Source organism: Pseudidiomarina marina (assembly GCF_003987045.1).
Taxonomy (GTDB): domain Bacteria; phylum Pseudomonadota; class Gammaproteobacteria; order Enterobacterales; family Alteromonadaceae; genus Pseudidiomarina; species Pseudidiomarina marina.
This window is the reverse complement of sequence record NZ_PIPZ01000001.1, coordinates 173014-288356: the sequence shown is the minus strand read 5'-3', so window position 1 is coordinate 288356 and position 115343 is coordinate 173014. Positions and strand designations below refer to the sequence as shown.

The window sequence follows — 115343 nt, the reverse complement described above, 5'->3', positions numbered from 1 at the left end:
GCGGTGGTCATACGACAACGCTAAGTACATCATTGGTAAAATCTCGATTTTACCGTCAACGGCCATTGGGCGATCTTGAATTTTGTGCATACCCAAGATAGCGCTTTGCGGTGGGTTCAGAATTGGCGTCGACAACAGCGATCCGAATACGCCACCGTTCGTGATAGTGAAGTTACCACCTTGCATATCTTCCATGGTCAACTTACCGTCACGACCTTTAATTGCAAGGTCACGGATGCCATTCTCGATATCAGCAATGCTCATCTTGTCGGTGTCACGCAAAACGGGGGTTACCAAACCACGTGGTGTTGATACCGCGATGCTGATATCAAAGTAGTTGTGATACACAATATCGTCACCGTCAATTGACGCGTTCACTTCAGGGAAGCGCTTCAACGCTTCTGTTACGGCTTTTACATAGAAGCCCATGAAACCTAAACGCGTATCGTGACGTTTTTCAAATTCGTCTTTGTACTTCGAACGCAAATCCATGATTGGCTTCATGTTGACTTCGTTGAACGTGGTCAACATGGCTGTCGCGTTTTTCGCTTCGAGCAAACGCTTCGCAATGGTTTTACGCAAGCGCGTCATTGGCACACGCTTCTGATCGCGGTCACCTGCAGCTGCTGCTGGTGCACTTGCTGTCTTCGCTGGTTCTGATTTCTTCGCTGCGCCATCTTTCAGATGCTTCTCAACATCTTCTTTCGTGACACGACCGCCTTTACCAGTGCCTTTTACGTCAGACACTTTCAAGTTATTTTCAGCCAGCATACGGCGTACCGCTGGACCTGCTACTTCGCTGTCACCTTCATCAGTAGATTCTTCTTTGCTATCGCTTGAAGTTTCTTTTGCTGACTCGCTTGAACCTGCTGAAGCACCGGCTTCGACGATACCAATCACATCATCAGCACCAACTGTCGCGCCTTCTTCTTGCTTAATTTCCGCCAACACGCCGTCAGCTGGAGCAACAACTTCAAGGACAACTTTGTCGGTTTCAATATCAACTAAGTTCTGGTCACGCGTCACCGCGTCGCCCGCTTTTACATGCCAAGTGGCAATTGTCGCATCGGCAACAGATTCCGGTAACTGCGGAACTTTCACTTCAAGCTTTTCACCTGAACCTGAAGCTTTCTTGTCAGCTGATTTGTCGGCTTTTTTATCTGCTTTCTTGTCGGCTTTCTTGTCATCAGTTTTTGCTTCCGACTTATCATCAGATTCTTTATCTGATTTTTCGGCCGCTGCGCCGTCGCCTTCTTCGAGTTTACCGATAACTTCTTCAGCACCAACAGTAGCGCCTTCTTCAGCAATGATTTCACCGATTACGCCATCAGCAGGTGCAACCACTTCCAACACCACTTTGTCGGTTTCGATATCGACCAGATTCTGATCGCGCGATACTTTGTCACCTGGCTTCACGTGCCAAGTAGCCACTGTTGCATCAGCAACAGATTCAGGGAGTTGTGGAACTTTAATATCAATAGCCATGGTCAATTGTCACCTATTTAATGGTTAGCGCGTCATCGACTAATTTTTGTTGCTGTTTGTTGTGCTCAGATAAATAACCTACTGCTGGCGCAGCCGAAGCTTCGCGTCCCGCGTAAGTTAAATCTGCGCCCTTCGGAATTGCCGCACGGAAATGATGCTGACTGCTATACCATGCACCTTGGTTTTGCGGCTCTTCCTGACACCAAACAAAATCTTTCACATGCTGATAATCTTTCATGATTTCAGCGACTTCTTCAGCAGGGAACGGATACAACTGTTCGATACGAATAATTGCGACGTCCTCCTGCTCACGCTTGCGGCGCTCTTGGAGTAAATCGAAGTAGACTTTACCCGAACAGATTACCACGCGTTTTACTTTCTTCGGCGTCAAAGAATCGATTTCACCAATCGCATTCTGGAACACGCCAGTTGTTAACTCATCGAGTTCAGAAACCGCCAACGGATGACGTAACAATGACTTCGGCGTCATTACGATTAACGGACGGCGAACCGGACGCAAATGCTGACGACGAATCATGTGAAATACTTGAGCTGGCGTGGTTGGAACACACACTGACCAGTTATGGTCAGCTGACAGCTGCAAGAACCGCTCAAGGCGCGCAGAACTGTGCTCTGGCCCTTGACCTTCGTAGCCATGTGGCAATAACAGAGTAAGGCCGCATAACCGCCCCCACTTCTGCTCGCCAGAACTTAAGAACTGGTCAATGACTACCTGCGCACCGTTAGCAAAATCACCAAACTGCGCTTCCCACATCACCATTGATTTCGGTTCTGCGGTCGCGTACCCGTATTCGAAAGCTACGACAGCTGCTTCTGACAATACTGAGTCATAAATTTCCATCTGGCCTTGGCCATCACGGATGTTATTCAATGGCATGTAAGTACTTGCATCTTTCTGATTATGCAGCACTGCATGACGATGGAAAAACGTGCCGCGACCGCTATCTTGGCCGGTCAAACGAATGTGAACACCTTGATCAACCAAAGTGGCATAAGCGAGATTCTCAGCGAAGCCCCAGTCAGCTGGTTTATCACCTTTCGCCATTTTCATTCGTTCTTCGTAAACTTTTTGAACGCGTGAATGCAACTTGTGCTCTTTTGGCACCGTGCTCATCGCTTTCCCAAGTTTTTCAATTTGTTGCTTGCTGATCTTGGCGTCGTATTCGACATCCCATTCTTGCCCGATATATGGCGACCAATCGGAGGAGTGACTCTTCATTTCGCGCCACTCATCGACAACGATTTCGCCTTTATCCAATGCATCGCGATAATCACTGATTAGGCTTTCGGTGGCTTCGCTATCGATCACCCCGGCCTTCTCCAAGCGTTCAGCGTAAATTGCGCGAGCAACCGGATGCTTCTTCACCTTGGTATACATCACCGGCTGCGTTGCACTTGGCTCATCAGCTTCGTTATGACCATGACGGCGATAACAAACCAGATCGATCATCACATCGCGCTTAAAGGTGTTGCGGAAATCAAGCGCAAGCTGAGTCACGAATACAACCGCTTCAGGATCATCAGCATTGACGTGGAAAATCGGTGCCTGCACCATTTTCGCAATATCAGTACAGTATTGCGTTGAACGGGTATCTTCTCGCTTCGACGTAGTGAAACCAACTTGGTTATTCACAACAATGCGAATTGAGCCACCGACTTGGTAAGCACGGGTTTGCGACATATTGAACGTTTCTTGAACAATGCCTTGTCCCGCAATTGCCGAGTCACCGTGAATGGTAATCGGTAATACCTTCGCTCCAGTTTTGTCACCTAGGCGGTCCATACGAGCACGTACAGAGCCCATAACTACTGGGTTGACGATTTCTAGATGCGATGGGTTAAAAGCTAGCGCAAGGTGAACATCGCCGCCTGGCGTCGCAAAGTCAGATGAGAAGCCTGAATGGTACTTAACGTCACCTGACCCTTTGTTATTGGTATGCTTGCCAGCAAACTCGTCGAAGAGGTCTTGTGGCTTTTTACCGAGCACGTTCACGAGTACGTTCAAACGCCCACGGTGCGCCATACCAATCACGACTTCTTTACTGCCTTGCTCACCGGCGCGGCTAATTAAAGCTTTCAGCATTGGAATCAGGCTATCGCCACCTTCCAATGAGAATCGCTTAGCGCCTGGGAACTTTGAGCCGAGGTACTTTTCAAGACCATCTGCAGCAACCAGTTCTTTTAAAATGCGTTGTTGGTGCTCTTTGGTAAATTCTGGACGACCACGAACGCCTTCAAGACGCTGTTGAATCCAACGTTTCTCTTCGGTAGAAACAATATGCATATACTCGGCACCAATCGGCCCGCAGTAGATATTGTTCAATACCTCATAGATTTCGCCCAACTTCATGGTCTCTTGACCAACAGCCAACGAACCCACATTAAATTCTTTATCGAAATCGTCTTTCGACAAATCGTGATGCTCTAAAGCTAAATCTGGAACAGACTCTTGTTTCCATAAATCGAGCGGGTCAAGATTCGCGTGCTGATGACCACGGAAACGATAAGCATTGATCAGTTGCAGTACCTTCACTTGCTTTTGATCTGGAGCGCCCGCTGTCACCGTACCGGCTTGCTTGAGTTTATTCTTCGCAAGCGAACGGAATTGTTCACGAACCGCACTATGCTTCGTATCAACACCTGCGCCATCACGCGGTAATTGATCAAAGAATTTGCGCCACTCATCACTAACCGCCGTCGGATCGTCGAGATATAGCTCGAACAATTCCTCGACATAGGCCATGTTACCACCAGCCAGGTGGGAGGATTCTAGCCAGGCTTGCATTACGCCATCTTGCATCGCTGTTCCTTCACACTCGTTTTATAAAAAAATAGCCACCCAAGCTGGATGGCTATTTCGATACAGCTCGGCCACTACTATAGCAAATCTGCGCAATTTAATTAAATTGCGCGATTCAATAGCATGGATTTGATGTTACCAATAGCCTTCGTTGGGTTTAGACCCTTAGGACATACGTTGACGCAGTTCATGATTCCGTGGCAACGGAATACACTGAATGCATCATCAAGGTCGTTTAAACGCTCTTCGGTTGCCGTATCACGGCTATCAATTAAGAAACGATAAGCGTTTAACAAACCTGCTGGCCCGATAAACTTATCTGGGTTCCACCAGAACGAAGGACATGAGGTTGAACAACATGCACATAAGATACATTCGTACAAACCGTCCAACTTCGCCCGATCTTCAACCGATTGCAAACGCTCACGCGCCGGTGGCGTTTTGTCATCATTGATAAGATACGGTTTAATTTTCTCGTACTGCGTATAGAACTGACTCAAGTCGACAATTAAGTCACGGATAACCGGTAACCCTGGCAACGGACGAATCACAATCTTCTTATCACCGCCCTTCAGCGCTGACAATGGCGTGATACACGCTAAGCCATTTTTGCCGTTCATGTTCAAACCGTCAGAACCACACACACCTTCACGGCATGAGCGACGGAACGCCAACGTTGGATCTTGCTCTTTCAACAACAACAGCAAGTCGAGCACCATCATGTCACGATTCTTCTCCACCTCAATGGTGTAGTCTTTCATGTACGGTGCGTTATCAACGTCTGGGTTGTAACGATAAACTGAAATATTCAACTTCTTCATCGTTGTCACCTAACCTTAGTAAGTCCGCGCTTTTGGCGGGAATGCTTCACGCAGTTTTGGCTGCATATTCACTTCGCGCTTCACAATCGATTCGTCTTGTGGACGATAAACGGTGTGCACCAACCAGTTTTCATCATCGCGATCTGGGTAGTCTGCACGGCTGTGAGCACCACGACTTTCAGTTCGGAAGTTTGCTGCTACTGCAGTTGAGTAAGCTGTTTCCATCAAGTTATCTAACTCCAAGCACTCAATACGCTGGGTGTTAAATTCCTTGCTGGTGTCATCCAAACGAGCATTCTGTAGACGCTCACGGATTTTCTTCAGCTCTTCTAAACCTTCAGCCATCGCTTTACCTTCACGGAATACCGAGAAGTTCAGCTGCATGCACTTCTGCAAATCTTTCTTAATTTGTACTGGGTCTTCGCCATCTTTGTTGTTTTCCCAGCGACGAACACGCGCTAATGCGGCATCGATCTGATCTTGTGATGCTTCTTTCGCATCACCCAGCGATTTCATTGCATCGGCTAGGTGTAAACCGGTCGCTCGACCGAATACCACCAAATCAAGCAACGAGTTACCGCCTAGACGGTTTGCACCGTGTACCGATACACAAGCAATTTCACCACAAGCAAACAAGCCATGAATTGGCGTCGCATTGCCTTTATCATCGATTTGTAACGCTTGACCATTCACGTCCGTCGGAATACCACCCATCATGTAGTGACAGGTTGGAATGACTGGAATTGGCTCTTCAGCTGGATCAACGTGAGCGAAGGTTTTCGCCAAATCACAGACACCAGGTAGACGGCTTTCTAAAACATCACGACCAAGGTGATCGAGTTTCAGTTTCAAATGCGGACCAAGTGGGCCATCGCAGCCGCGACCTTCGCGAATTTCGGTCATCATTGAACGAGCAACCACGTCACGTGATGCCAAATCTTTCGCGTTTGGTGCGTAACGCTCCATGAAGCGCTCACCATCTTTATTTAACAGGTAACCACCTTCACCACGGCAACCTTCAGTTACCAAGGTACCCGCTCCAGCAATACCGGTTGGGTGGAACTGCCACATTTCCATATCTTGCACTGGCACGCCTGCGCGTAGTGCCATACCAACGCCGTCACCGGTATTGATGTGTGCGTTGGTGGTTGATGCATAAATACGACCAGCACCACCAGTTGCTAATACAACAGCTTTAGCTTTCACGTAGAAAATTTCGCCGGTTTCGATATTCAGTGTGGTGACACCAACAATCGCACCTTCGTCATTTTTTACTAAATCAAGTGCATACCACTCAGAAAATACTGTGGTTTTGTTCTTTACGTTTTGCTGATACAGCAAGTGCAACAACGCGTGACCAGTACGGTCAGCCGCTGCCGCTGTACGTGCCGCTTGCTCGCCACCGAATGCTTTCGATTGGCCACCAAATGGACGCTGATAAACTTTTCCGTTCTCGAAACGAGAGAATGGTAAGCCCATGTTCTCAAGTTCTAAAATTGCTTCGGGACCAGTCTTACACATGTACTCGATGGCATCTTGGTCACCGATGTAGTCTGAACCTTTTACCGTATCAAACATGTGCCATTCCCAGTTATCATCGTGGGCGTTACCTAACGCTACGGTGATACCGCCTTGGGCAGAAACTGTATGAGAACGAGTTGGGAATACTTTTGACATCAAGGCACACGTCATGCCTGATTGCGAGATTTGTAGGGCAGCGCGCATACCTGCGCCACCAGCGCCGATTACTACGGCATCAAATTCGAGTGTTTGTACGCTCACTTAGACACCCTCCACTGGCCACACAACCAATAAACCGGCTAACCAGTATACGATTAATGCGACACATACTGCGTATTGAAGAAAAGCTCGTAAGCCCGTGTTTTTAACGTAGTCAGTCAACACTTGGAAGATACCAATCCAACCGTGAATCAACACTGCTGTTAACGCTAACATGGTGAAGATCTTCATTCCCAAGTGAGCAAATAAATTGGTCCAAGTAGCGTACGTAATAGCTTCTGCTGAAACGAGGAAGCTCACCATAAAGATGGTGTACAACGCCATGATGATAGCTGACGCACGGAGCAAGATGAAATCATGGCTACCGGTGCGGCCGAATGTTGAAGCTGCTCTTACCATAACCAAACTCCTGCGAGTACTGAAAGTACGATTGCTAACACGAAAACGATCTGTGCGCTTACTCGACCTGAATCGAGTTCTTCAAAATAGCCCATGTCCATAAACATATGGCGAACGCCAGCAAGTAAGTGATAGCCCAATGCCGTCATGATGCCCCAAGCAATAAACTTGGCAATAAAACCGGTCAATAAACCGTGCACCAATTCGAAGCCTTCAGATGATTGCAAAGAGGTAGCCAAAGCCCAAACAAGGAAACCAACGCCGACCAGCATAATCACGCCAGAGATACGATGGAGAATGGAGCTAATAGCTGCAGCCGGGAAGCTGATAGTGTTTAAGTCTAAATTTACAGGTCTTTGTTTTTTCACGATTGTTGTGCCTTTACGAAAAGCATTGTTAACATGCTCGGAACTTCAAACATCCTCGTCCCGTGGAAATGGTTTAGAGGACCCTGTGAGATCGCCGCCAAAGTATATAAGCCATGCTTATGAATTACAATTCCTTAGCGGCTTCTTTCGCTTAAAAACGTAAATTATTTATCAATAGATCAAGCCAATAAAATCCAGCACTCGATGACAATTCTACCTTAGTCGCATACAACCCAATTCCAGATCAGCGTATAACGTTGGCGCTCATATTTTTTTACCGTGGCTGTCATCCGACTGTCACGTTGTAGCGTAACAATGGCGTGTTAAACTAACACCTTTAATCGAGAGATTGCTCAAGATTACTGGCCTTTACTTGATATGAATCAGCAGATTTATTCGGTTTAAACGGCCGTTTAAATTGACATTCACAGTTAAGATCAAGTAAATTCTATCGCCCTTTTAGTGATGAAGCAGACTCAAACAAGGAGATTTCCTTATGGCTGATCGTAAAGCCACCCTGCAGATTGACGGCCAATCCATTGAATTGCCAGTACTATCTGGTACAGCCGGCTATGATGTAATTGACGTGCGTACTTTAGGCAAGCATGGTTTCTTCACCTTTGACCCAGGTTTCCTAGCAACTGGCTCATGTGAATCTAAAATCACCTACATTGATGGTGAGAAAGGCATCCTTCTGCATCGCGGATATCCAATTGATCAGCTTGCGACTCAAGCGGATTATCTCGAAGTATGTTATATGCTGCTACACGGTGAAGCACCGAACGAAGAAGAGTATGCAAAATTCAAGCAAACCATTACCAAGCACACCATGGTGCATCAAGGTTTGCACAACTTCTTTAACGGTTTCCGTCGCGACGCGCATCCAATGGCCATGTTATGTGCTGTTACTGGTGCATTGTCATCGTTCTATCATGACGATCTTGATATCCATGACGAGAAGCAACGTTTACGTAGCGCTTATCGCTTAATTGCTAAGATGCCAACGATTGCGGCAATGGCTTACAAATTCAGCATTGGTCAGCCATTCGTCTATCCACGCAACGATTTGAGCTACTCAGAGAACTTCTTAAACATGATGTTCTCAGTGCCAGCAGAAGACTACAAAATCAGTCCTATTGTTGCTAAAGCAATGGATCGGATTTTCACTTTGCATGCAGACCACGAGCAGAATGCTTCAACTTCAACGGTACGTTTGGCTGGCTCTTCTGGCGCTAACCCATACGCATGTATCGCAGCGGGTGTTGCCTCGTTGTGGGGCCCTGCTCACGGCGGTGCCAACGAAGCATGTTTACGTATGCTGAAAGAAATCGGTAGCGTTGAAAACATTCCTAAATACATCGATAAAGCGAAAGACAAGAACGATCCGTTCCGTCTAATGGGCTTTGGTCACCGTGTTTATAAGAACTTCGATCCACGTGCAACCGTGATGCGTGAAAGTGCGCACGAAGTTCTAAAAGAATTGAACATTAACGACCCGTTATTAGACGTCGCGATGGAACTTGAGCGTATTGCACTTGAAGATCCATATTTCGTTGAGAAAAAGCTTTATCCGAACGTCGATTTCTATTCAGGTATTATCTTGAAAGCTATCGGTATTCCTACCAACATGTTTACGGTTATCTTCGCATTATCACGTACCGTTGGTTGGATTTCACACTGGCATGAAATGATGGGTGAAGAGAACCAGAAGATCGGTCGTCCGCGTCAGTTGTACACCGGTGAAGCAAAGCGTGATTTTAAACCACTGAAGCGCTAACGCTTCGGTGAATTTCACCACTAATTAGTGAAAAGCACTCTTCGGAGTGCTTTTTTTATTTCTAAATCCCCATAAACCTTTTCCCTACAGCGTGCATCTAAAACACCACGACACCTCCAGAAGCGCTTTAATACAACGGGTTAGCTAACTTTTTAATACGCCACCATTAAAATTGGCACGTTCTATGCATACGTATCAGTACCATGTCGTAACAGACAGTTTTGAATGTTGTAGATTGGCCCCCGGCGTAGAACGCCGGGCTACGAATAACGATTAACGAACGAAATCGGGACAAGATGATGAACACGCACACACACACCAATCGCTTTCTTGCAGTAACGTTGGCTTCACTTCTCGCACTTACTACCAGTGCCTGCAGTGATGCCGGCGCCAGCAACGAAACTAAAGCAGCGCAAGAGCAGGCTCAAGTTGCTCGTATTCCGGTTGCCACTCAAACGGTTGTCGCTGGTGAAATAACGTCTAGCTTTACATCAACCGCAACACTTGAAGCGCGCGATGAGGCTGACGTTACCAGTAAGGCGACGGGCATTATTGAAACCATTTTGGTTGAAGAAGGTGATTATGTGGTGGCTGGACAACTTCTTGCCCGTATGCGTGATGATGAATACCGTATTCAAGTAGCCCAAGCGCGTGCAGAATTGAACTCCATCAAACAAGAACTGAAACGCGTTAAAGATATGGCCGAGCGTGACATGATCAGTGCTGATGCGTATGACAAGCTGCGTTTCCAAGCTGATATGTTACAAGCAAAATACGACATGGCGGCGTTAAACTTAGCTGAAACTGAGATTCGCGCGCCAATTAATGGCTACGTTGCTTATCGCTATGTCAAACCAGGTAACTTGGTACGTCAATACGAACAACAAAAGTTGTTTCACATCGTTGCTTCAGATGTTTTACAAGGCAATGTTTACCTACCTGAGCGTGAATTACAGCGGGTAAAAGTTGGACAAACTGCGCAATTACAACTAACTGCACTCAATAATGAGACAGTAACAGCTACAGTTGCTCGCATTAGCCCAGTTGTCGATACGCAATCAGGAACCTTCAAAGCGGTATTACATGTCGACAATCACAATAATTTGTTAAAGCCAGGCATGTTTGCCCATGTAAACTTAAATTATGCAACGCGCCAAAATACGGTAACAGTTCCTCGTTACGCTGTTCAAAGCTTAGATAATCAACATAGCGTATTTACCGTAGATGCAGACGGTGTTGCTCACAAAGTTGATGTACAAATTGGTTTTGAAGACGAAACACACTTAGAAATCATCCATGGTTTGAACGTTGGTGATGCCATTGTGATTAGCGGACAAGCCAACCTAAAAGACGCAGCATTGGTTGAAGTGATTCGGAGCGAGCAACAATCATGAGTATCGTCAAACTCGCGGTAAAGCGCCCTGTCACGATTGCAATGCTCACCTTGGCGGTGATGTTATTCGGCTTCGTATCACTGGGTCGCATTCCAGTAACACTTTTACCTGACTTAGCCTATCCGACTTTAACTGTGCGTACCGATTATCCCGGCGGTGCGCCCGGTGAAGTTGAGCAGTTAGTTAGCAAGCCCATTGAAGAGACTCTTGGTACCGTTAAAGGTATTCGCCGTATTGAATCAATTTCTCGCGCCGGTCAAAGCGACGTTCTGCTTGAGTTTAGTTGGGGAACCGACATGGAAATGGCGAGCTTAGATGTACGCGAAAAGCTTGACTGGGTCGACTTGCCACTCGATTTAGAAAAACCTGTTCTGTTGCGATTTAATCCAAGTGAAGAACCGGTCTTCCGATTGGCATTAAGTCTCACCAATGATAAGCAATCAATTTCCGCGCTAAAACAGCTACGTACCTATGCTGAAGAAGATTTAAAACGCCAGCTCGAGAGTATCGAAGGGGTCGCTTCGGTACGACTCGGTGGTGGTTTAGAAGATGAAATACAGGTTCTCGTCAACGAACGTCAAGCCGCTGCTTTGCAGATTCCGATGACGTTGATTACACAGCGCTTGCGTGAAGAAAACATCAATTTATCCGGTGGTCGCATTGAAGCGGATCGCGCTGAATATTTAGTGCGAACGCTAAACCAATTCCAAAATCTAGATGATATTCGTTCGATTTATCTAACTACCCGAAACAACCGCCCTATTCTGTTGAAAGATATTGCTATTATTGAGAATAGTTACAAGGAACGTGACGCCATCAGCCGTGTTGGTGGTATGGAAGCTGTTGAGGTATCTCTTTATAAAGAAGGTGATGCCAATACCGTCCAAGTATCTAAGGCAATACAAGCCCATTTAAAACAGCTTGAAAACGCTAAATTATTGCCCGAACAATACACAATTAAACCAATCTATGACCAAGCGGTGTTTATTAGCGCAGCCATTGCCGAAGTTCGTGACGCCGCAATCATTGGAGGCCTACTCGCGATGGTAATTATTTACCTATTCTTACAACGGGTATGGCCAACTGTCGTCATCAGTTTGGCGATTCCAATCTCAATAATTGCTACTTTTAATTTACTCTATGGCTATCAGGTATCACTTAATATGATGTCGTTAGGTGGTATCGCGCTGGCCGTCGGAATGTTGGTGGATAACGCTATTGTGGTACTCGAAAATATAGCCCGTCACCAGCAAGATAAAGACATAGAAGCTGCTGCAGAAACCGGAACACGAGAAGTTGCTGGAGCGATTGTCGCATCCACGTTAACAACGATGGCCGTGTTTTTCCCCTTAGTTTTCGTAGAAGGTATTGCCGGACAATTATTTCGCGACCAAGCGCTTACGGTAACCTTCTCACTCGCTGCATCGTTACTTGTAGCGTTAACATTAATTCCGATGTTATCAAGCCGCAACCGCTCAAAAACTAATATCAGTACAGCGCCTTTTGTTTACTCAACTGGCTGGCGGTTTTGGTTAAAAACTCCGATTTACCTCATTTTTCGTTGGGTTCCGTTCGCGTTGATTAGCGTGATAGTTGCTATTTCTCGCCTCGGCTCAAAACTATTTACCTTCGTCACAACACCGCTACTAAAAGTATTTAATGCGGTCTATCGCGTACTTGAGTCGAGCTATCAGAAGCTTCTTAACGTCGCTTTACATCGCGCCGGTGTCACCTTAGGTATTATTCTTGTTAGTTCAGCAGCTTGCTACACCTTACTCCCACGCCTACCGGTCGCGTTATTGCCGAATATGGCGCAAGGCGAATTCTTCGTAGAAGTCGAGTTACAACCTGGAGCCACCATTTATGAGACCGACGCCGTGTTGGCACAGCTCGGGCGAGTCATTGCTAACTCTGAAGAACTTAATAGTCTGGTTGACCGCTATTATACCATTGCCGGCACTGGGAGCTTACTCAATGCAGCGCCCGGACAAAGCGGTAACCAATGGGGACGGCTCAATGTTGTGATGGCTGATCACAATGCAGTGGCTATCGAAAATGTACAAAGTCAGCTGCGCCAAGCGGTTCAATCTATGCCTGGTGTCATGGCTAAATTCGGTTCGCCGGAGTTATTTAGTTTCGCAAGTCCAATTACCATCGAGTTCGTCGGGTACGATCTAGCTTTATTGCAACAAGCTGCCCAACAATTTGGGATATCCTTAGATCAGCATCCGCAGTTTACGGACATCCGCGTCAATATGACCGATGGTCAACCGGAATTAGCGGTTTATTTTGACCATGCGAAGCTTAGTCAATACGGTTTAACTAGTGCAGAAGTTTCGGAGTTACTTGCCACCAAAATCGGTGGGCGTGTCGCCAGTCAATTTAGCTTAGACGACCGTAAAATCGATATTTTAGTTCGCAGTCAGTCGGCGGACCGCAATTCGATGCGCGATTTGCAGCAGGTCATCATTAATCCAGGCGCAGCGCGTGAAATTACTTTACAGGCAGTAGCCGAGGTGGTTCCTGTTGTTGGTCCAAGCGAGATCACTCGCATCGGTCAACAACGTACTGCTCTTGTTGAAGCGAATCTAGATTACGGCGATCTTGGCAGTGCTGTGACCAATGCACAGCAACTGTTGAGCGAAACTCAACTGCCCCCCACCATTACAGCGCGGGTTGCAGGACAAAATGAAGACATGCAGCGTTCGTTTACCTCACTGCAGTTTGCTTTAGTGCTAGCGGTGTTTTTAGTGTATCTCGTGATGGCCTCACAGTTTGAATCGTTGCTACACCCGTTATTTATCTTATTCACTGTTCCGTTAGCTGGTGCTGGCTCAGTACTTGGCCTGTATTTGATGGGAACCGAATTAAGCATCATTGTCTTCATCGGCTTAATCATGCTCGCAGGTATCGTGGTCAACAATGCGATTGTTTTAGTTGATCGTATTAACCAATTGCGTCAAGAGGGCGTAGAACGTTACCAAGCAGTATATACGGCTGCGCAGCAACGTCTTCGACCCATTCTTATGACGATGCTCACCACGGTACTTGGTTTACTGCCATTAGCGATTGGACTGGGTGAAGGTGCGGAGATTCGTGCGCCAATGGCGATTAGTGTGATTGCCGGCTTGCTATTCTCAACACTACTGACACTGTTGTTCATTCCGTGTTTATACCTCCTTGTTGATCGTAAATCTGTGACTGCGGAGACGTACGTATGAACGCCGCCCAAATCGGTTCAGCATTAGCGCGCTGGGCGTTACGTCGTCCAGTCACCACCTGCATGATTTTTTTATCCATGCTGCTACTTGGCGCCATAAGCTCACGCTTACTGCCGCTTGAAAAATTTCCCGGCATCGAAATCCCTGAGGTCGTTGTTCAAGTGGCGTATCCGAACTCAACGCCTGCCGAGGTCGAGCGATTGATTACGCGCCCACTCGAGGAAGCGTTGGCAACCCTGAGTAATGTGAGTCGAATGCGCTCGACATCGACGTCCGATAACGCGCAAGTATTGCTGCAGTTTGAATGGGGTCAGGATATTCGCACAAAAAGCATTGAGGCGCGTGAAAAAGTCGATGCCATCAAGCATTTATTGCCGGATGATGTCGACCGCGTTGTGGTATTCCAATTCAATACTGAAGATATGCCAGTATTTCAATTACGTATCAGTAGTCAGCGTGATCTATCCAACGCCTACGACCTTCTTGATCGTAGCCTACGAAAACCTATCGAGCGAGTGGATGGCGTCTCGCGCGTAACCTTATACGGTGTCGACCCGCAACAAATTGTAATTCGACTCAATCAATCATCGTTACTGGCTCATCAGCTTGATCCAGCAGAGATCACGGCAGCGTTGCAACGTGCCAACTTCTCGCTTACCGCTGGATTTATCGAAAATGAAAATCAGCGCATTTTGGTCAACCCTGTCGGCGAATTTCAGAGCGAGTACGATATCGGTAATTTCCCAATTCGTCCGGGATTAAAACTTCGCGATATCGCTAAAATAGGTCGCGAAATGCCACGCAAAGTCGATGGTCGACACCTTGATCAAACGTATGCGATTGGTATGGAAGTATTTAAAGAATCCAATGCCAATTTGGTTGACGTATCAGCCCGAGTCATGAAGGTTGTTAATGAAATTCGCGAAGATCCCCAATTTAACGGCATTAATTTGTTTGTTATGGACGATACTGCGAAGGGTGTCACTACCTCGCTCAGTGATTTAGTCAGTGCCGGCTTGCTTGGCGCTTTCTTATCGTTTTTAGTGCTTTATGCATTTCTCCGTAACCTCACAACAACCCTAGTGGTGGTGCTAAGTGTTCCGATTGCAATATGTATTGCATTAGGTGGTATGTATTTCCTCGGCTATTCGCTAAACGTATTGTCTCTGATGGGACTCATGTTGGCTGTGGGGATGCTGGTCGATAACGCCGTGGTTATCACGGAAAGTATTCAATACGAGCGCGAACAGGGTGCTGATGCCGAGCAGGCAACCGTTGATGGCGTTGGACAAGTGTCGTTAGCGGTTGTAGCTGGCACACTCACCACAGCAATCGTGTTTTTACCAAATATCTTCGGTAAAAAAACCGATATCACTATCTTCTTAGAGCATACTGCAATCGCAATTTGTTTATCGCTCTTGGCTTCATTGTTGCTGTCGCAAACGCTAGTACCTTTACTTATTACCAAATTGCGGCGTTTTAGTAATAAAAAAATAAAGCCACAACAACCACCGCGACGTTACCGTAAAGCGCTTGAATGGAGTTGGCGTCATCCAATTTGGACCGGGTTCTTTGCGGTACTGCTACTAGCAAGCATCGTAATTCCTTTCGCCGGTGTAAGTGGTGACGAGGGGCCGCAAGGTTTCAATGACCGCTTGTTTATCAATTACAATCTTCACACGAAGTACAGCCTTGCCGAAGTTGAAGATGAGGTCACGCAGTTGGAAAACTATCTCTATGCGAATAAAGATAGTTTCGATATCGATGCGGTGTACAGCTATTACACGCCTGATTACGCAGTCTCAACTTTATTATTAAAGGAGAATCGGGATGAAAAGCTGGTTGATTTAATGGAACGAATCCGCAAAGACATGCCCAAATTACTGCGTAGTGAGCCAAAGTTTGGCTTTGGTGGTGGGCGTGATGGTGTGCGCGTGACATTAAGTGGCCAATCAACCGAAATGTTGCAACGGTTGGCGACCGATATTGTACCTAAACTCAGTGCTATCGAGGGGCTAACCGACGTTCAAACGGAAATGGAGACTGGACAATTTGAACTGATTATCAACATTGATCGCGAGCGCGTTCACAACCTAGGCTTAAGCTCTGCCGAGGTTGCCAAAACGGTCTCAACAGCTCTACGTGGCCAGCGTCTACGCTCGTATCGTGGTGATCCGAATGGCGAGATTGATCTGCGTGTTGCGTTTGATAAGGAATTGGAAAATTCGCTGCCAGCGCTATACAACCTTCCAATTTTACAGACCAATAATAAAATCGTTGCACTACAAGACATTGCGACGTTGGTGAAACAACCTCGATTGAGTCAAATTCGTCGCACCGATAGACGCACCTCACTGACCATTGATGCGAACTTAAACGATCTCACCACCAATGAAGCGCGCGATAAGATTACCGCTGCGTTAAGTCAGTTGCAGTTGCCACAAGGCTATCTCTGGAGTTTAGATGGTAGCTTCGAACGTCAACGTGAAAACGAGAGCGTGATGCTGGTGAATACGTTGCTTGCGGTAGCGCTTATCTACATTGTTATGGCGGCACTGTTTGAATCACTCTTGCTACCAACAGCGGTTATTACCTCGCTGTTATTCTCAATTGTGGGGGTGTTCTGGGCTCTTCTCATTACCGGTCAATCAATTTCGATTATGGCGATGATTGGTATTCTGATTCTCATGGGAATTGTGGTGAATAATGGGATTGTCTTGGTTGATCGTATCAACCATCTGCTCGATACCGGCGCAACACTGCAGGAAGCCATAATCGAAGGAAGTGTCAGTCGGTTGCGGCCAATTTTGATGACTGTTTCAACCACTGTTTTGGGCTTGTTGCCGTTAGCATTTGGTACCACTCAAATTGGTGGCGATGGCCCTCCCTATGCACCGATGGCGATCGCAATTATCGGCGGTTTGGTATTCTCAACCATTACCAGTTTGTTCTTGGTACCATACGCTTACGCACGCTTGATTGGTATGCGGGCACGCTGGCACCGTTTGTGCCAGCATGCTCAAGCAAAAGTTAGTCAGTTACTTCCTCGTTAGCACGCGCTAAGTCGGCTGGTGTATCAATGCCAGCCGGCGGCAGTGCAATTGCCTCCGCGACGTGAATGCGTTCACCGTACCAAAGTACCCGCAGTTGCTCGAGTGATTCAATTTGCTCAAGCGGGCTTGGCTCCCACTCTACATAACGCCAAACAAAACCTGCACGATAAGCATAAATACCAATATGGCGGCGGTAGTCTGCAAGCTCACCAAGACGATTTTGGGTTAACCCATCACGCTCGTATGGAATCGGTGCTCGACTAAAATATAGTGCATAGCCATTGACGTCGGTCACAACTTTTACGGCATGCGGGCTTTGCACTTCTTCTAAAGAAGAAATTGGTACGGCGAGAGTCGCCATTTGAGCAACTTTTTGATTCGCCAGATTATCCGCTACTTGGCGTATAATTTCTGGAGGAATAAATGGTTCGTCACCTTGCACGTTTACCACCACTTGGTCGTCAGCAATTGCTAAATAATCAATCACTTCGGCAATTCGCTCAGTTCCTGAGTTGTGGTGTGGGGCGGTCATCATGGCGCGCCCACCAAAAGCCTCAACCGCGTCAATAATTCGCTGATCGTCAGTTGCAACTATGACTTCAGCTGCGCCGGCTGCTGCCGCGCGCTCATAAACGCGCTGAATCATGGTTTTGTTACCTATCATCGCCAACGGTTTACCCGGTAGGCGTGAAGATGCATAGCGTGCGGGAATAATGACAGTGAAACTCATGATGGTAATTGCTCCAACTCTTCTCGGCTCAATTCTCGAGCTTCATGGCTCAGTAGCATCGGTATATCATTGCGCACCGGATAAGCGAGACGATCGCCACGACACACCAGCTCACTTTTTTTAGCAACCCAAATCAACTTTCCCTTACACAAAGGACACGCCAAAATAGCTAATGTTTTTTCATCGACCGCCATACTTACTCCTTGGATGCTATATCTTGCAGACGTTTCCGAAGCTGCTGCCAAAAACCTTCATCAAATTCCGCCGACACCGGCAAATAAAACCAACTATCTTTCGCAAACAATTGACATTTCGCTGCATCTTTTTCAGTCATCAACACGTTCAATGAATCGTCAATTTGCGCAAAATCTGACGCCGAAAATGGATGATGATCAGCAAATTCAATACACTCTTTAAGCACTATCGATTGTTGCTTGAGCGTATCAAAAAACCGTTGTGGATGCCCAATGCCAGCAATTGCAATACACTCGCCCTGTGGCGGAGTAACTTCAATGGAATCTTTTACCCGCTTCCAGTTCTGTGGCTGCAAAGTAAAAGGCCAACCGTAGTTATGTTGAGTTAGGCCGTTTTGTACAACAAAATCAACCTCGGCTAACCGTTTGGCTGGCTCACGTAACGGTCCAAGCGGCAAACGCCAGCCATTTCCGAGGCCACGGTTGCCATCAACCACCGCAATTTCAATATCACGAGCAAGTCGATAATGCTGTAACCCATCATCACTCAGTATAATATCCGTATCCGGAAACATCTGAAGAATAAGTTCAATGGCCTGTTGACGATTTGGGCTAACCGCTAATGGAACGCCAGTGCGAACCGCAAGTAACTTGGGTTCATCGCCGACACGTTGCGCCAATGAAGTAGCAGTGACGAGTTGCGGAAACGGGCCTTTCGCACCATAACCGCGGGAAACTATTGCCGGTGAGTACCCTTGTTGCTTGAGCCATTGCACTAGCGCTTCAGTTACTGGCGTTTTACCCGTTCCACCAACACTAATATTGCCCACGACAATAACCGGAACTGGTGCTCGATAGATAGCTAGAAAACCGACCTGATAAAGCCAGCGCCGCACTGTACTTAGGGTTACAAACAGCGCATGTAATGGAAATAGAAGCAGCAACAACGGATGTAGGCCAGATCGATACCAAGCCCGCTGCCAGAACATGATTACTCGCCCCCGCTAAACTGCAAACTATAAAGTTGGTAATAGGCGCCCTGCTTATCTAACAATGTCTGATGATCGCCACGCTCAAGCACTTTACCCTCTTCCATAACCAAGATTTCATCGGCGTTTTCAATCGTCGAAAGCCGATGAGCAATAACAATTGAGGTTCGATTTTGTTGTAGACGACTCAATGCTTTCTGAATGTGTCGCTCAGATTCCGTATCCAATGCCGATGTTGCCTCGTCCAAAATCAAAATAGGTGCATCACGTAACAATGCTCGGGCAATGGCAATGCGTTGACGCTGGCCGCCCGATAACATCACCCCGTTTTCGCCCACCATGGTATCGAGGCCAAGTGGAAGATTATCGGTGAATTCAGTTATAAATGCTTGCTCAGCCACTTCACGGATGCGTTCTGCCGACACCTCGCCGCGCGCACCATACGCAATGTTGTTGGCGATGCTGTCATTAAACAGGGTGACGTGCTGCGATACCAAAGCAAACTGACGCCGCAAACATTTCAATTTGTAATCGTAAATATCAACTTCATCGAGATAAATTTTCCCGCTTTGTGGCGCATAAAATCGCGTCAACAAATTAGAAATCGTCGATTTACCACTTCCTGAACGACCTACTAAGGCTAACGTTTTGCCTGGCTGCACATCAAAACTCACATGATCAAGCGCTGGCGACTCGGCTTCATCGTAGGTGAATGTTACATTTTCAAAACGGATATGCCCTTTCGCGCGCTCGACTACGTAAGTGCCGGTATTAGGCTCAGCTTTTTCGTCAAGCACCTCAAAAATACTCTGCGCTGCTGCGATACCGCGTTGGAAATCGCTGTTCACTGTCGTGAGCTGTTTCAAAGGGCGAAGCAGCATAATCATCGAGGTTAGTAATGTCGTAAACGCACCTGCAGATAACTGCTCAAGCATTTCTGGGTAACTCGCCAATATCAAAACCATCGATAAACTAAACGATGCAATGAGCTGAATTAAAGACGTGCTGACTGTCTGCGCATTAATCAACTTCATATTTTGATTGCGGGTCACGTTATTGATGTCAAGAAAACGCTTCGACTCGCGTTTTTGACCTTCGTACATCACCACCACTTTATGCCCATTGAGCATTTGCTCGGCAGTTGTTGTCACATTACCCATGGCGGTTTGGATACGCCGCGATACTTGGCGGAAACGCTTGGAAACCACGGAAACAACTTTAGCAATTAATGGACCGACGACAAGAAATACCAGCGACAACTGCCAACTGATATAAAACATCAAACTCAGCAAACCGACCACGAATGCACCTTCGCGAATCAGTACTAAAATGGCGCGTGAACTGGCCTCTGCGACTTGCTGTGTGGTGTAGGTGATTTTCGATAGCAGATCACCAGTAGAATGGCGATCGTGAAACGACACCGGTAGCTTCATCATGTGATCAAACAATTGTTGACGCAGCGTGGTGATGACACGAAAGCCAACCCAGTTGAGTAGATAGGTCGAGATAAAGTTAAACGTGCCACGAGCGATAAACACCAAAGGTACGAAAATAGCCCCATAGATTAGGATTTTCGAATCTTGTTCGGTTAAACCCTCATCAATCAGTGTTTCAATTTGCGAAAAGAAAAATGTATCAACGGCGGCATAGCCAATCATCGCGATAACTGAAAAGATAAACGCCGCACGATACGGCTTTATATAGCTCAATAAGCGTCGGAACGTTCGCTTCTTTTGGGCTTCGGTCATGTTTTCAAGAATGTTTTCAGCGCTCATGCAATTCTTATAAAGTTCAACAATACATGCATTCTAACCGCTTTCACCGGTGGCTGGCTAGTTATCCGCATCAAACCATGCTCGATTGGTACCTGCCCACGGCTGGTCAATCCACCATTTTTGTTGATCGAAAGTAACCGTAATTTGCCCTCCGCGAGCTGTATCAACAAGTCGAATGGACAATGCCTCAAGCCGCTGTTTCACCTGTTCTGCAACCATGCCATACGCATTATTCCGACCTCGACTTGCAATGGCAAAGTATGGCGAAACAGCCTGCAAAAAGTAGTTTTCACTGGAGCTATTACTGCCATGGTGCGCTAACACCAGAATGTCGGCTTGCACGGGGGCAATATGCGCAAGTAACGACCGCTCAGCACGCTTGGTAATATCGCCAGGTACCAGCACCGAGCTCTCACCAATCATAAATTTCAACACGCAGGAATCATCATTGTGCTCATTGTTGGTTACTCGACGCGGATGCAACACTTGCCAAGCAACTCGGCGCCACTGACCGGTTTGGCCTGCAACACAAGGCAAGCCATGACCACTGCCAAACCAACGTAGGGCGGGAAATCGTGCGGCGATAGTAGCAACACCACCTTGGTGATCATTGTCAGTGTGACTCACAAAAGCATAAACAGGCGTCAAGTGATGTTGCTGCAAAAACGGTAAAATCACACGTTCCGCCATATTACCGCCAAGTTCCCAATTGGCACCAGTGTCAACAATTACCGCTTCGTCGGCTTGTGCTATAACGATGGCGCTACCTTGATCTACATCGAGAATATGGAATTTTACTTGGGTATCGTATTGATGTAGCTGATACCGAATAACTAGCCCAAGACAAAAGACCGCAATACAACTTATCTTGTAGCGCCAATGCCATGGCCACACCCACGTCAACACAAGCACCACTAAGGAAATAATTGGCCCAGTCAGGTGCGCAGGCAACCACTGCCACGATGAATTAGCCAGATAACTCAATATTGGTTCGGCATAACTAAGCGGTAGTTCGGCAATTCTAAATAGCCAAAGCGATATCGTTTCAGCGTTAACTACTAGCGAAAATAAGCCGAGCAAACTTAGCGGTAGCACCCAGAAAGTTACTATCGGCACGACGACGAGATTAGTCAGCGGCGCCAAAATCGGTAAACCACCGAACCACATAGCGGTTAACGGCCACATAGCGAACGTAAGCGTCAGCTCAAGACGCCAAAGAGCGCGAACACCACGCCAGCGACCTTGAATGATGGGCCAACGCCAATTCATTAACAGGATGGTTGCGACCGCCACGACAGATAACCAGAATCCACTTTGTAATGGCGCCAATGGATGTGCCAATATCACTACAGCGACAGCTCTAAGCAACACGCGACTAGACGGGGTATGAAGCGCAAAGTATTTGTGAATGATAACCACAGAAAACATGACAAATGCGCGTATCGTAGCGGTTGCAAAACCGGCCAAGCCGGCATAAAAAAATGTGACCGTAAGCGCAATACAGGTTGCCCAAACCCAACTATTCGTCGTTTCTCGACGACTACGGCTGCGCGCGTAATAACGCATCGCCTTTCGACTAAGCCAGAGTACACCAGCGGCAACAAGCGTTAAATGCAGACCTGAAATTGCAATTAAATGGGCGAGCCCGGTTCGCTGATAAGTTTGCCATTGTTCAGCCGACAATGCTTGTCGTTCACCCAGCGTCAGCGCTTGTAGAATTCCGAACTGGCTGAGATTCTTTTCAAAAGCAGCAAGCCGATTGTAAACTCGCTGGCGATAGTTAGGCTCACCAGCAACGAAACTCCCCGAGCGAATGCTTCCTAAAGCATGAATCTTTTGACCTGTAAGGTAACGATGATAAAGAAACCCACCATCATTTCGTACTCCCTGAGGTGCTTTTAAACGAGCCTGAAACTGCCAAGTTGTCCCCGCCTGAGGTGGGGAAATTTGGGTTGGCGGTTCGTACCAACTTAATCGGACCGTTGCTGGTATCGATAAACGCTGGTTTTGGATACTTTTCACCGTTCCTTGGATGCGCCAAAAGTCTGGCTGAGTCTGGGAGATTTCTGTGACCGTCATCATCAATGGCACAGTTTTACCCATATTATCGCCAGTAATCAGCGTAATTTGATGCAAATAAGCATTGCCACTACCCCACGCTATGCCGCACAATATACAGCCTAATACACTGGTGTATCGACGAATACCGAAACGACGCCACGACAAAACAGCGACTAAAGTAGTAAGAAGCAACCATTGTTGAATGGTCATTGGCTTGCTAAAAGTAAAGGTTAAAGCATAGCCAATAAGCGCTGCGCACAACCACCTATCCATGGACGTTGTACCTGTTTGTTAAAGTAATTTCAGTCAGAGTAAAGACGGATTAAACATGCCACGCAAGTTTATTCAGCGCATCATGCCCAAGCATGAAACTGTGAGAAACAGCAAAAGCCTAAAAGTCTTCGGCAAATTGTTGCACGATGCGAACTTGTGGCATCTCAATCGTCGTTCGGCTGCGGGAGGCTTCGCTGTCGGGCTATTTTTTGCCTTTATCCCAGTGCCATTTCAGATGGTACTTGCTGCCGCGGCGGCCATTCCTTTTCGAGTAAACCTGCCGCTTTCAGTTGCGTTAGTATGGGTATCTAACCCAATTACCATGCCCGTCTTATTCTACTTTTGCTACTTATTAGGTAACTGGATACTTGGACAGCCGGCGCAAGGATTCAGCTTTGAATTGTCGTGGCAATGGTTAGCGCAAAGTATCGCCACTATTGGTCCTGCATTTTTGCTCGGCTGCTTAATCATGGCCGTTATCAGCAGTATTATCGGCTACTTCACAATTAGTCTGTTATGGCGACAGTCGGTTGTCAGTGCTTGGCGTGAACGAGCTCAGAAAATGCTAGAAAGAGCAAAGCACCGCGCCAAACACGAATCTAATGACTAATTGCTTGAACAATCTCAATATTCGCTGCACGCCATGCCGGATATAACGTTGCAAAAACGCTCATGATAAGTGCCACAACGGTGACAAGTATTACGTCACTCAATTGCAGGTGCACCGGTATTTGATTAATAAAGTAAACATCGCTCGCCAAGAAGCTTTCTCCGCTCAACCACTGTAGCCAACTCATTAAATCTGGCAAAACGAGCGTTAACAAAACCCCAGCAATCGAACCTAATACGGTACCAATGAGGCCATTTTGTAGGCCTTGCCACACAAAGACTTGCATGATTTGCTTACCACGTAAGCCCATGGTGCGCAGGATACCGATATGTCGCTGTTTCTCTTGTACCGTCATGATCAAAGTTGAAATGATATTGAAGCAAGCAACGGCCAATACCAGAATCAACACTAAATACATCACCATTCGAACTAGCTGGATGTCTCGATAAAGATGCCCCTGCGAGCGCATCCAATGATCAAGATAAACATAATCTTTAATGCTGTAACCTACTTCGCTCGCCACTTGCTGAGCCTGCATCACGTTAGTCAGCTTCAACTCGACCGCGGTCGCGCCAGCTTCGATACCGACCATTTCACGCGCAGTAGCCAGTGAAACATAAGCAAATTGATGATCGACTTGTCCACCAAATTCAAATGTGCCCTGCACATTCAAGCGCACACGCTTAGGTTCACGAAAATTCGCATTTTGTGCCACTAATAACATCACGGTATCACCAGCCGTAACTTTCAGCTTTTCCGCCAACTTGACGCCAAGAACGACAGCGTTCGGCACGTTTAATAGAGACTGCCAGGTGTTATGCGACATATACTCTTGAATAGCTTGTGCTTGCTCTGTATCGATTCCCTGAACTTGTACTCCAGTAAATCTGGCACCTTGTTGCACCATACCTTGCGTACGAATCACCGGCATGGCACTGACCACATTCGGGTGCTCTAAACTGGCCGATATTATTTGTTGCGGGTCTGCCAGCTGTTGATTAACAGCCGTAAATTCAACGTGAGGAATCAAGCTAAGAAAGCGTTCTTGCAACACTTTCTCAAAACCGTTCATGACACTCAAACCGGCGATAAAAACCATACAACCCAGCGCGATGCCAAGCGTCGATGAGGCTGAAATAAACGAAACGAAGCCACTGCGTTCGCGTCGATTACGAAACCGCCGAGCTAATTGCCACGTCAACCGCAACCGTTGCATCATCCTTAACTCTCCGCTTGAGCCAACTGGCCGTGATGAAGAGTTAAAGTACGCGGAAGTTTCGCGGCGAGAGCATTATCGTGCGTGACGATGACAAATGCTGTATCGAATTCTTCGTTTAATTCCAAAAGCAATTCAAACACTTGCTCTGCCGTACTGTCGTCCAAATTACCCGTTGGTTCATCGGCAAGCACTAATCGTGGCGAGTTCGCCAACGCGCGCGCAATCGCGACACGCTGTCGCTCACCACCTGAGAGCTCTGCGGGACGATGCTGTAATCGCTCAGCCAGACCAACACGGCGCAATAATCGTTCAGCCCTTGCTTTCGCCGCGCTTGTAGTAACACCCGCAATCAATTGCGGCATCGCGACGTTTTCCAGTGCGGTAAACTCTGGCAATAAATGATGAAACTGATAGATAAACCCAAGCTCTTTATTACGCCAATCGGCCAACTGATTCGCTGACCAATCTTGAATGGCATAGCCAGCAAACAGTACATCGCCTGAGGTCGGTTTATCTAAGCCGCCCATGCAATGCAATAACGTACTTTTGCCCGAACCCGAGCTACCGACAATCGCAAGCATCTCACCAGCATGAACGGTCAGATTAACATCTTTTAAAACCTGCAACTCGCGGTCACCGTCTTGATAACTACGCGATAACTGGCGGCATTCCATCAACATGCTGTGCAATCCTTCTAGTTTTTATTCATAGCGCAATGCTTGAGCTGGCAATACTTGGCTAGCACGCCAAGCAGGATAAAGCGTGGCAAGGAGTGTCAGAACTATAGCAGCGATAACGATAAAGCTAATCTGCCCAGTCTCCATGAGTACCGGAAGCCCTGCCTGCCCAGTAAAACTTAAATCAATTTGTAGCGTGGTGAGTATTTCATTGAGATTCGCCGCTATCCCAACGCCAATTATTAGCCCCACCAGGCTTCCAAGCACACCGCTTGTTGCGCCTTGTACCATAAACATCGCGTATAAATGCGAGCGCCGTAATCCCATGGTTTGTAATATGGCAATGTCAGAACGTTTATCTTGAATCACCATCATGAGCGCCGAAACAACATTAAAGGCCGCTACCGCAATGATTAGGCTCAACATGAGTCCAACCATGCGCTTTTCCATACTTACCGCGTCAAACAATTCACCGTATTGCTCTCGCCATGTTTGTGTTATCACATCATCGCCGAGTGCTGCCTGCACATCACGCTCGGCGCTGAGCGCGGCAAATGGATCGGTAAAATAGAAGCGTAACGCAGAAACGTGCTCAGGGGGTAGCCTCAATAAACGTGCGGCATCGGCGCCATGCATGACCAGTAAATGACTATCCGCTTCTGATTGCATCGAAACAATCGCTGCCACTTTGAACTGACGCTGAGCAGGCATTAAACCTAATGGTGTGTAAACGCCTCCTGCAGCTGCAATAATACGAATATTATCACCAGGCCAAACATCAAGTTGCTGTGCTAAAGCTTGCCCTAATACTATCTGGTAACTTCCTTCAGTGAGAGCCGAAAGGTTGCCGTAAAGCAAATGCTGACGCAGCGGTTGCCATTGTACATCGGCATCCGCAACATCAGGGAATAGCCCTTGAATAACCACTGGGCGCAATTGACCACTGCTTTGTACGACCCCTGCACTGCTGACCTGAGGAACCACACCAATTTGTTCACGTAACGGCGGAATGCGCTTTGCCAACTGTTGCCAATCGCTCACCTGTTGACTCTTAACTTCTGTCACTGTCAGTTGCGGCACAACCCCGAGAATACGTTGCTTAAGCTGCTGCTCGAAGCCATTCATCACCGAACTTACGATAATAAGCGCTGCCACGCCAATTAAAATTCCGGCTAAGGCAAACCGATTGATAAACCGCGTAAAGCGATTGCCGTGGCGCGCTCGGCTGTATCGTAATCCCAAGAAAAATGCTGCAGGCTTAAACATATTGATTCCTAAATAACTTTGCGCAGCAAGCATAAAGAAAACTGGGCACTGATCCAAGCGTCAAGTTACGGTATACTCCTATGCAATTTGTTTTTAGCAGTAGAGAAACTCATAACTCATGACCACCGCGTCTCCATTTAAGCCACCAAAACCATCATCTGCGCGTCAAGATATAACTTGGCAAAACCTCGCTGGAAGCAGCATTGCACTTGCGCTTGGGCAATTGATAGAACAACACGATGGCCCGGTTTTAATTGTTACGCCCGATGCACCGCAAGCGCATCGATTAGAGCATGAGGTGCAATATTTTGCCCCCAACTGGCGCCAGCAGGTCATGGTGTTTCCAGACTGGGAAACGCTACCCTATGATAGCTTTTCACCACACCAAGATATTATCTCAGAACGCTTAAGCGTGCTTGCTCGTCTACCCGACATGCAGCGCGGTGCTTTGATCGTGTCGCTGAACACCTTAATGCACCGAATTGCACCAACTGACTACGTTGCAGGACAAGCGGTACAAGTGAATAAAGGTCAAAAACTCGATATTCACGGCTTACGTCAACGCTTAGAACGTGCAGGTTATCGTCACGTTGCACAAGTCATGGAACATGGTGAGTTCTGTGTTCGTGGGTCATTGCTTGATTTGTTCCCGATGGGCAGTAGCCAACCCTATCGCATCGATTTTTTTGATGACGAAGTCGATTCGATTCGTTTGTTTGACCCCGACACACAACTATCGGCGGGAGAAATCGACGCCATAGATTTATTGCCGGCTCATGAATTTCCAACGAACCCGACCGCTATCGAGTTATTCCGTGCTCAATATCGCGATCAGTTTGATGCTTCAAATGCCCGTGACTCGGTGTATATGCAAGTTTCAAATCAGCAGTTTCCTGGTGGCGTTGAGTACTACTTGCCGCTGTTTTTCGAAAACACAGCAAGTATTTTTGATTACCTGCCAGCTAACACCCTGTTAGTAACCTTTGGCGACCTACAGGGGAGCTTAGAACACCTCTGGCATGACATTAACCAGCGCTACGAACAGCGTCGCTATGATCCATTGCGGCCGTTACTCCCGCCACAGCAACTCTTTTTAGCGGCAGACCAAATTCACGCGGCATTCAAAGCAATGCCCCGCATACGCGCCATGGTTCCGAGCGATAAACCACAACCGGGCCCGAAAGAATTTCACACGCAGCCAATTGGCGAAATAGCTGTTAATCACCAATTAAAAAATCCGCTCGAGAAGTTAACGCAGCGCTTACAAGAAGCGCGACAGCAACGCGTCATTTTCCTCGTTGAATCGGCGGGCCGGCGCGAAACGCTGCGCGAACTTCTAGCCCCCCTGCAACTCGGGTTAGAAGAAGTTGAGCATTTTAACGAATTCGCAACGAGTAAAACGCCCTACGCAATCAGCATCAGTCCCGTCGCACATTCGTTTGCATTGAGCAAAGAAAAACTTCTTGTCATTACAGAAACCGAGTTGCTCGGGCAGCGCATTGCCCAACGCCGACGTCGCGACCAAAAGGCGACCGTCAATGCTGAGAATATGGTGCGCAACCTCGCTGAGTTGCGTATTGGTCAACCTGTCGTCCATATCGATCATGGTGTCGGCCGTTATCAGGGGCTACAAACACTCGATACCGGCGGGGTCACGACGGAATTTGTCACCATCGAATATGCCAATAACAGTAAGTTGTACGTACCCGTCGCAGCGCTTCATGTGCTAAGTCGGTACAGCGGTGGCGAAGAAGCGTCAGCACCACTGCATAAACTTGGCAATGACCAATGGGAAAAAGCCAAGCGTAAAGCAGCTGAGAAAATTCGTGATGTTGCTGCTGAATTGCTCGACGTTTATGCCCGTCGCGAAGCAAAACCAGGTTATCCGTTTAAGCTTGATCAAGAAGAATATCAACGTTTCGCCGGCAGCTTCCCTTTTGAGGAAACCGATGATCAGCTCGCGGCTATCGCTGGTGTGTTAGCGGATATGCAAGCACCGCGAGCCATGGACCGATTAGTTTGCGGTGATGTTGGATTTGGTAAAACCGAAGTGGCAATGCGTGCTGCATTTGTTGCGGTGAACGACAACAAGCAAGTTGCGGTGTTAGTTCCAACAACCTTGCTGGCTCAGCAACACTACGAGAACTTTAAAGACCGTTTTGCCGACTGGCCAATCCGCGTTGAAGTACTATCTCGTTTCAAAACCGCTAAGCAAACTCAGAAAATTCTTGCGGATTTGGCAGAAGGTAAAGTCGATTTAGTCATCGGTACTCACAAACTACTCAGTGCCGACGTAAAGTTTCACGATCTCGGTTTGCTTATTGTTGACGAGGAGCACCGCTTTGGCGTGCGCCAAAAAGAAGCAATTAAGCGACTTCGAGCGGATGTTGATATTCTCACGCTTACTGCGACACCAATACCTCGTACGTTGAACATGGCAATGCACGGCGTACGCGATTTATCCATTATCGCGACGCCACCGGCAAAACGTTTAGCCGTGAAAACCTTTGTTCGCGAATATGATGAACCAACTATACGAGAAGCTGTGCTACGGGAAATTTTGCGTGGCGGGCAAGTGTACTTTCTGCACAACAACGTAGAAACTATCGAAAAAACCGCTGAATCCTTAGCGCAACTCGTGCCAGAAGCTCGTATTACCGTTGCTCATGGTCAAATGCGAGAGCGTGAGCTTGAGCGCATCATGTCCGATTTTTACCACCAGCGATATAATGTATTGGTGTGTACCACCATTGTTGAAACCGGTATCGATGTACCAACAGCCAATACCATTATCATGGATCGTGCCGATCATTTGGGTCTCGCTCAAATGCACCAACTGCGAGGTCGCGTTGGCCGTTCACATCATCAAGCCTACGCTTACTTGCTCACTCCAAATCCGAAACGAATGACCAAGGATGCACTTAAGCGTCTAGAAGCCATTTCACAGCTCGAAGACTTAGGCGCTGGCTTTATGCTGGCAACTCATGATTTGGAAATACGCGGAGCTGGCGAACTCTTAGGCGATGAACAAAGTGGTCAAATAGAAACCATCGGTTTTACCTTGTACATGGAAATGCTTGAGCAAGCCGTTAAAGCGCTACGTGAAGGCAAACAGCCAGCACTCGACCAGTTGCTACAGGCCCAAACAGAAATTGACTTGCGCGTACCAGCATTATTACCAGAATCCTATATCGCCGACGTTAATACTCGCTTGAGTTTGTACAAACGCATTGCCAGTAGCGATAACACCCAAGCGTTACACGAGATTCAAGTTGAGTTAATTGACCGGTTTGGGTTATTACCCGATGCGGTTAAGAATTTGGTTCGTGTTGCCGAACTTCGCAGTCGTGCTCAGCAGCTTGGTATTCGAAAAATTGATGGTGGCCCAAATGGCGTCAACGTTGAATTCGCTGCCGATACCAAAGTTTCGCCACAAGTACTTATTCAGTTGATACAACAGCAACCGAACGAGTATCGCCTTGAAGGGCCAACGCGTTTACGTATTCTTCGTAAAATTGACGATACTCAAGCACGACTGAAACTGGTAGAGTCACTACTGGACGAATTTGCACGAGGATGACTATGACTGTTTGGTTGCGCACAGCTCTTCTTTCACTTGGATTAGGCTCTGGTTCGCTGGCTATCGCTCAAGAAACACCAACTGATTGGCGTTGGTTTGAAGTGGAAGTGTTAGCGTTTAAACAAGCTCCAAATAGTGATACTGAAGCATTTCCATGGCATCCGCCGCGTCAAATTGAAGCGCGTCACGACCCCATTTCTAAATATTATGCACCGAACTTTTTTGCTCTACTTAATGACCTCTCGTTATGTCCCGAAGAAGATGAAACGCTGACGATACGTCCTGTTTTTTGTGCTCAAGCTGACGAAGTCGACCCGTTCGCTGCGCCTTGGTATCAGCCAAGCCGCATTCTAAGTGGTTTTGAACAAGCTCCTGCACAAATCATTGATGGTGATGGTGGTGATATGCTTACCAGCTCTGGTCCCTATTTGCTACCGGCAGATACGCACTTATTCGATGATTTCAGAGAGCAACTCGTTCGCCGTAACGTGGGTACTCCGCTGTTACACGTTACTTATCGCACGCCCGTATTTACGCGGAGCGAAGGCTATAAGATTCGTCTTTTCGGTGGTCGTAATTTTGGCCAAGAATTTTTACCGAGTGGCTACGAGCAGCCACCATTTGCTCTGGTTGAGAGCGCAGCTGTGGATGAAGAGCAACAGCCTCAATTATTTGAAGAGCTTGAAACTCTGCTCTCGCAGGTTAATCAACAAGAGATTCAAATTAGTTATCGTGATCATGGTACGCCAAATCCACCCCCATTAATTCCAGAACGATCGCGCTCACAACGCGCAGAGCCAGTTTGGGAGCTTGATGGCACCCTGCATATTTACTTAGTCGGTAATTATCTACATATTGATAGCGATCTTGAGTTACGCAGCCCGCAGCAAGTACGCTTTAACCAGCGTGAATTAGCGGCACAAGTCGAGCAAGCGTTACAAACTGATCGTTCAACTTCGCGCTTTTTGCGCAGTTATCGACTCGATCAACTACGTCGAGTTATCAGTCATGAAACGCATTATTTTGACCATCCAAAACTTGGCTTAGTGGTGCAAATTCGACGTACTGATTTATCCGCTCGACGCTAATCGTTCATCGAATCATTATATAGAGCATAGGAATTGCGATGGAAAAGTACGAAGAACTGCTGTTGGCCCTACGTAAAGTCATTCGCGCAACAGACTTGTACTCCAAGCAACTAAACAAGCGCACTGGCTTAACCGCACCGCAGTTATTAATTTTACGAGAGATTGCCGCTGCACCTGACGGAATTACGGCGAGCTCTGTCGCTCAAAATATTACCTTAAGCCCTGCAACGGTAAGTAACGTGATTGACAGGCTAGAACATCGCGAGTTAATCCATCGTGAGCGCAGCACAGAAGATCGGCGGCGAGTGGTACTGTCTTTAACAGCACAAGGCAAACAGCGACTTGCGGAAGCGCCACGGCCATTACAAGAAGATTTCATTCACAAATTTCAGTCATTAGCCGATTGGGAACAATCGCAACTAGTGGCCGGTATGCAACGCATTGCAGCCATGATGGATGCTGAAAAGCTCGATGCTGCTGATGTACTTGAAGTAGGAACCTATGAACAAAAAAAATATCGTTCGCATTAGCTTCACGACATTATCGATACTCGCTCTGGCAAATTGTGCGCAAGTTACACAGCCGGAACTGTGCGATAGCAATGTCACCCCTATTCACGCTATTCAAGGTCAGGGATTCCAATCACCGCTAACAGGCCAACAAGTCACGACTCGCGGTATTGTCACTGGCAATTGGCAAAGTGAAGCTGAACTTGGCGGATTTTTTCTAGTTAGCAAACCAGACGATCGCGATGACAATTCGCTAACGTCTGAAGGATTATTTGTGCAGGCCAATGAAAATCTCCCACGGCTGCAACCAGGTGATTGGGTCTATTTAACGGGTACTGTCGCTGAATCCAATGACTTAACACAACTCACAAACCTGACTCATCACGCAGTATGCGATTCTGGCTATTCGGTGGAACCAACTGTTCTCAACTTGCCTGTAACTTCAACCGAGCAGTTTGAAGCGCTTGAAGGGATGCCGGTTCACATCAATCAAAATCTCGTTGTTAATGGTCACTACCAGCTGTTGCGACATGGGCAAATTGATGTTGCGCACGAACGTCTATTCACCCCGACCCAACATCGTCGGCCTGGAGCTGAAGCACGTGCACAGGCAAAGTCGAACGCACTAGCTCGACTCGTTATTGACGATAATTTGGCACCAAACTCAGATTTGCCGTCGAGCCTGAAACAGACTATTACGGCATCCAATACAGTGCGAAGTGGCGACACCCTAGCACCACTGCACGGCATTCTTAGCGATTTTCGCGGCAGCTATCGTTTACAGCCAACGTCGAGTGTCGAAATTTCTCAAACCAATCCGCGTCCAGTTGCGCCTGAAGCTCCGGCAGCGAATACCGTTCGCGTTGCCGCTTTCAATGTGTTGAATTATTTTAATGGCGAAGGCCCGAACAAACAGTTCCCGACCGACCGGGGAGCTAAATCTACGGCGGATTTCGCCCGTCAACACGAAAAAATTATTGCAGCGTTAAGTCAACTTAACGCTGATATCATCGGTTTGCTTGAGTTAGAGAACGATGGGTACACAAGTCATAGTGCCATTGCGGAATTAACATCTGCTCTTGCAAAAGCCACTGGCCAACCGTGGCGTTTTGTGCAAGCAGCCCCTGAAAAACTGGGGGATGATGCTATCACCAATGGTCTTATTTATCGTAGCGACAGAGTGACGCCTCAAGGTGAGCCTTTAACCTTAACAACACCTCCTTTCGGCCGACTCAGTCGATTGCCAATTATTCAACGATTTTCGCCTACAAATACCGTCGAAAATCTGGTTATTGCGGTCAATCACTTTAAATCAAAAGGCGGCTGCCCGAAAGACAGTAGCAATCCCAATGCCAATCAAAACGACGGACAAGCTTGTTGGAATGAAGCGCGCACTAAATCAGCCGAACTTTTAGCCGAATTCATCGACAATCATGCTGATTTAAAGCGTTTCCCATTGCGTGTATTGATGGGCGACTTTAATGCTTACGCACAAGAAGAGCCGATTCAGACATTCCTTCAGTACGGCTACTACAATCGCATCGACGCTTTTAATCCCCATGCCTACAGCTATGTTTATGATGCTCAGGCGGGAAGCCTTGACCACTTACTCGTGTCGAGCCAACTGGCGGCTCGCGTCGTTCATCAAGCCATTTGGTCTATCAACGCAGACGAGCCAACACTATTGCAGTACAACAATGCAGACGTAAATAACAATTGGTACGCGCCCTCACCTTACCGCGCATCCGATCACGATCCAATTTACGCTGATATTCAGTTTTAATTCGATAAAACAAATCAACGCTTGTCACACAATAGGTCTTTGTTGCATCTTTAAGAACAGCTGATGCAACAAAGGCTTTCATAGTGAGTCAGGAATATTCTGGGTTTGGTCAACTTACGGATGAAGTAACACTCGCTGCTGCGGCTGGCGGTAAAACCCGTGCCCAACAAATCATTTTCAATCGTTACAAGAATGCCGTGGTGCGTACATTAGTGGGTTTATGCCATGATCGTGAATTGGCTCGCGATCTGGCGCAAGACGTGTTCCTTCAAGCATTTACCAAATTGCATCAATTACGTAATCACCAAGCCCTAGGCGCTTGGCTAAAACAACTCACCATACGCACCGCCCTGTCTTACTTCCGAGCTCAGCCGCCAACGGCTGAACCGATTGAAGAAGAATTTGTAGATAGCAACGACTGGTCAGCGCAAGCCGATTGGTTGATCCAACTCCGAGATATTGAGACGTTAATCGCACAGCTCAATGATAATGAGCGTCTCGCAGTCTGGCTTTATTTAGGCGAAGGTTACAATCACGAAGAGATTGCTGAACTCCTAAACGAACAAGCGTCGACCGTGCGCAAACGATATCAGCGCGCGTTAGCGAAACTAAATACTTTTTTGACAAAAGAGGTACCTCATGACCACCAAGCATGAGCAACATCTGCAACAACAGTGGCAGCAATATGTTGCCGCTGAGGCTGAGCAGGTTGAACTCGAATTTCCGCAAGAGCTGACAGCCAAACCGCGACGAGCTGAAATCCAAATCAAGCCATTGTGGCTCACTGCAGCTGCTTTTTTGATGGCAATTGGCTTAACGTGGTGGCTTTCGTTTTTACCCGTTCCCGATTCGTCGAAAGTTGAGATTGCCAACGTTCCAGCTTCGTCATCCCTTGAAGTCGCACCGATGTTACTTGCAGCCAACTACCGTCTTGATGTCCTAGAGCGACGCATTCAGCAGGCTTATTTACAAGGAGCATCTGATGCAGAACTCGAACAGTTGTGGGCGCAACATCAAGCGCTTGAGAACTAGGAGGATTGGCGATGTATAAATCAATAGTAGTCATGGTTACCGCGAGTTTACTCTGCGCATCAGTACTTGGCCAGGAGCAGCAGGCGCGTGATTATGCTCGGGCGGCAGCCATCGCGGCAAGCAAAGCACAAGGCTCCCAACAACAAGTGGTACTTGAGGAACCTGCCCGGAGTTATTTTGAATGGGGAGCCATTCTTAATAAACAAGCCGAAGTAGTCAGCGTTCGTGAAGGAAGTATTGCGGCCGAGATGCAATTGAAGGTTGGTGATGTGATTCAACATATCAATAATCAGCCAGTTTATCCCCAGCAGCTTGACGATGCCCTTACTACATTAGCTTCGCTAGAACACAATCAGCCGTTTTCCGTGGGCGTAAAGCGCGGCGAGCAAACCCACGAGCTCAATGGTACGGTTCGTGCGACAGTGATACCAGGGTGGCGTCTAGAAGTTGTTAACACGCTTGAAGAAGCGACGCAAAACAGTGAATCAACGGTAAGCATGAACAATGCGTGCGGCCGAATTAGCGTGTTTTTTACCCCGCCGGTTACCGCCGATTTATACCCTGCTTTTATCAACTCAATTGACGGTGATAACGTTCGAATCAAGAATCCATCTTTTAAACTTGCCGCGAACAATTATAAAGTTGGCGTTCATGAACTCATTGATGAACCGTCGTTACGCCGCGGCGGCGGCAGCGCACCTGAAAAAATTCTCGAATTGACGATTGAACCGAACAAGACCTATCACATTGGCGCCAAGTTTATTCGCGAAAAACGTTATCAACGTTTTAATGCCGGCTACTGGGAGCCAGTGGTTTGGAAAGTAACCGACCAATCTTGTCAATTGGACTGATTCGTCATTTTGCTGTCATGCAATCGTGGTAGACTTTCACTCAATTGAAACTTTGTAGGATAAATCTCATGGCCTCACGTGCTTTGTTTGCAGTTACCGCTGCAGCTGCGTTTGTACTCGCTAGTTGTTCTAGCACAGTACCAAATTCATCCGTCGAAACCGCCGCTGCAAATGAACAATCTCCAAATATCATTTTTATGATTGGCGATGGTATGGGCTTCGAATTTATCTCTGCATACCGTTATGCCACGAGTCAACGCGGCACGGGTGAGTTAGCGTCAACCCCATTTGATGATCTACTTGTCGGCGCCGCAACCACCTACCCTGACGATGATACTTGGGTTACTGACTCAGCAGCCAGTGCCACAGCTTTAGCAACCGGCGTTAAGAGCTACAACGGCGCGATCGGTATTGATACTGACAAGAACCCAAAGCAAACATTGATGGAATTGGCTCGTGAGAAAGGTTGGTCGACCGGTGCTGTCGCGACAGTGCAAGTGAATCATGCAACGCCAGCAAGCTTCTTTACCCATCACCCATCACGCAACATGTATAACCAAATTGCTGACTCTTATGCGCAACAAGTTAGCACCGGTGGCTGGAGTTTCGATGTGCTCTTGGGAGGCGGTCACAGTTACTTTGCTCGTGACGATGTGAACTGGTTACCAAAGCTTGAACAACAGGGCTTACAGGTAGTAACCAAGCTCGAGCAGCTTGAAGAGGTCTCGACAAGCCCAGTATTAGGGTTGTTTGCCGACAAAGCGCTCCCCTTTGCCATAGATGATCGTCCGGGACGCCTCGCTGACATGACCAAGCACGCATTGCGGCTTCTTGAAAACCGCTCTGAGCAAACCGGCAAACCGTTTGCACTTATGGTTGAAGGTAGCATGATTGACTGGTGTGGGCATGCGAACGATATCACCTGTGCAGTGCATGAAATGGCGGATTTTGCCGCTGCTGTAGAGGTTGTGCGTGATTATCTTGCTGAAAATCCAAATACCTTATTAGTTATCACTGCTGACCATTCAACCGGTGGTTTAACGCTCGGTCAAGGTGGTGAGTATGCTTGGTATTCAGAAAAAGTGATGGGCATTGAAAAATCGATTGAAGCAATGGCCACTGACTTGGTGCAGCTGCCAAAATCAGCCTGGCGCGATTACTTAACGCCCGTGTTAAACCTGCCACTGACGGATAGTCAATGGCAACAGCTTGAGTCAATAACCATCAATGACCAGCTAAAAGGTCGCGATAAACTCAAGCCTGTCCATCAAGTATTAGTGCAGATCATTAGCGAACATACACGTACCGGTTGGACTACCTCTGGCCATACCGCTGTCGATGTACCTGTTATGGCCGTAGGCCCAGGCGCAGAAGCCTTCCGTGGCTACATTGATAACACCGATATTGCTAAGGCATTGCTGCAGCTGGTGCGTTAAGCGCACCAGCCCAATTCGTTAGCCCGTTGCTGGGCTAACGCCGGCACATCCGTTTTAACAAAATGATGATGCAGAATTTGCACGCCTAACATGTGATTAATCACCGCATCGAGCTGTACTTTCTCATCAATCGGTACTTCATCTGATTCATGACGCGCAAATGTGCGTTGTACTTCATTAAAATCAAGTAATCCCGCTTCTTTTACTGCGTCTTCAGATAAGAACTGCTCAGCAAGTTTCAATACCGCTTGCCACTTTTTAGGGTCAGTGTGCGCCGGCGGTGCCATAAATGCGAATTTCTCTCGTTTATACAAGGTCTCTGGCAATAGGCCTTTCATGGCTTCACGCAGCACATACTTCTCTTTGTTTCCTTTAATACGCAAATGCGGTGGTACCGTAAACGCATACTCCGCAAGATGATGATCTAAAAATGCCGGACGTGCCTCCATGGAGTTCGCCATATCGACTCGGTCACCACCCCAAGTTAATATCTGCCCTTCCAACATCGTTTTAATCCACACATATTGAGCGCGGTCGAGTGGATGGCGCCCTTTCAACATGGTTTCATCTAATGTTTCGGCAATTGCTTTACCCGCATCGTAATCTTCAAGGCCTGCGCGGCGCTCTGACGCAATTAATGGTAATGCGACATCACCGCACGACAACCATGGTTGAACACAACTTGGCGTGAAGCCCATTTTGGCGTTAAACGCAGGACTGACAAACTCCTCGCGCGCCAACATGGCCCCTTTAAATAGCTTGTTGTTTTTCTCCAACAGCTCTTGCCAAGCCTTGCGCTCACTGTCTGGTAAATGGTCAAGCCCATGTAGGAACATGTCTTTACGAAATGCAGGATAACCTGCGAAGAGTTCGTCCGAACCTTCCCCTGTGAGTACAACTTTATAGCCAACTTCATTGACTTGCTGACTCATCAAATACTTGGCGACACCTAAGGTGTTGTAGATTGTGCGTTCAGTATGCCAGATGGTTTTCACAAAATGATCGTAGAGATCATCCGCTTTCAAACGCATGATGTGATGATCAGCGCCAGTCGCCTCAGCCATTTCTTGGGCAATTGGCGTTTCATCGTAGTCATCCGAATCAAAGCCAATGGTAAATGCTTTCACTGAGGTTTGTGTAGCAGCCGCCGATAATCCGAGAATAGCGCACGAATCGATACCGCCAGACAGATAGCAACCAACAGGAACATCGGCCGTTAAGCGATGTTGTACCGCTTCTAAAAGATGTTTCCGAACACCTTCAATATATTGTTGTTCATCAACTTCGTCACCGGGATATTCATGCTCCAGCGGAAAATTCACATCCCAGTATTTCGACTCGCTCAACGTTAATTTACCGTTCTTGCGAGTCACTTTTACAACATGACCCGGGGCGACTTGCTTCACGCCTGCAAATGCGGTTGTGCCCGGCACCATGACCTGAATTAACTGATGATATAGCCCTTCGCTAGAGAATTCGCGCTTCACCGACGGATGTGCAAACAGCACCTTCAATTCAGAACCAAACACCACACCGTCAGCCGTTTCGGTGTAGTAAAGAGGTTTTATACCGAATCGGTCACGAACTAAGTACATAGCGTCTTCATGGCGATCGTACAAACCAAACGCAAATTCACCGCGTAAATGCTTAAGGGTTTCATCAAGCCCTTCACGCTCGTACAAATGCAACACAATTTCCGAGTCACTTTTACTACGGAAGCGGGCACCTTGTGCCGTCAAATCGGCGCGAATACGCTTAAAATCATAGAATTCACCGTTATGTGCTAGCAATAATTGACCATTATCACTAACAAAAGGTTGCCGCGCTCGGTCTTCGTTTAAGTCAATAATCGACAATCGCGCATGGCTAAAGCCGACGCCAGTATTATCGAGCGTCTGATAACCGAAGCCATCCGGCCCTCGATGATGCATGATGGCAGCCATATTCACCAATGTCTGTGCATCGGGAGTTTGATTGGCATCACGATTAAATATTCCTGCTATTCCACACATACTTACTCGGTCCTCTTTTATACGACGTCTATGACACGCTCAGCGCGTTCTACCATGCATGTCAAAAGGGCCATGCGCAAAAATACCGCACCACGCGCTTGACTGAAGTACCAGTTGTGCGCGGTATGGTCGAGATCGGTTGATAGCTCTTCGCCACGAGCCAACGGATGCAGAATAATTGCATCCTTTTTTAACGGCGATTTTGCAGTTAAATGGAAGGCACTTCCGTAGGTATTAAAGGTATCGCCTTCCCACGAAATGGCATTGATATACACCACATCCAAACTCGGTAATGTTTTATCAAGATCGGTACTGGTTGCGATTCGAATACCACGAGCTTCTAGTTCTTCGCGCTGACCGGCACCAAATAACTGAGACGAACTCGCTTCATCGTGAATGATCACCAGCTCTTCTACGGCATGTGGGAACACCGATAAACTCTTAAGAAAACTGCGCACCGTACGCATTTTATTCGGTACGCCAATAACACCAATACGAATTTTCGTATTATTCTCGGCGTCAATGAGCTCGGGACGCCATTTGAAAATGGCGTACATATCGGCAAGCGCTTGAGTTGGATGCTCATCCACACCATTGCCCGCATTAATGATGGGAATACGCAAGGCATCCATCATTTCAAATAACGAACTTTCGTTGTTATCACGCAGCACGACGCAATCACCGTAGTTGTTAAACATTTCAGCGACATCAGCTAAACACTCACCTTTGGCGATGCCCGTCGTTGAGCGGTCGGTGATTGACATAATATCCCCACCCAAACGATGCCATGCGCTCTCGAACGAGAGTCTAGTACGCGTGCTCGGTTCATAGAACGCGCTAATCAGTATTTTGTTCTGCAACGGTGAACTAAATCGCTTTGGGTTGCTTTCAATTTTTGCCGCTAAGCGAAACAACTGCTTCATCGTATCTTGATCAAACTGATCACCCGATACGATGTGTTGATTCGCTAATTTGACTAAATAGTCCCCGTCTTCCTGAATTACTCTGAGCAACGCTTTGGGATGGGCGTCGCCATAGACATCAGGCCGCTCACGTTCAAATGAGACATCATTCACATTCATAGTGTTTTACCAAAGTTGTTTAGAAATGAAATCTTTTAACCATAACGCCACCAAAATCACCGGCGCCATAGCTGCTAAAACGAGGCAAATCATCACTAACGCACTAAAGCCGGTTAATCCAAGCATTACGATGACTCCTGTAACTTGTTCCAATCGAAACGATTTCGTGAGCGCATTACACCTACGGCACACACCGCTGCAGATATTGCACAAGCTGTTAGTGCGGCCACATAAAAACCAATCGTGAAGTAACTCACGAGTCCTAATAAGGTGCCGCTGGCCATAGCTACCGCGGCGTAAGTACCCGACAGTTTGTTTTGATATAGCCCCAATACTATTGGGAAGATTGTGCTGGCTACAAAAGCGCCCGCAAAGTTTAACAATGCACCTAGGGTGGCTATTTGCGGCAAACAAAACAGCCACGTTAACAATCCTATTCCTGCAATGCAGTAGCGATTAAACTTAAACAATTGTTTGTCGCTTGCCTGCGGGCGTAACTTTTTATGGTAAAAATCACGCGTGACTAGATCGGACGTTGCTGCAAGCAATGAATCAAGACTAGACGCTAATGCCGAAAAAACCACAATAAACACCACGATAGCACCGACTTTACCTAGCACTTCTGCCGCAACCATCGGCCCGACCATGTCAGCGCTTGGCGGGAATATTCCCAGTTGCGGTGCTGCTAAGGCGATAAACCCTGTAACAATAGGAATGGGTAGCCAGAGCAAACCACCGAGTAAAAAAGCTTTAAAGGCTACTTTTCCTTTAAAAGCGAGAGCACGTGACCACCATACATTCGAATGAAAAATCTCACCCAATCCGAAAAATATATTATTAAATAAGAACATAATGGCAGCTGGGAACATTAAATCGAGTAGCCGTGGGTGATTTTCCGATAACTCGGTATGAATACTTTCGAGACTCACCGTATCAATCAAGTACCAGGCAATGCCAACCACCCCGATGATAATTATTAATGCTTGAATAAAGTCAGTGGCAATCACGGCACGCAGCCCACCAAATAACGTGTAGCCAACACAAATAATCAAAATTGCTGTCATACCAATGTGATAATCCAAGCCACTTAAGGCCTGTAGCAAGATACCTCCCGCCATACCAAGGCTTACTAACCAACCGAAGGCATACACTACCGAGATCACCATAAACACCCACCAGGCTGCACGACCAAAACGCAAGCGTATAAAATCACCTGAGGTATAGCCCTTGGGCATCAAACGTTTAATTCTTGCCGCCAATGGCGCAAATAGAATTAATCCAAGCGCCGCAAATGAATAGCCAACCATGCCCCAAATTCCGAACTGGTAGGTCAATTGCGGTGCGACAAGTGTGGTGTTGCTAGTTACCCATGTCGCCATAGCGGTTGCCGCGGCCAATGCGAAACCAACGTTGCGGCCAGCTAAAGCAAAATCTTCGTGGGTTTTGTTAGCGCGCCCTAAGTACCAACCGAAAATTATCCAGAGTAATCCGAAGATGACGACCAAACTGAGTCCTAAGGTACTATCTAACGCAAAATCTGCCGTTTCACTCATGCGCTCGGCTCCGCTGATGTTGGTACAGAATAATCACGACTAAAATCGCGAACAGCACGCCACCAAGGCTAAATAATGTTAGTGCTTGCTCCAAGGCATAGTGATCCACCTGAACTTGCACAACGTTACTTAGCTGAGTTTCTTGATGAGTATTTTCGGCCGGCTCACTGGAGCTTACCTTAAGTCGAAAATAATGAGTGCCGTCGCTGAATCCAGTGAGTGTCATGTCCTGAAAATCGCCAAACCAAGCGTAAGTGCGATTAATCTCACGAAATTCTTCATCAGTTGAATATTCCACGATGAGATCTTGAGTTGGCGATTTAGATAGGCTTAGAACAAAATAACCTTCACGGCTATTTGCAGGTGCAGAGAGCTCTGGTAACTCACTGTTAGATTGGTTTGAAGATTCAGTTTGCCAGGATAAAACGTAGGCAGAAGCGGGTCGCGCAAGCAGCGTGATGAGTAACAACAAAGCAATGTTTATAACGAACCTTGCGCGGTCTGGCACAATTCCTTCCTGTAGCCCTTTGTTCCTAGGCTACCAAGTGAGGAAAATCATTTCAACTTAAGGTATGCTCACAAGCAATGTCGTTTAGGGAATGTTATGCATCCGATTTATTTATGTAGCATGGGCGCCAATATCGCGCCAGAAAGCAATTTTGCTGCCGCTCGCGAGTCGATCTCAGAGCTGGGCAAAGCTTATTATTCACGCGCTATCTATACACAACCCGTTGATATGCGCAGTGACCATGACTTCCTCAATGCCCTATTTTTAATCGTTTCACCGTTAGACAGTATTGCTCTCAAAAAGCGGTTCAACGCTATCGAGATTAATCTGGGGCGAGATCGTGATGATCCGCTTAGTAGTAAAAAAGATCGCCCAATGGATATCGACATTTTGGGTGAGCTGAACTCTGACCTAGTGTGGCAAGAAGTACCTGACTATTTGCAAGAAGTCGTTCCAAACCTCAAACCAATCGCTGATAAACTTGTTCAAACGCAAGGGGCATTACATGACTAATTCAAAGAAGTTTGCTTTAGTGACCGGCGCAGGTCGTCGATTTGGCTTAGCTTTGGCACATGCACTGCTCGATGAGGGGTATCAGGTACTTGCTCATTACAACACGTCTAAAGACGGCATAGATGAACTTGAACAGCGCGGTGCCATTGGTTTACAAGCAAACTTAGCAAACTTAAATGACGTGCATCAGTTAATTCAGGCTGTGCAACAACATTGCCAGAAATTGCATCTATTGGTTAACAACGCATCATGCTTTTTTGATAACCAACGTGTGGATGAAAGTGATGCCAATCTCGTCGCGGTATTAAATGTGCACACCGCAGCGCCCTACTTGCTGATTAACAAGCTACAGCAGCAGCTCACCAATGCCGAAGGTAGTGTCGTTAATATCACCGACATCTATGTTGATAGCCCCTCTACCGACTATATCGCGTATTGCGCAGCGAAAGCTGGTTTAGCAAGTTTGACACAAGCATTTGCCAAAAAATTAGCCCCAGCGGTGCGCGTTAACGCAATCCAGCCGGGGCCAATATTATTTTTGCCTGAGCACGATAGCCAGCACCGTCAAAAAGTACTCGCTGAAACACCACTGAACCTTGAAGGAGGTTTAGAGCCGATGATAGCTGCGGTGCGCTTTTTACGCGACAACCCATTTATCACCGGCGAATCCATCAAAGTAGATGGTGGCCGCGCTTTGACCATTTAGGCCGCAAGCATTTGTCTTAAAACATAGTGTAAGATGCCGCCGCTACGGTAGTACTGCAATTCATTACCCGTATCGATGCGGCACTTCACTTCAAACTCAACGGCTGAGCCATCAGCTTTCTTCGCTTTAACTTTCAGCATCTGACCTGGTTTCAAATCACTATTGATTCCGACGATGCTAATTTGCTCATCACCCGTTAGTCCATGCGCTTGCACACCTTCGCCGTCGACGAATTGTAGTGGCAACACACCCATGCCAACCAAATTCGAGCGGTGAATTCGTTCAAAGCTCTCGGCGATAACAGCTTTCACACCTAGCAACGTCGTACCTTTTGCAGCCCAATCTCGGCTTGAACCGGTACCATACTCTTTGCCCGCTAAAACCACCAACGGTGTGCCTTCTTGCTGATATTGCATGGCCGCATCATAAATTGCCATTTGCTTACCACTTGGCACATGACGTGTAAAGCCACCTTCAACACCGTCTAGCATTTGGTTCTTAATGCGAATATTGGCAAATGTGCCGCGCATCATTACCTCGTGATTACCGCGACGCGAGCCATATGAGTTGAAGTCTTTCACCGCTACACCATTTTCTTGCAAGTATTTACCTGCTGGTGAATCAGGCTTAATTGAACCAGCTGGTGAGATATGGTCGGTAGTAATAGAGTCGGCAAATACCGCCAGTACACGCGCATCTTTTACATCTGCAAGTGGCGCTAATGGCTTATCAATACCAATAAAGTACGGTGGATTTTTCACGTAAGTTGAATCGTCACTCCAGTTGTAGGTTTTACCCTCGCCGATTGGAATAGAACGCCACTCGTCGTCACCTTTAAATACTTCACCATATTCTTTGCTAAACATTTCGCCATCAACCAAGCGCACAGCTTCCGCAATTTCGGCACTGGTTGGCCAAATGTCTTTCAAGTACACCGGATTACCCGAACTGTCTTCGGCAATCGGATCATTACTCAAATCAATGCGCGTTGTTCCCGCTAACGCATACGCAACCACTAACGGTGGTGACGCTAACCAGTTGGCTTTAACATCCTGGTGAATACGCCCTTCGAAGTTTCGGTTACCAGACAGTACCGATGATACGGTTAAGTTACCTTCACGAATGGCATCGGTGATTTCATCCGGTAATGGGCCTGAATTACCGATACAGGTCGTACAGCCATAACCGACAAGGTTAAAACCGAGTTTATCTAAGTATTCAGTTAAACCCGCTTTGGCTAAATAATCAGTCACAACTTTTGAGCCAGGAGCTAACGAAGATTTCACCCAAGGCTTACGATTAATACCTTTCTCAAGGGCTTTCTTCGCAACCAAACCAGCTGCCATCATGACGCTTGGGTTTGAGGTATTGGTACACGAGGTAATCGCAGCGATGACCACATCGCCATGCGATAAGCTGTAATCTTTCCCCTTTACCTTAATTGCTTTGTCTGCTTCAGCTGACTGGCCATTGGTTTCTAAGAACAAATCAAAGGCTGAGCCCAACTGCGGCATGCCGACACGGTCTTGTGGACGTTTCGGGCCTGCCAAAGACGCTTCAACAGTACTTAAATCTAATTCTAAAGAATCCGTGAACACGGGTTCGTTACCTGAATCGCGCCACATGCCCTGAGCTTTGGCATAGGCCTCTACTAGCGCAATGGTTTCGTCGTCGCGCCCCGACAACTCCAGGTAACGCAAGGTTTCTTGGTCAACTGGGAAGAAGCCACAAGTTGCACCATATTCTGGTGCCATATTACCGATAGTCGCGCGGTCAGCGAGTGGCAAATTGTCTAAGCCAGGACCATAAAATTCGACAAATTTACCTACCACACCGTGTTTGCGTAACATCTGCGTGACGGTTAACACCAAATCGGTTGCAGTGACCCCCTCTGGTAATTTCCCTGTCATTCGGAAACCAACAACCTCAGGAATTAACATGGAAACAGGTTGTCCGAGCATTGCGGCTTCCGCTTCAATACCACCAACTCCCCAACCAAGTACACCAAGGCCGTTAATCATTGTGGTGTGTGAGTCGGTACCAACTAAAGTATCCGGCATCACATAAGTTTTCCCGTCTTGCTCTTTCGTCCAAGCAACTTTGGCTAAATACTCCAAATTGACTTGGTGACAGATGCCCGTGCCTGGCGGCACCACGCGGAAGTTTTCAAACGCATTTTGGCCCCAACGCAAAAACTGATAGCGTTCGAAGTTACGTTCCATCTCTATGCGAACGTTCTCTTTAAAGGCTTCTGGCGTCGCAAATTTATCCACCATCACCGAATGGTCAATCACCAAGTCGACCGCCGACAATGGATTAATCTGATTCGGATCTTGGCCTGCTTTCGCAACAGCGTCACGCATAGCAGCCAAATCAACCACCGCCGGTACACCGGTAAAATCTTGCATGAGTACGCGCGCTGGTCGATACTGAATTTCTCGATCTGAGCTACGCTTATCAAGCCATTTCGCTATTGCCTCAATATCCTCAGCCGTAACCGTGTCGCCGTCTTCATTGCGAAGCAAGTTCTCTAACAGTACTTTCATTGATGTTGGTAATTTCTTCACATCGGCAATGCTAGCGAGTTTTTCTGCTGCCTTCGGCAAGCTGTGATAGTGATAGGTCTTACCGTTTACTTCTAACGTACTTAACGTTTTCAAGCTGTCGTTGCTCGACATAGCTTACTCCTTTTTTAAACGATGCATCCCCTAAGCTTAGTCACAAATTTGTGGTTCAGCCATAGCGTTTATCTATATTCACTATGGGTATATTAATTGCAAAGATCAACCAACTACCAACCAACTAACATCTTGAATCCGTACCACATTACAAATAATTAAGCCTGATAAACAGCTAAGCATTTTGCTTCTGCGTACGTCATGCTATAACTGCTATGTCACTCTTTTGGAAGATTAAAGCAATGCCGCACGCGAAGCTCGCTCAATTTAAAGCTCTGGGAAAGTACATGGACTTGTTACTTGATGCGATCTGTGTAGTTAATCCGAGTGGTGAGTTTATTTATGTTAGTGCCGGTGCAGAGCGCGTATTCGGTTACCAACCTGATGAAATGATTGGGCAATCAATGTTCCAATTTATGCATCCTGACGATCACGATAAGACACGGAAAGTCGCCGCCGAAATCATGCAAGGCGTAGCAAAAGTAAACTTTGAAAATCGTTACATACGAAAAAATGGTGAAGTTGCTCATATACTTTGGTCGGCGCGCTATTCGAAAGATGATGATATTCGAATTGCCGTCGCTCGCGACATTACCGAGCAACGCCAAGCTGAAGTTGAACGACTTAAGTTATTGCAACAACTTGAACAGCAGGCGCTGTTCGACCCATTAACTGAGCTTCCAAATCGAGCGTACTTCTATCAAAAAGCGCTACAAGCATTGCAACGTCAAAGTGATATTGCGTTGCTGTACCTAGATTTAGATAAGTTTAAGCAGATTAATGATAGTTTTGGACATGCTGTTGGCGATCAGGTACTCAAAATAGCGGCGCAGCGGATTGTCCAGAGTCTTCGCAACCAAGATATCGTCGCTCGTATTGGCGGCGATGAATTCGTTGTTTTTCTTGAACGGGTGCAGTCCAACGAAGCTGCCACCGCTATCGCAGACAAAATTATCAACGCCTTTGTAGAGCCAATAGCAATTGCCCCTGATCAGTCATTTGAAATTGGCATCAGTATCGGTATTGCACTGTCGCATCAGCATGGTAATGACCTTGAGCTGCTTTTATTAAAAGCTGATAATGCCATGTATCGTGCAAAACAACATTTAAATCACCATGTTCTTGTGGCATCAGAGTAACAGCCAACGCTTGTGCCCAAGCGACAAGCTCTTATAATACACTGATTAGACCAGTTGAATTTCTGAAGGAACACGAATGAGTCAGGTATTGGATGATCTTCTTAACTTGTTGAAGTTAGAAACCATTGAACAAGGTATTTATCGTGGACAAAGTCAGGATTTAGGCTTTGGCGCCGTATTTGGCGGCCAAGTGATTGGCCAAGCTTTATCGGCAGCCAAAGAAACCCTACCTGAAGACCGCAAAGTTCACTCGCTACACACCTACTTTTTACGTCCCGGTGATGCGCATAAACCCATTATTTATGACGTTGAAAATATTCGCGACGGCAAAAGTTTTTCAACTCGCCGAGTGCAAGCTATTCAATACGGTAAACCGATTTTCTATATGACTGCGTCTTTTCAAATTGAAGAGCCGGGGTTTGAGCACCAAGACACCATGCCTGAAGTGCCTGGACCGGAAGGACTGGTTTCGGATATCGATATATACCGAGAACATGCTGAGCTCATACCAGAAGCAATCCGCAATAAGTTTATCTCGGAAAAGCCGATTGAAATGCGCTTCGTAACTGCGAATAACCCATTTAAACCAAAAGTGGATGAGCCGCGCCGTTACGTTTGGCTGCGTGCCAACGGCCCTATGCCGAATGATTCTCGGGTACATAAGTATTTGCTGGCCTATGCTTCTGATTTCAACTTTCTGCCAACGGCATTACAGCCGCATGGTTATAGTTTTGCACAACCGAATATTCAAATGGCGACTATTGACCACTCTATGTGGTTCCACAAAGATTTTCGCATGGACGATTGGTTGCTATATGCTATCGATAGTCCGGTGGCGACAGGCGCTCGCGGCTTGGTTAGGGGACAAATATTCTCCCGCGATGGCACCTTAGTGGCATCAACCATGCAAGAAGGTGTGGTACGAAAACACGGTAACTAAACATCCTAACCAATCAAAAAAGGCGCCGTCATGGCGCCTTTTTTATATCACTTTAATCGTTAACCAAGTGAGTAAAAGAAGCCAGCAATGGCTGCACTCATCATGTTCGCTAACGTAGCAGCTAATAATGCTTTAATACCCAAGCGAGCAATATCGTGGCGACGGCTCGGCGCCATCCCCCCTAACCCACCAAGCAAAATTGCAATCGATGAAAAGTTTGCAAAGCCACACAGTACAAAGGTGATAATTACCTGGCTGTGCATGCTCAGTTGATCTTTGTAATTGACGAAGTCTAAGTAGGCAACGAACTCATTGATAACCAACTTTTGTCCAATAAAGCTACCCGCTAAATGGGCTTCATCCCAACTCACGCCCAATACGTAGGCGACCGGCTGGAACACATAGCCGAACAATTGCTGCAATGATAAATCAGGGTAACCAAACCAGCTACCAACCCAGCCAAACAAGCCATTGATTAACGCAATCAAGGCGACGAATGCGATAAGCATCGCCCCCACATTAATTGCCAACTGCACACCACTTGAAGCACCAGCGGCTGCGGCATCAATAACGTTTACTGAACGATCTTCGACTTCGACACTATCGGTGGCATCACCAGTTTTACCGGAAATAATATTCTCAATATCTTCACGCGGCTTTTCAGTTTCGGGGATAATCATTTTGGCCATTAAAAGACCCGCAGGTGCAGCCATGAAACTTGCTGCAATCAGATATTTCAGCTCAACCCCGACTCCGGCATAACCGGCCAGTACTGAACCTGAGACCGATGCCATGCCACCAACCATTACGGCAAACAATTCAGAGCGCGTCATGCTCGCAATAAACGGACGCACCATCATTGGTGCTTCTGTTTGTCCTACAAACACGTTTGCTGCCGCTGACATTGACTCTGGTCGGCTACTACCAATAATTTTCTGCAAAGTGCCACCCAGAATGCGGATGATCCATTTCATGATACCGAGGTAATAAAGCACTGAAATTAACGATGAGAAAAATACAATGACGCTAAGAACTTGAATGGCAAATACAAAGCCAAAATCAGCCGACGCTAAGCCGCCAAACATAAATTGAATACCAGCATTGGTGAATGCAATGACCTTCGCTACGCCCGAAGCTACCGCAAACAACACATCTTGGCCAAAAGGTACGTAAAGTACAAAGGCGCCAAGTGCCACCTGAAATGCAAATGCACCACCAACGGTGCGCCAACGAATATGTTTACGATGCGAAGAGAATGCGTAAGCAACCAATAAGATGATGGCAATGCCAAGAAAACTATTCATAGTATAAAAGCCGTTTTATTGTTTTTGTTATTCCGCCAATAATTGACGAATTTTTGATTTTATCAAGTCTATTGCAATCTCATTTTGGCCGCCACGAGTGACAACCAAGTCGGCAAACTGCTTGGACGGCAGAATAAACTCAAAGAAAGCCGGACGAACAGTCTCTTGATATTGCTCAGCAACCGACTGAATTGTTCGACCACGCTCTTCTACATCGCGAATCATACGGCGTAACAAACACACATCTAATGGCGTATCCATAAACACCGAGATATCGAAGAGTTTTCTAAGGTTAGGATCATTGAGTAGAAGAATCCCTTCCACCATGATGACCTTCCCTGGGTTAATTTTAATAGTTTCTGGCACACGCGTATGGGTCTTGTAACTATACTGCGGCATCGCAACCGATTCGCCTTGGCGCAGCTGCTCAAGGTGCTGCACAAGAAGCTCATGTTCAAACGCCGAAGGATGATCATAATTGGTCAATTGGCGCTGCTCAAAGCTCAGGTGACTTTGGTCGCGATAATACGCATCTTCGGCAAGAATCGCGATACCGTGCCCACCGAGCTCAGCAACAAGCTCTTGGTAAACAGTTGATGCGAAAAGACTTTTACCTGATGCGGAAGCGCCAGCTATGGCGATGATGGTTGTTTTTCCCACGCGTAACTTCTTTCATTTGCCCGACAACAGCGGGCAATTATCGTCGATTAGGCGGTTAAATGGAAGCATTGTGACAGGCTGACCGATTTTGTTACATTTTGACACGATCAATTCGTGTTCCCTATACGTAAGCTTCGGTATGATGCCATTACTTACAATTTCATAACGTCATAAAAAACGGGAACATAACTATGTTATTTCGTCATACCTTAACGGCAGTGGCCGTTGCGTCTGTATTATTAACTGGTTGCCAAGCCACAGCTGAGCAGCCAAAAACTCAGCAAGTTGCAGCTGCTCAACAGTTTCCATCGGTTGATATCAACTATGAAAGTTTCACTTTAGATAATGGCCTTCGTGTTGTTGTACACGAAGATCGCAAAGCACCAATTGTCGCAGTTAACGTTTGGTATGCGGTTGGTTCGAAAGACGAGAAAGAAGGTCAAACTGGCTTTGCTCACTTGTTCGAACACCTAATGTTTAACGGTACTGAGAACTACGATGACGAGTATTTCGGGCCATTCGAACGCGCCGGTGCCACTGACATGAACGGTACCACCAACAACGACCGTACGAACTACTTCCAGAACGTTCCAACACCAGCACTCGATATGGCATTGTGGATGGAATCTGACCGCATGGGTCACTTGTTAGGTGCGGTAACGCAAGAGAAATTAGACGAGCAGCGTGGTGTTGTTCAAAACGAAAAACGTCAAGGCGAAGCGCAACCATATGGCCGTGTATTTGGCTTCCTTGCTGAGCAAACATTCCCTGAAGGTCACCCATATTCATGGTCGGTAATCGGCTCAATGGAAGATTTGAATGCAGCATCACTTGATGATGTGCATCAGTGGTTCAACGACTATTACGGCGCAGCGAACGCGGTTGTTGTCTTAGCGGGCGATATCGACGTTGCAACGGCGAAAGAAAAAATGCAAAAGTTCTTTGGTCATATTGCACCAGGCAAGCCATTGCAGAAGCTTGAAAGCTGGGTTGCGAAGCGTACTGGTACAAAACGTGCAACCATGGAAGACAATGTGCCTGCAGCGCGTGTATACAAACTCTGGAATACCGCTGAAATGGGTACCGAAGATTCAACTTATTTGAATTTATTAACCAGCATTTTAGCAAGTGGCAAGAACTCGCGTTTATATCAACGTCTTGTTCACGAAGAGCAAATTGCAAGCATGGTCTCAGGCTTCCAGTACGAGCGTATATTAGCAGGTCAATTCTTTGTGATCGCCGATGCCAAACCAGGCGTTGAACTTGAGCGTATTGAAGCAATTATCGATGAAGAGTTAGCGAAAATTATTGCTGAAGGCCCTACCGCGGAGGAACTAGCGCGCGTGAAGTTCTCAGATGTTGCTAACTTCGTTCGTGGCGCTGAGCGTATTGGTGGTTTCGGTGGTAAGTCTGACTTGTTGGCGGCCGGTGAAGTCTACCACGGCAACCCAGGCTTCTTTAATCAAGAGTTTGAAACCTTACGTAACGCTACGCCTGCAAATCTTCAAGCAGCTGCAAAACGTTGGTTATCTGACGGTGCATTTGTATTAAACGTTTTACCACAGCCGAAGTTTACCACTGCTGAAGCACAAGCTGACCGCTCGAAGTTGCCAGAAGTTGGTGAATTACCAGAACTTGTGTTACCAGAACTACAGACGTTCACCTTATCAAATGGCCTTGTAGTTGCCCTAGCTGAACGCCATGACGTGCCAACCGTTCAAATGTCACTGACGTTTGACAGTGGTTATGCATCTGACTTTGGTAAGAAAGTGGGTACGGCTAGCTTCGCCATGAGCATGCTTCGTGAAGGTACCGAAACTCGCACCTCGCAGGATATCGCGAAAGAGCTTGAAACGCTGGGTACTAATCTTTCAACTGGCGCAAGCATTGATACGTCGCGCCTGTCTATGGACAGTTTAGTCACCAACTTGGCACCGAGCTTAGATATCTTCGCTGACATTTTAGAGAACGCGTCATTCAGCGATGATGAAATTGAACGTAAACGCGCCAACTGGTTAGAAAACATTAAGCGTGAGAAAGCGAGTCCGAATACTCAAGCGTTGCGTATTCTACCGGGCCTTATATTCGGGGATAACCACGCTTATGGCGTGCCGTTAACCGGTTCTGGTACTGAACAGTCCATTACTTCCCTGACTCGTGATGACTTAATTAGCTACCGAGATACTTGGTTGCGCCCTGATAACGCACGTTTAGTGATTGTTGGTGCAACCACTGAAGCTGAAATCAAACCATTACTTGAAGAAGCGTTGGGAGAATGGAAAGCGCCAGCTACGCCGAAGCCAACTAAGCAATTCACTGATGTGGCTATGCAAACCAAACCACGTGTTTACATCATTGATCAGCCTGGTACACCGCAATCAACCATCTTTGCGGGTCATTTAGCCCCTGCTGACGATGCGCCAAATGCTGAAGTTCTGGACGTTGCCAACACCATTTTAGGTGGTAGCTTCACCAGCCGCGTTAACATGAACCTTCGTGAAGACAAAGGTTGGTCATATGGTTCGCGTACGATTTGGTCAGCCTATGACGAAGCTGGTTTATTCTTCACTTTGGCACCGGTACAAACCGACAAAACCAAAGAATCAATTCAAGAAATTTTGAAAGAATTGAATCAATATCAAACCAGCAAGCCAGCTACCGCGGAAGAGCTTGAGAAAGTTCAAATGAACAAGACCGCGAAGCTTCCGGGTGCGTATGAAACGAAAGGTGCTTTGTTAGGCGCTATTGTTGATACGTTAGATAAAGGTAAAGACATGGCGTGGTTAGAAAATTACGGTGAACGTGTGAACGCAATTACGGTCGAAGACGTACAAAGTAATGCGCGTACACTCATCGATACTGACGCACTAACTTGGGTTATCGTTGGCGATGCGAAGCAAATTGCTGACGACGTTCGTTCACTTAACCTGGGTGAAGTTACCATGCTAGATAGCGACGGTAACGCCCTGTAGTAGATTTATTCTGCATGTAAGTGTTGGCCGCTCTTCGGAGCGGCCTTTTTTTTGAGCTTTTTCCAATTTTTATTCGTAGCGGTTACACTAATCATTCAACTCAAAACCATAAGGGATGTAACTATGGAAATGATCAAGACTCGTGCTGCTGTTGCTTGGGCTCCGGGCGAACCACTTTCAATTGAAGAAGTTGATCTGATGCCGCCTCAAAAAGGCGAAGTTTTAGTACGCATTGTTGCGACTGGGGTTTGTCATACCGATGCATATACCCTCTCTGGCGCAGATCCTGAAGGTGTATTTCCGGCTATCTTAGGCCATGAAGGTGGCGGTATTGTGGAAGCTGTGGGCGAAGGCGTTACCTCAGTTGAAGTCGGCGATCATGTCATTCCTCTTTACACGCCAGAGTGTGGCGAGTGTAAATTCTGTAAGTCTGGCAAAACCAACTTGTGCCAAGCCATTCGCAGCACCCAAGGTAAAGGTTTAATGCCGGACGGCACCACCCGCTTTTCAAAAGACGGTAAGCCAATTTATCACTACATGGGAACTTCGACGTTTTCCGAGTTCACCGTTGTACCAGAAATCGCACTCGCAAAAGTCAGCAAAGAAGCCCCACTTGAAGAAGTCTGTTTGCTTGGCTGTGGTGTCACCACGGGTATGGGCGCAGTCATGAATACTGCCAAAGTGCAACCAGGTGATACCGTTGCAGTGTTTGGCTTAGGCGGCATTGGCCTTTCGGTAATTATTGGCGCGGTGATGGCAAAGGCGAGTCGAATCATCGCCATTGATATCAATGAATCCAAGTTTGATATTGCCAAACAGCTTGGCGCAACAGACTGTATTAACCCGAATGATTACGATAAGCCAATTCAAGAAGTCATTGTTGAGATGACTGACGGCGGCGTCGATTTCTCATTCGAGTGTATCGGTAACGTCAAAGTGATGCGTTCTGCGCTTGAGTGCTGTCACAAAGGTTGGGGCGAATCTGTGATTATTGGTGTTGCTGGTGCTGGTGAAGAGATTTCAACGCGACCATTCCAATTAGTGACAGGTCGTGTTTGGCGTGGTAGTGCATTTGGTGGCGTTAAAGGCCGTAGCCAATTACCTGATTACGTGCAGCGTTATTTAGACGGTGAGTTCGAACTCAGCACCTTCATTACCCATACCATGGGTCTAGACGACATCAACAAGGCCTTTGATTTAATGCACGAAGGTAAATCGATTCGTTCGGTGATTCATTATGATAAATAAAATCAGCGAAACCAAAGCGTTTGGTGGTCGTCAAATTCGTTATGAGCACCAATCTAGCACACTGAACTGCACCATGCAGTTCAGTGTCTTTTTACCGCCACAAGCAGAACAACAATCGGTTCCAGCGCTTTATTGGCTATCAGGGTTAACCTGTACCGACGAAAACTTCAGCAGCAAGGCCGGCGCGCAACGTATCGCAGCAGAGCTGGGTATCGCCATGATTATTCCAGATACTAGCCCGCGCGGTGACGGCGTTCCCGATGACCCTGAGCAAGCCTATGATTTTGGGCTTGGCGCCGGTTTTTATGTGAATGCCACGCAACAACCATGGGCAACTCACTATCACATGTATGATTATATAGTGACTGAACTCCCAGCGTTGGTTGAACAACACCTACCTGTCACCCAAAAGCGCGGCATTAGCGGTCATTCAATGGGAGGGCATGGTGCTTTGGTTATGGCATTGCGTAATCAAACTATGTACGCCAGCGTGTCCGCTTTTGCACCAATTTGTCACCCTACGCAGTGCCCTTGGGGACACAAAGCGTTTTCTGGCTATCTTGGCGATGATCGTGCGGCATGGTTGGACTACGATGCGACTGAACTGTTATTGAAGTTACGTGTGGCGCCGCCGATGTTGGTATCTCAAGGCGAAGCAGATAACTTCTTGGCGGAGCAACTACGCCCTGATGATTTAGCCGCAGCCATAGCCGAAACCGGTGTTGAGGCGACGCTTGAACGTCATCAGGGTTATGACCACAGCTACTACTTTATTGCGAGCTTTATTGAGCAACATTTAAGGTTTCACGCCCAGTACTTACTTTAGTCATTGATGTTGCATTGAAAATAAATCTGGTCAAAATTTCTGCTCCTTGCTAAGGTAAATTTAACCCTAATTTGGGAAAGGTTTTAAGTTTACCGACAAGGAGCAGTATATGTCGCCGCGCCGCGCCGCAGCAGCCATAGCGTTTCTTTATTTATTTCTTGGCTATATCTGGATTAGTTTCTCAGATCGATTTCTGCTAACCATCGCAGCAGAATCAAGCTATTTAACTGAGCTTCAAACCTATAAAGGCTGGACTTACGTCACGATTACTGCTGGTCTACTCTACCTACTTGCTTATCGCGCTCTTCAGCGTGAAAGAAACCTTTCAGAACGTGACGGACTCACACTTCTCTTGAATCGTCACATGTTTGAACGTGAACTTGCCAGCGAAATTCAATATGCGCACGATAACCAGCAAAACCTCAGTGTGATTATGTTGAACATTGATGGCTTTAAACAAATTAATAGCCACGTTAGCTTAGAAGCTGGCGATAAATTTCTGATTGCCGTAGCTGGTGAGCTTCGTGAAGCCTGTCATCAGCAAGCGCTCATTGCACGCTTTGGGAATGATGAGTTTGCTATCGCTTTGCCTGATTCAACATGGCCAGATGATGTGCTGCCGCTGCTTCAACAAATTCAACGACGAATTGCTCATATTCGTATTTCGGAATCACCTCAACTGAGTTTTACTGCAAGCGCTGGGCTTGCGCTTTACCCTCGTGATGGTTCTGCAGCAAGCGAATTAATTGATGCAGCTGATCTGGCTCTTGAGCAAGCACGACAGACAGAGCGCGGCAGTTATAAGCTCTATAACGCAGAATTAAGTGCCATCATGTCAAACAAAGCACGCTTATTGTTTGATTTAAAATCTGCCATTGAAAAACGTCAGCTTACTGTGGTGTATCAGCCACAATTTTGCGTTAGTGAAAACCGCATGACGGGTCTTGAAGTGTTAGTGCGCTGGAATCATCCAGAGCGAGGCATTATTCCACCTTGCGATTTCATCCCATTAGCTGAGCAAAATGGACTTATCTGCGGCATTACTGATTTTGTGATGCAACAAGCCATTTCCGAACTGACAGAGTACGGCCTTCTATATCGCGATGTGCAGCGTGTCTCGTTCAATGTTTCAGCGGCTGATTTTAATGGCAATGAGAGCTGTGACCGTTTCTTATCGAACTTGGCGCTATTACCAGGTGACTGGTCGGTCATTGAACTTGAACTAACTGAAAGTGCTGCGCTGCTCAATTTAGAGGGCGTTAAGCAAGTGCTTGAGAAACTGACGGAGAAAGGTGTGCAGGTTTCGTTAGATGACTTCGGTACCGGTTATTCTTCGTTAAATACACTCAGATTATTACCGATCAAAGAAGTGAAAATTGATCAAAGTTTCGTCAAAGATATTGTGCAGAACAAACAAGATGCCAAGCTTGTAAAAACGATTCTAGCTATGGCACAAGCTTTACATCTCCGCGTTGTTGCTGAGGGTGTTGAAACCCATGCGCAGGCAAACTATTTAATGAAAGCAGGCTGTGAAGAGTTTCAAGGCTACCTTTACGCACGACCAATGCCAATCAATCATTTAGTGACGTTTATTAATAATCTTAAACAGCAGCAACGTGCGCAATCTTGATCTGGTTTTTGCCCTGTTTTTTGGCTTCGTACATAGCTTTATCAGCAGCGCGTAAAATCCTTGCAACATCGAAATGATGCTCGGCATCGTTACAATGACAAATTCCCATAGATAGCGTGACAGGCCAATCGTGCTCTGCAAATTCGTGTACTAAACGTTCTCGAATACGCTCCAATACGGTCATTGCATCCTCTAGTGAAGCGCCCACATGAATGGTAGCAAACTCGTCGCCGCCAATTCGCGCGACCAAATCGTTCGCACGGCACGCCGTTGCGATCACATGACCAATTTGTTGCAACACCTCATCGCCTACCTGATGACCGTGCGTGTCATTTATTTTTTTAAAATCATCTAAATCGATAAAACAAACTGCAAAATCGAGACCGTGCTCGTGCAAATTATGAATTTCATTATCCAGAGCCTCAACAAATGCGCGACGATTCGGCAGCCCGGTTAAGTGATCGGTTTGTGCCAACTTACGTTCATGCTCAAGCTCTCGACGAATTTTATCTTCGGTCATTTGCATGGTTGTTGCATCACGAACAAAGGCTATTGCAAAATGTTCACCATCAAACTCGACATGACTAAGCATGATCTCAACGTAAATTGTACTGCCATCTTTGCGTTGCCCAGAAAATTTAAAGCCTCGCCCCATAGGACGGTTTTGCGCTGAGTTAAAAAAAGATGCGACATGTTTGCTATGCTCAGCCCGAACTGCGTCAGGAAGCAAGATATCAAGCGGTTGCCCTAATAATTCACGGCGTTGCGAGTAACCGAACATATCGGTCAGCATCGCATTCACCATCACAAGCTGGTTATCTCGATTAAGAATCAGTGCAGCATCGGGAATAACTTCAATAAGTTCAGCAATTGTTCTTTGCGTTTTCATGACATCCGTTTATTTTTGTACATCTTATGATCAGCACTTTGAATAAGGGCTTCTACAGTCTTGGTATCTTTGCCAAATAAAGCATAACCAAGACTAGCCGTCACTTTTATATCGTTAGCCTTATATCGAATAGGCGCTGAGATAATTTCGGCAATTTTCTCACACTGTTCTGCAACTGTCTTCAGGTCATTCACACCCATTAAGACTATCAAAAATTCGTCGCCACCAATTCGCGCAACGGTGTCTGTTGCTCGCGTATTAGTGAACATGCGTTGAGCTATGGTTTTTAATACTGTGTCACCTGCGTGGTGACCAAACTGATCATTGACGTCTTTAAAGCGGTCAATATCAACAACAACAACGGCAAATGGCGTTGGATGACGTTCATTAATCTGTATTAGTGTTTGTAATCGCTCCATGACCATACGGCGATTCGCCACATTCGTTAAGGGGTCAGCCATCGCTTCGCTGTAAGATGAACGATACCAAGCAAACAATGTAAAGAGCATGATATATAAGGCGGCGACAAATGGATATCCGATCAGTCGAATTCGTTCTTGTTCCCAAAAACTACCTTCAATATGAGAATCGGTAGAGAGCGCTACCGACCAAGATCCATTCGGAAAACGTACCTTTTCACGAAAATCTGCTGTAGAAAACGTTTCTTCATCGCCAAAAAACACATCCCCATCCGGCCCTGTTCCATCGCGGCCTCGAATAGCAAAATCATAAAATGCACCGAGGTTGAGCACTCCACTGGCTTCAAATAATCGATTACTATCGATAACGAGTGCAATAAGCCCCCAGTAAGTTTCGGTTTCACCCTCGTGAGTAAAAATAGGAATGCGGTAGATAATGCCTTCGCCGCCTTGAATAAGAGGTACGGGCCCAGCTAATAATGTTTGTTTCGTTATTTGCGCACGCTTAACAACATCCCGCTGCTCGGAATTCTGTTCATAGTCATACCCCAATACGGCCTCGTTTCCTGCAACCGGGTAAACGAACGAAATAATATTATTGGGCGCTATTGCCAGATTTCTTACGAAGGTATTGCTTTCAACAATAGGTTGTGCCAACGAGCGCCATTGTTCAGGCCCACTTTCAGGGTGTGTTGCGAGATAACTTGCTATCCCCCAAATACTATAAAGCGCGGCATTAAGCTCAGATTCTAGATCAGCGCGAACTTCAGTAAATTCGCTCTGCAATTGACTCAGCTGCTCAGATTTAACCCGTTCTTTGTTGAGAACATGCAAGTACTCAATTGCCACCAAGGCAAATATTAGCGAGGTTAAAACAGCAACAATGAAAGTGACGCGACGCGTATGAGTTGAAAACACAGGTTCTCCGACCGTTTATTTACTGTCTTAACCATAAACTAAGCCATACAATTCGCAAGCTTTACTAGCAAATTTTCGCAGGTGTTCATAAACTGATGAAATCATTGATGTTGGAGACATTATGCGTCGGTTAATTTCTGTAATCGGTATCGTTTTTTTAAGTCAGCTCACCGGATGTGCGACATACGGGGTTATCGACAACCAGTCGCAAACCGAAAGTGATGCGCCGAGAAACTATTCATTAATGAACTATGATGCAAATCATTCGCGCTCAGATGATATTACCTTAGTGTTAGCTTTTTCTGGTGGCGGGAGTCGAGCTGCAGCGTTGTCATACGGCGTGCTTGAAGGGCTTCGTGATACCACCATTACTATTGATGACGAAGAAGTAAAACTGCTCAATGAAGTCGATATGATCACCTCAGTTTCTGGCGGTAGCTTTACTGCCGCGTATTATGGTCTGCATGGCAACAAGATATTTGAAGACTTTGAAAAAGATTTTCTGCGTCGAGATTATGTCTCCGAATGGTTGTATGGTGTGGCGAGTCCATTGCTGTGGTTTTCTGATAAAGGTCGTACCGATATCGCCACAAGAATTTATGAACAACGTTTATTCAAAGGTGCAACATTTGCTGATTTAAGTCAAAAAGATGGGCCTCTCATTTTAATTAACGCTTCCGACTTAGGAGGTGGCATTCGTTTTTCGTTTATTCAAGAGTACTTTGACCTACTCTGTTCCAATATTGCCAGCTTTCCCATTGCTCGAGCCGTCACGGCATCTTCAGCGGTTCCTGTGATGCTTAACCCAGTGGTCTTAAAGAATCACAAAGGTTGCTACAACCCTGCACAGAACTATCTCGAAGAACTCGATGAAACGCGCATTGAAGAAGCGAAACTCGCGCCACATTTAATCGAGACAGTAAAAACTCTCCGTAGCTATAAAAATCGCGACGAACGCCAGTACATCCATCTCGTTGACGGCGGCATTACGGACAATTTAGGGCTGATGGCCTTTTATGAATTGGTTGAAATTGGCGGTGGCATCACCAATTTTATGGAGCGCATTGGTAGCAAGCCCTCCAAACGATTGGTGATTATTTCTGTGAACGCGTCAACCAAGCCGCGTTACAATATTGAGCACACGAATGAGATACCTGATATCGAACCTACAATCAGTGCCGTTACCGACACTCAATTGCATCGCTACAATGCGGCAACCATTAGCTTGATTCGACGTAGTATGGAGCGTTGGTCAGACGAACTCTCGAACTTTTGGCAACCGATTGATCCGTACTTTATTGAGATCAGTTTTGATGGCATCCAACAAGAAAGTCGACGTATTTTTCTTAATCAAATACCAACAAGCTTGTCGTTGAGTGAAGAGCAGGCGGATGAACTAACTAAAGTCGGTGTTGAGTTATTACAAAACAACACCGACTTTCAACGGTTACTGCACGATATCAAACGTGAACAATAAGCCGTTATTGATTACTTAAACGTTGACCAAATGAAATGGCATAAGCTGCTGAGCGCATCGGTAATACCGGGTCATCACTAGGCTGAATACCGCGGACAACACGCATTGGGTCAAAGTTGATTGGCGTACAACTTTCACCGCCAGCAGCGGTAATCGTGATTTTGCCAACATGAACTCGTTCACGATCTTCCGGCCACAACACGGATGGATCATTGGTAGGATCTTCTTCCGCGCCAATGGTCCAGTGCCAATCGAAACTCACCTCGCCGTCGGCCTCTAGTCGTTCCATTAATCGCTCAGCTAAAAACGTGGTCGGTAGCGATTTTTGCTCTTCTTGCGTTAAATACTCATTGCCTGAAGTTGGCACGAGTTGCCAACGAAACTTCTCACGCTGTTGCTCACCAGCAGCCCAAAACGCATGAATACCGTAATAATCCGCATTGGTATATTCGGTTGATGGCATTTTGCCTTTATTCCATTCTACCGCTGCTTGCATGGATGGATTTGCGGCGATGTACTTCGCAATATCTTCACGAGTCGCCTCACCACGCATGATTTTCAAATTCCATTGCAGCAAACCAAGGAAATGGTTAGGTGTACTGCCAGAAAATAGCGCTGAGGTGATACCAGCAATATTGTGCTGCTGGTTATTCGGTAATTGAAATTGAATGCCAACACCTCGCGTACCTTGGCGTTCATCAGCTTCTGGATTACCGCCGCCCATCGAAAAACGTAATGTGACAGGCACTTCGCCAGAATCAAATAAGGCCGTATTAAACCGGTCGGTTGCCGCTGCTGAAGGAGTGAATTTTCCGGCAGCACAAACTCCCTTAGCATGAGCCTTTCGGAGCCCTGGATGGACACCATTTAATTCTTTAAATACAGCAATAAAATCTTGTGCGTTTGCTGAAGCTGGTGGTGCGTATTTATGGTCGTCAGCCACCGCAACTGATGACGTAGCAAGAGCTAATGCCACGGCACCAGCCGATATTGAAAGTGCGTATTTCATGAAAGTAACCTTATTATCTGAAGTATCATTACTTTAGACTATGAAATACGCTTCTGCCCTACTTTTCGATCAGTGCGATGACTGATGCTGCTCGTCTTCTGCTTCGGCTGCTTTCTTAATAAAGAATATCGCATAGAACACACACAAACCGATGACAATAGCGAGACCAGTGAATGAGAAAAATAGGACTGGATCAGTGAAGAATTCGCGCAAAATATTCATAACCTTACTCCATTTGTGGTTTTATGAATATCTTAGTTTTCTTGTGGTTTTAAATATTGATGCCGATCAACTTTCGGTGCTACATCAATTGCGCATGAATCAAGAAGTTTCGTGGGGTTAACTGGTACGAACAAAACTCGCGAACTGCCACGTTGTAGCCAGATTCGCGCAAATACTCGGCTCTATCAAGCACCAGCATACTTTCCAGTGGCCGCCGGAACACATGACGAACGAATTCAAGACGAGCGACTTGAGATGCAGCCTGACGACCTTTCTCGAGAAATAATTGCCAATCAATACATTCCGGAAGCTGGATGTGATGCTGTTCAGCTGCCCACTGAACAAAATCTTTGAACTCACCCGAAAACCAATGTTTAGCTACCGATGATAGCGGCTGATAGGAACGGTTACCGGTGATCCATTGATAAATCTCGTGGTAGGCCAAACGCCATTGCACCTCGGTGTGACGTAATCGTGCGACACGGGCACCAGCAGTTACTTGCCCTTGCACAGCGAGTTTCAAATGCTCTCGGGTTAAAGAAAGGTCATGCGTCTGAATGAAGTCTTGCGCGCACTGAGAGAGTCCCTTGTAGATATCAGAAGCGGTTAAGTGATAGCAACATGGTGCAATCATTAATTCGGTACAATGCGTTGCAGCGCCCTGCTGTATTAGTTCAATATGCAAATCGCCGCAGGCATGCAATGCCACTGCGCAGTCAACGTCATCCCAAGTTGATGACAAGTCGTCTTTCATCACATCTGCATGAATAAAGTTTTGCGGTAATTGATACTGTTGTGCGATTGACTGCCCACTCTCACAGAGCTGCGACTGCCACTCAATACTAGTAACTTGACGATTTTGAGAAAAGGCTATTAACCGACCTAAATGCCCTTTCCCCGAACACCATTCCAAAATAGATGTGTTACGTAACGGAAGCTGACTAATAAACGCTTTAATTTGCTCAATTTTCCTGCCACCAATGCCATTTTCCAACCAAAATGGCACGGGCAATTTTTGAGAGGGGATTACTGTCGCAACTTCGGGTAGGTCATAAACTTCAGCGAACCAAGGTGCAAAAAACTCTCGCTGTAATTTGATATCGCTGTCGATATTTGCCAGCTCTTCATCGGTGGTAGCATCAAGCGCATCAATGAGAGTTTGTGGCCATGAATAGGTTGAATAATCTATATTTTGAAACGGTTGAAAGTTCCAAAACTGACGGAACTTTGCGAGCGTTTCAATGTACTGCGATAGCATAATAAATTAGTGTTGTAAGGGAACAACTAAGCGCGTCACAACAAGCTCGCCATCACGAAATTGCAGCATGAAAACATCGCCATAATCACGTTCAGTTAGTTCAAATTCACGACCACCTAACAACTTCACCAAAGCGGGTACGGTATTGCTATGCCCCACCACCAGGGCGTTCTGCCGCGCAGATAATATCCCTTGAGCTAACTGTTCTGCATCGCCCGCACCATAGGTTGAAATCGTCAAATCGAATAGCTTTGCGGTAGGCTCTGCCGTTTCTTGAGCGCGGCGATATTTGGTTGCAAAAATCTGCTTGAGTTGTGTGTACTGCAGTAGTTGTGCCAGATTATGAGCACGTCGACCGCCTTTTTCAGACAATTGCGGATCGACTTGGTCCGGAACCTTTTCGGCGTGGCGCGTCACATAAATAGTGAAAATATCAGCTGATTGCGCCATCGCATTGCCTCCGTAAACCAACATAAAAACTGCAACTAACCCGTACCACATTTAATCAGATGCCTTCTTCTCTAGTTGCATCGCGATCATAGCAATGACCGTGAAAAGTTCATCATTCGCATCGCTGCTCGTTAATTCAACGCGGTGAGTATCACGAATCGAAATCAATTTCTCCGCAGCTTTCGCAATGAGTTTACCGTTGTGCATTATCGTAAAAGCGAGATCCAGCAAGTTACCTTTAAACGTTGCGCCATCATAAGGACCACCAGTAACCCAGTATTCGCGCTTGAGCGAAAAGAATTTACGTTGCAACATCATATCGCCAAGCTGACCACTGACTAGGAAAGTCGGGCGAATAGCAAATCGCTTATGAATGATTTGTGCTAACTCGTTGTCATTGTTATCAAAGATGCGCCAGCGTCGCCGCAGGAGCGAAAACTCACCCTTCCCATAATAGCAAAGTTGACCTTGCTCATCGGTAATATCAATACGACCAAATAATGAAATGACTCGTGTTGAAACTGTTAAAGCCTTCGCCATAATCGCCTCTTTTTATTCTTATTATTGCTTTCGCTATAACTTAATCAAAGAGTGCCACAGTTTTAGACTTTTCGGTAGCGATACAAGCATAGCTGTTCGTTTTCCGGCGTAGTCACCATACCATCGGTATCAAATCCAAGCTTTTCTAGTAAACGTCGCGACGGCGTGTTATTTGGTTTAACAATCGCGTCTAAAACTTGAACGTTGCGTATCTGCGTTAAATACTCAAGCATCGCACTGGTTGCCTCGAAAGCGACGCCCTTTCCTCGGGCTCGCGTTAACAATGCATAGCCTAAATCCAGGTTCTCTAAATAATCGCGCTGAAGCACACTCACCACGCCAAGCGGAATCTGCTCAGATTTTGAGTGAATAACCCATAAGCCCATATAATCAAATTTTTGGGGTTTAATAACATTGGTTTTGAGATAACTTTCAGCCTGTTGCTCTGAGCGAACTTCGCGATCACCAATATTCTTCAAAAAGTCAGGATCATTTAATAATTCAAATAAGAAAGCCGCATCGTTCAAAGACACCTGTCGTAGCTCTAAATTACTAGTATCAATTCGAATGGGAGATTTTGGGGTGCATACTGTCATGCTCGTTGGAGATTCAATTGTTAACTGAAAAAAGCGGGTTTAAAAAGAATCGCAACCCACACCACTATCATTAAAACTAAAGCGAAAAATACCGCAGCTGAAGCAATATCTTTTGCGCGACCACTCAATTCATGAAACTCGGCGCCTACTCGGTCGACAACAGCTTCTACCGCTGAGTTTAGCAGCTCTGTAATCACGACAATAAATAACGTCAGAATAAGCAGTAGACGCTCCGTCAAAGTCGCGTCAACAAGAATCGCCACAGGCACTAAAACGGCGCATAACAAAGCCTCTTGACGAAATGCCGCCTCATACTTCCACACCTGCGCAATACCGCGCATGGAGTTAAAGGTGGCATGAATAATTCGATCGAATCCAGTTTTGTTCGCTTTCATATACGGCCTCAGCTTTGGTTAACTCCAAGAGACTAAACGATATTTCTTAAGCTTGCCTTAAGGCTTCTTAATTACCCTGATTTTATTAGAGAAACTAGGTAATAAATTATGCTAAAGGCGCTTAAATCAGGAGCAACAAGTTACTACCCTGTGTTTATGTTCACAGTAAGTAGTCTCATTATGCTGAGTCTGTTTCGACTTGGCTATTTTATCTTGTTCGACGAACGGATTTTAGCCGCAACCGACCTGCCGAATTATTTTTTGCTGGGTATCCGTGCCGATATCATTCAAGTCGGTTATTTCACCCTGATTCCGTTGCTATTATTTCCGTTACTCAATTCGTCACGTTTTCACCACACCTGGGTGCGTTTCAGTTTATTATGGTTCGCCTTTTGTTTCAGCGTCATGTTGTTTATGGAAGTATCGACTCCGGCCTTTTTATTACAATATGACTCGCGTCCTAATCGCTTATTCTTCGAATATTTGCTTTATCCAAAAGAAGTCATCGGTACGCTGTGGCAAGGATTTCGTGGCTGGCTTTTAATAGGCGGCATTACTTTAACAATCACTATCTATTCCTTAACGATTGTCACGAAACACCTTTCTCACCATTTACGAGCTCGAACACCACATCACGGTGTCGCTTGGCTACTTTGGCCCTTTATCGTCGTTATAACACTTTTCGGCATTCGGTCCACGTTAGCTCACCGTCCCGCTAATCCGGCATTTTTTGCTGTCACCAGTGATGCCATGGTGAATAGCTTGCTGATTAACTCGAGTTATTCTGTGGCCTATGCGGCCTACAATTTAAAGCATGAAGCTAAAGCGAACCGTGTGTATGGAGATTTGAGTGACGAAAAAGTTATTCAAATCATAACTTCTGAGCCCCACTTACAACACGCTCAATTTCCTCTCAAGGACTATCCCACTGTTCATTTTCAGCCTGCTACGTCGCAACGCGAGCAGCCATTAAACATTGTCATCATTTTAGAAGAAAGCCTTGGCGCAACGTTTGTCGAATCGCTTGGAGGTATTGCAGCAACGCCGAACTTAGAACAACTCAAACAACATGGTTGGTGGTTTGAAAACCTTTATGCGACAGGTATTCGATCTGTTCGCGGTATTGAAGCCGTCGTTTCTGGGTTTCTCCCCTCGCGGGCGCGAAGCACAGTGAAACTATCTAATTCACAGCGCTACTTTTATACAATAGCGGATACGCTCAAGCGTGAAGGCTATCACACAGAATTTATCTACGGCGGTGAAGCCCATTTCGACAATATGGCGGCATTCTTTAGCGGCAACGGATTCAGCACTATCATTGACCAAGATGACTTCGAGAACCCCTTATTCGTTGGAAGCTGGGGGGTTAGTGATCAAGATTTGTTTAAAAAACTACATGAGCGTCTGAATGCGGCGGAGCAACGTCATGAACCGACATTTACATTAGCGTTTAGCTCGTCGAATCATGAGCCATTTGAATTTCCAGACGGTGAGATAGGCCCGTTAGAGCAGCCGCAACATACGGTGAACAATGCTGTAAAATACGCCGACCACGCACTCGGTGAATTTTTCTCGCAAGCTATGCAGAGCAATTATTGGCAAAACACGTTATTTCTAGTGGTTGCCGATCACGATACTCGCGTTTATGGTGATGAGTTAATTCCGCTTTCTAAATTTCATATTCCTGGTGTCATTCTGGGCGCTGATATCTCGCCGCATAAAATCACTGCGGTCGCTAGCCAAATTGATCTTGCTCCAACACTTTTATCACTCGCTGGCGTGAGTGCCTACCTTCCAACATTAGGACAGGATTTGAGTCGTTCTGACATAGCACCAGCCAATCGTGCAATGATGCAATTCGGTGATAATTTTGGTTGGTTAGAAGGCAAAGATTTTACTGTTTTAACAACAGATAAAGAAACACATGAGTTCGTTTATGATCGAGCTAAAAAACGACAGTTACCGTCAAATAAACCGTTATCGCCAAAACGCATAGAGCGGATTCAGGCTCATGCAATGGCATCATCTGTTTTGTATGAAAAGCGAGTTTATTATGTTCCCAAAGCCATGCCTTAATTCTTGCGATTGTCACTCTCGATAATCGACGTGAACAAGAAAAGCTTACAGTGCGGTAATTTCTACCCGCAAAAAATTGCTTTCTTGGAATAATATGCCATTCTAAACCAATAACTTACTTAACATTTAAGGTTGTTGGTTATGCCGTGGAAGCGAACGAATTTATCGTTAACATTTTGCCTGCTCGTCGGGTTGCTTTCACACACCTCAATTGCTCAAAACAATGACACCATTATTTTCACCGGTTCGCAGTACTACCCTCCGCTACAATGGCTTGACGAAAATAATCAGGCTCAAGGATTCATCACAGACCTCGAGCAAGAATTAGCGAATGCTGGTGAGTTTAATATTGAGCAACGTTTAATCCCATGGAATCAGGCGCTTGGATTGGTTTTAACCGGAGAAGCCGATGCCGTTGCGTTAATCCCATCAGAAGCACGAAGTGCCTACTTTGATTTCACTGAGCCTTTTTATTACGTTGCCCATGGTATTTTCTCTCACCGCTCTGGCAAGCAATTCGGTAGCTTTTCTCAACTTAAAGGCAAGCGCGTTGCGGTAGCTGCAGGAGCTTTCGCTGCACAGCAGTTAACCGATACGCCGCAAAATTTTGAAGTGATTCAGGCCAGCGATGAGCTCAATTGTTTGCAGATGGTACAGACTAAACAAGTAGATGCTTGCGTTGAAGTAACCACAACGTCACGTCATTTGATCACGAATTATAATCTCGACCTAATTCAATCGAGTCCACCATTTTGGCCGCAGTCTTATGCTTTTGGTGTTAAGAAAGGCAATACCGCATTACTTAATCGCCTCAATGAGAATTTGGCGATGTTACAAGTTAATGGAACTTATCAAGCAGTTTATCAGCGTTGGGTTCAACAACTAGAGTGGCAGGAGCGAACCCTTTCCGACAACTTACGCGCCTTAGGTTGGTTGTTAATCAGCTTGTTATTGATTGCGGGCTTTGGGTTTTTCTGGACTTACTTACTCAAGAAACAAGTTGCACGCAAAACGTATCGTATTCAGCAAGAGCTTGCGGCTAAGACGATACTCCAAAAGAAACTTCACTACCTTTCACAACATGATGCGATAACTGGGTTACTAAACCGGCCCGCGTTTACCGAAAAACTTGATCAAGAAATTCTTGCTGCGCCAGAAGTTAGCCCAACCGTGGTAGGTATTCGTATCGCGAATATTGATTCAATTACTTCGGTGTTCGGTTACAACATTGCCACTGACCTGATGATTGAGTTTGCCGAGCGCCTGCAAAAAAACGGATTTAAAAACGCTGCCCACTTTGGTGTTGGCCTTTTCGCAGCCGTTGCCGATTCTCATTTGACCAACGAACAGATTGTTGATTTAGCAATGCAACCGTTAAAGTTCAAATCGATTGATTTCGAGCCATTGCTGGCATTTGGACTCATTCGCAATTCTCAATTGAGCTTTGCTGAACCACCAGACGCACAAGAATTACTGCGCCAAGTTCTTACCGCAGTATCTGTTTCACAGAAGAAACATAAATTATGGGTGGTTTATAGCCCCGGACTTGAGCCAAACGCCGATGACTTACGTCTCTTGAAAGACTTTCATCAAGCTGGAACGCGTGACTTCTTCCTGCACTACCAACCGAAGTACAGCCTCTCAGACAATGCAGTCAAGGGAGCTGAAGCGTTATTACGCTGGCAGCACCCGCAGCTGGGTTTAGTACCACCAAGCAAATTTATTCCATTGTTAGAAGAAACCGGATTTGTCACGCAAGTGACCCGTTGGGTGATAACAGAAACTATCGCGATGATGGCGAGACATAATTTATGTCGTACGGGGTTAGTGATCAGCATTAACGTATCAACGCGTGATCTGACAGAGCTCGGTTTTGTGAGTTTTATGCGTCATGCCGTTAAAGATATTGACCCACATTGTATTCAACTTGAAATCACTGAAACCGGCTTGATCGATGATTCCGAACGAGCTCTTTATGTTCTGTCCAAAATGAATGATCTTGGAATCAGTTGTTCGGTTGATGATTTTGGTACCGGCAATTCGTCACTGTCCTACCTGAGCAAATTTCCCGTTTCGGAAATTAAGCTTGATAGAAGTTATGTGTATGACATTGCGAACAACGAGCGCAATCATAAAATTGTTAAGTCGACGATTGAACTAGCTCACACTCTGGGATTATCGGTGACCGCTGAAGGCGTCGAAGAACACGAAACCGTTGAGATATTGCGCGACATGAAGTGCGAGACTATTCAAGGGTTTGTGTTTTCCCGACCGATTCCAGAAAGTGACTTAATAGAGTTTTTAAAAAGCTCACCCAAACTCAAAGCATCAGGCGAGGCCTAATCCCCAATGTTCCGCGGTGCGCTTCACCGCGGCGACATTTTCCGAAGCAAGAATACGTATTGGCGTTTGCGCATACTTGGCCTCAAGCTCAAGTTTGTCACGTAACCAACTGACCATCGCTTCCCCTGAATGAATGGTTTTCACGCCACCCCAGAAATGAGAGATTTGGTCAGCAATTAACGGAAAGTGTGTACAACCAAGTAACACCACATCAGGCGTTGTTAATTCTGAAAAATAATGGCGCATGGTTTCTTCAAGAATAGCCCCCGAAAATAACGCCTCTTCGACAATCGGCACAAACAACGGTGTGGCAATAGCATCGATATGCGCATAGCCAAGAGCGGCAATGTGACTCTGATAAACACCGGAGTTGATGGTCGAGCGCGTTGCGATTATGAGAACTCGAGATGTTTCCACCTCTAACCCGAGCTGCTGTAATGCCAAAACGCCTGGTTCCACGACGCCATATACTGGTTTATTCGAGAATTGCCGCATGGCCTCAAGTGCGGTCACACTGACCGTATTACATGCCACGACAAGACAATCGACATCCGCACCATTGAAGAATTCGACGGCTTCTAGCGCGTAACGGGTGACGGTATTTTTGTCTTTATTACCGTACGGAACGCGTGCAGTGTCACCGTAATACAACAGCTCACTAAAGCAGCCGCTGTGTTGCAATGCCTTAGCAACGGTTAAACCGCCAACACCACTATCAAAAACCCCTACTTTCACGAATTATCTCCCCAATGAATGCGGCAGATAAAATACTGTTGTTGTTGACTAAACTCAACCGAAATACCCAGTTGTCGCGCCAAGTTTTGCACAATACTTAAACCAAGTCCGGCACCCTGTACATCAAGGTGTTTACCGCGATAAAAACGTTCGCTTAACCGCTCTAAATCAACACCGTGGTCATCCACAATTGGATTTTTAACTTGCAGGTTGTTTTGTTGTGACTCAATTTCAATCGTTGCTCCGCTTGGTGCATACTTAATGGCGTTATCAATGATATTTGCCAGGAGTACTCGCCAATAATCACTACTACCTGATACACCAACGGCCTCCGGTAGGCTGACCTCAAAATTCAAATCTCTTTGTTCAGCCCGACTGTAGAAATCAGCGACGATTTGGCGCACTTCTTTCGCGATATTTACGTGTTCAACCGCGGCTGGAGGCAGTTCTGTCTTCGATAACAACAGTAAACTCTCGACCAGTTGAATTAACCGATCAGTACTCGTTAGAAGTGCTTCCAACTGTGGCTTTTCAATCGTCTTCTTACTGGAAATAAGATTCTGAAGACTGGCCTTTAAGCTTGCTAGGGGCGTCCGCAACTCATGTGCCGCATCCGCAGAAAAGCGCCGTTCACGGTGGAACGTTTGTTCAATGCGGGCCAAATAATAATTCAGCCCCTGTTTGACTACCGCAACCTCTTCATCATCGTTCGCAGGCTCAAACGCACTGTAATCATCGGGGCGACGCTTCCGAAGGCTTGTTGCCAAGCGTTGAAAGCTGACAAAACTTTGATTAATCGTCCACCAGCCTAACCACAGCATAAGTGGCAACAACAACAGCACCGGAACTAATGTATCGATGGTAAGATCTGAACGCAGTTCCGAACGAAAGCTGTCTTCTTGCAACAACAGAACTTGGTAATTCCCAGACATCATTCCAAAGGCATGCCAAAGTCGGCCATTGAGGTTAAACTCGCTAAAACCAATTTGAAAAGGCGCGGAAGCTTTCGTTGGCGCCCCTTGCGTTGAAAGTGTCCAGGACGACGTCGTGTTGGTAATTCGATACGATAATTTATCTTCGTATTCATGATTGCTGGCATCGCCAACAATTTCCAACTCGGCATCGATATGTTGCTCAGAGAGTTGCTCTGGTAAGAATGCTGCTAACGTCTTTGCTTGCTGCACCATTTCGGCGTCAAATAACTCATCAACTTCGTGACTCACCTCATAATAAATCCACAAAGCAGATAAGCCAGAGCTCATCAAATATACGGCAGAAACAAAGACTAAAATGCGTCGACGAATCGAGCGGAATTTGGTTCTTAGCGACGTTATGAATTGCATTTTAATCGGTATCCAATGCCTCGAATGGTTTCTATCCACTCTTTATGTCCTAATTTACGCCGCAAGTTTGATACGTGTACTTCAAGTGCATTACTTTCAATTTCTGTTTCGCCTTGAAATACCGCAGTTTCTAACCGATCGCGACTCAAAACTCGCTCTGGCGCCGACATCAACGTTTTTAACAACTCAAATTCTCGTCGCGATAAACTCAAAGGTGCATCGGCAACACGAACATCTCGGGTGTTGGTATTGAGCATAATTGGACCAACCTTAATGTCCGCCGAAGCTTGACCCAGTTGACGTCGACAAAGCGCCCGCAGTCGCGCAGCCAACTCATTCATATCAAAAGGCTTGGTAAGATAATCGTCCGCACCAGCATCAAGATGCGCTATCTTGTCGTGCACCTGATCACGTGCGGTTAAAATCAATATAGGAATCGTCACACCACGCTTACGTGAACTACTCAACACGCGCGAGCCATCCAAATCTGGCAGGCCAAGGTCCAGTACCATCGCATCGTACTCGTTATGGTTGAGCTCTGAAACTGCCGCCCCACCCGTGCGCACCCAATGCACTGAAAACTCTCGGTCAGACAGCCCTAACTGAACTGCCTGACCAAGTAACGCATCATCTTCAACCAGAAGAACCCGCATTTAACCAACCTTTTTTGCTATTTTCGCAAGCAACGCTTCCACTTCAATCCGTCGCTGCGCATCGGCTAACGCACGTTGAGGTCTTGGTGGCGCTTGTAATGCGCGCTCAGCAACCTGTTGTGCACGTGTGTATTTTCCTTGTTCGTACAAATAGTCGGCGTAAAAGTAGTTGGGGTCAATACCATTTGGGTTTATCTCTAATGCTTTCAGCAGATATTCCTCAGCTTTTTTATCGCTACCAAAGCCAAGTGGCCAACCAGGCACTTTGTAATAAAGCGTTCCTAAACTGCCATAAGCAGATCCTTGCAATGCTTGCGGGTCAATTTCTAAAGCGTGTTCCAATGATTTGCGTGCGTCTTTTGCCAGGCCAAGTGCACCCAGCCCTCCTTTCGCACCAGCAAACGTGCTTTGGATAATACCGCGCCAAATAAATGCCTCCGCGTTATTAGGTTCGGCCTCAACCCAAGCCGAAGCATCATTCAGTAACGCTTCAAACGCCTGTTCTTGCTGATCACCCTCAAGGGTATAATTTACTTCCGCCCAGCGGCTTTGAATTTGCGCTAGCGTTGATTCTTGAGCGTACGTTGAAGTCGACACCCCAATGAATAAAACCGTCGTTAAAATAATTGTTGATAATTTCATGATAATGCTCCTTTGGTGAGCTGTTTAAGAAGTTGCCGAGGCTTTTTCATGCTGCTGTCAATAAGGCTAGGAATAAGCCCATTCAGCCGCACAAATAATTTCTCGGGCCAACCAATCGTGGTATTGAGAGTGCCCTTTTCAAGTTGCTTTATTACCTGTTGCGCAACGAGCTCAGGGCTGTCTTGAGATGTTTTAAGCGCGCGGTTCATCGATGCCATCAAGCCGTCATTTAGTGGCGTTTTAATCGCTCGAGGTGCGCAGTAAAAGACACGAGCTTGATTACCATCACGTTCACGCTGTAGTCCCTGCGAAAATCCGCGTAACCCGAATTTTGAAGCGTTGTAGAGAGCCTGCCCGGGAAAGCCAATTGCACCGAACACCGAACCAATGTTCATCACCCAACCATGACTTGGTAGTTGAGGTAACACCAGATGGCATAATTGTATGGGTCGAATTAAATTGGTTTGAACGACCCGCTCAATATCGCCTCGCGGAGCCATCTCAAATTGCCCAACGTAAGTGACCGCCGCATTGTTTATCAGCGCGGTGACTGGGTAATCGTTCTGCGCTTTAATATAAACATCAACGCATTCAATAAAGTCATCAGCTAACACATCGGCATGCAAAAAGGGTTGTTGCAACGCACTCGCAAGTTCTTCTAACCGACCAAGATGACGCCCAATGAGCGTCACCCGAGCGCCTTTGTCAGTCAGTTGTCGGCATAAAGCTTGACCGAGACCACCCGTAGCGCCCGTCAGTAGAATGTGATGCTGTTGCCAGTTCAGGGTCGTCATGACGCAAGCTCAACATTCATTGATGGTTGCTCACTCGCTAAGCTTGGTATTGCACGAAACATATCGCCATAGAGTCGGTAAACATGTTTCGCCGTGGTGATAATGGCGTCTTGAGCCGCCGCCTCAGTCACTTTGTTCATCAGGGTTTCAAAGAACGCGACATGCTCTTGATCAAGGTCGCCATGCGACAACAAATAGCTAAATGCGGAATTCGGCAGATTTAACTGCGCTTGGATCTTGCCGGCTGCTTGGGTAGCCAGTTTGACGCTAGTTCCTTCAAGCACGTGAGCCATACCGAAGAATGACGCCGGGTGAATATCGTCAATGCGGTGATACACCAATGCCACCATCGCCGCTGTGCTGGTGTGTGGCTCGCTCTGTTCAATTAACTTTGGCGATAATCCAGTTGCTTTTAAATCATTGAGTATCCAACGTTCATGACCGTATTCCTCATTGATGTACTCAATAATCGCGCGACGCATCCATTCATGCTGATGTGAAATACGGCTACCCGCACGCATCAACAGCGGTGTTGTGTGCTTCACATGGTGAAATGCTTGGGTTAGAAAGGCTTGATATTGAGCCAATGTGATACGCCCAGCCAATGCCTCGGCAATAATCGGAGCGCTCAGCAAATACTGTTGCTCAGCCTCTGTGGATTTACATAATTCATTGAAAAAAGTCATAAAGTTACCTCATAAGACTTGGTATTTGCGAAAAGCATGGATTCATAGTGAGCGCGAATAACTTCGCGACGTAACCTACCGGTTCCCGTTAACTGTTCATTAGCAACGGTAAATGGTGTTGTCAGTAGTTTGAATTGGCGTATTTTTGCGTAATCCGGTAAATCTCGGTTGATACGTTCGATAATCATCTCAGCATCAATGTTATTGGCACACGAAACTAACAACGCGGTGAGCGGTAGTTCTTCATCACCGAGCACGGCGGCTTGCAAAACTTCAGGCTCAAGCGTGAGTAATCCCTCTACCCATTCCGGATCAACATTGCGCCCATAGGCGGTCACGATGGTATTTTTCTTTCTGCCCAACAGCTGCAGATTGCCGAGTTCGTCAAACTGTCCTAAATCACCTGTCGGAAGCGCCTTGGGATACCATGTTTGCGGTTGGTTGAGATAACCCAACATACAGTTTCCTGATACCCATACCTCATTGTCTTTTATCTCAACATGGGCGTGAGACAGGGGCTTGCCCACCGTTCCAAGCGCTGGTTTGTTAGGCTGATTAAATGACACAACTGAACCGAATTCCGATAAGCCATAGCCTTGCAGCAACGGGAGCCCAAGCGCATAGGCTTGACGCTCTGTAGGTTCAGGAAGGCGCGCACCACCCACCGCTAGCAACTTGAAGGACGTTGGATCAAGTTGAGCTGTCATCACACCATGAACGACAGCAGCCAAAAGCCCCGGGGTAAGAATTAAGCTCTGCGCGTTGTGGTGCTTCAGCGCTGAGTTAAACACGTATAAATCAAGTGATGATGAGCCCGTTAACCCAAGGTTTTCCGACGATGCAAGAATAACTTCGTGCCCCAACCATAGGCTCAAGTAGACGCCCGCGACGTTTTCCAGTAACACCGCCAACGGCATCAAAACAAGATGCCGCTGGGTATCAACGTTGCCGACTCGCTCAGCAAGCGCCGCAACCGTTTTGAGCATATTATCGGCGGACAAGCAGACGCCTTTCGGCGCACCGGTACTGCCTGATGTATAAGTGATTTTCGCCGTGCCATACGGCAAGTTATGCGGCAAATGAGGAGGTCTATCGTGCGATAACGGCTGCATCTTTCCGTTTGCTAAAATAACAACCTCAGCGCCGCTATCGCGCAACATATTCATGCGTTGTTGAGCAGTAAAAAATGGCGGAATCGGTATACAAACGCGCTCACTGAAAAATATCGCGAGATCGTAAACAACCCAGTTCACGCTATTTTCCATATCTAAGGCAATACGCTGATATGGCGTCTGTTGAATCACAGCCATCAACTGCTGTACGCGTTCCCACAACTGCGCATAAGTTATTGAGATAGTTTCATCCGCTAATGCATTCTGAGATGACCGCGTTTGAGCATAATCAGCCAGGCGTTGCTTAAAATTCTCTAGCATGCAATTGCCTCCACACGGTTGGGTGTACGCGGACTAGTTTGTTGCGGCACTTTTAAGTGCTTCCCCTGCGCCACCCAACCAGCAAAAACCATGGGCTGATGTTGGTAATAGTCACCCCAAATATCTTGCAACGATAATGGCAACGCTGATTCGTTTGCGTGAGCGAGTGTGGTTAACGTAATACCAGAACGAGCTAGCTTTAAATTGAGGTAACGTGTTGCCGTAAATACAACCACATCACGTTGAAGCTCAGTGAGCGCTTTAACGATGGCAACAAAGAGATCAGGAAGGTAGTCCGCCGAAATTGCCGCCATAGACCCAACCTCAGCGATTTTTTCACGCGCCGGCATCGCTTGATTCGCTACTTCATAGAACTCAACAGGCACATCTAAATAGTATTCAGAAAATAATGCGCGTTGGTCAGCAAGCTGAATACCGCATGCCGCAACAATGGCATTGTCTTCAAGAACGACCAGCAGAATATCAGGCAGGCTTTGCAGACAAGCTTTAAAGCTTATCCAATACCGCTCACAAATAAAGTGTTCAACATCATGCCGACGGCTGTGAGAACGGTTAATCAGTTCATACTGCATAAGCAAATCCCCTTAAAGGAATAAGTGCTAACTAGTCATGCAGTAAGATTAGGGGGGAAACCTTAAGGAATTCTTAAAAGAAAAATGGATATTTTGTAATCAGACAACGTAAGGAGGTTCCCTACGTTGTCTATTTTTTGCAAATTATTTTAATGCCTTTAACACATCACGAACGAAATCATGCTCATTGAACCCTGGTTCGCCGGCCATATCGTAGCCCCGACGCACCACCACAAGGTTTTCACTCGGAATAATGACCAAAAACTGGCCACGGTTCCCGCGGGCGGCAATGGTATCGTTCGGCAATTCTGGGAAGCGCTCATTATAAAGCCACCATTGTGCGCCATAACCTGGCGACGATTCAGGCGGTTGCGCTGGTGCAGGCGTACTAATATAGGTTAACCAATTTTCTGGCAACACACGCTCGCCCTTCCACATACCGTTTTGTACATGCAGAACGCCTAATCGAGCTAAATCACGTGCAGTTGTCCATACCTGCGACGACATAATAAAATCGTCGTTCCAATCGGTTTCTAGGAACGTATGCGCCATGCCAATTTTGTCTAACAGCATGTCATATGGGAATTTGAGGTAATCGTCAGCGTTTTCAAAGCCCTCTCGCACCGCACGCATCGCTAACATGGTATCGTTATTGGCGTACTTCCAACGAGTGCCTGGCGTCACTTCCAGTGCTGTTGTGGTTGCTGTATCAATAACCCGACCACCGCCCATATAAACACGGTCGGTACGGTTGCCTGCCGCATTACTGTCTAGCCCCGATGCCATATGCAACAAATGTTCCAGTGTAATATTCCGACGCGGGTCGAGTGCTGACCGCCAATTCGCGACATTAGCCGACGCTTTGACATCAACATTACGATGCAACACCGCTGCGCCAACCACACTTGCTGCAATGCTCTTCGCCACCGACCAAGTACGCTGAGACGTTTCTGGCGTGAAACCATCAAGATAATTTTCAGCAATAATTTTCTCTGGTGTCGCAATCAAAATCGCCGTAGTTCGCGCACCTGCACCATAATGTTTTGAAAATGCTTTTTGAATCACGCCATCAAGTTCTAAATTGCCAGTAACGTGATTAACCGGTTGGCGCTCCTGCCACGGCTCGCCGCTGTCTTTTTCAACTGCAGAATCTGCAAAAGGACGTGAAACCTTATCGGCGTCCGCAATCGTTGCGCCGACTGGAAGATCAACACACCCTAACCGAGGTCGCCACACCGAAATACGTTCGCGTTGACCATCATCATAAGCAACGCGAACTAATTTATTCTCGCGATCAACCATCGCCTTCATTGCTGCAACTTTGTCGGCAACCAATGAATAAATACCAGTCAGCTCATGCTCACGAATAGCTGCTTCAGATTTATTAGCATTAAAAGTTGCGCTACACGTGTAGCCAGCAACATAACCTGCCGCATAGGCATTTATCGTCGTGTCTGACTCTTGCCCCTGAGCCGCAAATGTAGCCACAGCTAATGGCAATACAAACGACGATACGATGCGCTTTTTCATAAGCAAACCTCTTTAACCGAGTTACTCTGCGTGAATATGCCCGCGACCAAATTTATAGTCGATGGTTAGAATAAAGTGTTGCAGCACATCATAACCAATTAAGCCATCCACGCGAACACTTCCGATTCGAGTATTGAGCTCATCTTCAGCTTCACCAAACGTCGCATTAACTCCAGCCTCAGGTACCGTAATACCCACATTTTCTAATAAAAATGGACCGAAACCTAAGGTTGGAATACGGAACATGTCGACGTTGCCAGTTGTATTGACGCCTCTTGAAATACCTTGGGTTACCGGAAATTTTTCTAGCCAACCATGGTCTTCAGCCACTTCACGATTGAGATAAACACCGCTGTTACTGCCGGTATCAAGAATAAGCCATACCTCGGTTTCACCGTTTAAACTGACCTTCACAATCGGATCGCCAATACCGCGGCGCGGGCGCATAGGTAAGTTTTTGACATTGGCCATATCAATAGAATCATGATCAACAAACCGCATGCGGCTGTTCGGATAGTCAAACTGCAACACATATTGCTCGAGCACAGGCGCACCAAGAATAATTGCTGTATCTTCACCGCCAAAGTTGAGTTCAACGTAATCTAACTCAAGGTTTTGGCCGAACATTTCGGTTTTGACATCGCGATAAGCAATGCGCTCCTTAACACCGTGAACGCCCTTCACTTTTATCTTACTGCGGTGTTGCTTGGGAGTTAGCCCATGTTTTTCAATAAACGCTTGGTTTATGCCGTTAATGTTCGCGCCTGAATCCATAATGGCCCAACCTTCAACACCTTCTATCGTCACCTTTACACGAATATGTCCGTTGTCTTGTTCAAACGGCACCCAAGCGGAAACACCGGCCATTGTAGACGCTGAAAATATGAAGCTGATAATGATTAATATAGTGCGCACGATAAGCATTCCTTTATTGTTGTAATAATTGGATGCTCGTTAAAATTTGGTTACAAGTCAAGCAAATAAATGCAAAGACCACCGACTAACCAAACCACACTTAACGCGCTCAATACATTCATGATTTGTGCGCCAATACCAGATGAACCACCATGGTCGTGATGATGGTGTTCGCTGTGCTGGCGGTGTTGATTCCAAAGCATGACTAATAGCCCGCTAATGACTAAAAATAAAATGTTCAGTACAAATCCGTAGTTCAATTGAAAGTGTTCTTGCTCAGCAGGCGATGTCCACTGTGACACATTAGGCAGTAAATCAAACCAATATAAACCGTAGTGCATGAGCAACGAGGCAGTTACCAAGCAGACGAACAGCATCAGTGCAATATACAACGCCATTTTCCAGCCGTAATAACGTGCATTAATGCGTAACACCGGCCAAACAATGAGGTCAGAGAAAATAAATGCCATCACGCCGGCAAAGGCGACACCTTCGCCGAAAAGAACGGCAGCTAATGGAATGTTACCCATCGAGCCAATAAACGTGAAGAATGCAGCAATTGGTCCCACCACAGCTTGCTGTAGCAGCGCCCAAAAGTTTAATTCAGCATCGCCACCAACACCCAAAAATAGCCACTCGAAAAAACTGCTCGGTACAAAAGCGGAAATAACTCCCGCCACAGTGAAACCGAGTAAAATGTCCTGCCATACCATTTGCCATTCCATGACATATTTGTGGCCGACTTGACGCCATGTATCTCGCTCAAATAAATCCGACCACGTGTTGCCATGTTCATGGCCATCGTCATCGTCGTTTTCGCGCGCTTGTTCAATTAATTTGGCTGGCTTTGTCACCGTAATGAATAGCCACACCAGTGCAATTAGTAGCAAACCCCCAACATATTCCCCCACCACAAATTGCCAACCAAGAAATATAGAAATGACAAAGCCAAGCTCGATAACTAAATTGGTAGACGCCAACATAAATGCCATCGAGGCACTAAATGCAGCGCCTTTATTGAACAACGCACGCGTAGTGGAAAGTGCCGCGAAGCTACATGAACTGGAGATAAAACCAAAAAACGTCGCGAGAGATACTGATTTTAAATTGTTATCGCCCATGACTCGGCGCATACGTTGCTTCGTTATTAATACTTGAATCAGGCTACTAATAAAATAACCGAGCACGAATGCCCAAAGTGCCATCCAGAAAAATCCAAAACTGGTATAAACTGATTGACCCCACGTATGCAAAAAGCTGTCCATGTGTGCGCCTTATATTTGAGAAATCGTGTTTTTACCGTATCAATCGCAGCAGATGGGGTCAAATTTAAGCATTGTTTAGATAGTTTATTCGATGGGGTTTTAGCGAATAGTGAAAAAGAAACAGGATTTACCAACAAAATTATGCCCCGTGTGTCAGCGTCCGTTTACTTGGCGTAAAAAGTGGGAACGTTGTTGGGACGAAGTGAAATATTGTTCAGAAAGATGCCGGCGTAGCAAACACTAGGCCGGCAGCAATTTATAGTTTAATCGTCTTTGCCTGCTTGGCGCTTCACAAATTGCGATTTCAGCATCATGTCGCCAGCACCATCAACTTTGCAATCGATATCGTGGTCACCCTCAACAAAACGCTTAATCACCGCTTTTGTACCAACTTTCAATACCAGCGATGAGCCTTTCACTTTTAGGTCTTTAATCAGGGTTACTTTGTCGCCTTCAGCGAGTGGCGTGCCGTTCGCATCTTTTACCTGAATGGCGTCATCTTCAACAACCTCATTCGGGTTCCATTCATGACCACACTCTGGGCAAATTAGTAGCGCTTGGTCTTCATACACATAGCTTGAATCACATTTCGGGCAATTAGGAAGGCTCATAGTTTCACATCTTATTTAACTTGGCGGCTTATAGTGGCGAGATCATAGCGCTTCGCCGCAAGAAATAGAATCATTGGCGTTCAATTTATCTGTCACGCCATGTTGCCAGTCATGCCCCCTTTGCACATGGAAACTTCATTGAACTCAACTAGACTTACAGACACACAGTATGTGTCTGCTCAAGTTAACTCAACTGAGTTAAGGAGGGGTTATGAGACTCGACGCTATATTAAGAGATCCATCAGCGGTTTATAAAAGACCTGACGACATTCTGCAAGACAGTAACCTCAATGATGATGAAAAGCTTGAAGTGTTAGAACAATGGGAATTTGACGCTCGCGAATTGCAGGTAGCATCTGATGAAAATATGCCAGGCCAACAAGAGGCGCCATTGGATGAAATTCTTGCCGCGAAGAAAAAATTGAGAAGTCGTCGGTAGTTTAATCTTCGTTTGCAGAGCAAAGGTTGCAAGCAGCTCATGATAACTGTATAAATGCACAGTATATTAAAAATATCCAAGAGGATGAATCATGGCTGTAGTAACCCAATACGTTGTTGTGCGAAACGGAGAGGAAAAAATGACGTTTAACAGTAAAGCTGAAGCCGACGCCTACGACAAAATGTTGGACATGGTGGACGAGCTACTCCCTCTGCTTGAACGTAGCGAAACCATCACCGATGAAAAAACAATTGAAGATTTAGCGTTCTTCCTAGCCCGTGAGCGCGATCAAGTATTGATTGCCCTTGGCGCGAAGAAACCAGCGAAGAAAGCGGCACCAAAACCTGCGCCAGCAGTAAGTAAAGTCGCATAGCTTTCAACTGCATCACGACAGGAAAACAAAAACGCCGCTCAATGAGCGGCGTTTTATTTGGATTTGGTGGAGCTGGCGGGAGTTGAACCCGCGTCCGTAATACCTACATCCTCGGTCCTACATGCTTAGTCAGTCTTTTAGTTAATCACCAAGTCGCCGACAGACAGGCTACTTAAGGTGACGATCCCGATTGGTTTTAACGCTTTGGCTACGGGCGAAGCCTCCACGCGAGTCTGCTTTGGGGTGAACCGACTGATCCTAGTCTCACAGACAAAGCGCTAGGGGTCGGACTCAGCGGGTTATTAAGCCGCTAAAGCGTAGTTGTCGTCGTTTGCAACTATTAAGTTGAGGCTTTTTACGAGGCCAGCCTCACCTCGGCATGCACCTTGGGTTTCGTGTATTCCGTCGAATCCAAATCAGCCCCTAAGGTTAACGTGTTTAAGTCTACACCTATATGGTGGCGCTGTCAGCTATTTCAAGTGCTGACAGCGCAATTAAACACCCTTATTGCCATTCAACCAACAAGTCGACACCTGAATAGGCTTGATAACCTTGCAAGCTAATGTACCAGCGACCACTGCCTGGATTATCAATCGCACAGGTTTCGTTGTTACCTGAACGATACGGGCGACAATCGTAGCTTGATTCAGTTGGCTGTGACCCCTGACGAACATACAAGTCGGCATCACCGGTACCGCCAGACATGGTCACATTCAAGCTCGTCATGCCAGCTGGCAGATCCACATAGTAATGCGTCCACGAGCCTGTTGCGCCAGAGAGATCGGTCGCTGAAGCTGAACCGCCCTCACCGCCACCAGTGCTTGGCTCAGTGAACGAACCGGTTAGGTTCACACCAGAGAAGCTTGAGTAAGCATTGATCATGACATGATAAGTACCAGCTTGTACGTTCGAAATGGTACAAGTTTCGGTATTACCTGACAGATACGGACGGCAATCATAGGTTGATGAGGTAGGTTGTGCACCAAAGCGAACATAAAGGTCACCATCACCGGTACCACCATTCATGCTAAAGCTTAAGTCGGTTGCACCTGCTGGTACGTCGAGCGTGTAATACAATGATGCACCCGTACTTGCAGACAGATTCGTTTCGGTAACACCATTGGTTAATACGCCATCTGCCGGTGGCTCACCGCCGCCACCTGAGCCACTGCAGCCGTTGGCGTCGAGGTAATCAATAGCATCTTTGGTTTGCACTAAACCATAACCAAATTTCACATCGCGGCCTGCTGAGCCCAAATCTTGCGCAGATGCGTTCAATGCATCACGAATTTGTGCAGCACTACAGGTTGGATGGTGTGACCAAACGAGTGCGGCAACACCTGCAACATGTGGCGACGCCATTGAGGTACCGCTCATGTTGCCATAGTTACCTTGGCTACCGGTTCCTTCAGGATACGTTGAAAGTACATTCACACCCGGCGCGGCAATTTCCACTTGGCTATTCTTTTGTGAAAACGATGCCAGCGCCTTATTGCTATCAACCGCAGCAACAGACATAACTGCGTTGTATGACGCTGGGTACGAAAGTGCATCGGTTGAGCTATATGCCGAACCATCGTTACCTGCAGCAGCAATCAATAAAACGCCTTGATTGAACAAGTTTTGCATGGCATTCGCTTCGGTTTGGCTAGCACCACCGCCACCTAAGCTCATGTTCACCACATCAGAGCCGTTGTCCGCACAGGTTTCAATGGCTGCAACCAATGACGATGAGTAACCCCAACCGCTTGCATTAAATACCTTCACAATGTGCATATTTGGATTACTGCCAATCACGCCACGCACACCTAACCCATTGTTTAGCGCGGCAATAGTACCGGCAACATGGGTGCCATGCGGCCCACCTTCGTCATACCAGTTGCCGGTACCGCTATCGTTGGTACCGTTAATGGTGTCAAAGCGCGTTCCCATATCTTCATGTGGCAAATCTAAACCTGAATCGATCACACAGATTTTTTTACCGCCTGCGGCAGCTGAAGCGACGCTGTCATCTACGAGGTTTGCTTGCACCATATTGATGCCATATGGCACAGTTTGCGCCATAAAGCGGCGCTTCTGGTCAACTTCAATGAAATCAACATTCGGATTTTTCTCGAAACGTTTCATGTCTTTTTGGGACATTTCAGCAGCAATAGCAAGGTTATGGCGCATGCTCACTTTGACCTTACCACCGGCTTTCTCAACCATGCTTTTAGCGCGTGCTAAAGCAAGTTCTGAGCGACCACGGTTACCAGCGCGCTGCACCGCTGCACTGTTCTCTTTAAACTTTATAATGAAACGCTGAGTTTCGTTTGTTTCAGTTTGAACACGTTGCAACGGTTGAGCTGAAATCTGTTCAGATGACTGAGCGTAGGCATTGGATACTGATACGGCGAGAGCCGACAGCGCAAGGAAGGATAACTTTTTCATAGATTTTCTTCTCTTTATTATTATGAGATTGGCGTATAAAAGCCAGTGCTTAACAGCGGCGGGATACAACATTCGGCTGCAGTTCGGTTACTACACAATTGTTGCTATAGATTTTCGCAACCACACGACCATAACAAGGTTAGTTGTCTAACTCAATATTTAAAAAGTAAACCGTATGTAAAATTCAGGTTTTAATTCATGTCAAATTTGTTGATTTGTTAACTAATTATTTCGTATTCTAGCGCTCCCTATAATAATAATAACGGATTCTCCCATGCGTAAGATTTTCTTAATTTGTTGCTTTATGTTAGCGGCTGGATGTACCAGTGCTCCTCAGTATCAATCGCCAGCACCGCTAACAACCAAAGAAAACTCAGAAAGTTATAAATTATTTAAACATGATGGTGTAAATACAGCGAGTCATGTTCAAGTTCATCTAGATGAAGCAAAGGATATTGCTTATGTGCAAAGTTTCGGAGGGGACGGTGTTGCGCTAGGCGTCGCATTTGGTCCACTGGGAGTGCTGGCGAACATCTCGATGATTCAAGCAGAAACGAACAGCGACCTCACGCAGTTGTATAATAAAATTCCCATTCCAGTGAGTGCAATGTTTACAGAGGCGGCTTCGGCCAAAAGTATTCATTATGATGACAATGCAGAAGGTCGTTTTCATCCATTTATGATGGTGGTGCGTGATGAAAATGAGACACTTCGCATGGGTACCGCACTAATTGTTGAATTACCTCAAGCAGACGGCAAAGTATGGAGTGGTCGATACACCCATCAGACAGCATTGCATGTACCACTCAAAAATGTAGCTGACGGTCTTGACGAAAGCGAGTACAAGACAATCTATGATGCCATTCAACAAAGCTTCAATGAATTAACCGATATATATCAACAAGACAGACTTGGTCAGTTGACCGACCATGAGCAAATTCTCGTCAATTCAACTTTTTTGACACCCCGAATCACTATTGAACTGAATGGCGTTCTATTAAAGCAGGATGAAAATCGCGTACTTGTTCGATCAGGGCTTGGTATTATCTCGCTTCCTCAAGATGACAGTCTCGAATTAGAAAAAGTTCGTGTCAAAGCAAGTAAAAAACGCGCGAAGAGCTAGATTAGAAATAACTCAATTATTCAACGCGCGACTGATAACCACAGCCGCGCGCTGTTTACGTCGACCAAAACCAAACGCTCGTTTAAAAGTAGCAAGCGGAATCGGCAAATACTGTCTATCGGCGGCTGATTGCCACGGAAAACTGTCTTGATCAGGGTCATTGATGTACACGTAATGGTCATCGGCAGCACAGATTAATACCCAGTGCGGCGCTTTGCTTTCGTCAAAAACATACGTACTAATCAGTGCAATCACCAATTTGCCTTTATGAAGGTCATGCAATAGCTGGTTCAGCGTATAATCGCCAACAATAATAGGCACGCCCGCTTGTTTCAAAGCGGCAATATCGGATTCTTGAATACGCGCCATAATTTGCTTCTTATCAGCACTTCGTACCGAATCAAGTAATAACGGGCCCGATTCACTCACGTGTAGCTCAACTGACAGGCCACGTTTTAGAGCAGCACGCGCAAGCCCATGAGGGCCACAACCACCATGCCCCGAGGTCATAAATATGGTGGTCGCTTCACGCCATATCTCAAGCTCTTCATGATGCGGATCAGGGCACGGAATATCGAAATACGCCATGGCCATCAACAAGCTCGCCGGACCGCAAGTGAACTCGGTGGTTTGAGTGCGATATGGAACGAGGCGTTGATTGCCGTTATCGAGTGAGTTTGTCTCAAAGCGTGGCAGTAGCTTTTGTAACACCAAGGCATCACTATCATCCTCATAATATTCCGGACGAATTTCCATGTCGTAATAACCGGCGTGGTGATACATCTTTAATGCCGCGGTATTATCGGTTTTTACTTCAAGGCGCATGAATAGGCAAAAGCGTGCATCAGCATCATCTTCGGCGGCATCCAACAATAAACGCCCTACCCCACGTCGACGGAACTCAGGGTCAACAGCTAACGAATATAGACGCGCTAATTCAGTGGCTTGACGATACAAAACAATATAGTAACCAATCACACGACCATCGAACTTTGCCACTTTGAAGTCGCCAATGTTTTGGTCGATAAAACGACGAAAACTACGACGACTAATGCGGTCGGTGACAAAGCTTAAGTTTTCAATTTGTTCTAAAGCGTCGAGATCATCGCGAGTCGCTTGAACAAGTTGAAGTTGATTAACATTGAATTGCATACAACAGCCTAAGCGTGCGGGCACGCGCTACGATGAGAGCGTTTATTATACGCTGAAAGTTGAACGAAAAAACAACTATCTGCGCGCAATCGGCTATCGCGCAGACGCTTCGAAAGTGCTAAACTAGCGCGCAAATTTTTTGCCCGAGCTGAGGACCCACCCGTGAGCACTGAAAAACCATCTTTAAGTTACAAAGACGCTGGCGTTGATATCGATGCAGGTAATGCTTTAGTTGAACGTATTAAAGGCGTCACTAAACGCACCAAACGCCCAGAAGTGATGGGGAGCATTGGTGGTTTCGGCGCACTCTGCGAGTTACCTACCAAATACAAGCAACCGGTTTTGGTGTCAGGCACCGACGGTGTGGGCACGAAATTACGCTTAGCCATTGATTTGAAAAAGCATGACACCGTCGGTATCGATTTGGTGGCCATGTGTGTGAACGATTTGATTGTTCAAGGTGCTGAGCCGCTATTCTTCCTCGACTATTATGCAACAGGCAAACTTGACGTTGATGTTGCCGCTGACGTGGTCACCGGCATTGGCGAAGGCTGTGTTCAAGCAGGCTGCGCGCTGATTGGTGGCGAGACCGCTGAAATGCCTGGCATGTACGAGCACGGCGATTACGATATCGCTGGTTTCTGTGTGGGCGTAGTCGAAAAAGAGCAAATTATCGATGGTAGCAAAGTTGCTCCGGGCGATGCGTTGATTGCTCTGGGTTCTTCAGGTCCGCATTCAAACGGTTACTCGCTGATTCGCAAAATTCTTGAAGTAAGTGAAACCAATGCAGCAACTGAGATGCTTGATGGTAAGCCTCTTGCTGAACATCTGTTGGCACCAACGAAAATTTATGTGAAGTCTGTTCTCGCACTGCTTGAAAAGCATGAGGTACATGCTATTTCGCACATTACCGGTGGCGGCTTCTGGGAAAATATTCCTCGCGTATTACCGGAGTCTGCTAAAGCCGTTATCGACGATAGCAGCTGGGAGTGGCCAGTGGTATTTAACTGGTTACAACAGAACGGCAACGTGACCACCAAAGAAATGTATCGCACCTTTAACTGTGGTGTTGGTCTGATTATGGCTTTACCACAAGCACAAGCAGAGCAAGCCGTTAGCTTGCTTCGTGAGCACGGCGAAGATGCATGGGTGATTGGTCAAGTTGCTGCTCGCACTGCCAATGAAGCGCAAGTTGAAATTCATTCATGAAGCGCATTGTTGTCTTAATTAGCGGTTCAGGTACAAACATGCAGGCCATTGTTGAGGCCTGCAAAGCACACCGCATTGCTGGCGAAGTTGTTGCTGTGATTAGTAACAAAGCCGGTGTCGGCGGTCTGGGAAAAGCGCAGGCGGTTGGTATCGAAACGGCGGTATTGTCGCACAAAGACTTCGCTACCCGCGAAGCTTACGACGCCGAGCTTTTGAAACTGATTGATGGTTATCAACCCGATTTGGTGGTGTTGGCGGGCTTCATGCGTATTTTAACGCCGGAGTTCACTCGCCATTATCACGGCCGCATGTTGAATATTCACCCGTCGTTATTACCGAAGTATAAAGGCATTAATACCCATCAGCGCGCGCTTGATGCCGGTGATACCGAACATGGTGTCAGCGTTCATTTCGTAACGGAAGAGCTCGATGGTGGGCCGGTTATTCTGCAAGCGACTGTGCCTATTTTCCCAGAAGATACGGCAAGTGATCTGCAGCAACGGGTGCATACACAAGAGCATGCTATTTACCCGTTAGTGGTGAACTGGTTCTGCACTGACCGCCTGCGTTTAACGGCAGACGGTGCTGAACTCGATGGCGAAGTACTGGGCTCTGCTGGTTACGCGGCAGAATAAATCATCTAGTTAATCGCTTTCAGTTGTAGGGTGGCGACTTCATCGCCATCCTCGCGTTGCTGCATTTTTACCAATACGAAGTCTAATTCAGGGGCGAACCAGTAGTCGGTTTCACGACGGGAATTTTCGCGAATTCGAGCAACTTTAATTGCTTTCACTTCCCCGTATGGTAGTTGCAACGTTTCTTCACCAACGCGACGCAACACTAAGTCATCCGCCTGCCCTTTTTCATCAAGTACTGCATACTGATATTCGTCACGCTGACTTTGCACATCAAGTCGCAACTGTTCGATGCTCGCCGCCTCATCCATACGATAAACACTCGCATCTATGTCAGTAGTCTGCTTGCTCTCATTGTTCACGATAACGTGTTGATCATGATCAAATGAACCACTAAAGCCTTTGTTGCGTCCTGTTCCTGAGCGTTTGTAAGTAAATTCGTACGAAGTAACTTGGCCATCTTCAAGGCTGAATTCAGACCAAAAGCGACGACGGTCAGATAAAAATAACAATGAAATTTCGGTTTCTGTGTATAAATTGAAACGTCCATTTTCGTACTTTAATGTACGCACCGCTTCGCCATAATTGCTACCGCCACGCGTGACTTCATAGCGTGTTTCATAGGGTGTTAACTCGGTCAAAGCAAAAACCGCAGTTGAAGCTGTCAACGCAATCATCGCTGCTAAACCTTGGACTAATTTCATACACCTTCCTAACTCATTGTTTCTCAATAAAACGTTTTAACTATAGCTTAAGACATAAACATTGAAAGAAAGTTTAATTATCACCTGCGCTTACGCTTTTATGCTTGAAAAAAGTGATCAAACAGACTACCCTCAACGTACAAATTACTGGTCAGACCTCTAGTAGAACAACGGAGTTAAAAACATGAGCATTGCCTTATGGGTTATCGCTACCCTGCTTGTATTGGGTGGCTTTTTGTATTACCGCAGTTCATTGCTCGTTACGAGCATTGGCCTTGTCGGCATGTTTGCCATTGGTAGTTGGTTCGACATTGTCGGCCCAGTACTGTGGGTATTATTGGCTTTAGTGTTAGTACCATTGAATGTGACCCCGTTCCGTCGTGGCGTCATGTCAAAAGGTATTCTTGGTGCTTATCGCAAAGTGATGCCAGAAATTTCTGAAACTGAAAAAGACGCGATTGATGCGGGCACCACGTGGTGGGAAGGCGAGCTCTTCCGCGGCGCGCCAGCATGGAAAAAGCTTCACAGTATTCAAAAAGCTGAGTTAAGCGCTGAAGAACAAGCATTCTTAGACGGCCCGTGTGAAGAAATCTGCAAAATGATGAACGATTGGGAAGCAACTCATGAGCTTGCCGATATGCCAGAACACGTTTGGCAATATCTAAAAGATCATAAGTTCTTCGCAATGATCATCAAGAAAGAATACGGTGGCCTCGAGTTCTCTGCTTACGCACAATCACGTGTATTACAAAAGTTAGCTGGTGTAAGCACCATTTTGGCATCAACTGTTGGCGTACCAAACTCATTAGGTCCTGGCGAATTATTGCAGCATTATGGTACGAAAGAGCAAAAAGATTACTACTTGCCGCGCTTAGCCAACGGCCAAGAAATTCCTTGTTTTGCATTAACCAGCCCAGAAGCCGGTTCTGATGCAGGCTCTATTCCTGATACCGGTGTGGTTTGTAAAGGTGAATGGGAAGGCAAAGAAATTGTCGGTATTCGCTTAAACTTCAACAAGCGCTATATCACCCTTGCGCCAGTCGCTACAGTTCTCGGCTTGGCATTTAAGCTCTCTGACCCAGACAAGTTATTGGGCGACAAAGAAGAGCTTGGCATTACTGCCGCGTTGATTCCGCATGATACGAAAGGTGTTGAAACGGGTCGCCGTCACTTCCCGCTGAACGTACCGTTCCAAAACGGTCCTGTGCGCGGTAAAGACGTGTTCGTGCCACTGGATTACATTATTGGTGGCCCAGAAATGGCCGGTAAAGGCTGGCGTATGCTGGTTGAGTGTTTGTCGGTAGGTCGTGCTATTACCTTGCCTTCAAACAGTGCGGGTGGCGTGAAATCGATTGCGCTTGCTACGGGTGCGTACTCGTACATCCGTCGTCAGTTCCGTTTACCTGTCGGTAAAATGGAAGGTGTGCAAGAAGCATTGGCTCGCATCGGCGGCAACGCTTATTTGATGGACGCAGTAACAACTTTTTCAACCAAAGGGATTGATTTGGGTGAGAAGCCATCTGTTATTTCTGCCATTGCCAAATACCACATGACTGAGAAATTACGTGCCTGTATGGATGACGCCATGGATATCCATGGTGGTAAAGGTATCTGCTTAGGTCCAAATAACTATTTAGGCCGTGGCTACCAAGGTGTACCGGTTGCTATCACGGTTGAAGGTGCCAACATTCTTACCCGTAACTTGATGATTTACGGTCAAGGTGCAATTCGTTGTCATCCTTATGTATTGGAAGAAATGTTGGCATCAGCTGAAACCAACGCTGAAGGCTTGAAGCGTTTCGATAAAGCGATTTGGGGCCATATTGGTTTCGGTATGAGCAACTTTGTTCGCTCGTTGGTATTAGGTTTAGGCTTCTGGCGTTTCACTAGCTCGCCTTTCAGCGACAGCACGGCGACGTACTACAAGCAAATGAACCGCTTTAGTGCCAACCTAGCGTTGCTTTCAGACGTTGCAATGGGTGTATTAGGCGGTTCATTGAAGCGTAAACAGCGTATTTCTGCGCGTTTGGGTGACATGTTGAGCTACCTGTTTATTGCTTCAGCCACACTAAAACGCTTCGAAGACGAAGGCCGTCAAAAAGACGACTTGCCGCTAATGCATTGGGCGTTGCAAGACACCTTGTATAAATTACAAGAAAGCCAGTTAGCCTTGTTGGATAACTTTGGTTTGGTTGGTAAAACCATGAAAGCCATCATGTATCCATTTGGGCGCATCGCGAAGCGTCCTTCGGATAAGTTGGACAGCAAAGTCGCCAAAATCTTGTTATTACCAAACGCAAGTCGTGAACGCCTAGGAAAAGGTCAGTTCTTATCACCTGAAGGTCAATTTGGTTACTTAGAACAAACCCTGCGTGACATCATCGCTGCTGAGCCGCTGTTTGACCGCGTGCGTAAAGCAGCTAATGATCGTCGTATGCCGTTTATGTTCTTAGATCAAGTGGCCCAAAAAGGCAAAGAGCTTGGCGTTCTAAGTGATGAAGAAGTTGAATTGTTGCGTCGCGCTGAGCAAGGTCGTTTGCGCGTCATCAATGTGGATGATTTTGCACACGAAGACTTAATTGCTGGCAAACATGCGCGCGAAGTCGCGTTAGCATCAGCTAAAAAGCAAGATAACGCGGCATAACAACTGCTTATCCTGAATCAAAGGCCAATCCTCGCGATTGGCCTTTTTTATGTGTACAATTCGGCCCTTATTACAATAAAACGACTCGAAATACAGGAGCTGGAATTGCATGACGCAAGCCTCACAACCCACTGAAAAGCGCGGCGCTTTTACGCGTTTCCTCGACACCGTCGAATGGCTCGGTAACCTTCTGCCTCACCCGATTACCCTATTTGCTTTATTCGCAATTGGTATTGTAATCATTAGCGGCATCGCTAGCTATTTTGGCGTAAGTGCTCTTGATCCTCGCCCTGGTGGCGAAATGATTGAGGTGGTTAGCCTAGTCAATGCCGAAGGCTTGCAACGCATTGTGACTGGTTTAGTGACGAACTTTACTGGATTCACACCACTTGGAACCGTTTTGGTCGCGTTGCTTGGTGTCGGTATTGCTGAGCGTTCTGGCTTATTATCCGCCGCTATGCGCGGTCTTGTAATGAATGCGCATCCTCGGGTGGTTACTGTTGCCGTGGTATTTGCTGGCGTTATATCGAATACCGCAGCCGAACTCGGTTACGTCGTATTAGTGCCTTTAGCTGCCATGATTTTCCATTCTCTTGGTCGTCATCCGCTCGCCGGCTTAGCTGCGGCATTTTCTGGTGTTTCAGCAGGCTACAGTGCAAATTTGCTTATTGGTACCGTTGATCCACTGTTAGCGGGTATTACCACCAAGGCAGCCAACTTAATTGACCCTGAGTATTATGTAGGACCAGAAGCGAACTGGATGTTCATGTTCGTTTCAACCTTCATGATTGCCATTATGGGTACCTTTGTAACGGAGAAAATCGTTGAGCCAAAACTTGGCAAATATGACCCGAAAGAGGCCACAATTAACCTATCTGAACAAAAAATAGAGTCGCTCACCAAGCTTGAGAAGAAAGGCCTAATCGGTGCTGGTTTGAGCTTCTTAGCGTTAGGTATTTTGTTAGCAATTACCATTGTTCCTGAGTGGGGTATTTTACGAAACCCAGAAACCGGTGAAGTAGCAGGTTCCCCATTCCTTAAAGGCATTGTAGCCTTCATTTTTATTACCTTTGCTATTCCAGGTTTTGTCTATGGTCGCATTACTAATGTCATGCGCACTGACCGTGACGTTATCGATGCTATGTCTGAAAGCATGAGCACCATGGGTATGTATATTGTATTGGTGTTTTTTGCCGCTCAATTCGTTGCGTTTTTCGGGTGGACCAATTTAGGCAGTATTTTTGCAATTAAAGGCGCGACCTTCTTGCAAGATGTCGGATTAACAGGTCCATCGGTATTTATTCTGTTTATTCTAATGTGCGCCTTCGTCAACCTAATGCTTGGCTCTGCTTCCGCGCAATGGGCGATTACCGCACCAATTTTTGTACCAATGCTGATGCTGATTGGCTATGCACCAGAAGTTATCCAAGCCGCCTACCGTATCGGTGACTCTGTTACCAACATTATCACCCCAATGATGAGTTATTTCGGCCTAATCCTTGCTGTTGCGGTGCGATATAAGAAAGATACGGGTATTGGCACAATGATTGCGATGATGTTGCCGTATACGTTGGTGTTTTTACTTGGTTGGTCGTCGTTGTTCTTTATTTGGGTGTTTGGTTTAGATATGCCGGTTGGTTACTGGGGCACCCCAACCTACTACAACCCTTAAAGGCGTTATTCGTTGTTCGTTATTCGTTATTCGAAACAGCGAAAAAACCAAAACAAAAAAACCTCCGTTGCCCCATGTGCACGGAGGTTTTTCTTTTTCACGAATAACCAGTAACGAATAACGATTAACGAATAACCTTGTTGTCAGCGCAGGAGGCGATAGATGATGAGTGCCGTCAACCCACAACCGCCCATCACAAACACCATCGCCAACTCATGCTGATGCCCCAACACATTTACCAAAGCCGAAATTAATCCCGCAATCAAAAACTGCAGACTACCAGTGACTGCTGAGGCCGAACCTGCCCGCTCCTGCTGCTCAGCAAGCGCGCCAGCCATCGCATTCGGGAACACCATACCCAAGGTACTGACATAGAGGAATAAAGGCACCAGCACGCCAATTAGTCCGAAATTATTCCAGCCCGCAACAATGAGAAGTACTGAAACGACAGCTAACACCGGCAATGATTTGTTGAGAATTTTACGTGAATCGCGGCGGCGAAGAATCCACGCGTTTAACTGCGCCATGCCAATGATGCCAACAGCGTTAGCGCCAAATAGCCAACTGTAATGAGTTGGCGATAAACCAAAATGGTCAATAAAAACCAGTGGCGAGGCAGTGATATAGGCAAATAGACCTGATTGCGCTATGCCGCCGCTTAAGGAGTACCGTAAGAAGCTAGGATCACGCAACACGCTCCAATAAATGGGCAGACTTGAGCGAATTCTCACAGCTGTGTTTGGTGCGCGAGTTTCTGGTAAACGAACATGAACTATGGCGAGACACGCCACAGCAAGGCTCGCCACGATGATAAATATGGCTTGCCAGCCCCATACTGCGGTCACATAAGCACCCGCTAAGGGTGCGAGGATTGGCGCGATTCCCATCACTAAAATTAAGAAACTAAATACTTGTGCCGACGCTTGCGGCGTATACAAATCTCGCACCATCGCGCGCGCAATCACGAGCCCCGCACAAGAACCTATGGCTTGTAAAAAGCGCAATACGATTAGGCTTTCTAGATTCGGCGCATAGGCACAGGCTATTGATGTGACAACATATAACACAAGACCAAAATACAATGGTGGCTTACGGCCAAACCGATCGGACGCCGTACCGTAAAGGAGCTGACCAATAAATAGCCCAAGAAAAAACGAGGTCAAGGATAATTCAACGCGATTCGATTCAGTGGAAAAGCTTGCGGCTATATCACCAAAAGCAGGCAGATACATATCAATGGATAACGGCCCAAAGGCCGTTAACAAGGCGAGAACGATAACGGTTAGATCAAATCGAGCTTTGTCCGAAACGTTATAGAGTGTCATTACTCGGCCGCTCGATAGCTTTGTGTGCTATGCGAATTCGGCCGTTTTATTGTTTTTGTTTTGCGGGCCCAATCAACAAATGATTGTGCGTAATTAACATACGTATCTGTCGTAAGGCCTTGGGCTGACAACTCACCTAATAGCGCCCAGCCATCATTTCCTGCCGATAAGAAACTATTCGTAATCATGGTATACATGCGATCGGCCTGAATAGGTTGCCAACCACTTTCAGTCAACACCTCAAGCGCACTAATCCGTTGACCGTCAGCGGCACGCATATCAACGTCAAAGCGAATATCCGCGCCATGTGGATAAGCACCATCAGAACCACCTGTTGAAATTGCATACGCCAGTGCCTGTTCGAGCACTTGTTTCACTTCACGCCCGGTAATTTGAACTTCAACTAGGGTATTCGCAAATGGCAATAGGCTATAAGCATCAGCAACAGTTAACTCACCAGCATTAATTTCACGGCGCACGCCGCCACCATTTTGCAATGCGAAATCAGCTTGCGGTGCACTGGCCAAAAACGCCTCGGCAACCACGCGATGAGCGTCCGACTGGCGACCTACCCCACACTCAATCGATGCTAATGGCCCCATGCGTTTCAGGCAGAGACGCTCGTCAACTTCCGCTATCACTTGCAAAGTGAGTTCATCGAGCTTCGTGCGATATTGGTCTAACATGGATTCTGCTTCGGCATTTGGCGCGACAGCGGCAAACTGTGGAAGTTTTTGAATAGCTTCAGGTGCGTCTTCCGCAACCAAAAAGTGAGCTTGTCCGCCACAATCTGCAACCTGATCACCGACAAACGTGATAGCCAGTTCGCCAACCACCTGACTGTACTGCCACGCATGCGCAATACATACAGCTTCACCATCAGCATTTGCTACTTGCATTGGATACGGACCGACACTCGGTAAGCCATAGCGACTAAAATCACCCAGTAAGGTATGCGAGTCACCACCAATTATAAAATCAACCGCTGGCAGGCGCTCAGCAAGCTCAAGATCGTTGCGATATTGGATATGTGTCAATAAACCAATCTTCTCGATACCCAAGCCACGAAGCTCATCGACGTAATATTTCGCTGATTCATATTCATCAGCAAATACCGTCGTTTTATCCGGTTGTGACGAGTTTTTTGTTTTTACAGCGATATCTAAACCGATCACACCAACACGCTCGCCACCCACGTTATAAACGGCATAAGGTTTAAAGCTATCCCATCGCGTTTTGGCCGTAAGGGGCGACACACCAACTGCAGGCTCGACGTTGGCACCGAGCACAACGGTACCGCAGGTACTCATGCCCAAGAAGTCCAAAAACCGTTTCAGCCCTGCATCGCCATTATCAAATTCGTGATTTCCCAAGGCGAGCGCATCAAAGCAAATCAGATTCATTAAGGCCGCATCTGCGGCGCCATCGAACAGCGTATAAAACAACGTGCCGGTAATCGCATCACCAGCATGCAAAGCTAAAACGTTGTCTTGGCTTGCGCGAATGTCCGCAATTTTCGTCGCCACTCGCGCAAAACCACCGGTTTCAACCCGATAAGTTTCGCCATCAACCGTTAGCGCTGTGCGCTCCATCGGCAATAAATGGGAGTGATGATCGTTTATATGAGCTACGGTCAGTGCAAAGGGCTGTGGCTCTTGGAGTTGAGCACAGCTCGCCAGCATAAGGCTACTTACTAAAACACAAACCCAAGTTCTCATCATCCCCCCCGTCAAAAACAAAACAGCTATTAGCTATTTGATATTAGATATTAGCGACTGCGTTTTTGGCTTTTTCTAATATCCAATATCCATTATCTAATATCGTCGTTGCTGTTACTTCACTAAGCCGATTTCGCGGAGACGCTCCATCAAATAATCATGCGAACTGATTGGCTCAAAACGCTGCGGATTCTCTTCCGAAATACAGCTCTCCAACGGCGTGATCATCACGTCTGGATTAAAGTGCAAGAAAAACGGAATCGAATAACGAGATTTGTGACTATAAGGCGCTGGCGGGTTGACCACGCGATGGGTGGTAGACGGCAACACACCATTGGTAAGGCGCTGCAACATATCGCCTACGTTACAGATAATGGCGCCTTCAATAATGGTGACTGGAATCCAAGAACCATCTTTAGCGAGTACTTCTAAACCTGGTTCGCGCGAACCGACTAATAGCGTCAATACATTAATGTCTTCGTGAGCGCCAGCGCGCACTGACGGCGTTCCCTCGTCGATAATTGGTGGATAGTGAAGTGGGCGTAAAATCGAGTTGCCTAAGTTCACTTTATCGTTGAAGAAATCGCGTGGCTGCTTTAGGTAAACTGCTAAGGCTTCCAATACGCGCAAACCTAAAGCATCCAGTGCATCATAAAGTTTGAGGATTTTGGCTTTGAATTCAGGTAATTCTTGTGGCCATACATTCGGTGTGAGTTGTGGGAACGGTGGTTCGCCATCAATTTCACGACCAACATGCCAAAACTCTTTTAAATCAACGTGTTTGGCGTCTTTGGCAATTTCAGTGCCAAATGGCGTATAACCGCGCGCACCGCCGCCACCAGGAATGTGATACTGCTTTTTCACCGCTTCAGGAAGTGCAAATAGCTCGCGGCTAATATCCAACGCATTATCAATCAACTGCTGGTCAATACCATGCTTGGTAAGTGCAACAAAACCATTGGTTTCATAGCCTTCACCTACGTGTTGTGCAAAAGCATCAAAGTCTTGGCCATACAGGCTCATATCAATATGCGGAATGGATTTCATGAAACGTTTTTCCTAGGGAATGAAGATATCAAAATAGGCGTATATGCTAAGGATTTTAGCCTGTCTAAACAAGGGTAAATCTTGCGTAAACCGCCTTTTGCTTACAATCTTAAGTTGTTACCGTACGATGCAGATTCTAGCAAAAAGTGAGGTAAATCACGATGAAATTGCAACACAGTGTTCTGTCTGTCGCATTATTGACCGCCAGTCTTGCGTTGGCAGGCACCGCCAATGCACAAACGCAACAAAATCAAACGCAAAACCGTGGGCATTCTGCATACAACTACGTTGGTGTTGGCGTTGCTGATCACGATGGCGGCGACAGCATTTTCGTTGAAGGGTCTTACGAATTCAAATCACCCTATGTGGTAAGCGGCTATTTCCGTAACTTTGATAACGATGCGGGCAGCAGCAGTGACGCATTAAGTATCAAACTCAGTCGCTATTTTTGGCTGGGTAGCGGCTTAACAGCCGATGTCGGCGCGCGTGTCGGACATGTTGATTTTGGTGCCGTTGATAGTAACTTCTGGGGCGTTGAGGGTAACGTACGTCAACGCATTGACCAATTTGAATTCTATGGCGGCATTGGTTGGATTGATTACACCGATGGCGGCAGTGATAACCAGTACCAATTCGGTGTGAATTACTACATTGATTCAAATCTATCGGTTGGTGTGGGCTATCAAGATAGTGAATATGGTGATGGCGTTCGCTTCCGCGGTAGTTATCACTTTTAATTAAATGCGCTATGCTGTGGCACATTGATGATCGTTTTGGAGATTCGTTGTGCCGCAGCTTCCTAGCTTTATCCAAATGTATCGCGAACTCGTCGCGATTCCTTCAGTTTCCTGTCTCGACCCAAGTTGGGATACCAGTAATAAACCGGTCATCGATAAACTGGCGACTTGGCTCGAATGTCTCGGCTTTCAAATTGATATTCACGAGCTCGATCATCAAGCCGGTAAATATAACCTTCTTGCTCATTACATTCCCGACGGCGCCGAATCTGGCGGCTTAATGTTGGCCGGACACACGGATACAGTGCCGTGGGACGAAGGTCGTTGGACTCAGGATCCGTTTAAACTGCGAGAAGACAACGGCCGCTTATATGGGCTAGGCACCGCTGATATGAAAGGTTTCTTTGCGTTCGTGATTGAGGCGTTACGCAGTACCGACCTCCGACAACTTAAAAAACCGTTATATATTCTTGCTACTGCCGATGAAGAGACCACCATGGCAGGCGCCCGTGAGCTTGATGCGTTTGGTCACTTGAAACCAGATTTTGCCGTCATTGGTGAGCCGACGTCGATGACTCCGGTTATTACCCACAAAGGTCATATGACTGAAGCGGTACGTATTACAGGTAAATCAGGACATAGCTCGAATCCAGCGGCTGGTATTAATGCTATCGAGATCATGCATGACGTGATAACTGAACTCCGCGGTATTCAAAAAGAGTTTCAGGAGCGCTATCACGATGATGCATTTGCGGTACCCTACCCAACACTGAACTTCGGTGCCATTCATGGCGGCGATGCCGCTAATCGCATCTGCGCATGCTGCGAGCTACATATCGATATGCGCCCGCTGCCCGGCATGAATATTAGCGAACTCTATGGTTTGATTGATCATCGCTTGGCAGCGGTGAAAGCGCGTTACCCCGGCGCGGTATGCCTCGAGCACATGCATGAACCAGTACCAGGATATCGTTGTGATAAAGATGCCGAAATTGTGCGCTTGGCAAGCGAGTTGACGGGTAATGCCGCACAACCAGCGAATTACTGCACCGAGGCCCCTTTTGTTCAAGCACTCGGCTGCCAAACCATTGTGATGGGACCGGGAAACATTGCGCAGGCGCATCAACCGGATGAATTCATTCTCATTGATGAAATAGCACCTGCGCAAAATCAGTTGCGAGCTCTTATTCGTCAGGTTTGCATGTAACTGCGAGCATTCGTGCCACGGGCCCAAAGCTTTTCCGATGAACCGGGCACGGCCCGTGCTCGGCCAGAGCTTCTAGATGAGCTTTCGTTGGATAGGCTTTGTGCTTGGCGAAGTCATAGTGTGGATAGAGCTCATGCCATGCCAGCATTTGTCGATCTCGTTCTACTTTTGCCAAAATGGAGGCAGCACCAATACAAGCTTCAAGCGCATCACCACCGACAATCGCCTCAGCTGGCACACTCAACTGAGGCAATTTGTTGCCATCCACAAGTACTTTTTCAGGTTTCACTGGCAATGCTTCTACGGCTCGTTTCATCGCCAGTAACGACGCCTGCAAAATATTAATGGCGTCAATTTCATCAGCGTTGCACTGTGCAATTGCCCAATACAGTGCCTTTTGCTTTATTTCGGCACTTAAAGCTTCTCGCTTTTTCTCAGACAACTTCTTCGAATCGTTGATGCCTTCAATTGGATTATTCGGATCGAGAATCACAGCGGCGGCTACCACTGGTCCCGCGATTGGTCCGCGTCCCGCTTCATCGGTTCCACAAATCATGTTTTTCGTCTTGTTGTTGCTGGTTGTTACGGTATGATACTTTCGTCTCATACATAATAACAATACAACAAGGGGTTTCCTCATGAGTGATTCTAACGAATCAGTTACATTCCTCAACCGCATGCTCGATAAGGTTGAGAAAGTCGGTAACAAACTTCCTGATCCAGCCGTGATGTTCTTTGGGCTATTAATCATCGTTTGGATTTTCAGTTTTCTGCTTTCTGGCATTGAGTTCGATGCTGTTCACCCGCTTACCGGTGAAAATGTTGGCATAACGAATTTGCTGGCTGGCGATCAAATGGCCAACTTTCTAGCCAACATGGTTGGCACCTTCATGGGTTTCGCACCTTTAGGCGTGGTACTTGTCGCGATGCTGGGTGTCGGAGTTGCTGAGCGAAGTGGCTTTATTAACGTTGCCATTAAACTGATGCTCAACGTCACCCCGAAAATGTTATTAACTCCAGTACTCATTCTTGTAGCCATTGTCAGTCATACCGCCGTTGATGCGGGTTATGTACTGGTTATCCCATTAGGTGGCGTGATCTTTTACGCTGCTGGCCGCCATCCTTTGGCAGGTATCGCGGCTGCTTTTGCCGGTGTTTCCGGCGGCTTCAGTGCTAACTTTGTACCGTCGGCAATTGACCCGTTGCTTGCTAGTTTTACGCAAAGTGCTGCTCAAATACTTGACCCAGCCATTCAATTAAACCAACTGAATAACTACTTTTTCACCGCTGCATCTTCTATTGTTGTTGTCATCGTCGGCTGGTACCTCACTGACCGTGTAATTGAGCCACGCCTTCAGCGCACTGCTACCATTGATGGTGATCAAGAAGATATGCCAGTTCTTGATGATGTTACACCACGCGATCGCAAAGCTTTCTTTATCAGCGTCTTTGTAATGGTGTTAGGTTTAGTGGGATTATTTTTTGCAGCTATTGCGGAAAATACTCCGTTAGCTGATGCTGAGGGCAATCTTGATTCATTTACTGCACCATTAATGCAAATGATTGTACCACTCATCTTCTTGCTGTTTATCATTCCAGGCATTGTGCATGGCTTCATCTCAGGTAGTTTCAAGAACTCTCAAGATGTGATTAAAGCGATGTCAAAGTCAATGGAAGACATGGCTTACTACATGGTCATGGCGTTCTTCTGTGCCCTATTCATTAAAGCATTTGGTGATTCAAATCTCGGTACCCTACTATCCATTAAAGGTGCGCAATTCTTAAGCTCGTTACAATTAAGCGGCGGCGTGACCATGGTTGGTATTATCATTTTGGTCGCGTTCATTAACCTGTTTATTGGTTCGGCATCGGCCAAATGGGCGTTAATTTCACCAATTTTCGTGCCGATGTTAATGCAGTTGGGTTACTCGCCTGATTTAACGCAGGCTGCGTACCGCGTCGGTGACTCAATCAGTAATATCATCACGCCATTGTTGCCGTACTTCCCGCTCGTGGTACTTTATTGCCAGCGCTACGTTAAAGGTACGGGTATCGGCTCACTGGTTGCAATGATGCTACCATTTACCCTGACATTGCTCGTCGTTTGGTCTGCATTCTTAATCATCTACTGGATGATTGGTATTCCACTCGGTTTCCAAGCGAATTACGTTTACCCAGCAGGCTAACCAATGCGTTACTTCCAAGGTAAAACTGTCTGGCTAACCGGTGCCTCTTCTGGCATCGGTTTAGCCATGGCGCAACAACTCGCTGAAGCGGGTGCGCATTTAATTCTTACTTCGCGTCGCCACGATGCACTTGAGCAAGTTCGTCAATCATTGGCGCACCCGGAACGCCATCAAGTTCTGGCTCTCGATTTGAGTCAGCCCGAACAGGCTGCATTAATGGCAAAGGATGCACTCGGTGATCAGATCATTGATATCTTGATTAACAACGCTGGCGTATCTCAGCGATCGTTGATTTTAGAGACTGATATGTCCGTGTATCGACAACTAATGGAAATCGATTACTTTGGTGTTATTGCGCTAACTAAGCTGGTCTTACCGCGCATGGTCGAACGCCGCGCCGGCCAAATCGTAACAGTCTCAAGTGTGGCGGGCAAAGTTGGCACAAAGCTTCGCAGCGGGTATAACGGGGCCAAGTTTGGTGTTATCGGTTTTATGGATTCGTTGCGGGCAGAAATGGCGCAGTATGGCTTAACTGTCACCTCAATCTTGCCTGGCTTTATTAATACTCAGGTTGCTCACAATTCGTTAACCGGCGATGGCACCGCGTTAGGTCATGAAGACCCAGATAATGCCGGTGGTATTTCAGCCGAAGAATGCGCACGCAAGTCGCTTGAAGCGATAGCGAAGCAAAAAGCAGAAGTGGTTGTCGGTTCAGGACTTTCCAAACTCGCACCGTTTCTACAACGCTTTTTCCCTGGCTTAGTTCGACGAATGATTGCTAAACGGTAACGATACGGTTACGACCCTGCTCTTTTGCCGTATATAGAGCTCTGTCAGCATTTTTAAGTAGTTCGGCAGAGCTCTCTTCTTTGGTCAGTTCGGTAACCCCGATGCTCACCGTAATTCTAGCCTCTTCAAAATTCTCAACACGCAAATTTTCTATCGCAACGCGAATACGTTCAAGCACCAATACGGCGTCAGCGAGCATCGTTTGCGGGAAAATAATTGCAAATTCTTCGCCTCCCCAGCGCGCAACACCATCCACTTCACGGACTAATTGTTGCAATAGTTCGGCGACTTGTTTTAACACCACATCACCACCGGTATGCAAATAGGTGTCATTAATTTGTTTAAAGTAGTCGATATCAATTAAAGCAACGCTGAGTGGTGTGTTATAGCGACGACTATTTTGCACCTCATGGTCTAATTGCTGATCAAATGAGCGACGATTCGCAAGCCCCGTTAATGTGTCTTGTAATGCCATCGCTTCAAGTTCTTGGGTTTTCTTTTGCACAAGTCCTTGCAGGCGTCGTTTCGTATGTTGAAGTGATCGAATTCGTAAATGAATTGCGAGGCTCACCAACAAAATAACAACGAGAGAAAAAATGAACCAAAACCACGGTTTCTGATAGAAGTAAGCAGATTTATTGAGCGTCACTGCGGTTACCGGCGACCATTCACCACCCGGATAACGGCTACGTACCATAAAGGTATATTCACCGGGAGCAAGGGCTGTATAGGCGGTTTCCAGCTGATTGCCACGATCAATCCAATGTGAATCGTAACCAACTAGCCTTACTTGATATTGCAACGCCTCGGGCATGTGATAGCCAAGCGCAACATATCTAAATTCGGTACGAGTATTGTCTGCAGAAATACGCCTTTCAACATCAATTTCACCCTCATCAGTGATTATCGATTCAATGACCGGTGCTGGAGAGCTTCGACTATATTTATCGACAGCTTCCGGATCGACCTTGACGGCGCCAAGCGCTGAGGCAAACCATAGGTGGCCATTTTTATCAACCACTGAAGCGGGGCCGCCAGTAGTCAATTGACGGCTGACCATGCCATCAACTTCCGTGAAAAGTTGATACTGAATCGTCAATCGGTTATCGATCATCCAGCGTTCAAGATCAGCCTTGGCAACGCGAAGGATACCTCGAGCGCCGCCCAGCCATAGGTTATCTGCGGCATCGAAATTAATCGTAAATGTCTTATCGAAAGGTAGACCATCGCGGCGCGACAACCACTGCCAATCATTCGTCTTTAACGAGCGAGTGAGCATGCCATGATCAGTAGCAAACCAAATTCGACCATTGTGAAAGGTACCGGAAAAAATATTACTAGCGCCGGTAAATGAAGCTAATTCAACTGGTTCCGGTTGCCAATTGTGATCCTCCAACGGCTTAAAATAAGTTAGCGACAACGTCGAACTAACCCACAGTGCCCCTTCGCTATCCATCGTTACAGATGAGACGAAATCGGCCGCCATGCCGTCAGCTGTAGTATAATGCCGAACTACTTCAAACGCCCCCGACTTTGTACGAACTAAATAAAGTCCACGCGCGGTACCAACTAACAAAAGATCGGTTTGCTCTAGCGGCAAAACCACCCGAATTTCGTTACTTGCAAATCCTTGCTCGCGGCTCAATTGTGCCGTTATCTTGCCGTCGATTAGTTGGAGTAACCCTTCGGTATAGCTCCCAACATAAACAATGTCATCTTTGCCATGCGCAAGACTTAAAACCGACAAAGCCGAAAGTTTCGGATCGCTTTTCAAAGCTTCAAATGCTATCCAGTCATTCGATGTCGTTGTTTGTCGACTGATACCATCGTTGGTACCAACCCACACTCGCCCCATGCTATCGGTATTTACTGACCGAACATAGGCGCCTTTCAATCCATGGTGAGGTGTAAAGCTGCGGAATAGCGCCTGGCGTAATTGCACTAAACCGCCATGAGTACCAATCCAAATTGTCCCGTCGTTATCTCGATAAATATCGAGTACGTGTGAATTAGGTAGCCCATTTTCAATACTTAACCAATCTTCAGAGTGCTGGCAGAGTCGCCCGACCCCTCTGGTAAAGGTGCCAATTAATAAACAACCTTCACTGGTTTCACTTAGCGCAGTTACACGATCCTTCATGGCGTATGGCCAAGGGATAAAATCTGATGCTTGCGGGGGGAGATAAAATAAGCCGTCATCATTTGCCACAACAATTGTGTCATTGCTAAGTATCGTTAGCGCCCGCACTTGAGCTTGCGATATCGACTTTATTGCAATAAATGAATCGGTTTTCTCGTCGTAATAGGCAACGCCGCGTCGCGTTCCCACATATAACCTCGCATCATGGCTTTCGCTTTGTGAAACGGCAAATAATCGAAAGGTGAAATCTGTTGGTAAGCCATTACGTTCTGTGTAGTGAACCGGTTCCTCGCCTTCCTTTAATCGATAAACCCCTTTCGCTGTTGCCGCCCAGCGAACCTCGTTGTAATCAACAACGGTATCAAATACAAAATTCTCGCCAATAATTTCCGGTGTCCAGTTATTGTTACGGTAAGTAACAACACTTCCGCGCGGACCGCTAAACACTATTTCCTGACTCGATTCATCGTAATCCACGCTTAAGGCACCAGCTTCACGCATTTTAGTGACTGTTGTGTCATCGTAAATTCTGAACGAGCGCCCGTTGTAGCGCACTGGACCTTCCCACGTCGCAAGCCAGAGGTAACCCTCATGCGATTGCGTAATTCGATTTATCGAGTTATGTGGTAAGCCATCACGAGTGTTCCAACTGCGCAAGGCATATTGATTTAAAGGAATTGAGGATGTTTCTGGTGATTGGTTAAGAGGGAGCGATTCCGCAGCTGCCAGCGCGATGGTACTAAATATGGCGAACGTGCCAAGTAACCCATAGCGCCAAAAGTGCATTATCGACACTCCCTGTTTGTTTATTATTATTAATTGACCATTTATCTACAACACTTCAAACGGAACCTTTGCCAATTCTTCTAGTGTTGGCTTGGCTAAATAATACCCCTGAAACAAATGAATACCAAGATCTAACAAACAATCTAATTCTTCTTTGGTCTCAATTCCTTCGGCTAAAACTTGTGTTCCTTGTAATCGGCACACATTTGCGACATCTCGTACTATCTTTTGTTTATCGTGCGATTGATCAATGTCTCGTATCAGTTGCATATCTAGCTTCAAAATATCAGGTCGCAAATCCGTCAGCCAATCCATCCGTGAAAATCCTGAGCCGTAATCATCAATGGCGGTTTTGAACCCGCGCTTCGAATAACTACTAAATATTCGTTGCAAATGGTCTTTGTCGATAATTTGTTCGCTTTCCGTAACTTCAAATATCAATTTCGTCATATCAAACGCGTACATATCAGCCGCTTCAATTGTCGCTTTGATACAAGTTTCTGGATTATAAACAGCATTTGGTAGGAAATTGATATTTAGATACGTATTGCAACCCAAACGAGCGGCTGTTTCAATAGCCTTCACACGACAAGCTTGGTCAAAATAGTAACGATTCTCTTCATTCACGCGTTCGAATACCCAACCAGCCCCCTCCCCCTGAGGACCACGTACAAGTGCCTCATAAGAAACGATATGCTGCTTGTGCCAATCGACAATTGGTTGAAAAGCCATGCGAATTTCGAAACCAAGTGATTGACCACTTAAGCAATCTCGGCAGGTTTGTTGTTTAATCGAGTCAGGAAAATCCATAGTTGCCTTTACGTTTATTTAACCGAAAACCAAGTTATCGTCACATATACGTTTTGCTTTAGCAATTTAGTTTTATGAACAATAAAAAAGGTCAGCAAGCTGACCTTTTTGTATGACTAATTATGAGACAAGTCGACTATTTCATATGGACTAACATGCTAGTTGGGTCTTCTAAAAACTCCTGCCAGCGTTTGTTAAAGCGCGCAATCGTGCCACCATCAATAATACGGTGATCACCAGACCAACTTGCAGTCATAATTTTGCGTGCAACAACCTGACCTTGCGCATCAAAACGCGGTAGCTCTTGCACTTTGCCTAAGGCCACAATCGCTGCTTCAGGCTTGTTAATGATTGGCGTTGCAACTGTACCACCAATAACGCCGATATTAGAGATGGAAATGGTTCCGCCTTTCATATCTTCTTGCGCCACGCGGCCTTCACGAGCCGCTTGGGTTAAACGAGTCACTTCCTGCGCTACTTCGATAATGCTCTTGTTTTGTACTTGCTTAACATTTGGTACTAACAAGCCAATCTTGGTATCTACGGCCATGCCAATGTTATGGTCGTCAAAATAGGTGATCTCGGTGCAATCATCATTCACTTGCGCATTCATCACAGGGAATTCTTTCAACGCAAGCGATAAGGCTTTGATAAAGAAAGGCATCATCGTGATGCGAATACCGTCATCGGCATAACGCTCTTTCAATTGTTTCTGCAATGCCATCACATTGGTCAAATCAAATTCGTCTGCATAAGTGAAGTGCGGAATAGTGCTGACCGACTTCATCATCTGCTTAGCCATGGCGGCTTTTACGCCACGAATCGGTTCAACGCGAGTACCGCCAACTTTTGGCTCACTGGTACTAGTTGCTGCGGTGGATGTGGTCGCAACGCTCGCTTGGTCACCCTTCGCAAACGCTTCAACGTCTTCTTTCATCACGCGACCTTTCGCGCCTGAGCCCGATACCTGACTAATATCCACATCCAGTTCGCGGGCACGACGACGCACCGCAGGGCTCGCAATTGCTTTACCTTGACGCGCTGCAGTTGGCGCTTCGGTAGTGCCTGCTTGCGACTTATTGTTTACAGCTGTTGATTCTTTCTGGCTCGAAGCTGCCGGTGCCGACTGATTCGTACCAGCAGTAGATGCACTGTCGGCCACACGAATTGCAAACAATGGTTCGTGTACCTTGGCAATATCACCTTGTTTGTAATACAGCTTCTCAACAACACCATTTTCTTTCGCAGGAATTTGTACCAAGGCTTTATCGGTCATCACATCAACCACCGGCTGATCTTCTTCGATAGTGTCGCCTTCTTTCACCTGCCATTCGACAATTTCACACTCAACAATACCTTCGCCGATATCCGGCAAAATAAAGTCAGTAACTGTGCTGCCTGAGTCACCTTGCTTTGGAGTAGCCTCTTGCTTCTGCTCGTCTGCAGCTGGTTTATTCTCTGAACTAGAATCACCACTGTCGATTGCGAATAACGGCTCATGCACCTTAGCGATATCACCTTTTTCGTAATAAAGCTTCGCAACAACACCGTCTTCTTTGGCTGGAATTTGCACCAAAGCTTTATCGGTCATCACATCAACCACCGGCTGATCTTCTTTAATGCTGTCGCCTTCTTTAACCAACCACTCCACGATTTCGCACTCGACAATACCTTCGCCGATGTCTGGTAAGATAAAATCTTTACTCATATCAAAGGCCTCTTAGTAAGTCATCGAAGCTTTAATCGCTTCGTACACTTTCAGGTGATCCACAAAGTATTCTTTCTCGTGGCTTAACGGATATGGCGTGTCTAAACCACAAACGCGAGCAATTGGCGATTCCAGGTACAAGAAACATTCGTCTTGAATGGTTGCCGCCACTTCACTGGCGAAGCCGCCGGTAATTGGTGCTTCTTGCGTAATCACCAAACGACCTGTTTTACGCACCGATTCAGCAACGGTGTCAACGTCCCATGGGAGGATGCTGACCAAATCGATCACTTCAGAATCGATACCGTCTTTCGCCGCCATTTCTGCCGCTTTTTCGGCCATTTCAACCTGAGCACCCCAAGCTAATACGGTAATATCTTTACCTTCTTTCACCACATCAGCTTTGCCAAGTTCAAGCGTATATTCTTCCTCTGGTACTTCACCGACAGACGCGCGATAAAGACGCTTTGGCTCCATAAACAAGACTGGGTTTTTGTCGAAAATCGCACTCAACAACAAGCCTTTTGCCATATACGGGTTACGCGGCATCACAATTTTTAAGCCCGGCGTATGCGCAAAGTAAGCTTCTGGTGATTGTGAATGGTAGTGACCACCAGCAATACCACCACCGTATGGCGTACGAATAGTCAACCCACCCACGTTAAACTCGTCACCAGAACGATAACGGAATTTCGCCGACTCATTCACAATTTGGTCAAACGCTGGGAAGATGTAATCACCGAATTGAATTTCGGCAACCGCATAACTACCTTGCGATGCTAAACCGTTAGCAAAACCTAAAATGCCCTGCTCAACCAGCGGCGTATTGAAGTTGCGATGACGACCGTACTTCTCAGTTAAACCAGAGGTTGCACGGAATACCCCGCCAAATGCACCGGTATCTTCACCAAAGCTATAAACTTTGTCACTTTTCGCCATTGCGATATCAAGCGCATTATTGATGGCTTGTAAGAGATTCATCTTGGCCATTATTTGTCACCCCCATCAATACGCGACGCAGTTTTCGGATAAGCTTCCGGGTATTTGCGAATATGCGCTTTCAGCGCCTCAAGTTGCTTCTTGAGATGCTTCGGTGGCGTGTCATAGACGTCTTCGATAATCTCATCAATGTGTGGCACCGGCACAGTTTCAGCTGACTTCAAGGCCGCCAATACTGCTGCTTTTTTCTCATCATAATTCTTCTGTGCTTCGTCTTCGCTAATCCAACCTTGGTTCTGTAACCATTTTTGGAAACGTACAACCGGATCTTTTGCCCGCCACGCATCTTCTTCTTCGCGGGTACGATAACCAGTTGGATCGTCTGACGTGGAGTGCCCCGCCATGCGGTAGCTCATTCCTTCAATAAGTACTGGCTCATTTTCTTCAACGGCTAATTTACGCGCCATTTGCGTTGCCTTATACACGGCAAAAAGGTCGTTACCATCCACACGAATGGTCTTCATACCGTAAGCAACACCGCGCGGTGCAATACCGTCACCGGCATACTGTTCGCCCTGTGATGGCGTTGAAATGGCATACCCATTGTTACGGCAGAAGAAAATCGCTGGCACTTTATAAACCGCAGCCATATTTAATGCTGCGTGGAAATCGCCCTCAGAGGCTGCGCCTTCGCCAAAGTAACAAATGGTACAGTTGCCCGATTTATCCATCTTTTGGCCATATGCATAGCCGGTCGCCTGAGGAATTTGAGTTGCCAATGGCGATGCGATAGTCATGAAATTCAACTCCGCACAGCCGTAGTGAACTGGCATTTGGCGGCCTTTACCAAGATCGCGCTCGTTCGAGAATAACTGGTTCATGAACTGCTCTACCGTAAAGCCACGAAACGCCAATGCGCCCTGCTCGCGGTATTGCCCCATGATCATGTCATCGTCACTCAGCGCAGCAGCTGAACCAATACTGGCTGCTTCTTCACCCAACGACGACAAATAAAAGCTGATCCGGCCTTGGCGTTGCGCAGCAATCATGCGCTCGTCCAAAATGCGGATAAATTGCATCGTGTCGAAAATCTTAAGCGCGAGCTCTTTGTCCATTTCTGGCTGCTCTGCACCTTTACGAATGGTACCGTCCTCAGCGAGGATCTGTAGCATTGGAATCTTCAGCGCCGAACCGTCAATAAACTGCGGTTTGGTCACGATGTCCAACTGATGTTGTTTATCTTTCGCCATAACTTTCTCGTTCTAAGAAAAATTGCGCACACTTTACCTTTACGTCAACTGACATGCAAACAAGGTGCGTCATAAAAAGTTAAAAATCAGACCAGTTTCAAGTTCTCAACTGGCATGGGTACAACGGTCAGTAAAGCGCGCTGTCCGAGCGCCACTTTGGCATTCGGGAATATAATTCGTTCGCCTGGTTGCTCTACTGTATATTCATTTTCACCATCAACCGCCAACAGATGACCTAACTCAAACTCGGTAAAATTAGCGACATTATCAGCAAAGTTCAGGCGAAAGTCTTCGGCGGTGCGGTCTATAGAACGGCTTACGTCGTAAACGTGATGACGGTTGCTATCAAATTTCGGGAGATCCAATTCACTTGTACTAATAAGTTTACGGAACATCGTGTCAGCATCGGTAAATCGACTCATATCATTTTCGCCAAATGGACGAACCTTACCCAATTCGACCGTGAACGCATCGGCATTATGCTCGCGAACACTGTAATAACTGAAGGTAGTGGTAGGTGCTTGATTCAATAAGATCGTATCGACGCCGCATTCAGCTAAGAACGTCAGCTGCTCCTTCTTATAAGGGCCACCATGAGTAAATGGGTATACCGCAAATTTTTCGTGAGCTGAATCTCGAATAGCCGTGTGCAAATCATAGTGGAAACGGCGTTGCTGCTTGAAAAATCGAGACACGTACTGTTCAAGTTTAGCCGCGCGATGGTGTTCTGGCGTATCGCCTTGAGCATGAGCGCCGCTAAACAAACGATTCATATTTACGTCAATAAACCGAGTGCCGTTAACAATAGCTGCGGGGTTAGCAATTAAGAACAATGTTCGGTGTTTTACCTGTAGCTTACCGGCAAGAATATCCGTCAGCATATCTCGCACAATTTCAATGGGCGCTGTTTCGTCGCCATGCACGGCACATGAAAAGACAACATCTTTATCGCCAGGTTGATCGGGTTCTATCGCAATAACGCCAGCATCCCAAAACTCGATTCGCGCAGATTCAATACGTAATGATGTGCCGATAAGTGCTTGGCCTTCATATGGCCCTAACACATCAGGTAGATCTGGCAGAGCTTGCCCTGTCGCTTCGAAATAACTCGCAATAGTCCACTTCAATACATCAAGTGTCACTGTGATTCTCCATTTTCTTTGATCGGGCCTGGTTCCCACCCTTTGGTCGCTAGCAGGGCTCTAAGTACTTTTGAACGGTACTCACGACGATAAAGCACCGCCACGACAACTGCCGTCGAAGCAATAAATAAATACGGATGAATAAACCAACATAAGTATGCTAGCGCAAAATAATACGAGCGCAGTCCATTGTTATATTCATGGCCAGCTTGGTCGATCACTTTGGCAGCTTGTCGCGCAAATATTTCACGCTGTTCGTCGGTAAATTCGGTTGAGCGATATTGCGGAGCCGCTCCCATAAGCACCGAGACAAAACCGAACTGCCGAATCGACCATGTAAATTTGAAGAATGCGAATACAAACAGTAACGATAGTACCGCGAGTTTGAATTGTACTTTGTCGGGAGCGGTATCAGCGGTGTACGGAATCGATTGCAATACTTCAACCACCTTATCGGCCGACGCTAACAACGTAAGTACACCAGCCAATACCAGAACAGTTGATGAAGCGAAGAACGTTACCGTGCGTTCCACATTGCCAAGCAGCGCCGCATCAGCAATCTGATGTTCTTTGCGGGTGAGGGTTCGCATCCAATCAATACGAAGTTGGCGTAAAATGTGAGAAAGACTGTAGGTAGTACGGGCTCGCAATCGTGCAAATTGGGTATAGATAACCCAGACGGACACAAAAAACAGCAATGCGACGATATCAATAAGCGCCAAGTTCATGCATGACCTTCCTGTGACTAAACGCTAGCAGCATTATTGCTGCTAGCATCTATTAGTGTAAGGTCAATAGTTTAACATTATGTGACGGAATTTTGTTGTTCTGATTTCGGTTCTGGTGGCTTGGTCAGACCATACCAACTTAGCATAGTCTTCATACCGCGACGCATATCGTTCAAGATCAGGTATAAACTTGGCACCAGCAACAACGTAATGACTGTTGCAAAAAGAATACCGAACGCTAACGAAATCGCCATTGGAATCACCAGCTGTGCCTGCATACTCTTCTCAAGCACAATCGGTGCAAGACCGAAAAACGTTGTTAATGAGGTCAAAATAATCGCACGGAAGCGTGCCACCCCGGCCTCAGTAACGGCTTTTCGCAAACTCTCACCGTCAGCTCGGGCGCGGTTAACATAATCAACCATCACCAGTGAGTCGTTCACCACAACCCCCGCCAGCGCAATAATACCGAACAAGCTCAGAATGGAAATTGGCATACCCAAAATCCAATGGCCAACTACCGCGCCAATCATGCCAAATGGTATCACCGACATGATGATCAACGGCTGGCTATACGATTTCAATGGAATCGCCATTAACGCGTAAATAGCAAATAGTGCCAACATAAATCCAAGCGCCAGTGAATTGGTCGCTTCGGCTTCATCTTGTGATGCGCCTTCAAGTTGGAATCCTACCGAAGGATAGCGATCAAGAATCGGCTGAATTTTGTCTTCCCGAACTTGGCGAACAATATCAAATGGCTGCACTTTCTCTTTATCGACGCGAGCACGCACGTTTACTGAGCGTTCACGATTGATGCGTGTAATGGTGTTATAGCCTTTCGCAAAGCGCACGTCAGCTAACTCGGTAAATGGAATTAATGAACCATCCGCAGTGCGTAGCTTCATATCTTCAAGATTACCAACTGACTGACGCTCCGACAGCGGGTAGCGCACCATAACTTTCACTTCTTCGTCATTACGTTGAATTCGCTGTGCTTCAGCACCATAGAAAGCGTAACGTACTTGGCTCGCTAGCTCTTGCAGGGTGATCCCCATCGCTGTCGCTAGCGGTTTCAGTTCAAGAATAATTTCATCGTTACCTTCGCCAAAGGTATCTTCGATATCAAAAACGCCGTCGAATTGGGCAAGATCTTGCTTCAATAACGTTGCCGCTGCGGCGAGCTCCTCAAGGTTTTCACCGGTTAGCTGAAACTCAACGTCAAAACCACCGCCGCCGCCAATACTTCCTTGGAAGTTTAGCGCTTTCACACCGGCAATTTCGGGGGTCGATTCACGCCAATTATTGATAATCGCAAACCCGTCAAGGTTACGGTCTTCGCCCTTTTCAAGTTCAGCGAAAACGGTGCCGCTGGTGGTTCCATTCATCCACACGTTGACATGTTTGATAATGTTTTCGCCATCATCTTGCTCAGCTTTCTTATCCACATCAAGCAATGCTTGCTCAACTGTCTGTAACGTGCGAATGGTTGACTCTTCAGAAGCGCCAGGTTGCATCGTTACATTGGCTTGAATGAAGTCGCTCGGAATATTTGGGAAGAATACCCAGCGCACTGTACCACCGGCGATTAAACCAATCGAAAGAATAAACAAGCCGATAAAAGCAGCCAGCGTGGTGTAACGATAATGTAAGCACTTCTTCAAGAACGGTTGATAGTAAGTCTTAGCAAAATAGAGCAGACCATTAGAGATTTTGTTACGGACACGCTGGAAGCCATTTTGCTTCTCATTACCGTCTTTGGAGAATTTCATGTGTGCAATGTGGGCCGGCAGAATAAACTTTGATTCAACCAGTGAGAACGCCAAACATAAAATAACAACCCACGCGATGGATTCCCAAATGGCGCCCATGCCACCTTCAACCATGAGCATCGGAATAAACGCCACCATGGTGGTGAGTACACCAAACGTCGCCGGCATGGCCACTTTCTTCGCACCAATCACCACGTTATCAATTGATTTGCCGTTCTTTTCAATCTCAGAATAGGCACTTTCCCCAATAACAATGGCATCATCCACCACTATCCCCAGCACCAATATAAAGCCAAACAGTGAAATCATATTGATTGATATGTCAAACATGGGGAGTGGCATGAGTGCGATGGTTCCTAAGAAACACAAAGGAATACCAATCATGACCCAGAATGCGAGACGAAGCTGCAAGAATAACGCCAGCATAATAAACACGAGCGCGCCGCCGAACAGCATGTTGTCGATCATTAAATCGAGTCGACCTTGGAGGTAATACGATGAATCACCCCAGTGCGCGATTTGAACTTCTGGAGGAAGCTCTTTTTGCTTGCGGTCAATGTAACTCTTCACTAACTCTGCAGTTCTTAAATCATTTTGATCGCCAACTGAGTCAACACGCACGAAAGTCGACATTTTACCGTCAAATTGTGTGAACCGACGCCGCTCAATAAACGCATCTTGTACGGTTGCAATATCGCCCAAAGTCAATCGGGTGCCGTCTGGACGTTTGATCAAAACGATTTGTTCAAACTCATCACCAACATAGGCTTGATTATTTGCGCGTAGCAAAATATCGCCGTTCGGCGTGCGAATTGAACCCCCTGCAACATCTAACGAGGTTCCACGAATGGCTGTGACAATATCTTGGAAGGTCAAGTTATAGCGTTGTAAATCAGCTTCAGAGATCTCTACTGAAATTTCGTAATCGCGAGCACCCACCACGTCAACTTTGGTTATACCGCCAATATCTTTAATGTCATCACGAATTTGTTTGGCAAGTTCTTTCTGCGTGGCTTCATTAACATCACCGAATACACTAATCCAAATCACCTGACGTTGCGGTCGAATTCGATAAATATTTGGTTTTTCGATCTGTTGAGGAAAGCTAGGAATGGCATCAACGAGCATTTTAATCTCGTCCATGACGACCTGGACGTCGTAACCACTTTCAACTTCAATTGAAACCGAGCCATTGCCTTCACGGGCCGTGGAAGTAACCCGCTCGATACCATTCACGTCTTCAATGGCATCTTCAATACGAACTAATACACCTTGTTCTACTTCTTGCGGCGCAGCGCCCGGAAACGGTACCTGAATACTAATGATATTCAGCTCAATTTCAGGGAACATTTGCTTGCGCACCTGTCCCACCATGAAAATACCAGTGATGATGATCAATGCCATTAATAGGTTGGCGGCAACAGAGTTATTCGCCCACCAAGCAATAATGCCTTTTTTCGGGTCGATATCGTACTTACTCATTGTCGTTACCTGCTACACCTTCAGCTGGCTGCTCTTTGGTTTCTTGCTGCTCGATGATTGGATCGCCCGGAATTCGCACTTTCATGCTTGGTAGCGCATTCGATAACTGAGTCAATACAACCAAATCGCCACTCTCTAAACCGTCATTGATCACCACATGTTGCGCTTCTGAACGAACGATATTCACCTCACGCTGTTCTAAACGCCGCTCTTCATCCACAACCCACAACGTATTATTAATGGATAAAGCATACCGCGGCACTCGGAATACTTGCTGTGCTTCAATACCATCAATGACCAACTCGACAAAACGGCCGAATCGTAACGGCACTGGATGACGGTCGGTTTTCTGATTGTATGGGTCTTCCACTTCCACAACGCCGTATATCACACGACTACTTTGATCAAGAACACCCTCACTACGAACAAGCTTTCCGTGCCAAGTGTATTTTTCACCCGCAACGTCACTAGTCAATGCGAC

The 115343-nt window shown here is 46.6% G+C and carries 94 protein-coding genes and 1 other RNA gene (2 of these 95 only partly in view); 36 read left to right on the top strand and 59 right to left on the bottom strand.

Annotated features, from left to right (window positions below; genetic code table 11):
* From odhB to sdhC, 6 genes are all read right to left on the bottom strand, one after another.
* Window positions 1-1485, bottom strand: partial view of a 2-oxoglutarate dehydrogenase complex dihydrolipoyllysine-residue succinyltransferase gene (odhB, locus tag CWI76_RS01280; RefSeq protein ID WP_126758580.1) — the 5' portion only. The gene continues 87 nt to the left of window position 1, outside the view; the window shows 1485 of its 1572 coding nt (coding positions 1-1485); its start codon is at window positions 1483-1485; its stop codon lies off the left edge, out of view.
* Between the two features lie 13 nt (window positions 1486-1498).
* A complete protein-coding gene (gene sucA, locus CWI76_RS01275) occupies window positions 1499-4306 on the bottom strand; it encodes a 2-oxoglutarate dehydrogenase E1 component (RefSeq protein WP_126758579.1) in 2808 nt (935 codons plus the stop codon).
* A gap of 101 nt (window positions 4307-4407) precedes the next feature.
* A complete protein-coding gene (locus CWI76_RS01270) occupies window positions 4408-5127 on the bottom strand; it encodes a succinate dehydrogenase iron-sulfur subunit (protein WP_126758578.1) in 720 nt (239 codons plus the stop codon).
* Window positions 5128-5142: 15 nt separating this feature from the next.
* Window positions 5143-6909 carry a succinate dehydrogenase flavoprotein subunit gene (gene sdhA, locus CWI76_RS01265; protein ID WP_126758577.1) on the bottom strand — a complete coding sequence of 589 codons (1767 nt, stop codon included), beginning with the start codon at window positions 6907-6909 and terminating at the stop codon, window positions 5143-5145.
* Window positions 6910-7266: a succinate dehydrogenase, hydrophobic membrane anchor protein gene (gene sdhD, locus CWI76_RS01260; protein ID WP_126758576.1), complete on the bottom strand. Its 357-nt coding sequence runs from the start codon at window positions 7264-7266 to the stop codon at window positions 6910-6912.
* Entirely contained in the window at window positions 7260-7634 is a 375-nt protein-coding gene (gene sdhC / locus CWI76_RS01255; protein WP_126758575.1) for a succinate dehydrogenase, cytochrome b556 subunit, read from the bottom strand. Before sdhC ends, sdhD begins: the two co-directional genes overlap by 7 nt.
* 496 nt (window positions 7635-8130) lie before the next feature.
* On the opposite strand from sdhC, the gene CWI76_RS01250 reads away from it, so the two are divergent.
* The 4 genes from CWI76_RS01250 to CWI76_RS01235 all read left to right on the top strand — a co-directional run bounded on the left by CWI76_RS01250 (window position 8131) and on the right by CWI76_RS01235 (window position 17079).
* Window positions 8131-9411 (top strand): citrate synthase, encoded by a 1281-nt coding sequence (locus CWI76_RS01250; protein WP_126758574.1) that lies wholly within the window; start codon window positions 8131-8133, stop codon window positions 9409-9411.
* A gap of 296 nt (window positions 9412-9707) precedes the next feature.
* Window positions 9708-10805 (top strand): efflux RND transporter periplasmic adaptor subunit, encoded by a 1098-nt coding sequence (locus CWI76_RS01245; RefSeq protein ID WP_126758573.1) that lies wholly within the window; start codon window positions 9708-9710, stop codon window positions 10803-10805.
* A complete protein-coding gene (locus CWI76_RS01240) occupies window positions 10802-14026 on the top strand; it encodes an efflux RND transporter permease subunit (protein WP_126758572.1) in 3225 nt (1074 codons plus the stop codon). Before CWI76_RS01245 ends, CWI76_RS01240 begins: the two co-directional genes overlap by 4 nt.
* A complete protein-coding gene (locus tag CWI76_RS01235; RefSeq protein ID WP_126758571.1) occupies window positions 14023-17079 on the top strand; it encodes an efflux RND transporter permease subunit in 3057 nt (1018 codons plus the stop codon). The genes CWI76_RS01240 and CWI76_RS01235 overlap by 4 nt, the downstream gene beginning before the upstream one ends.
* Here CWI76_RS01235 and kdsB read toward each other — a convergent pair.
* The 5 genes from kdsB to CWI76_RS01210 form a co-directional block, all read right to left on the bottom strand.
* Window positions 17057-17809 carry a 3-deoxy-manno-octulosonate cytidylyltransferase gene (gene kdsB, locus CWI76_RS01230; RefSeq protein WP_126758570.1) on the bottom strand — a complete coding sequence of 251 codons (753 nt, stop codon included), beginning with the start codon at window positions 17807-17809 and terminating at the stop codon, window positions 17057-17059. The two genes, CWI76_RS01235 and kdsB, sit on opposite strands and share 23 nt — an antisense overlap.
* A complete protein-coding gene (locus CWI76_RS01225) occupies window positions 17806-18003 on the bottom strand; it encodes a Trm112 family protein (protein ID WP_126758569.1) in 198 nt (65 codons plus the stop codon). The genes kdsB and CWI76_RS01225 overlap by 4 nt, the downstream gene beginning before the upstream one ends.
* A gap of 2 nt (window positions 18004-18005) precedes the next feature.
* Window positions 18006-18992, bottom strand: a complete 987-nt coding sequence (gene lpxK, locus CWI76_RS01220) for a tetraacyldisaccharide 4'-kinase (protein ID WP_126758568.1) — start codon at window positions 18990-18992, stop codon at window positions 18006-18008.
* A gap of 2 nt (window positions 18993-18994) precedes the next feature.
* A complete protein-coding gene (msbA, locus tag CWI76_RS01215; protein ID WP_126759346.1) occupies window positions 18995-20740 on the bottom strand; it encodes a lipid A export permease/ATP-binding protein MsbA in 1746 nt (581 codons plus the stop codon).
* Between the two features lie 84 nt (window positions 20741-20824).
* A complete protein-coding gene (locus CWI76_RS01210; RefSeq protein WP_126758567.1) occupies window positions 20825-23101 on the bottom strand; it encodes a DNA internalization-related competence protein ComEC/Rec2 in 2277 nt (758 codons plus the stop codon).
* A gap of 55 nt (window positions 23102-23156) precedes the next feature.
* On the opposite strand from CWI76_RS01210, the gene CWI76_RS01205 reads away from it, so the two are divergent.
* Window positions 23157-23711 carry a DUF2062 domain-containing protein gene (locus tag CWI76_RS01205; protein WP_126758566.1) on the top strand — a complete coding sequence of 185 codons (555 nt, stop codon included), beginning with the start codon at window positions 23157-23159 and terminating at the stop codon, window positions 23709-23711.
* Here the strand turns inward: CWI76_RS01205 and CWI76_RS01200 are convergent.
* From CWI76_RS01200 to CWI76_RS01190, 3 genes are read right to left on the bottom strand one after another with little or no spacing between them, the layout of a single operon-like run.
* A complete protein-coding gene (locus CWI76_RS01200) occupies window positions 23701-24930 on the bottom strand; it encodes a lipoprotein-releasing ABC transporter permease subunit (RefSeq protein WP_241967922.1) in 1230 nt (409 codons plus the stop codon). The genes CWI76_RS01205 and CWI76_RS01200 overlap by 11 nt on opposite strands.
* 2 nt (window positions 24931-24932) lie before the next feature.
* The gene (lolD, locus tag CWI76_RS01195) at window positions 24933-25619 is read right to left on the bottom strand and encodes a lipoprotein-releasing ABC transporter ATP-binding protein LolD (RefSeq protein ID WP_126758565.1); all 687 of its coding nucleotides are present in this window, start codon (window positions 25617-25619) and stop codon (window positions 24933-24935) included.
* A 12-nt stretch (window positions 25620-25631) separates the two neighbouring features.
* The gene (locus CWI76_RS01190; protein ID WP_126758564.1) at window positions 25632-26873 is read right to left on the bottom strand and encodes a lipoprotein-releasing ABC transporter permease subunit; all 1242 of its coding nucleotides are present in this window, start codon (window positions 26871-26873) and stop codon (window positions 25632-25634) included.
* 118 nt (window positions 26874-26991) lie between these two features.
* Here CWI76_RS01190 and mfd point away from each other — a divergent pair, with 118 nt between their 5' ends.
* The 8 genes from mfd (at window position 26992) to CWI76_RS01150 (ending at window position 37152) form a co-directional block, all read left to right on the top strand.
* The gene (gene mfd / locus CWI76_RS01185; protein ID WP_126758563.1) at window positions 26992-30453 is read left to right on the top strand and encodes a transcription-repair coupling factor; all 3462 of its coding nucleotides are present in this window, start codon (window positions 26992-26994) and stop codon (window positions 30451-30453) included.
* Window positions 30454-30455: 2 nt separating this feature from the next.
* On the top strand, window positions 30456-31541 hold the full coding sequence (locus CWI76_RS01180) for a CsiV family protein (protein ID WP_157980789.1): 1086 nt from the start codon (window positions 30456-30458) through the stop codon (window positions 31539-31541).
* Window positions 31542-31579: 38 nt separating this feature from the next.
* Window positions 31580-32071, top strand: a complete 492-nt coding sequence (locus tag CWI76_RS01175; RefSeq protein ID WP_126758561.1) for a MarR family winged helix-turn-helix transcriptional regulator — start codon at window positions 31580-31582, stop codon at window positions 32069-32071.
* A complete protein-coding gene (locus CWI76_RS01170) occupies window positions 32043-33833 on the top strand; it encodes an ExeM/NucH family extracellular endonuclease (RefSeq protein WP_126758560.1) in 1791 nt (596 codons plus the stop codon). The genes CWI76_RS01175 and CWI76_RS01170 overlap by 29 nt, the downstream gene beginning before the upstream one ends.
* Before the next feature lie 83 nt (window positions 33834-33916).
* Entirely contained in the window at window positions 33917-34489 is a 573-nt protein-coding gene (locus tag CWI76_RS01165) for an RNA polymerase sigma factor (protein WP_157980788.1), read from the top strand.
* Window positions 34473-34865, top strand: coding sequence for a hypothetical protein (locus CWI76_RS01160; RefSeq protein WP_126758558.1), 393 nt, complete (start codon window positions 34473-34475; stop codon window positions 34863-34865). The genes CWI76_RS01165 and CWI76_RS01160 overlap by 17 nt, the downstream gene beginning before the upstream one ends.
* A gap of 11 nt (window positions 34866-34876) precedes the next feature.
* Window positions 34877-35716: a PDZ domain-containing protein gene (locus CWI76_RS01155; RefSeq protein ID WP_126758557.1), complete on the top strand. Its 840-nt coding sequence runs from the start codon at window positions 34877-34879 to the stop codon at window positions 35714-35716.
* A 68-nt stretch (window positions 35717-35784) separates the two neighbouring features.
* On the top strand, window positions 35785-37152 hold the full coding sequence (locus CWI76_RS01150) for an alkaline phosphatase (protein ID WP_126758556.1): 1368 nt from the start codon (window positions 35785-35787) through the stop codon (window positions 37150-37152).
* Here the strand turns inward: CWI76_RS01150 and asnB are convergent.
* The 4 genes from asnB to CWI76_RS01130 all read right to left on the bottom strand — a co-directional run bounded on the left by asnB (window position 37149) and on the right by CWI76_RS01130 (window position 42307).
* Window positions 37149-39164, bottom strand: a complete 2016-nt coding sequence (asnB, locus tag CWI76_RS01145; RefSeq protein ID WP_126758555.1) for an asparagine synthase (glutamine-hydrolyzing) — start codon at window positions 39162-39164, stop codon at window positions 37149-37151. The genes CWI76_RS01150 and asnB overlap by 4 nt on opposite strands.
* Window positions 39165-39181: 17 nt before the next feature.
* On the bottom strand, window positions 39182-40246 hold the full coding sequence (locus CWI76_RS01140; RefSeq protein WP_126758554.1) for an aspartate/ornithine carbamoyltransferase family protein: 1065 nt from the start codon (window positions 40244-40246) through the stop codon (window positions 39182-39184).
* Between the two features lie 125 nt (window positions 40247-40371).
* On the bottom strand, window positions 40372-41799 hold the full coding sequence (locus CWI76_RS01135; RefSeq protein ID WP_126758553.1) for a sodium:solute symporter family protein: 1428 nt from the start codon (window positions 41797-41799) through the stop codon (window positions 40372-40374).
* Entirely contained in the window at window positions 41792-42307 is a 516-nt protein-coding gene (locus CWI76_RS01130) for a hypothetical protein (RefSeq protein ID WP_126758552.1), read from the bottom strand. The genes CWI76_RS01135 and CWI76_RS01130 overlap by 8 nt, the downstream gene beginning before the upstream one ends.
* A 96-nt stretch (window positions 42308-42403) precedes the next feature.
* Between CWI76_RS01130 and CWI76_RS01125 the strand changes: the two genes are divergently transcribed.
* Together CWI76_RS01125 and CWI76_RS01120 are read left to right on the top strand one after the other, a co-directional pair.
* A complete protein-coding gene (locus CWI76_RS01125; protein WP_126758551.1) occupies window positions 42404-42820 on the top strand; it encodes a 2-amino-4-hydroxy-6-hydroxymethyldihydropteridine diphosphokinase in 417 nt (138 codons plus the stop codon).
* Window positions 42813-43526: an SDR family oxidoreductase gene (locus CWI76_RS01120; RefSeq protein ID WP_126758550.1), complete on the top strand. Its 714-nt coding sequence runs from the start codon at window positions 42813-42815 to the stop codon at window positions 43524-43526. The genes CWI76_RS01125 and CWI76_RS01120 overlap by 8 nt, the downstream gene beginning before the upstream one ends.
* On the opposite strand, the gene acnA is transcribed toward CWI76_RS01120, so the two are convergent.
* The gene (acnA, locus tag CWI76_RS01115) at window positions 43523-46204 is read right to left on the bottom strand and encodes an aconitate hydratase AcnA (protein WP_126758549.1); all 2682 of its coding nucleotides are present in this window, start codon (window positions 46202-46204) and stop codon (window positions 43523-43525) included. The genes CWI76_RS01120 and acnA overlap by 4 nt on opposite strands.
* A gap of 215 nt (window positions 46205-46419) precedes the next feature.
* Between acnA and CWI76_RS01110 the strand changes: the two genes are divergently transcribed.
* On the top strand, window positions 46420-47343 hold the full coding sequence (locus tag CWI76_RS01110; protein WP_241967921.1) for a sensor domain-containing diguanylate cyclase: 924 nt from the start codon (window positions 46420-46422) through the stop codon (window positions 47341-47343).
* A gap of 76 nt (window positions 47344-47419) precedes the next feature.
* On the top strand, window positions 47420-48283 hold the full coding sequence (tesB, locus tag CWI76_RS01105; RefSeq protein ID WP_126758547.1) for an acyl-CoA thioesterase II: 864 nt from the start codon (window positions 47420-47422) through the stop codon (window positions 48281-48283).
* A gap of 59 nt (window positions 48284-48342) precedes the next feature.
* On the opposite strand, the gene CWI76_RS01100 is transcribed toward tesB, so the two are convergent.
* Window positions 48343-49587 carry a NupC/NupG family nucleoside CNT transporter gene (locus CWI76_RS01100; protein WP_126758546.1) on the bottom strand — a complete coding sequence of 415 codons (1245 nt, stop codon included), beginning with the start codon at window positions 49585-49587 and terminating at the stop codon, window positions 48343-48345.
* A gap of 27 nt (window positions 49588-49614) precedes the next feature.
* Window positions 49615-50247, bottom strand: a complete 633-nt coding sequence (udk, locus tag CWI76_RS01095) for a uridine kinase (RefSeq protein ID WP_126758545.1) — start codon at window positions 50245-50247, stop codon at window positions 49615-49617.
* Window positions 50248-50438: 191 nt separating this feature from the next.
* Between udk and CWI76_RS01090 the strand changes: the two genes are divergently transcribed.
* The 4 genes from CWI76_RS01090 (at window position 50439) to CWI76_RS01075 (ending at window position 56923) form a co-directional block, all read left to right on the top strand.
* Entirely contained in the window at window positions 50439-53219 is a 2781-nt protein-coding gene (locus tag CWI76_RS01090; protein ID WP_126758544.1) for a M16 family metallopeptidase, read from the top strand.
* Window positions 53220-53342: 123 nt separating this feature from the next.
* Window positions 53343-54467 (top strand): S-(hydroxymethyl)glutathione dehydrogenase/class III alcohol dehydrogenase, encoded by a 1125-nt coding sequence (locus CWI76_RS01085; protein ID WP_126758543.1) that lies wholly within the window; start codon window positions 53343-53345, stop codon window positions 54465-54467.
* Window positions 54454-55293: an S-formylglutathione hydrolase gene (gene fghA / locus CWI76_RS01080; protein WP_276567248.1), complete on the top strand. Its 840-nt coding sequence runs from the start codon at window positions 54454-54456 to the stop codon at window positions 55291-55293. Before CWI76_RS01085 ends, fghA begins: the two co-directional genes overlap by 14 nt.
* A gap of 109 nt (window positions 55294-55402) precedes the next feature.
* The gene (locus tag CWI76_RS01075) at window positions 55403-56923 is read left to right on the top strand and encodes a putative bifunctional diguanylate cyclase/phosphodiesterase (protein ID WP_126758541.1); all 1521 of its coding nucleotides are present in this window, start codon (window positions 55403-55405) and stop codon (window positions 56921-56923) included.
* Here the strand turns inward: CWI76_RS01075 and CWI76_RS01070 are convergent.
* The gene (locus CWI76_RS01070; RefSeq protein ID WP_126758540.1) at window positions 56895-57812 is read right to left on the bottom strand and encodes a sensor domain-containing diguanylate cyclase; all 918 of its coding nucleotides are present in this window, start codon (window positions 57810-57812) and stop codon (window positions 56895-56897) included. The two genes, CWI76_RS01075 and CWI76_RS01070, sit on opposite strands and share 29 nt — an antisense overlap.
* Complete coding sequence (locus CWI76_RS01065) at window positions 57809-59149, bottom strand: diguanylate cyclase domain-containing protein (protein WP_126758539.1); 1341 nt, start codon at window positions 59147-59149, stop codon at window positions 57809-57811. Before CWI76_RS01065 ends, CWI76_RS01070 begins: the two co-directional genes overlap by 4 nt.
* Window positions 59150-59270: 121 nt before the next feature.
* Here CWI76_RS01065 and CWI76_RS01060 point away from each other — a divergent pair, with 121 nt between their 5' ends.
* Window positions 59271-60626 (top strand): patatin-like phospholipase family protein, encoded by a 1356-nt coding sequence (locus CWI76_RS01060; RefSeq protein ID WP_126758538.1) that lies wholly within the window; start codon window positions 59271-59273, stop codon window positions 60624-60626.
* 4 nt (window positions 60627-60630) lie between these two features.
* On the opposite strand, the gene CWI76_RS01055 is transcribed toward CWI76_RS01060, so the two are convergent.
* The 7 genes from CWI76_RS01055 to CWI76_RS01025 form a co-directional block, all read right to left on the bottom strand.
* Complete coding sequence (locus tag CWI76_RS01055) at window positions 60631-61635, bottom strand: catalase family peroxidase (RefSeq protein ID WP_126758537.1); 1005 nt, start codon at window positions 61633-61635, stop codon at window positions 60631-60633.
* A gap of 69 nt (window positions 61636-61704) precedes the next feature.
* Window positions 61705-61857, bottom strand: a complete 153-nt coding sequence (locus CWI76_RS01050; RefSeq protein WP_126758536.1) for a DUF3149 domain-containing protein — start codon at window positions 61855-61857, stop codon at window positions 61705-61707.
* A 79-nt stretch (window positions 61858-61936) separates the two neighbouring features.
* The gene (locus CWI76_RS01045) at window positions 61937-63115 is read right to left on the bottom strand and encodes a methyltransferase (protein ID WP_126758535.1); all 1179 of its coding nucleotides are present in this window, start codon (window positions 63113-63115) and stop codon (window positions 61937-61939) included.
* Between the two features lie 6 nt (window positions 63116-63121).
* Entirely contained in the window at window positions 63122-63616 is a 495-nt protein-coding gene (locus tag CWI76_RS01040; RefSeq protein WP_126758534.1) for a SixA phosphatase family protein, read from the bottom strand.
* Window positions 63617-64105, bottom strand: coding sequence for an LURP-one-related/scramblase family protein (locus CWI76_RS01035; protein ID WP_126758533.1), 489 nt, complete (start codon window positions 64103-64105; stop codon window positions 63617-63619).
* A 62-nt stretch (window positions 64106-64167) separates the two neighbouring features.
* Window positions 64168-64701, bottom strand: a complete 534-nt coding sequence (locus CWI76_RS01030) for a GNAT family N-acetyltransferase (protein WP_126758532.1) — start codon at window positions 64699-64701, stop codon at window positions 64168-64170.
* Window positions 64702-64721: 20 nt separating this feature from the next.
* Window positions 64722-65096, bottom strand: coding sequence for a diacylglycerol kinase (locus tag CWI76_RS01025; RefSeq protein WP_126758531.1), 375 nt, complete (start codon window positions 65094-65096; stop codon window positions 64722-64724).
* Between the two features lie 108 nt (window positions 65097-65204).
* On the opposite strand from CWI76_RS01025, the gene CWI76_RS01020 reads away from it, so the two are divergent.
* Window positions 65205-67172 carry an LTA synthase family protein gene (locus CWI76_RS01020; RefSeq protein ID WP_126758530.1) on the top strand — a complete coding sequence of 656 codons (1968 nt, stop codon included), beginning with the start codon at window positions 65205-65207 and terminating at the stop codon, window positions 67170-67172.
* A gap of 141 nt (window positions 67173-67313) precedes the next feature.
* Complete coding sequence (locus CWI76_RS01015) at window positions 67314-69515, top strand: EAL domain-containing protein (protein ID WP_126758529.1); 2202 nt, start codon at window positions 67314-67316, stop codon at window positions 69513-69515.
* Here the strand turns inward: CWI76_RS01015 and murI are convergent.
* From murI to CWI76_RS00960, 11 genes are all read right to left on the bottom strand, one after another.
* Window positions 69501-70250 (bottom strand): glutamate racemase, encoded by a 750-nt coding sequence (gene murI / locus CWI76_RS01010; RefSeq protein WP_126758528.1) that lies wholly within the window; start codon window positions 70248-70250, stop codon window positions 69501-69503. The two genes, CWI76_RS01015 and murI, sit on opposite strands and share 15 nt — an antisense overlap.
* Entirely contained in the window at window positions 70247-71593 is a 1347-nt protein-coding gene (locus tag CWI76_RS01005) for a histidine kinase dimerization/phospho-acceptor domain-containing protein (protein WP_241967920.1), read from the bottom strand. Before CWI76_RS01005 ends, murI begins: the two co-directional genes overlap by 4 nt.
* The gene (locus CWI76_RS01000; protein ID WP_126758527.1) at window positions 71581-72246 is read right to left on the bottom strand and encodes a response regulator; all 666 of its coding nucleotides are present in this window, start codon (window positions 72244-72246) and stop codon (window positions 71581-71583) included. Before CWI76_RS01000 ends, CWI76_RS01005 begins: the two co-directional genes overlap by 13 nt.
* Window positions 72247-72888 carry a tetratricopeptide repeat protein gene (locus CWI76_RS00995; protein ID WP_126758526.1) on the bottom strand — a complete coding sequence of 214 codons (642 nt, stop codon included), beginning with the start codon at window positions 72886-72888 and terminating at the stop codon, window positions 72247-72249.
* Window positions 72885-73682 (bottom strand): SDR family oxidoreductase, encoded by a 798-nt coding sequence (locus tag CWI76_RS00990; protein WP_126758525.1) that lies wholly within the window; start codon window positions 73680-73682, stop codon window positions 72885-72887. Before CWI76_RS00990 ends, CWI76_RS00995 begins: the two co-directional genes overlap by 4 nt.
* On the bottom strand, window positions 73679-74368 hold the full coding sequence (locus CWI76_RS00985; RefSeq protein ID WP_126758524.1) for an iron-containing redox enzyme family protein: 690 nt from the start codon (window positions 74366-74368) through the stop codon (window positions 73679-73681). Before CWI76_RS00985 ends, CWI76_RS00990 begins: the two co-directional genes overlap by 4 nt.
* Entirely contained in the window at window positions 74365-75801 is a 1437-nt protein-coding gene (locus CWI76_RS00980; RefSeq protein WP_126758523.1) for an AMP-binding protein, read from the bottom strand. Before CWI76_RS00980 ends, CWI76_RS00985 begins: the two co-directional genes overlap by 4 nt.
* On the bottom strand, window positions 75795-76394 hold the full coding sequence (locus tag CWI76_RS00975) for a thermostable hemolysin (protein WP_126758522.1): 600 nt from the start codon (window positions 76392-76394) through the stop codon (window positions 75795-75797). Before CWI76_RS00975 ends, CWI76_RS00980 begins: the two co-directional genes overlap by 7 nt.
* Before the next feature lie 144 nt (window positions 76395-76538).
* On the bottom strand, window positions 76539-77924 hold the full coding sequence (locus CWI76_RS00970; protein WP_126758521.1) for a serine hydrolase domain-containing protein: 1386 nt from the start codon (window positions 77922-77924) through the stop codon (window positions 76539-76541).
* Window positions 77925-77945: 21 nt separating this feature from the next.
* Window positions 77946-78839 (bottom strand): aspartyl protease family protein, encoded by an 894-nt coding sequence (locus CWI76_RS00965; RefSeq protein ID WP_198678543.1) that lies wholly within the window; start codon window positions 78837-78839, stop codon window positions 77946-77948.
* 50 nt (window positions 78840-78889) lie between these two features.
* Complete coding sequence (locus tag CWI76_RS00960) at window positions 78890-80104, bottom strand: permease (protein ID WP_126758519.1); 1215 nt, start codon at window positions 80102-80104, stop codon at window positions 78890-78892.
* 109 nt (window positions 80105-80213) lie between these two features.
* Between CWI76_RS00960 and CWI76_RS00955 the strand changes: the two genes are divergently transcribed.
* Complete coding sequence (locus CWI76_RS00955; RefSeq protein WP_420849463.1) at window positions 80214-80348, top strand: DUF2256 domain-containing protein; 135 nt, start codon at window positions 80214-80216, stop codon at window positions 80346-80348.
* Window positions 80349-80367: 19 nt separating this feature from the next.
* On the opposite strand, the gene CWI76_RS00950 is transcribed toward CWI76_RS00955, so the two are convergent.
* Window positions 80368-80715, bottom strand: a complete 348-nt coding sequence (locus CWI76_RS00950; RefSeq protein ID WP_126758518.1) for a zinc ribbon domain-containing protein YjdM — start codon at window positions 80713-80715, stop codon at window positions 80368-80370.
* A 211-nt stretch (window positions 80716-80926) separates the two neighbouring features.
* Between CWI76_RS00950 and CWI76_RS00945 the strand changes: the two genes are divergently transcribed.
* Together CWI76_RS00945 and CWI76_RS00940 are read left to right on the top strand one after the other, a co-directional pair.
* Complete coding sequence (locus tag CWI76_RS00945) at window positions 80927-81154, top strand: hypothetical protein (protein WP_126758517.1); 228 nt, start codon at window positions 80927-80929, stop codon at window positions 81152-81154.
* A 91-nt stretch (window positions 81155-81245) separates the two neighbouring features.
* Window positions 81246-81527, top strand: coding sequence for a YebG family protein (locus tag CWI76_RS00940; RefSeq protein WP_126758516.1), 282 nt, complete (start codon window positions 81246-81248; stop codon window positions 81525-81527).
* Between the two features lie 64 nt (window positions 81528-81591).
* Here CWI76_RS00940 and ssrA read toward each other — a convergent pair.
* Window positions 81592-81951: a transfer-messenger RNA gene (gene ssrA, locus CWI76_RS00935) on the bottom strand.
* A gap of 80 nt (window positions 81952-82031) precedes the next feature.
* Window positions 82032-83957 (bottom strand): S8 family serine peptidase, encoded by a 1926-nt coding sequence (locus tag CWI76_RS00930; protein ID WP_126758515.1) that lies wholly within the window; start codon window positions 83955-83957, stop codon window positions 82032-82034.
* A gap of 274 nt (window positions 83958-84231) precedes the next feature.
* On the opposite strand from CWI76_RS00930, the gene CWI76_RS00925 reads away from it, so the two are divergent.
* Window positions 84232-85080: a hypothetical protein gene (locus tag CWI76_RS00925; RefSeq protein ID WP_126758514.1), complete on the top strand. Its 849-nt coding sequence runs from the start codon at window positions 84232-84234 to the stop codon at window positions 85078-85080.
* A 12-nt stretch (window positions 85081-85092) separates the two neighbouring features.
* Here CWI76_RS00925 and rimI read toward each other — a convergent pair whose 3' ends face one another.
* Window positions 85093-86232, bottom strand: a complete 1140-nt coding sequence (gene rimI / locus CWI76_RS00920; RefSeq protein WP_126758513.1) for a ribosomal protein S18-alanine N-acetyltransferase — start codon at window positions 86230-86232, stop codon at window positions 85093-85095.
* 162 nt (window positions 86233-86394) lie between these two features.
* Here rimI and purM point away from each other — a divergent pair, with 162 nt between their 5' ends.
* Window positions 86395-87441, top strand: coding sequence for a phosphoribosylformylglycinamidine cyclo-ligase (purM, locus tag CWI76_RS00915; RefSeq protein ID WP_126758512.1), 1047 nt, complete (start codon window positions 86395-86397; stop codon window positions 87439-87441).
* Entirely contained in the window at window positions 87438-88076 is a 639-nt protein-coding gene (purN, locus tag CWI76_RS00910; RefSeq protein WP_126758511.1) for a phosphoribosylglycinamide formyltransferase, read from the top strand. The genes purM and purN overlap by 4 nt, the downstream gene beginning before the upstream one ends.
* Before the next feature lie 5 nt (window positions 88077-88081).
* On the opposite strand, the gene CWI76_RS00905 is transcribed toward purN, so the two are convergent.
* A complete protein-coding gene (locus CWI76_RS00905; RefSeq protein WP_126758510.1) occupies window positions 88082-88780 on the bottom strand; it encodes a DUF3108 domain-containing protein in 699 nt (232 codons plus the stop codon).
* A 184-nt stretch (window positions 88781-88964) separates the two neighbouring features.
* On the opposite strand from CWI76_RS00905, the gene fadE reads away from it, so the two are divergent.
* Window positions 88965-91424 carry an acyl-CoA dehydrogenase FadE gene (gene fadE / locus CWI76_RS00900; RefSeq protein ID WP_126758509.1) on the top strand — a complete coding sequence of 820 codons (2460 nt, stop codon included), beginning with the start codon at window positions 88965-88967 and terminating at the stop codon, window positions 91422-91424.
* A gap of 109 nt (window positions 91425-91533) precedes the next feature.
* Complete coding sequence (locus CWI76_RS00895) at window positions 91534-93096, top strand: AbgT family transporter (protein ID WP_126758508.1); 1563 nt, start codon at window positions 91534-91536, stop codon at window positions 93094-93096.
* Window positions 93097-93239: 143 nt separating this feature from the next.
* On the opposite strand, the gene CWI76_RS00890 is transcribed toward CWI76_RS00895, so the two are convergent.
* The 3 genes from CWI76_RS00890 to CWI76_RS00880 form a co-directional block, all read right to left on the bottom strand.
* Window positions 93240-94421 (bottom strand): multidrug effflux MFS transporter, encoded by a 1182-nt coding sequence (locus CWI76_RS00890; RefSeq protein ID WP_126758507.1) that lies wholly within the window; start codon window positions 94419-94421, stop codon window positions 93240-93242.
* On the bottom strand, window positions 94421-96142 hold the full coding sequence (locus CWI76_RS00885) for a bifunctional metallophosphatase/5'-nucleotidase (protein WP_126758506.1): 1722 nt from the start codon (window positions 96140-96142) through the stop codon (window positions 94421-94423). The genes CWI76_RS00890 and CWI76_RS00885 overlap by 1 nt, the downstream gene beginning before the upstream one ends.
* Window positions 96143-96253: 111 nt before the next feature.
* Window positions 96254-97186 carry an isopenicillin N synthase family dioxygenase gene (locus CWI76_RS00880; protein ID WP_126758505.1) on the bottom strand — a complete coding sequence of 311 codons (933 nt, stop codon included), beginning with the start codon at window positions 97184-97186 and terminating at the stop codon, window positions 96254-96256.
* A gap of 161 nt (window positions 97187-97347) precedes the next feature.
* Here CWI76_RS00880 and CWI76_RS00875 point away from each other — a divergent pair, with 161 nt between their 5' ends.
* Window positions 97348-97923 carry a hypothetical protein gene (locus CWI76_RS00875; protein WP_126758504.1) on the top strand — a complete coding sequence of 192 codons (576 nt, stop codon included), beginning with the start codon at window positions 97348-97350 and terminating at the stop codon, window positions 97921-97923.
* A gap of 76 nt (window positions 97924-97999) precedes the next feature.
* Window positions 98000-99130 carry an acetylornithine deacetylase gene (gene argE / locus CWI76_RS00870; protein ID WP_126759342.1) on the top strand — a complete coding sequence of 377 codons (1131 nt, stop codon included), beginning with the start codon at window positions 98000-98002 and terminating at the stop codon, window positions 99128-99130.
* Here the strand turns inward: argE and rnhB are convergent.
* Window positions 99108-99686 (bottom strand): ribonuclease HII, encoded by a 579-nt coding sequence (gene rnhB, locus CWI76_RS00865; RefSeq protein ID WP_241967919.1) that lies wholly within the window; start codon window positions 99684-99686, stop codon window positions 99108-99110. The genes argE and rnhB overlap by 23 nt on opposite strands.
* Window positions 99687-99768: 82 nt before the next feature.
* On the opposite strand from rnhB, the gene CWI76_RS00860 reads away from it, so the two are divergent.
* Window positions 99769-101316, top strand: a complete 1548-nt coding sequence (locus CWI76_RS00860; protein ID WP_126758502.1) for an AbgT family transporter — start codon at window positions 99769-99771, stop codon at window positions 101314-101316.
* 3 nt (window positions 101317-101319) lie between these two features.
* Window positions 101320-102105 carry an SDR family oxidoreductase gene (locus tag CWI76_RS00855; RefSeq protein ID WP_126758501.1) on the top strand — a complete coding sequence of 262 codons (786 nt, stop codon included), beginning with the start codon at window positions 101320-101322 and terminating at the stop codon, window positions 102103-102105.
* Here the strand turns inward: CWI76_RS00855 and CWI76_RS00850 are convergent.
* The 9 genes from CWI76_RS00850 to CWI76_RS00810 all read right to left on the bottom strand — a co-directional run.
* Window positions 102095-105031 (bottom strand): ligand-binding sensor domain-containing diguanylate cyclase, encoded by a 2937-nt coding sequence (locus CWI76_RS00850; protein ID WP_126758500.1) that lies wholly within the window; start codon window positions 105029-105031, stop codon window positions 102095-102097. The genes CWI76_RS00855 and CWI76_RS00850 overlap by 11 nt on opposite strands.
* A gap of 45 nt (window positions 105032-105076) precedes the next feature.
* Window positions 105077-105841, bottom strand: a complete 765-nt coding sequence (locus CWI76_RS00845; protein WP_126758499.1) for an EAL domain-containing protein — start codon at window positions 105839-105841, stop codon at window positions 105077-105079.
* Window positions 105842-105977: 136 nt separating this feature from the next.
* Window positions 105978-107549 (bottom strand): dihydrolipoyllysine-residue acetyltransferase, encoded by a 1572-nt coding sequence (locus CWI76_RS00840; RefSeq protein WP_126758498.1) that lies wholly within the window; start codon window positions 107547-107549, stop codon window positions 105978-105980.
* A 12-nt stretch (window positions 107550-107561) separates the two neighbouring features.
* Complete coding sequence (locus CWI76_RS00835; protein WP_126758497.1) at window positions 107562-108539, bottom strand: alpha-ketoacid dehydrogenase subunit beta; 978 nt, start codon at window positions 108537-108539, stop codon at window positions 107562-107564.
* Window positions 108539-109738 carry a thiamine pyrophosphate-dependent dehydrogenase E1 component subunit alpha gene (locus tag CWI76_RS00830; protein WP_126758496.1) on the bottom strand — a complete coding sequence of 400 codons (1200 nt, stop codon included), beginning with the start codon at window positions 109736-109738 and terminating at the stop codon, window positions 108539-108541. The genes CWI76_RS00835 and CWI76_RS00830 overlap by 1 nt, the downstream gene beginning before the upstream one ends.
* An 86-nt stretch (window positions 109739-109824) precedes the next feature.
* Window positions 109825-110802, bottom strand: coding sequence for a succinylglutamate desuccinylase (astE, locus tag CWI76_RS00825; protein WP_420849467.1), 978 nt, complete (start codon window positions 110800-110802; stop codon window positions 109825-109827).
* 74 nt (window positions 110803-110876) lie between these two features.
* Window positions 110877-111608: a DUF599 domain-containing protein gene (locus CWI76_RS00820; protein ID WP_126758495.1), complete on the bottom strand. Its 732-nt coding sequence runs from the start codon at window positions 111606-111608 to the stop codon at window positions 110877-110879.
* A gap of 77 nt (window positions 111609-111685) precedes the next feature.
* A complete protein-coding gene (locus CWI76_RS00815; protein ID WP_126758494.1) occupies window positions 111686-114862 on the bottom strand; it encodes an efflux RND transporter permease subunit in 3177 nt (1058 codons plus the stop codon).
* Window positions 114855-115343 carry the end of an efflux RND transporter periplasmic adaptor subunit gene (locus tag CWI76_RS00810; protein ID WP_126758493.1) on the bottom strand. The gene runs 729 nt beyond the window's last position, so the window shows 489 of its 1218 coding nt (coding positions 730-1218); the start codon falls outside the window, past its right edge; it ends in the stop codon at window positions 114855-114857. Before CWI76_RS00810 ends, CWI76_RS00815 begins: the two co-directional genes overlap by 8 nt.

What these genes read in the sequence shown, in the direction of transcription:
- CWI76_RS00890 (WP_126758507.1), bottom strand. Translation starts at nt 94,421, where the DNA reads ATGACACTCTATAACGTTTCGGACAAAGCTCGATTTGATCTAACCGTT.
- CWI76_RS01000 (WP_126758527.1), bottom strand. Translation starts at nt 72,246, where the DNA reads ATGCGGGTTCTTCTGGTTGAAGATGATGCGTTACTTGGTCAGGCAGTT.
- CWI76_RS00840 (WP_126758498.1), bottom strand. Translation starts at nt 107,549, where the DNA reads ATGAGTAAAGATTTTATCTTACCAGACATCGGCGAAGGTATTGTCGAG.
- mfd (WP_126758563.1), top strand. Translation starts at nt 26,992, where the DNA reads ATGACCACCGCGTCTCCATTTAAGCCACCAAAACCATCATCTGCGCGT.
- CWI76_RS01050 (WP_126758536.1), bottom strand. Translation starts at nt 61,857, where the DNA reads ATGAATATTTTGCGCGAATTCTTCACTGATCCAGTCCTATTTTTCTCA.
- CWI76_RS01100 (WP_126758546.1), bottom strand. Translation starts at nt 49,587, where the DNA reads ATGAATAGTTTTCTTGGCATTGCCATCATCTTATTGGTTGCTTACGCA.
- CWI76_RS01205 (WP_126758566.1), top strand. Translation starts at nt 23,157, where the DNA reads ATGCCACGCAAGTTTATTCAGCGCATCATGCCCAAGCATGAAACTGTG.
- CWI76_RS00975 (WP_126758522.1), bottom strand. Translation starts at nt 76,394, where the DNA reads ATGCAGTATGAACTGATTAACCGTTCTCACAGCCGTCGGCATGATGTT.
- CWI76_RS01005 (WP_241967920.1), bottom strand. Translation starts at nt 71,593, where the DNA reads ATGCAATTCATAACGTCGCTAAGAACCAAATTCCGCTCGATTCGTCGA.
- CWI76_RS01155 (WP_126758557.1), top strand. Translation starts at nt 34,877, where the DNA reads ATGTATAAATCAATAGTAGTCATGGTTACCGCGAGTTTACTCTGCGCA.
- CWI76_RS01170 (WP_126758560.1), top strand. Translation starts at nt 32,043, where the DNA reads ATGAACAAAAAAAATATCGTTCGCATTAGCTTCACGACATTATCGATA.
- CWI76_RS01245 (WP_126758573.1), top strand. Translation starts at nt 9,708, where the DNA reads ATGATGAACACGCACACACACACCAATCGCTTTCTTGCAGTAACGTTG.
- asnB (WP_126758555.1), bottom strand. Translation starts at nt 39,164, where the DNA reads ATGTGTGGAATAGCAGGAATATTTAATCGTGATGCCAATCAAACTCCC.
- CWI76_RS01150 (WP_126758556.1), top strand. Translation starts at nt 35,785, where the DNA reads ATGGCCTCACGTGCTTTGTTTGCAGTTACCGCTGCAGCTGCGTTTGTA.
- CWI76_RS01045 (WP_126758535.1), bottom strand. Translation starts at nt 63,115, where the DNA reads ATGCTATCGCAGTACATTGAAACGCTCGCAAAGTTCCGTCAGTTTTGG.
- CWI76_RS00945 (WP_126758517.1), top strand. Translation starts at nt 80,927, where the DNA reads ATGAGACTCGACGCTATATTAAGAGATCCATCAGCGGTTTATAAAAGA.
- CWI76_RS01030 (WP_126758532.1), bottom strand. Translation starts at nt 64,701, where the DNA reads ATGACAGTATGCACCCCAAAATCTCCCATTCGAATTGATACTAGTAAT.
- CWI76_RS00985 (WP_126758524.1), bottom strand. Translation starts at nt 74,368, where the DNA reads ATGACTTTTTTCAATGAATTATGTAAATCCACAGAGGCTGAGCAACAG.
- fadE (WP_126758509.1), top strand. Translation starts at nt 88,965, where the DNA reads ATGAGCATTGCCTTATGGGTTATCGCTACCCTGCTTGTATTGGGTGGC.
- CWI76_RS00855 (WP_126758501.1), top strand. Translation starts at nt 101,320, where the DNA reads ATGCGTTACTTCCAAGGTAAAACTGTCTGGCTAACCGGTGCCTCTTCT.
- CWI76_RS01270 (WP_126758578.1), bottom strand. Translation starts at nt 5,127, where the DNA reads ATGAAGAAGTTGAATATTTCAGTTTATCGTTACAACCCAGACGTTGAT.
- CWI76_RS01180 (WP_157980789.1), top strand. Translation starts at nt 30,456, where the DNA reads ATGACTGTTTGGTTGCGCACAGCTCTTCTTTCACTTGGATTAGGCTCT.
- CWI76_RS01225 (WP_126758569.1), bottom strand. Translation starts at nt 18,003, where the DNA reads ATGGCGGTCGATGAAAAAACATTAGCTATTTTGGCGTGTCCTTTGTGT.
- CWI76_RS01015 (WP_126758529.1), top strand. Translation starts at nt 67,314, where the DNA reads ATGCCGTGGAAGCGAACGAATTTATCGTTAACATTTTGCCTGCTCGTC.
- CWI76_RS01210 (WP_126758567.1), bottom strand. Translation starts at nt 23,101, where the DNA reads ATGGATAGGTGGTTGTGCGCAGCGCTTATTGGCTATGCTTTAACCTTT.
- CWI76_RS00845 (WP_126758499.1), bottom strand. Translation starts at nt 105,841, where the DNA reads ATGGATTTTCCTGACTCGATTAAACAACAAACCTGCCGAGATTGCTTA.
- CWI76_RS01025 (WP_126758531.1), bottom strand. Translation starts at nt 65,096, where the DNA reads ATGAAAGCGAACAAAACTGGATTCGATCGAATTATTCATGCCACCTTT.
- CWI76_RS00850 (WP_126758500.1), bottom strand. Translation starts at nt 105,031, where the DNA reads ATGCACTTTTGGCGCTATGGGTTACTTGGCACGTTCGCCATATTTAGT.
- acnA (WP_126758549.1), bottom strand. Translation starts at nt 46,204, where the DNA reads ATGTCGAGCAACGACAGCTTGAAAACGTTAAGTACGTTAGAAGTAAAC.
- CWI76_RS01055 (WP_126758537.1), bottom strand. Translation starts at nt 61,635, where the DNA reads ATGAAATACGCACTTTCAATATCGGCTGGTGCCGTGGCATTAGCTCTT.
- CWI76_RS00970 (WP_126758521.1), bottom strand. Translation starts at nt 77,924, where the DNA reads ATGAAAAAGCGCATCGTATCGTCGTTTGTATTGCCATTAGCTGTGGCT.
- CWI76_RS00895 (WP_126758508.1), top strand. Translation starts at nt 91,534, where the DNA reads ATGACGCAAGCCTCACAACCCACTGAAAAGCGCGGCGCTTTTACGCGT.
- CWI76_RS00950 (WP_126758518.1), bottom strand. Translation starts at nt 80,715, where the DNA reads ATGAGCCTTCCTAATTGCCCGAAATGTGATTCAAGCTATGTGTATGAA.
- CWI76_RS01200 (WP_241967922.1), bottom strand. Translation starts at nt 24,930, where the DNA reads ATGATGCAACGGTTGCGGTTGACGTGGCAATTAGCTCGGCGGTTTCGT.
- CWI76_RS00925 (WP_126758514.1), top strand. Translation starts at nt 84,232, where the DNA reads ATGCGTAAGATTTTCTTAATTTGTTGCTTTATGTTAGCGGCTGGATGT.
- rimI (WP_126758513.1), bottom strand. Translation starts at nt 86,232, where the DNA reads ATGCAATTCAATGTTAATCAACTTCAACTTGTTCAAGCGACTCGCGAT.
- CWI76_RS00905 (WP_126758510.1), bottom strand. Translation starts at nt 88,780, where the DNA reads ATGAAATTAGTCCAAGGTTTAGCAGCGATGATTGCGTTGACAGCTTCA.
- CWI76_RS01190 (WP_126758564.1), bottom strand. Translation starts at nt 26,873, where the DNA reads ATGTTTAAGCCTGCAGCATTTTTCTTGGGATTACGATACAGCCGAGCG.
- CWI76_RS01125 (WP_126758551.1), top strand. Translation starts at nt 42,404, where the DNA reads ATGCATCCGATTTATTTATGTAGCATGGGCGCCAATATCGCGCCAGAA.
- CWI76_RS01175 (WP_126758561.1), top strand. Translation starts at nt 31,580, where the DNA reads ATGGAAAAGTACGAAGAACTGCTGTTGGCCCTACGTAAAGTCATTCGC.
- sucA (WP_126758579.1), bottom strand. Translation starts at nt 4,306, where the DNA reads ATGCAAGATGGCGTAATGCAAGCCTGGCTAGAATCCTCCCACCTGGCT.
- CWI76_RS01110 (WP_241967921.1), top strand. Translation starts at nt 46,420, where the DNA reads ATGTCACTCTTTTGGAAGATTAAAGCAATGCCGCACGCGAAGCTCGCT.
- CWI76_RS00960 (WP_126758519.1), bottom strand. Translation starts at nt 80,104, where the DNA reads ATGGACAGCTTTTTGCATACGTGGGGTCAATCAGTTTATACCAGTTTT.
- CWI76_RS01035 (WP_126758533.1), bottom strand. Translation starts at nt 64,105, where the DNA reads ATGGCGAAGGCTTTAACAGTTTCAACACGAGTCATTTCATTATTTGGT.
- CWI76_RS00820 (WP_126758495.1), bottom strand. Translation starts at nt 111,608, where the DNA reads ATGAACTTGGCGCTTATTGATATCGTCGCATTGCTGTTTTTTGTGTCC.
- CWI76_RS00835 (WP_126758497.1), bottom strand. Translation starts at nt 108,539, where the DNA reads ATGGCCAAGATGAATCTCTTACAAGCCATCAATAATGCGCTTGATATC.
- argE (WP_126759342.1), top strand. Translation starts at nt 98,000, where the DNA reads ATGTATCGCGAACTCGTCGCGATTCCTTCAGTTTCCTGTCTCGACCCA.
- CWI76_RS01140 (WP_126758554.1), bottom strand. Translation starts at nt 40,246, where the DNA reads ATGAATGTGAATGATGTCTCATTTGAACGTGAGCGGCCTGATGTCTAT.
- CWI76_RS00885 (WP_126758506.1), bottom strand. Translation starts at nt 96,142, where the DNA reads ATGATGAGAACTTGGGTTTGTGTTTTAGTAAGTAGCCTTATGCTGGCG.
- CWI76_RS01120 (WP_126758550.1), top strand. Translation starts at nt 42,813, where the DNA reads ATGACTAATTCAAAGAAGTTTGCTTTAGTGACCGGCGCAGGTCGTCGA.
- CWI76_RS00940 (WP_126758516.1), top strand. Translation starts at nt 81,246, where the DNA reads ATGGCTGTAGTAACCCAATACGTTGTTGTGCGAAACGGAGAGGAAAAA.
- CWI76_RS01240 (WP_126758572.1), top strand. Translation starts at nt 10,802, where the DNA reads ATGAGTATCGTCAAACTCGCGGTAAAGCGCCCTGTCACGATTGCAATG.
- CWI76_RS01160 (WP_126758558.1), top strand. Translation starts at nt 34,473, where the DNA reads ATGACCACCAAGCATGAGCAACATCTGCAACAACAGTGGCAGCAATAT.
- CWI76_RS00875 (WP_126758504.1), top strand. Translation starts at nt 97,348, where the DNA reads ATGAAATTGCAACACAGTGTTCTGTCTGTCGCATTATTGACCGCCAGT.
- CWI76_RS01020 (WP_126758530.1), top strand. Translation starts at nt 65,205, where the DNA reads ATGCTAAAGGCGCTTAAATCAGGAGCAACAAGTTACTACCCTGTGTTT.
- CWI76_RS01250 (WP_126758574.1), top strand. Translation starts at nt 8,131, where the DNA reads ATGGCTGATCGTAAAGCCACCCTGCAGATTGACGGCCAATCCATTGAA.
- lpxK (WP_126758568.1), bottom strand. Translation starts at nt 18,992, where the DNA reads ATGTTCTGGCAGCGGGCTTGGTATCGATCTGGCCTACATCCGTTGTTG.
- CWI76_RS00880 (WP_126758505.1), bottom strand. Translation starts at nt 97,186, where the DNA reads ATGAAATCCATTCCGCATATTGATATGAGCCTGTATGGCCAAGACTTT.
- CWI76_RS01040 (WP_126758534.1), bottom strand. Translation starts at nt 63,616, where the DNA reads ATGTGGTACGGGTTAGTTGCAGTTTTTATGTTGGTTTACGGAGGCAAT.
- purN (WP_126758511.1), top strand. Translation starts at nt 87,438, where the DNA reads ATGAAGCGCATTGTTGTCTTAATTAGCGGTTCAGGTACAAACATGCAG.
- tesB (WP_126758547.1), top strand. Translation starts at nt 47,420, where the DNA reads ATGAGTCAGGTATTGGATGATCTTCTTAACTTGTTGAAGTTAGAAACC.
- CWI76_RS00995 (WP_126758526.1), bottom strand. Translation starts at nt 72,888, where the DNA reads ATGAAATTATCAACAATTATTTTAACGACGGTTTTATTCATTGGGGTG.
- CWI76_RS01060 (WP_126758538.1), top strand. Translation starts at nt 59,271, where the DNA reads ATGCGTCGGTTAATTTCTGTAATCGGTATCGTTTTTTTAAGTCAGCTC.
- CWI76_RS00990 (WP_126758525.1), bottom strand. Translation starts at nt 73,682, where the DNA reads ATGACGACCCTGAACTGGCAACAGCATCACATTCTACTGACGGGCGCT.
- CWI76_RS01235 (WP_126758571.1), top strand. Translation starts at nt 14,023, where the DNA reads ATGAACGCCGCCCAAATCGGTTCAGCATTAGCGCGCTGGGCGTTACGT.
- kdsB (WP_126758570.1), bottom strand. Translation starts at nt 17,809, where the DNA reads ATGAGTTTCACTGTCATTATTCCCGCACGCTATGCATCTTCACGCCTA.
- CWI76_RS01075 (WP_126758541.1), top strand. Translation starts at nt 55,403, where the DNA reads ATGTCGCCGCGCCGCGCCGCAGCAGCCATAGCGTTTCTTTATTTATTT.
- CWI76_RS00860 (WP_126758502.1), top strand. Translation starts at nt 99,769, where the DNA reads ATGAGTGATTCTAACGAATCAGTTACATTCCTCAACCGCATGCTCGAT.
- CWI76_RS01085 (WP_126758543.1), top strand. Translation starts at nt 53,343, where the DNA reads ATGGAAATGATCAAGACTCGTGCTGCTGTTGCTTGGGCTCCGGGCGAA.
- CWI76_RS01090 (WP_126758544.1), top strand. Translation starts at nt 50,439, where the DNA reads ATGTTATTTCGTCATACCTTAACGGCAGTGGCCGTTGCGTCTGTATTA.
- CWI76_RS00815 (WP_126758494.1), bottom strand. Translation starts at nt 114,862, where the DNA reads ATGAGTAAGTACGATATCGACCCGAAAAAAGGCATTATTGCTTGGTGG.
- msbA (WP_126759346.1), bottom strand. Translation starts at nt 20,740, where the DNA reads ATGACCGAAGCCCAAAAGAAGCGAACGTTCCGACGCTTATTGAGCTAT.
- CWI76_RS01135 (WP_126758553.1), bottom strand. Translation starts at nt 41,799, where the DNA reads ATGAGTGAAACGGCAGATTTTGCGTTAGATAGTACCTTAGGACTCAGT.
- CWI76_RS00980 (WP_126758523.1), bottom strand. Translation starts at nt 75,801, where the DNA reads ATGCTAGAGAATTTTAAGCAACGCCTGGCTGATTATGCTCAAACGCGG.
- CWI76_RS00930 (WP_126758515.1), bottom strand. Translation starts at nt 83,957, where the DNA reads ATGAAAAAGTTATCCTTCCTTGCGCTGTCGGCTCTCGCCGTATCAGTA.
- sdhD (WP_126758576.1), bottom strand. Translation starts at nt 7,266, where the DNA reads ATGGTAAGAGCAGCTTCAACATTCGGCCGCACCGGTAGCCATGATTTC.
- CWI76_RS00830 (WP_126758496.1), bottom strand. Translation starts at nt 109,738, where the DNA reads ATGGCGAAAGATAAACAACATCAGTTGGACATCGTGACCAAACCGCAG.
- CWI76_RS01070 (WP_126758540.1), bottom strand. Translation starts at nt 57,812, where the DNA reads ATGAAAACGCAAAGAACAATTGCTGAACTTATTGAAGTTATTCCCGAT.
- rnhB (WP_241967919.1), bottom strand. Translation starts at nt 99,686, where the DNA reads ATGATTTGTGGAACCGATGAAGCGGGACGCGGACCAATCGCGGGACCA.